Genomic DNA, 115343 nt, shown 5'->3' on the forward strand with positions numbered 1-115343 from the left:
TCTGCCTATGCTTTTAGTTATAGGGATTTCTATAAAGTATAGAAATATTGGTTTATCTGTGGTCTCAGGTGGTATTTTAATAATTATAGCTATGCTTATTAAATCGAACTTTTAAAATTTTTCTGATAGCTTTAATAATATGGTTAATTTAAAACAGTATTACTGAAATTCAATTTTGCATATAGAGAAAAGATTATAAAGTAAAAGATTAAAAGAAATTTTTAAATAAGCTTAGTAGTTTTATTTATTAAAAAAAGTAAATAAAAAGTAAAAATTAAATGAAAACATTGAAATTTTAATGCTTATTTATTGTTTTAAGCAGGTATTTATGTTATAATATTTAATTGATTATGTTTAGGAACGAAAGATGAAATTACAAGAGTTTTTTTGTGATATATCGGATATTTAATTTATATAGGAAGGTGAAAATTAATGCTAAATAAGCTAAAGATTTTGGAAGATAAATATTTGGAACTGAGCGAAAAAGTTGCAGATCCAGAAATAATTAGTGATCAACCAACTTGGCAAAAGCTAATGAAAGAGACTTCTGAACTAGAACCAATTGTTATGAAGTATAAAGAATATAGAGCGGCTAGTGATTTGATTGCTGAATCAAAGGAAATACTAGAAGAAGAAAGTGATGAAGATTTAAGAGAACTAGCAAAGTTAGAGTTATCTGAAGCGGAAGCAAGTTTAAAGGAAGTAGAAAAAGAATTGAAGGTTCTACTAGTACCGAAAGACCCTAATGATGAAAAGAACGTAATAGTTGAAGTTAGAGGTGGTGCAGGTGGTGATGAGGCAGCACTATTCGCTGCAGACTTACTTAGAATGTACAGTAGGTATGCTGAAAGAAGAGGATGGAAAACAACTCTTATGAGTTCAAATGAAACAGGTGTTGGTGGATTTAAGGAAGTTTCATTTATGATAAAGGGTAAGGGCGCTTACTCAAGACTTAAATATGAATCAGGAGTACATAGAGTTCAGAGAATACCATCAACTGAATCAGGCGGTAGAATACATACATCAACAGCAACAGTTGCTGTACTTCCAGAAGTAGAAGATGTAGAAATTCAGTTGAACCCAGAAGATGTAAGAGTAGATGTATTTAGAGCTTCTGGAAATGGTGGACAGTGTGTAAACACTACTGACTCCGCTGTTAGACTAACACACGTTCCTACAGGAGAAGTAGTATCGTGTCAGGATGAAAAATCTCAGTTAAAGAACAAAGAAAAGGCTATGAAGGTTCTAAAAGCAAGGCTTTATGATAAGGCCTTATCAGAACAACAAAAGGGTATTGCAGAAGAAAGAAAGAGCCAGGTTGGTACAGGAGATAGATCAGAGAGAATAAGAACTTACAACTTCCCTCAGGGTAGAGTAAGTGATCACAGAATAAACTTGACACTATATAAGCTGGATTCATTCCTAGATGGCGATCTAGACGAAATGATAGATGCGCTAATAACAGTTGACCAGACAGAAAAGATGTCATCATTTTAATTGATTGTGTAAATTAATTTTCTAATTGAGACTCTGGCTTATAAGCCAGAGTCTTTTTTTAGGAATTTTTAGAAATTTTAAGTAACTATATACTTATAGTTGGAAGGAGGATGGGCAGTTCCTCACTGAGCATATTTGGAGAATCTGCCAAAAATTATGGAAACGATAATAAAAACTATAAATCCAAATGATATTGATATGGATATTATAGAAGAATTTGGAAAAATGTTGAGAGAGGGAAAAACAGTTATATTTCCCACTGAAACAGTATATGGCTTGGGGGCAAATGCACTAGATGAAGATGCAGCAGCAAAGATTTATACTGCAAAAGGAAGGCCAAGTGACAATCCTCTTTTAGTTCATGTCTCAGATATTTCAGAAGTAGATAATTTAGTCGAAAATGTGGATGAAAAAGCAAAACTTCTTATGGGAAAATTCTGGCCAGGTCCACTTACAATACTATTTAAGAAAAAGTCAGTGATACCAGATAGAACTAGCGGTGGATTAGATACTGTTGCTATTAGAATGCCGTCAGATGAAGTTGCAAGAAGAATAATAAAGGCAGCAGCAGTTCCTATTGCAGCTCCTTCAGCAAATATATCTGGCAAACCTTCGCCTACAAAAGCTGAACATATCATAGAGGATATGAAGGGAAGAGTAGATGCGATATTAATAGGTGGAGAGTGTAACTTTGGAGTGGAGTCAACAATTGTAGATTTATCTGGAGACTATCCTCTAGTTTTAAGACCAGGCTGTGTTACGCTTGAAATGTTAAGAGAAGTTTTAGGGAAAGTAGAGATAGATCCATCACTTATGAATAAGGATGATAATATTAAGGCCAAGGCACCTGGTATGAAATATAAGCACTATTCACCAGATGCACAGGTATATATAGTATCTGGGGATGATAGTAGTAGAATTTCAAAGATAAATGAATTAATAGATGAAAATTCAAAAAAAGGATTGAAAACAGGTGTTTTATGCATGAGTAAGAATTTAGATTCTTATAAGGCAAAGACATTTGACCTTGGCAACAATTATGAAGAGGCAGCTCATAATTTATTTGATGAGTTGATAAAGTTAGATAAAGAAGGAATAGATATTGCCTATGCAGAAAGTTTTGAAGAAAAAGGCGTAGGAGTTGCTATTATGAATAGATTAAAAAAGTCAGCAGGGTATAGAATTATAAAAGCTTAATAGAAAAATAATGCAAATTAATACAAAATATATTTAAAATTTGCAGTAACAAAGATTTTACTTTATTTTAAAAATAGATTTACTAAAAAAGCTAAAATAACATATGTTATTAAGTTTAATTTAATGTTAAAAAGGTAAGATAAAAAATAATGGAGGTAAATGTTATTATGAAAATTGCATTAGCATGTGACCATGGTGGTCTAAACTTAAAAAACGCAATTAAGAAGCATCTTGAGGAAAATAACTACAAGGTAGAAGATTTTGGAACCTATACTACAGATTCAGTAGATTATCCAGATTATGCTAAAAAAGCTGCAGATGCAGTGGCAAGTGGTCAGGCAGATTGTGGAATATTAGTATGTGGTACAGGAATAGGAATAGGAATGGCTGCAAACAAGGTTAAGGGAATAAGATGTGCAACTGTTGGAGATACTTTCTCAGCAAGAATGACAAAAGCACACAATAATGCCAATATGATAGCTCTTGGTGAAAGAGTAACAGGAATAGGTCTTGGAATTGATATAGTGGATGCATACTTAAATTCAGAGTTTGAAGCTGGCAGACATCAAAATAGAATTGACAAGATAATGGATATAGAGGCAGCTAAGTAAATAAGTAAAAAGCTTCAAGTTAGAACAATAATTATTTTATTGTTATTGAATCAATATAGGAAATTATTTATAAAAGAAATTTTTATATCGTTAAAATTTAAAAGTATAGGATAAGTCTATATATGTGATATGATTAATTTATTAAAATAATATATAGAAAATCTTAAAATACTATTGAATAATCTTAGAAAAAGAATTATAATAACCACGATATATTTTTAAAAAAGACAAATGAAAATAAAAAGAATAGATAGATAAATTTAGGAGGACACATACTATGAACAAAGTAATAATCACAGAACATCCTTTAATTCAGCATAAGTTGACATTGATGAGAATGAAAGATACAGGATCAAAAGATTTCAGAGAGCTATTAACAGAAATAACAATGTTAATGGGATATGAAGTTACAAAGGATCTACCTTTAACTGATATAGAAATAGATACACCAGTTGGAAAAACAAATTCTAAAATTTTAGCTGGTAAGAAGTTAGCAATAGTACCAATTTTAAGAGCAGGAATAGGAATGGTTGACGGATTTGTAAGTCTAATACCAGCTGCAAAAGTTGGACATATTGGCCTATATAGAGATCCAGAAACTTGTAAGCCAGTTGAATATTACTGCAAGTTACCACAGGATATAGGAGAAAGAGAAGTATTTTTAGTAGATCCAATGCTTGCTACAGGCGGTTCAGCTACAGCAGCAATTGAACTACTAAGAGAAAAGGGTGCAAAGAATATAAGACTTATAAATCTTGTTGCTGCCCCAGAAGGAATTGAAGAAGTTCATAGTAAATATCCAGACGTAGATATATATGTCGCTTCAGTTGATGAAAAACTAGACGATCATAAATATATAGTTCCAGGACTAGGTGATGCTGGGGATAGACTATTTGGCACAAAATAATTGAATTGCAGAGGTTGTATGATATACTATATCATACAGCCTCTGAATTATTATGTTACATTTTACCATTAATGCTAACTTATTTATAAATATTGATTTTCATCTTAAGAAGTGCTTTGAGCATATTAAAAGGGCTTTAGATTTTTCAAAAAGACTTTTTATTTAGAAGAATTTAAATGTTTGAAAGATATAATAGAAGAAGTTGTCTATTTGCATGTAAAATTATTGTTAGAATGATAGAATATAATTGTATTTAGTGATAAAATGTAATTCGTGTAGGAAGTTTGAAATAGTACTTTTTTAAAAAAATAAAAATTGGAGAGAGTGATCTTGAATAAAAAACAATGGTTTCAAATAGTAAAGTCTCTATCTTTACTTACACAACTTGGATTAATAGTAATAATATGCGTTTTTGGATGTACTTATGTGGGTATATACCTTGACAGAAGACTAAATACCTCACCTTTATTTGCAATTATATTCATATTGCTTGGTATAGGTAGCGCTTTTGTTAGTTTATATAGAACTCTAGAATCATATATAAAGAAAAGGAAGTGATGCCTTGGATAGCAAAATACTTAATGATATTAAAAAAATATTAATTGGAATTGGAATTTATGATTGTGTAATTATATTAATTATGTTAATCATAAAGAAATTGTCCTTTGCCACGGTCGGCGGTTTGCTGGCAGGTAGTTTGGTCTCTATTTTGGCCTTGCTAATGCTTACCAAAAACGTTGTTGATTTGGTGGATAAAGATAAAGGAAAAGCCAGTGTTGCTGCTATGTTTGGGTATATGTTAAGACTTACCCTATATGCAGTGATATTAGTATTTGCAGCAGTAAATAAAAGTATCAGCGTGTATACAGTAGCATTGGGTTTAATTAGTACAGGCTTAGTAATAAAATTACAACAGCTAGTGCTTAAAAAAATTAAGAGAAAGGAGGAATAAAATATGGATCAAGCCAGATATGTCCTTTACTTGGGGAATCTAAAGATTAGTGAAACAATAGTCGTACAGTGGGTTATAATGTTACTTTTAATTATAGCAGCCTTTATAATGACTAGAAATCTAAAGAAGGTACCAACAAGTAAGAGACAACATTTCCTTGAGTGGGCAGTGAGCTCCCTTAGGAATTTGGTAAACGAAACTATGGGTGAAACATTTACATCTAGAGTTCCTTGGATTACCTCATATATAGGAACAATAATGTTGTTCTTCTTATCTTCGAACTTGGTTGGACTTTTAGCACTTAAGTCCCCAACTACTGACTTGGATACAACAGTAGGTTGGGCATTAATAACATTCTTTATGATTTATGTAATGGGAGTAAAGTTCAATGGTCCAAAATACTTCAAATCACTTATAGAGCCAACGCCATTAATGGCCCCTCTTAATATTATAGGAGAATTAGCAAGACCTATTTCACTAAGTTTCCGTCCATTTGGTAATATACTTGGTGGAACAATAATTATGGGATTGGTCTACAGCTTATTACAATATATTTCAACTTTAATACCGCATATGAGTATCCCAGTAGGACAGTTTTTAATACCAGTCCCTCTTCATATGTATTTTGACCTTTTTGCAGGATCCCTACAGGCATTTATATTTGTAATGTTAACAATGGTATTTGTTAGTAGTGTTGTTCCAGAAGAGGAATAGTTGGAAGAACAAGTTAAAAAATGAAAGTAACGCTAGTATAGTTAAAACTATATAAATAAAAACTTTATTAAAAGAAAATAAGTAAACAGGAGGAAAACACAATGTTAGAAGGAATGAGTTTAGGAATAGCAATCGCAGGTTCAGCTATAGGTGCAGGTATTGCAGTAGCTACAGGTTTTGGTGCAGGTATCGGTCAGGGTTACGCTGCAGGTAAGGGTGCTGAAGCAGTAGGTAATCAGCCAGAAGCAAAGAGTGATATCGTATCTACAATGATACTAGGTCAGGCAGTTGCAGAGTCTTCAGCTATATATGGTCTAGTAATCGCTATATTACTTATATTCGTTAACCCTTGGATTAAGTAATCAAATCAAATGAGGTTTGAAAATACTAGAAAGGGGGAAGAACTATGGAATTTAAGCCGTTAGTTGGCTTGACACCTGAGCTTTTTATTACTTTAGCCAATACATTAGTATTGTTTTTAATATTAAGAAAACTACTTTTTAAGCCAGTTATGAAAATAATGGACGAAAGAGAAGAAGATGTTAAAAATGATATTGAACATGGTAAAAGGGCGAAGGAAGAAGGCCTAAAGTTCAAGTCAGAGTACGAAACTAAGGTAGGTACTGCCAGAAGTGAAGGTCAGCAGATAGTTGAGATGGCAAAGAGAAGAGCAGAAGAAAAATCTTCTGAAATTATTTCTCAAGCTAAGCATGAAGCTGAAAACATTAAAACAAAGGCTTCTGCAGACATAGAAAAAGAAAGAAAACAGGCTTACAATGATGTTAAGGGTGAAATATCAAGTATTGCACTTTTAGCTGCATCTAAGGTAATAGAAAAAGATATTGATAAGTCAAAGCATGAAGAGCTGATAGATGAATTTATTAAAGACGTAGGAGATGCTAAATAATGATTAGTCAGGTAGCAAGTAGATATGCTCAAGCATTGTTCGAATTAGCGGACGAGCAGAATCAGGCTTCCGAAATATACTCTGAAATAGTTGATTTAAATGATGTAATAAGTTCAAATGAAAATCTTTATGATGTACTAAGGTCACCATTTATAGCAAAGGGTGAAAAAAGAGGGGTTGCAAGTGAATTATTTGCAAATAAAGTCTCTAAAGACTCTAAAAACTTCTTGATGGTACTGATAGATAGTGATAGAACTACTGAACTATCATCAATTGTTCAGGCATACAAACAAATGCTGAATGATAAGTTTAATATCGCAGAAGGCCAGGTGCTTACAGCTATAGCTTTAAGTACAGAACAGATTTCAGAATTGGAAGAAAAACTTTCTGCTAAATATAATAAGGATGTAAGACTTACTAACAAGATAGACAAGGACATACTTGGTGGTGTTCTTGTAAAAATAGGAAACGAAGAGATAGATGGAACTGTCAAGTCAAGACTTGGAGATTTAAGTGAAATCTTATCTCAAGTAATATCATAGAAATGGTGGTGAACCCATGAATTTAAAACCAGAAGAAATTAGTTCCATAATTAAGAATCAAATCAAAAATTATGAGAATAAAATTAAACTTACTGACACTGGTAGCGTACTTAGCGTTGGAGATGGTATTGCCAGCGTATATGGTTTAGAAAACGCAATGTCTGGTGAGTTGCTTGAATTCCCTGGTGGTATATATGGAATGGCACTGAATCTTGAGGAAGAAGTCGTAGGTGTCGTAATACTAGGTGATGATATAAACATAAAAGAAGGCGATGTAGTAAAGAGAACTGGAAGAATAGTTGAGGTTCCAGTTGGTGACGCTCTTATTGGTAGAGTTGTCAATTCACTAGGTCAGCCAATAGACGGAAAGGGAGATATAAAGTCTGATAAAACTAGACCAGTAGAATCTTCTGCTCCAGGAATAATGGATAGAAAATCAGTATTTGAACCTCTACAGACAGGTATTAAGTCAATTGACTCAATGATACCAATTGGTAGAGGTCAAAGAGAGTTGGTAATAGGTGATAGACAGACAGGTAAGACATCTATACTTGTAGATACTATTATCAACCAGAAAGATAAAGATGTAATTTGTATATACGTAGCAATAGGGCAGAAAAGATCAACTGTTGCTCAGCTAGTATCTACACTTGAAGGTCACGGTGCAATGGATTATACAATAGTTGTATCAGCTACTGCATCTGAGTCAGCTCCACTTCAGTACCTTGCTCCATATTCAGGTGCTGCAATGGGCGAGGAATTTATGTATAATGGAAAACATGTACTAATAGTATATGATGATTTAAGTAAGCAGGCGGTTGCATACAGAGAAATGTCCCTACTACTTAGAAGACCACCAGGACGTGAAGCTTATCCAGGTGATGTTTTCTATCTACATTCAAGATTATTGGAAAGAGCTGCCAAGTTATCTGATGAACTAGGTGGTGGATCTATGACTGCTCTGCCAGTAATAGAAACACAGGCAGGAGATGTATCTGCATATATACCAACAAATGTAATTTCAATTACAGATGGTCAGATATACCTACAGCCAGAACTATTCTATTCAGGTATAAGACCAGCAGTAGACCCTGGTATATCAGTATCAAGAGTTGGTGGATCTGCTCAGATTAAATCAATGAAGAAGATAGCAGGTACATTAAAGCTTGCATATTCACAGTATAGAGAACTTGCTGCCTTTGCACAGTTTGGTTCTGACCTAGATGAAGATACTAAGAGAAGATTGGCTCAGGGTCAAAGAATCGTTGAAGTACTAAAGCAGGGTGAACATAAGCCAGTAAAGGTTGAAAATCAAGTTGTAATAATATTTGCTGTTATCAACAACTTGCTAGCTGATATAGATTTGGATCAGGTAAAGGAATTTGAAGAAGGACTATATGACTATATAGATAGCGTACATCCTGAATTGCTTCAAAAAATACTTAAGGCTGAAGATTTTAACGAAGAATTAACTCGTGCAATAGAAGAATTTAAAGTTAAGTTCAAAGCCGAAGCATAATCCAATCAGAGGAGGTATGTAAATGGCAGGAGCCGGAATGAAGGCAATAAAAACTCGTATTGCCAGTATAAACAGTACAAAGCAAATTACTAATGCCATGCATCTAGTTGCTTCTTCAAAGCTAAGAAAAGCTAAATTAGCAGCAGATGAATCTAGCTCATATTTCAATACATTATATGAAACAATAGTTGAAATTTCAATGAACACAAAAGGTGTTAATAGCGAGTTTTTAAAGAATAGAGAATTAAAAAGAAGATGTCACATTGTCGTTGCAGGAGATAGAGGTCTTGCAGGAGGATATAATGGTAATGCATTTAAGGAAGCTGAAAAATACATGGGGTTAGTTGATGACTATGTAATAACAGTGGGTAAAAAGGCATATGATCATTTTTCTAAGATGGATGTGGAAATAATAGATAGAATAGAATCAGTAGAGAAGTATGAATATGAAGATGTAAGTAGAATCACCGAGAAGTTGATGAAGATGTTTGTCGATGGAGAAGTTGATGAAGTACTATTTACATATACTCAGTTCTTCTCAGCTCTTTCACAGGAAGCAAGAACGATAAAAATATTGCCTTTGGTATTTGACGAACCATTAGAGTACGGAGGCGAAAAATATAACGAAAATATAGAAGAAGATGATCCAGACGTATTTATAAGTGAGGATCTACTTCGCGAAAGAGAAGAAATAAGACAAAGAGAAAAACAAGAAGCTGAAGAATATGCTAAGAAAATGAAGTCAAAGGTAAGTACAGGAAAAGCTAAGGTACAGTACCTTCCTTCACCTCAAAGTGTATTGGAATTCTTGATACCTACATATATTTCAGGTACAATCAACGGTGGTATTGTAGAGTCTTATGCTTCAGAGCAGGGTGCCAGAAGAACAGCTATGGAATCTGCTACTGACAATGCAAATGAAATGATTCAAAGCTTAGAGCTTAGCTACAATAGAGCAAGACAGAGTGCAGTTACTCAGGAAATTACTGAGATAAGTGCCGGAGTTGAAGCTCTAAAGTAAGGAGGATAAAATGTCAAATGTAGGAAAGATTGTACAGATTGTAGGAGCTGTACTAGATGTTAGGTTTGATTCAGAAGAAAATCTACCTAACTTATTAAACGCTTTAGAGATAAAGACAAAAGGAAATAAAACTATCGTAGCAGAAGTCGCTCAGCATATAGGTAATGATACAGTAAGATGTATATCTATGAGTGCTACAGATGGACTTGTGAGAGGTATGGATGCAATAGATACTAAGGCACCAATATCTGTTCCAGTAGGAAAAGAAACATTGGGAAGAGTATTTAATGTATTGGGTGAACCAATAGATCTTATGCCTGTTCCAGAAGGTGTAGACTATTCTCCTATTCATAAGGAAGCACCAGAATACGATGAATTAGAAACAAAGGCCGAAATACTTGAAACAGGTATAAAGGTAGTTGATTTACTTGCACCATACCTAAAGGGTGGTAAGATAGGTCTATTTGGGGGTGCAGGTGTTGGTAAGACAGTTCTTATACAGGAGCTTATCAACAATATAGCAAAACAGCACGGTGGTATATCAGTATTCTCTGGTGTTGGAGAAAGAACTAGAGAAGGTAATGACCTTTATGGTGAAATGACTGAATCAGGAGTTATTAAAAAGACTGCAATGGTATTTGGTCAGATGAATGAGCCACCAGGAGCAAGAATGAGAGTTGCTCTAACAGGACTTACGATGGCTGAACACTTTAGAGATCAGGAAGGACAGGACGTTCTTTTATTTATAGATAATATATTTAGATTTACTCAGGCAGGTTCAGAAGTTTCTGCACTATTAGGACGTATGCCATCAGCAGTTGGTTACCAGCCAACTCTAGCAACAGAGATGGGTGCTCTTCAGGAGAGAATAACATCTACTAAGAAGGGATCAATCACATCTGTACAGGCTGTATACGTACCAGCGGATGACTTGACTGACCCAGCACCAGCAACAACATTCTCACATTTGGATGCAAAGACAGTTCTTTCAAGACAGATATCATCACTTGGTATATATCCAGCTGTTGATCCGCTTGAATCAACTTCAAGAGTATTGGATCCAAATATAGTTGGAGAAGAACATTATGCTGTAGCCAGAGAAGTACAGTCTATACTTCAAAGATACAAGGAATTACAGGATATTATAGCAATCCTTGGTATGGATGAATTATCTGATGAAGATAAAATAATAGTTTCACGTGCTAGAAAGATACAGAGATTCCTATCTCAGCCTTTCACAGTAGGTGAACAGTTTACAGGTATACCAGGTGTTTATGTTCCAGTAAAAGAATCTATAAGAGGATTCAAGGAAATATTAGACGGTAAACACGATGATCTTCCAGAATCTGCGTTCTTATTTGTAGGAACAATAGAAGATGCAGTAAGAAAGGCGAAAGGAAGTGCTAACTAATGTTTAAACTTAAGGTAGTTACTCCTAATAAGATTTTCTATGACAAAGATGCTGAAATGGTTATATTTAAAACCACAATAGGAGATAGAGCCATATTAAAGGGGCACGTACCGATTGTAGCAGGCATTAAAGCAGGAAAATTAAAAGTAAAAATTGATGGAAAATTCCATGATGCAGAGATAGGCAAGGGATTTGTAACAGTAGATAATGATACAAATACAGTGCTTGTAACAGAAAAAGCATTTTGGGATGAACCATATTCAGAATAAAAAAAACGTGAGGGATTCCTCACGTTTTTTTATTTTAAAAATATATACTATTATAAAGTTATTTTATTGCTATAGCAGTTGCAGTTGCATAATCTTTGGAGTGAGAAATAGAAACCATAATCTCTGAAATTTCTTTTTTATCACAATAGTCTTTGAATTTTCCCTTGGCTAGTACTATAGGTCTATTTAGTTCATCTCTTAATATTTGAATATCCTTTAGAGGAAAACCTCTAAGCCCGGTGCCAATAGATTTTACAACAGCCTCTTTAGCACAGAAATTACCAGCGACAGATTCGGCTTTATAATTTTTTTCTTTTAATACTAATAGCTCAGCATCTGAAAACAACTTATCTAGTAACTTTAAATTTCTATTAAGTGCCTTTTGAATTCTTTCAATTTCTATAATATCTGTTCCAATTCCATAAATCATACTTATCTCCCGTTCAATATAGATTGATATACAAGTACTTGCTTTAATAAGCAAATACACTTACTATTATTAATATGATTATAACATATTTACAGTAAATCAATAATATAAAAAGCTAGCAATAAAATTAGGTCAGTGTATAAAACTACATCAAGAGTATCTAGTGATAAAAAGTATAGAAAAAATCCAGTGGTCAAATAAAAAAGCATATAAAGATTTAGCATTATAAAAATATAAGCTTTTAGGTGAGCTATAAGAGTAGAATTTGCTATCTAAAAAAATAATTACTTGCTTGTCTAACTAAATAAACCGTATTTTTTTGCTAGCTTTTAATAAATAAAGTAAGCTAATTATAAGTAAAGTAAAGCTATTCAAGCTAGAAAGAATAAAGGATATTATAATTTATAGATAATTTCAAAAATTCTATAAAACTTAAAGAAAGTCTATAGAATTGTTCAAAAATGAACATTATTGTATATACTTCTGATATATAGTATAATAAAAACGTAGCTTAAAAATTAGAGCTAAGAGTGGAAATCTATATAATATTATGTAAAGTCATAAGGAACTAGATATTTTAAACAATATATATCTAGCTTAATAAGATAAAAAATAAAAAAATTAATTGACATAAGCAATATTTTAAATCCAAGCTTTAGCTTGATAAAATTAGCTTAGTTTTTTATTATACTTATAGTTATATATAGATTTTGCCCCATAAAAATGAAAGGAAGACTTTAAAATGATTGATTATAATAGTCTGTCTGAAAAGGCAAAAAATATTAGACGTAACGTGATCAAAATGATTTATAATGCAGGTTCAGGACATCCAGGTGGATCTTTGTCCTGCGTGGATATAATCACTGCTCTATACTTTGGGAGAATGAATATAGACCCTGAAGAAGTAAACAAAATAGACAGGGATAGATTTGTGATGTCTAAGGGGCATTCATCTCCAGCAATATATGCGACCTTACATGAAAGAGGATACTTGATAGAAGAGGAAATTGATGGTTTTAGAAAGATGAACTCATCTCTACAAGGAAGCCCTGATATGTTAAGAGTAAGTGGTATAGATATGTCTACAGGATCTCTAGGTCAGGGGCTATCAGCAGGTTGTGGAATGGCTTTGGCTTCTAAAATGGATGAGCTGAATTACAATGTTTATGTGCTTTTAGGAGATGGAGAACTTCAAGAGGGAATGATTTGGGAAGCAGCAATGTTTGCTAAACAATATCAGTTAGACAATCTTATGGCAATTGTTGATATGAATGGATTACAAATAGATGGATCAACAGATGAGGTCATGAGTTTAGGTTCTATCACTAAGAAGTTTACATCTTTTGGATGGTATGTTATAGAAATTGACGGTCATGATTTTGACCAGATATTTGGTGCATTTAATATTTTTGATAAGGTGAATTCTAAACCAGTATTGGTAATTGCAAACACAATAAAAGGCAAAGGTGTATCCTTTATGGAAGATGAATGTAAGTGGCATAGTCAAAAAATTACAGACAATGACTATAAAAATGCCATGGAAGAATTAAGATAGGTGATGTGAATGAGTAAAAAATCAATGAGAGAAGCTTTTGGAAATACATTAGTTGAGCTTGGGGAAGAAGATCAAGATATAGTTGTAGTAGATGCAGACTTGTCTACTTCTACTAAGACAGATATATTTAAAAAGGTATTTTCTGAAAGATTTATAGACGTAGGGATAGCAGAACAAAATTTAATAGGTGTTTCATCGGGAATTGCTTCTACAGGTAAAAAAGTATTTGCCAGCTCTTTTGCAGTTTTTGAAACTGGTAGAGCATATGAAGTAATTAGAAATATGACATGTATGGCAAATTTAAATGTGAAGCTTTGTGCGACTCATGCCGGGTTGATGACAGGACCAGATGGTGCAACTCATCAATCTATAGAGGACTTGGCTATAATGAGGGTATTGCCTAATATGAAGGTTTTTGTACCAGCTGATGCATATGAGACAAGGCAAATTGTAAGGGCAGCAGCAGAAGTAGAAGGACCGGTCTATATAAGAATGGTAAGAGATGATGTAGAAAATATATATACAGATGAATATGAATTTGAAATGGGAAAGGCAAGTCTGCTAAGAGAAGGAAATGACTTATCTATAGTTGCTTGTGGTCCTATGGTAAGATTGGCTATAGAAGCCTCAGATAGACTAAGAGATGAAGGTATAAATGCAAGAGTGGTCAATATGTCTACGATAAAGCCGATTGATACAGATATCTTGCTAGATTGTGCCCAAAATACTAGAGGGATTATAACAGTAGAAGATCATAGTGTATTGGGAGGTCTTGGTTCAGCTGTATCTGAAGTTGTATCTGAGACAATACCTACAAAGGTTTGTAAAATAGGAGTCAAAGATTTATTTGGAATGTCGGGAAAAACAGAGGAATTATATGAGCAATACGGACTTACAGAAGATAGTATTTATGAAAAAGCGATGCAGATGATGGAGATAGAGCCAGCTAAGTAGTTATTAAAACTTTTACAATATATTTACACATTGTAAAAGCTATAGAAAAAAATATATTTTAAATATATAATATATATGAAGAATATCTAAAATACATTATAGAGAACGATATAATTTTAACTCAAAGGATATTTTTAAATATCTGTACGCAATTTTTGAAAGGCGTATATGAGAGGAGGAGGCTATGGACTACTCAAAGAGAAAGTACATGGCTCATAAACAATGAAAAAAGATAATAGAAAAATGTTTTTTGCTGCTATTGCCTTGGTAATTGCTACAATAACTATCACAAGTTTTGTACTTACAACATTTGGATTTGTAGGATTTTTGCCAAGAGAGGAATATAAAAAATATAGAAAAGTAGTAGCACTTGGAGAAGAAGTAGAGGATAGCTTTTATAAAAAAGCAGATGATAAAAAATTAGAAGAAGGAATGTGCAAGGGCTTATTTTATGGGCTAGATGATGAGTACTCTTCATATTATAATAAAGAAGAAATGAAACAAATAATGGAAGTTTCTTCAGGTAAATATGTAGGTATAGGATTAGTAGTGTCAGCAGATAAAGAAACAGGCGCAATAAAAGTAGAGAGAACTATTCCTGGTGGTCCTGCAGAGCTTGCTGGAGTAAAAAAGGGAGACCTAATAATAAAAGTAGACAATAAAGCATATAGCTATCAAGAAATGGATATAGCGGTCAAAAATATGCGTGGCGAGGCTGGAACTGATACAAAGGTTACATTCCTTAGAGATGGAAAAGCTTTGGAAAAGAAGATAAAAAGAAAAGAAATAAAGTTAGATTCGGTATCTAGTAAGATAATAGATGGAAATATTGGATACATACAGATAACTAGCTTTGATGAAGATACAGATGTAGATTTTAAAAAAGCACTTGATTCTTTGGAAAAAAAGAATATAAAAGGATTGATACTAGATGTTAGAAATAATGGCGGTGGATATTTAAATGTGGTAAAAAATATATCTGATAGGCTTCTAGGACAGGGTGTGATAGTTTACACTAAGGATAATAAAGGAAATAAAGATTATCTAAGAAGTGATGATAAAGAAAAAGTTGATATACCAATTGCAATACTTACCAATGAGTACTCTGCATCAGCATCGGAAATATTAACAGGTGCAATAGTTGATAATAAGGCGGGGATATCTATTGGTAAAACTACTTATGGTAAGGGATTGGTTCAAAGTGTTGTTCAACTAAAAGACGGAAGTGGATATAAGTTGACAACTGCACAGTATTTCACTCCAAATGGTGATTATATAAATAAAAAGGGAATTAAGGCGAATATAGAAGTTAAAGATGAGGAAAAACAACTTCCAAAAGCAGTAGAATATATCAAAGAAAAGATAAAGTAGTACTTAAATATAACCTTCTGGAAAAATTCTGGAAGGTTATATTTAAATATGGAAAAAAAGATTATAATATAGTTAGCATATGATTTTATAAAAAATATAAATAGGATTTCAAGGAGGAATAAATGAATCTTTTGGTGAGCATATCGAGAAATATTTATTCATTAGATGATATAAGTATGAAAAAAGCAAAACATAAATGGGATGAGTTAATACATCCAAAAGATACACTAGGCAAACTAGAAGATATAACAGTGATGCTATCAGGCGTATATGGAAATATAAATTTAGAGGATAGACCTAAAAAATGCATAATAGCCTTTGCAGCTGATCATGGAGTATATGAAGAGGGGGTTTCTCCTCAAGTTCAGGAAATAACTAGATTACAATTTCAAAACTTCACTAATGGAAAATGTGCAGTAGGGGCTCTTGCAAAGTTTAATAATACAGATATAGTTCCTGTAGATATTGGAATGAAGGGCAGGAACTCTATATATGGAGTGTTGGACTATAAAATAAGAGAAGGAACTAGCAACATGGCAATTGGGCCTGCAATGACAGTGGAAGAAGCCGTAAAATCTATAGAAATAGGCATAGAGGTAGCTGAAAAATGTATAGTAGATGGCTATAAAATAATAGGAGTTGGAGAGATGGGAATATCAAACACTACTCCAGCAACAGCTATATTATCCGTGATGTCAGGAAAGGATCCTATTGAAGTAACTGATTGCGGTGCAGGTCTTTGCGAAGATAAAATAAGACATAAATCAGATATAATAAGAAAATCAATAGAGATAAATAATCCAAACCCAACAGATGGTATAGAAGTCTTATCTAAGGTAGGAGGATTTGAAATAGGCGGTATAGCAGGTGTAATACTTGGATGTGCGGCCAATAGAATACCTGTAGTGATTGATGGATATATCTCTTATGCGGCGGCATTAATAGCATATAGAATTAATCCTAAAAGTATAGAATATATAATACCATCACATAAATCTAGTGAAATAGGTTCAACTGAGGCCCTTTCAATTCTAGGATTAGAGCCGATTTTGGATTTAAATATGAGACTAGGGGAAGGTACTGGAGCAGCTCTTGCAATGAATATTATAGATTCGGCAATATTTGCTTATAATAATATGGCTTCTTTCAAAGATGAGGCGATAGGAGAATATATGGGTCCAGATGTAGATTTGGAAAGTAAATAAGAAGGAATGTAAATAATGGGGAAGATAATATATATATCAGGTGGTATAAGCTCGGGGAAAAGTTTATTTGCAGAGAAGCTGTGTTTTGAAAAAAATAAAAAAACAGTATATATAGCTACGGCTAAAGCATTTGATGAAGAGATGAAAGAAAAAATAAAAAAACATATTGAAAGAAGAAAAGATAAGACTTGGGATACTATAGAAAAGTATACAGAAGTATATAGCATTATAGATTCTAGTGATTTTGTATATGAACTTGCTCTTTTGGACTGTGTGACTATGTTAATTTCAAATATAATATTTGAAGATGAAGAATTTGATGTAAAGAGTGAAATAGATTGTAAAAAAACATTCAAAAAAGTAGAAGAAGAAATAGATCAGCTATTAAAAAGTATATCAAAATCAAGTTGTGATTTTATAATTGTAAGCGATGAACTGGGATTAGGTGGTATATCAGAAAATAAATTGACTCGATATTTTACTGACCTATGTGGAAAAGTTAACCAAAAAATTGCAAGTCAAAGTGAAGAAGCTTATTTCCTTGTATCAGGAATAGCGATGAAAATAAAATAGTGATATAAAGTAGTAGCTATAAAAAGAACAGTTATAAAAAGAAGTTATATAATAAAAAATAGTAGTAATATAAAAAAATATATAGAACTCAAATACTAAAAGGCAGCCCTTAGAGTATTAAAGCAAAGACAATACTTATTTGAAGCAGTAAAATAAAGAATATAGATTTGATAAAAGTTTGATATTAATATATTATGTATATAGGTTTTTAGTTTAAGCTTTAATTAAGCTTTGATTTAATGAAATATGATAATATATATATAAAAGTATATATAGGAGCAAACAATTAATGAATAGATTTTTCAATCTTTTACAATTTCTAACAAGGATAAGAATTAAAAAGAACTTAAAATATGATGAAAATATGGGGAGTTCAATGTTTTACTTTCCTGTGATAGGTATAGTTATAGGGATTTTAATGCTTGCAATATACCAAATTACAAAGTACCTAGTATCAACTGAACTATCAATACTCATTGCTATATTAATAGTTTTATTTGAAGCAATTATTACTGGTGGACTACATATAGATGGTTTTGGAGATACATTTGATGGTCTATTTAGTTACAGGCCAAAAGATAGAATACTAGAAATTATGAAAGATCCGACAATGGGGACAAATGGAATATTAGCTATTACATTTTTAATTATAATTAAAATAGCATCTGTCTACCTAGCAATTAAGACGGGCAATATTTGGGCGATATTTTCAATGCCAGTAGTTGCTAGATTATCTGCCTTAATTATGTCATACAGGGCAGTATCTGCAAGACCAAAAGGAATGGGAGAATTATTTATAGGTAAGTGTAATCTGGCAAATTTGCTAGCGGCTATATTAATAACAGTTATAAGTGTTATGCTATCTTGTTTTTTGAATTTGGGAGATATAACTATATCTATCAAGGCACTTCTGGGAATAATTGTCAGTATTTTAGGAAGTATATTACTTAGAAGAGAATCCTATAAAAAGATAGATGGAGTGACTGGAGATATATTGGGATGCTCAATAGAGATGGGAGAAATAGTGTTTATTGTCTCCACTCTAGTAGTAATGTCATAGAAATTAACACATTTATATGGTATTTAGATGCTTAAGTATGGTGTTAAAAAATAAAAGTTATACTATAGTGTTAAGAAATCAGAATTATATTTATAAGAATAAAGGAGGAGGGCATTTTTGCCCAAGATATTTATGAAAAAATTATATTTGATAAGACATGCACATACCAAGGATAATGAGATGGAAAAGTATTCTGGATATAGTGATACAGACCTTAGTGAAACTGGTAAAATACAGGCTGAAGAATTAAATGAGTTTTTAAAGAAGAATATAAAGGTCGATAAAATATATACTTCTATATTAAAGAGAACAGCCAAGACAATAGGTGAGTATGCAAACTCTGAGAATATAGAACTTGAAAAGATTGAAGGCTTAAATGAGATGAATTTTGGAAATTTCGATGGCTTATCTCTAAATGAAATAAAGGAAAGATATCCAGAAGATTATCAGGACTTTATGAGAGGGAAGATAGAGTTCAAATTCCCAAAAGGAGAGGATATACAGGAGTTTTATGATAGAAATATAAATTCTTTTAAAGATATAGTGAAAGAATGTGAAGATGTGGATACAGTAATGATATGTGCTCATATGGGAACTTTAAGAAATATATTATCATATCTACTTGTAGATAGCTTCAGACTTCATTGGAATATAAGAATAGAAAATGCAACAATCACTGTTATAGAATTTATGGGAAGCTTCCCAGTAGTAAAAACATTGGGCTATGTTCCTTATGATATGGAGCTTTTGAGACCTCATATAGGCAAGAAAATAGTAAAGGATAAGTAAAATGTCAAGTGTGATGTTTCAGGGGACCGCATCAAATGTTGGTAAAAGTATAATCGCTGCAGCTCTGTGTAGGATTTTGACTCAGGATGGATACACAACAGTTCCTTTTAAATCCCAGAATATGTCACTGAACTCTTTTATAGACCAAGATGGACTTGAGATGGGAAGGGCACAAGTTTTTCAAGCAGAGGCCTGCAATAAAACTCCTCGAGCATATATGAACCCTATACTTTTAAAGCCGTGTGGAAATCATATATCTCAGATAATAGTAAATGGGAAATCAATAGGAAATATGCCCTCAAAAGAATATCAAAGTTTTAAAGTGAAACTAATTCCAGTATTAAAAGATATTTTTGACGCTTTGGAAAGAGAAAATGATGTTGTAGTAATAGAAGGTGCTGGCAGTCCAGCTGAAATCAATATTAACAGTGTGGATATATCTAATATGAAGATGGCTGAAATAGCAAACGCACCTGTAATTCTAATAGCAGACATTGATAGGGGCGGAGTATTTGCATCTATAGTAGGTACTTTACAACTTTTAAAGAGTGAAGAAAGACAGAGAGTAAAGGGCGTTATTATAAATAAATTTAGAGGAAATAAAGAATATTTCAGTGATGGAATAAAAATGCTAGAAGACATCATAAAGATTCCAGTTTTAGGGCTAATACCTTACTTTGATATTAAGATAGAAGATGAAGACGGTGTAAGTAATAAGTTCAAAAGAAAAACACATGAGAGTGATAAGGACTTCGTAAATATTGAAATCATAAAATTAGACCATATGTCAAATTTCACAGATTTTGAAGTATTTGAGCACATAGAAAAAACAAGTGTTAGATATGTTGCAAGAGGAGAAAGTATTGGATACTTAGATAGTGAAGGTGTTCATCATATGCCAGATATGTTGATAATACCAGGAAGTAAAGAGACTATTTTAGATATGAAATACATAAGAGAATCTAATCTTTATCAAGAAATAGAAGACTATGTATCTAAAGGAGGTCTTTTGATAGGAATTTGTGCTGGGTATCAGATTTTGGGAAATAGGATAGAAAACTATGCTGATAATAATAGTGAAATAAGCCAGATAGAAGGCTTTGGATATATAGATATGAATACTCAGTTTTCTGGAAAAAAGACAACTAGTCAGATAGAAGGTATATTTGGGAAAGAAAAAGGATACTTTGAAAACTTGCAGGGCTTCAAAATCAAGGGATATGAACTTCATATGGGAAATAAAGCAGAAAAAAATAGTAATTATAAAAAAACAGAAGAATGTATAGATGATGATAGTATAAAAATGGATGAGAATAATATGAGTGATTTGATAGAAGATAAGAGTTTAAGTAAAAAAACATCAAAATCAAATCTTAAATATGATCTTATAGATGGTCATATTTTGGGAACATATTGTCATGGTTTTTTTGACAATATAAACTTTACAGTAGCTTTAATAAATAATATAAGGAATAAAAAATCTTTGGAAAGTATATCTACAGGGTTTGATAGTATGCATGATATAAAAGAAAAAGAATATAATAAATTAGCGAATATCGTAAGAGAAAATATTGATATGGATGGACTTTATAAGATTATATTTGAAAAGCAAGGCTAATAACTAAAGTTATAAAGCTTGTATAGCTAAGTAATAAACATATCCTAGAAAAATGGGAAGTTTAAATTTAAAATTTTTAAAAAGTTGCTATTTATAAAATAATATATAAGAAAGTTAGGATCATAAGATGTTGTAAAGAAAAATAGTATAAAGGAAAAGGATAGATTAAGTATGAAAAAAATATTAATTGCAGGTAGTTATAGCGGAGTTGGAAAAACAACCATAAGCTTAGGACTAATGAAAGCATTAAGTAAAAGAGGCAAGAAAGTTCAGCCCTTCAAGGTAGGGCCAGACTATATAGATCCAATGTACCATAGATTTGTTACGGGAGAGTGGTCTAGAAACTTAGATTCCTATATGTTAGATGATGAACAGATTAAATTTGTATTCAAAAATTCATCTGAAGGTAAAGATATTTCTGTAATAGAGGGAGTGATGGGTCTTTATGACGGTATAGGTACTGAAATAAATAAACATTCTACTTCACAGATGTCTAAAATATTGAAATCACCTGTAATACTAGTAATTGATGGAAAAGGAATGGGTGCATCTGCAGGGGCAATGGTTCTAGGATATAAGCAACTGGATAAAGATGTAGAGATAGTAGGGGTAATAGCAAATAATGTTAGAACACAGAGACATTATAATATTATCAAAGAGTCAATAGAAAGATTTTGTGGAATAGAGGTCTTGGGCTATCTTCCTCCTGATGAAAATGTAAGCGTTGAATCTAGAAACTTAGGTCTTTTTCCTAGTAATGAAATAGAAGATTTAGAAAGAAAAGTTAATACAATTGCAGATGAAATGGAAAAACATATAGATATAGATAGAATTATTGAACTGTCAGAAAGTGAAAATGTTACTTCATCCTTTGAGTTAAATATGTTTTCGGAAGACCCTGAAGTAAGAGCATTGGCAGAGGGAAAGACAGTTGCAGTAGCATATGATAAGGCATTTAATTTCTATTATCCAGACAATATTGATTTATTCAAAGAAATTGGAGCAAATATAATCACTTTTTCACCAATAAATGATGAAGAAATTCCAGAAGCGGATCTGTTATATATGGGCGGTGGATTTCCAGAAGTATTTGCAGAGGAATTGGAAAAGAATGTGAGTATGAGAAAATCCATTAAAAAAGCTCATGATGAAGGACTAGCAATATATGCAGAGTGTGGAGGTCTAATGTATCTTGGTGATAGCCTAGTAGATATGGACGGCAAGAAACATGAAATGGTAGGTGCAATATCAGGGTATAGTGAGATGAAAAAGGGACTTAGAAGATTTGGATACTGTATTGCGACTGCAAAGGAAGACAATTTAATTTCATATAAGGGTCAAGAAATGAGTGGTCATGAATTTCATAGTTCTGAATTCTATTCAGATTTAGACACAGCATTTACTATGAAAAAAGTAGTAGAAGATGAAGTGGTAGATGAGTGGGAAGGTGGATATTACGTAAACAATACTCTAGCAAGTTATTTACACATTCATTTTTATAATAATTTAAGTATGGTATGTTATCTATTAAGTAATGTAAAAAACGTATAAAGAAAAATTATTACATTATTTAATTAAAAGTTATAAAAAGTTTTAAAAAAATTAGATTAGTTTGATTGGGAGAAAAAATGGAGATATTTGTATTGATTAGCATATTTGCTTACTTTATGGACTTGATAGTTGGTGATCCATATGGTTTTCCACATCCAGTGATTTATATTGGAAAATTGATATCTCTACTTGAAAGAAATTTAAGAAAGCTAAAGATTAATATGAAGTTGGCAGGTGCACTACTTTGTTTAATATTGATGTCATCTGTGGCTTTAATAACCTATAGTATATGTAAGCTTGCAAGTGTAAATATATATTTGTATATATTTGTATCAGCAGTTATAGTATGTACTTGTTTTTCTACTAAGTGTCTTGCAGATGAAGGTAAAAAAATATATGATTCTTTTGAAGGAAATAATATAGAACTTTCTAGAAAGCAACTTTCTTATATAGTTGGAAGGGATACTTCTGCTTTGGATGAGCCTGATATTATAAGAGCAACAGTTGAAACGATTGCTGAAAATACAGTTGATGGGACAATTTCACCAATGTTTTATGCATTTATAGGTGGTCCAATTTTAGCTATTTTATATAAGGCTGTAAATACTATGGATTCAATGATAGGCTATAAAAATGAAAGATACATAGATTTTGGGATGACAGCTGCAAGATTAGATGATATTTTTAATTATATACCAGCAAGAATCTCTCTTATAGGCTTTACAATGGCTAGTTTTATACTTAGATATGACTATAAATCTTGTATAAAAATTGCGATTAGAGATAGGAAAAATCACACTAGTCCAAACTGTGCTTATCCAGAAGCTGCAGTGGCAGGGGCTCTGGGCATTGAGCTTGGAGGAACAAATATATATTTTGGTCAAAAAGTATATAAGCCGACTATTGGAGAAAAAAAGAGAAAAATAGTAAAAGAAGATATATTAAAAACAAATAGACTTTTATATTTATCTACTTTTTTAACATTGATATTATTTATAGTTATTTCTTTATTTATAAATAAAATCTTATTTTAAGATTTGAAAAATAAAATAAGAGAGCTAAATTAATATAAATAAGTATAAGTAATTCTAATAAAAATAGCTATTATAAAAATAAATTCTATTGAGAATAGGATAATTATTTTGTAATAGCTATTTTTATTATAAAAAGCAGAAAAAATCTAAAAATTAATATAAGTTCAGAAAATCAAGAAAATACAAAAATTCAAATCGAAAAAAAACTTAAAAAAGTCATTATATGATGTATAATAGATATATAAGTAGAACTGTATAAAAATTTAGTTTTTATTTAAGAAAAAAATAGTATATTAAGACTATCAATATAAAATATAGGAATGCAAGGGAAGACACTGTTAGTAATAAATAACTATTGTCTATTGGCATAGAGAGGTGGATTAGATGTTTAAGCACGGGGCTGATTTAGAAAAAATCAAAAGAAAGTATCATATAAAGGGTGAATTAGTAGATTTTAGTTCTAATATAAATCCATTTACACCAGAGGATACGCTAATATATATCATAGACGATATAGAAGAGATAAGAAAATATCCAGATATAGATTATGTAAAGCTTAGAAGTGCTGTAGCTGAACATGTAGTCAGAGATAATAAACAATGTGAATTTGTATTTAATTTAAATAATATTTGCGTAGGAAATGGTGCGACAGAGCTAATATATTTATTTATGAGATCGATTAAGGGAAAAATTGCTATAGTATGTCCGACATTTAGTGAGTATAGAAGAGCAGCAAGTATTTTGAACAAGGATCATGTGGAGATTCAAATGATTGAAAAAGAAGATAGCTTTGAGTATCCAGATTTTTCAACTCAAAAGATGGAGGAATATAAAGATTTAGATGCTTTATTTTTATGTAATCCAAATAATCCAGATGGAAAGATAAGAGATATAGGGAAAATAGTAGAATTCTGTAAGGAAAATTCTATAAAGTTAGTAGTAGATGAAACTTTTATAGAGTTTTGTGATGATTATGAGAAATTTACAGCCTTAAATTATAACTATAAAGATATATATGTATTAAGAGCTATTACCAAGTTCTATGGATTGCCAGGTATTAGATTGGGATATATGATTAGTAGAAATAGCTCTCATATTGAAGAATTACTAAGAATAAAAGAACCTTGGACAATAAATTCTATAGCAGCTAACTTAGGTGTTGAGCTTTTAAAAGATGATAACTTTAGAGAAAGTTCTAGAAATTTTTATAGAGAAGAAAGAGAATATTTAGTTTCTGAATTGAAAAAAATTGAAGATTTAAAAGTATATAAAACAGATTCTGCATTTATACTATCTAAAATAAGTGATGATTGTAAGTATAGTGCAAGAGAGCTCAAGGAAAAGTTGATATTTGAGTATGGAATAGTGATAAGAGATGCTAGCAATTTCTTGGGATTAAATTCTAATTTCTTTAGAGTAGCAATAAAAAGACATAATGATAATAGAATATTAATAGAAGCATTGAACGATGTTTTTATGAAACAAGAATAAATAAAGTTTTTTTATTTAAAATAATAAAATAAAAAATATTAAAGATAGAGTATTTAATAAAAATCGAATGCGAGAGGGGGAGAAATAATCTCATATGAAATTATAGCTATAGACTGATATAGAATGTAGATATTATTGATGATTATTTCGTGATAGATGAAAGTAGGATATGGATCATGTCCCGGTACTTGTGGGGAGCTAGTGCAGGGATATATTGGAAAAAACGAATATATAAGTTCATACTGTATAGATCTGTATTCAAGAGCGACTGTCTCTGAAAAGAAATCAAGTAAAAAGTTTTCAAGACCTAGAAAAAGTAAATCAATAGAGGCATCTTCCCTTGTATTTGAGTATTTTGGATTGAATAAAAATCAAGTAGACAATCTACACATAAGTATCAAATCAAATATACCTATTGGAAAGGGAATGGCAAGCTCAACTGCAGATATTGGGGCCTGTATAATGGCAACATTGGATTACTTAGATAAGGATATGAAGGCAGATGAAATATCAAGACTTGTGGCTAAGATAGAGGCTACAGATTCTATATTTTATCCTGAAGTATGTATATTTGATCCAATTAAAGGTGAAAAAAGAGAGTCTTTGGGCTATTTACCATACAAGAGAATCTTAATATTGGAACCAGAAAATCGGATAAATACTATGAAGATGAGAGGTCATAAAGAATACTATAAGCTTTTGAGGGAAAATAAATCAATAACTAAAAAGTCGTTTGAAATGATTAGAGATGGAATAAAAAAGCAAGATAAAAATCTACTTAGAAAAGCCTGTGAAAATAGTGCTATAGCAAATGAAAATATAAAAAAAACACCATACTTGCGGGAATTAATAAAGATATCTAGGGAGTGTGAATGTGGTTTTTTGAATATTTCTCATACTGGAACTGTTATTGGAATTGCCTTAGATGAAAATACAGATGTAGAAAGATTAATCCATGAAATCAAACATTCTGAAATATCAAGCGTGTATAAAAAGCAATATATAAGAAAAATTGTGAGAGGTGGATTGAGAAAGGGGAAAGTAAAGTAGATGGAATATATTAAAAATCCTGGTAGAATAGAAGAAAAAAGCTTTGAAATTATCCAAGATATAATAGATGAAATAAGAGCAGATTATAAGTTTAAAAGTGAAATAGAAGAAATGATTATAAAAAGAGCTATACATACAACTGCTGACTTTGATTATTTGGATATATTGAAGATTTCAGATGGAGCAGTTGAAAATATATTACAGGCTTTAAATAACAAAGCTACTATATATACAGATACAAATATGGCACTGAGCGGAATAAATAAAAGGATATTAGATTGTATAGGATGTAAGTACTATTGTCTTATATCAGATGAAAAAACAGCAAATCTTGCAAAAGAAAAGCAGATTACAAGGTCAATGGCAGCAGTAGATATAGCTGCACAAGATGAAAATGAAAAGATATTTATATTTGGAAATGCTCCAACAGCAGTATATAGGGCTATAGAATTAGATAATGAAGGAAAGCTAAATGCTAATGCTATCATAGGTGTTCCAGTGGGATTTGTGGGTGCACAAGATTCAAAAGAAGAGCTAGTGAACTCGAATATAGAATCTATAGTCTCGCAAGGAAGAAAGGGAGGAAGCAACTTAGCAGCTGCCATAATAAATGCTATATTATATTACTATTTTAGATAGATCTACTTTAGTTATAGATATAATTGATGGATTTAAACAATTTTGAGTAATATATATATTATTATAGATATTGTAAGTTTGTATAAAACCGCAGTTAGATTTGTATATTTTAGAAAGAGGTGTTCGTAAAATGAGTAAAATAATGATATTACTTCCAAATGGATATGAAGAAATTGAAGCTTTAACAGTAGTTGATTTTTGCAGAAGAGCAGGTATAGAAGTTGATATGGTATCAATAACTAATAACCTAGAAACAAAGGGAGATCACGATATAATTATAAAGGCGGACAAGCTACTAGAAGATGTAAACATAGGTAATTATGACGGTGTAGTAACTCCAGGAGGATATCCAGGAACAATGATGTTAAAGGATAATTCTAATGTATTAGAGCTGCTAAAGATGTTTTTTGATGAAAAGAAGTTGGTCGCATCTATCTGTGCAAGCCCTTTAGTTTTAAAGGCTGCGGGAGTATCTGAGCATATTGAGGGCACAATATTCCCAGGATTAGAAGATCAGATGAATTTTAAAAAGTTTAAGAAAGAGCCAGTAGTTGTCTATAAAAATGTGATAACATCAAGAGGACCAGCTACAGCAACTTTATTTGCATATTCGATTATTGAATATCTTGCTGGTAAAGAAATGGCAGACAAAATAAAAGAAGAAACTCTAGCTGATTATATAATAAAGTAAAGATTGCTTTATTAGAATTAGTTTAGAAAATATTAAATTACTAAATATATAAGTTGTATATATTTTGAATGTAAAATTATATTTTAGGGAAATAAAATGGAAAAATATGTATATGTAGACGGAAAAAAATATAAAAGAGGATATACAACTGGATCATGTGCAGCGGCTGCCACTAAGGCAGCCCTCACAATGATGATTACAGGTATTAAAATAGATAATGTAGAGATTTCTACGCCAAAAGGAATAAATCTTTTAATTGATGTATTTAATCAAAAAATTGGAAAAGAGTCGGCTCAGTGTTGTGTTATAAAGGACGCAGGAGATGATATTGATGCGACGAATAATATGGAAATTTATTCTAAAGTGGAAATAATCAATACAGAGGATATTCCCACTGTTTGTGCTGTGAAAATTCATGACTATTTAGAGATAAGTTCAGGGATTGGCATAGGTATAGTTACCAAAAAAGGTCTAAGTACAGAAGTTGGAAGGCCAGCTATCAATCCTGTACCTTTGAAAATGATAGCTAGTGAGATAGAAAAAATTATAGATGAATATGCTATAGATATTGATGAGTACTTACAAAATAGAAAGATATTAGTGACAATATCAGCTCCAATGGGTGAAAAAATAGCACTTGATACCTTCAACTCTAATCTTGGAATTGTTGGTGGAATATCTATAATAGGTACGAGTGGTATAGTTGAGCCTATGAGTGAGGAAGGTTGGAAGAAGGCACTCTCAGCCGAACTATCAATAAAAGCAGAAGAGGGTTTAGAAGAAATAATATTAGTTCCAGGTAATATTGGATATGATATTATGACTAAAGTTTATAAAAAAAATGAAGAAAACATAGTTAAAATGAGCAATTTTATAGGTTATATGCTGATGGAATCCAAAAGATTGGCTTTTAAAAAAATAATAATTGCAGGGCATATAGGTAAGCTAATTAAATTATCTGCAGGTATTACAAATACACACAGTAGGATAGCAGATGCGAGAAAAGAAATAATGATAGCAAATTTAGCATTATTGGGGGCAAGCCAAAGTGTTTTAAAAGAAATAGACTCTTGTCTTACAACTGATGCTATGATAACAATAATAAAAGAAAATAATATGGAAGAAGTATTTAAAGTGATATCTCAGAAGGCTTCAGATAGGGCTTGGAATTATATGAGAGAAGGAAAAGAAGACATAAAAGTAGAAGTTTATATGCTTTCTATGGAGGGAGAACTTCTAGGAATAGGAAGAACAAATTTTCATTGATTTAAGAGTTATATGATAAAGATACTAATAAAATCTAACTTTAAAAAAAGAACAGAAAAATATAAGTAATAAAGAGAAAGAGCAGTAAAGAAAAAAGTAATAAAAAATAAACAATAAAAAAATAAGCAATAAAAAGTAAACATAATAAAAAAATAGATAAATAATAAATATAACAAAAAGTTAGTAGAAGAAATAAAGAGAAAATGATAAAAAATAAGTATAAAAATAAGTATAAAAAAAGAAATATATAAGCAATAATAGTAAATATAACAAGATAGAGAAGAATAATCATAATAAATATTAAGATTTTATATAAAATCAAAAGAGTTAGGAGAATTAAATGTTATATATTGTAGGAATAGGTCCAGGCAATAATAAATATATTACAGAAGTTGCAAAGGAAATAATAGATAATTCTGAAATAATAATTGCTGGAAAGAGAAATATTGAAGCTCTTGGTAATATAGAAAAAGAAATATTTTATATCTCATCTAATCTAAATGAAATGAAAAATTATATTTTAAATAATGCACAAAAAAATATTGTGGTTTTAGCGTCAGGTGATCCATTAATATATGGTATAGCATCTTATATAAATAGAGAATTAGAAGGAAAAATTGATATAAAGATTATTGCAGGTATAAGCTCTATTCAATATGCATTTTCTGCATTTGCTATAGATATGAACGATGTATATATAAGCAGCTCGCACGGAAGAGAGCCAGACTATGACTTTATTTTAATGCATAAAAAGATAGCTATGGTAACGGATAAAAATATAGGACCATATGAAATAGCTCAAGAAATTAAGAATAGAAATATGCTTTATGATATGTATATAGGCGAGAATCTATCATATCCTAACGAGAGATTAGAAATTACCAATTCCAATGATATAAAAAATCGAGATTATAAAATGTCGCTTGTAATCTTAATAAAAAAATAAATCTTCTTGATTTTAGCAATAAAGATATCTTTAAAAGTTTAAGTAAAGTAATGCTATTGTGCTAGTGATTAAAATGTGTATAGAAGCTTAAGTACAGTAATTTAAAAAATATTTAATAATATTATTTATGGAGTAAAGAATGAAAAACAGTGAGTTTATATTAGAAAAGGTTCCAATTACAAAAGAAGAAATAAGGGCAGTATCAATTTCAAAATTAGAGTTGCTTGGAGCAAAGAAATTTATAGATATAGGATCAGGAACTGGGAGTATAACTGTTGAAACAGCTATTAATTATCCTAATTTAGAGATAGTATCTATAGAAATAGAAAAATCTGCCTTTGAATTGAGTAGAAAAAATATAGAAAAATTCAAACTGAAAAATGTCAAACAAATTCAGGGTATGGCACCGTTATACGAAGAAAATTTCAAGGATATAGATGCTATATTTATAGGTGGTAGTAAGAAAAATCTAAAAGAAATATTAGAGTGGTCTTATTCAATATTGAGATATGGTGGGAAAATAGTAGCAAATTTTATACTTTTAGAGAGCTTTTTTGAATGTAAGTCTATATTAGAGGAATGTGGATATAAAAATATAGAGGTAAGTCAAATTTCTGTATCAAATATGGAAAGATTGGGCAAGGGAAACTATTTTAAACCACAAAACACAATATTTATAGTATCAGCTAGTAAGTAAAATTTCAAAATAAAATATTTTTATGCTGAGTAGGATAAGCTTTAAAAAAGGAAAAAGGGTGAAAAAATGGAAAAAATATATTTTGTAGGTGCAGGGCCAGGAGATAAAGAGTTGATAACATTGAAGGGTTACAAGCTTCTTTCAAAGGCAGATATAGTAATATATGCAGGTTCTTTGGTAAATCCAGAACTATTAGATTATTGTAGGAAAGGCTGTCTATTATATGATAGTGCAACTATGAGTTTAGAGGAAATAATAGAAGTGATGAGTGAAGGGGCTAGTCAGGATAAGCTGGTAGTAAGACTTCAAACTGGTGATATATCCATATACGGATCTATCAGAGAGCAAGCTGAGGAGCTTAAAAAATTAAATATTGAATATGAGAGTATAGCAGGTGTGAGCTCATTTTTAGGTGCTGCAGCTTCTTTAGGAATAGAATATACTGTACCAGAGATATCTCAGAGCTTGATTATAACGAGAATGGAAGGAAGAACTCCAGTGCCAGAACTTGAAAAGTTGGAGTTATTTGCAAAACACAAAACGTCAATGGCAATATTTTTGTCGGTTCAAGGTATAGAAAAAGTGGTAGAGAAGTTGCTAGAGGGTGGATACAGTGAAAGTACGCCAGTAGCAGTGGTATATAAGGCGACTTGGAGAGATGAAAAAACAGTATCTGGAAGCTTATCAGATATTGTGGCTAAAGTGAAGAGTGAAGGTATTAAAAAAACAGCCTTAATATTGGTTGGGGATTTTCTGGGGGATGAGTATAATTATTCCAAATTATATGATAAAAGTTTTTCTCATGAGTACAGAAAGGCTACAATTGATTAAAAAATTATGCTATAATAATTCACTGTGCTTAAAAATAAGCAAAGATATATAAAAGTGAAAAACTATGAATAAGTATAAAAAGGGTAGAAAAGGATATATAAATAAAAGAATGAGAAATATTTATATATTTTTTATCTTGCAATACTTACTTAACTTACTTAAAAGAGGTGACACTATGATTATCAAATATATTTACATAACAAGCAATTCAGAAAAACTTGCTAAAAAACTAAATGAAAGTATTATGAAAGATGTCAAGTTTGAAGGAGAAATTCTTGATGGAGAAGTTATATCATTTAAAGAATTTAAATCAGATAAAAAAAGTATATTTGATAATGCCGATTTCTTAGTATTTATTATGGCAACGGGAATAGTTGTAAGAACAATAGCTGACTTACTAGAGGATAAACTAAAGGATCCAGCTATTGTGGTGATGGATGAGTTGGCTTTAAATGTTATCAGCTTAGTTGGAGGTCATGTGGCTGGAGCCAATGAACTAACTAAAATATTAGCAGAAGGCTTATCTTCAAATCCTGTAATAACAACGTCTACTGATGTTAATAATAAGGGTGCACTTGATCTTATTGCAAAAAAGTTAGATATTAAAGTTGCTGGACTAAGAAAAGAGTGTTTAAGGGTAAATTCATCTCTAATAAAGGGAAGGCTTGTAAATATATTTGTTCAGAGTGACTATGTATATTTATTGGAAAATATGCTAAGTGGTTTTAATGTTTTTGAAAATATTAATGATTTTAAGGAAAAATATATTAATAGAGAATTGGGAGAAAATCAAGAAATCTTTGTTATAATAACAGATAATGAGAGACTTATTTCAAAAGCTAATAAGGATATTATAAAGATTATTCCAAGGAGAAATATGCTAGGTGTCGGATGTAGAAAAAATATGGACTCAGATATTTTTGAAGAAAATGTTTTAAAACACTTATTTGATAATAATATTTCTATTAAATCAGTAAAAAAGATAGCAAGTATAGATATTAAAGAGAATGAAAAATGTATTGGAGACTTTGCAGAAAAATATAATTTGGAAAAGGTATTTTTCAGTGCTGAGAAATTGTCATTGTATGATAATTTATATGAAGGATCCGATTTTGTAAAAAAAACAGTAGGAGTTTATTCTGTATCGGAGCCATCATGTCATATAATATCTGACGGAAATATAATAGCAGAAAAGTATAAGTCAAATGGAATTACAGTTTCAATTGGGAGGAAAAAATGATTTATGTAGTAGGTACAGGGCCTGGTAATGAACAGTATATGACACAAGAGGCCTTGGAGGCTATTGAAAAATGCGACATTATAGTTGGATATAAGACCTATATCAAATTGATAAAGCATTTATTAGTTGACAAAAAAATAGTGGAAAATGGAATGAGGCAGGAGAAAGAAAGATGTTTAGAAGCTCTAGAACTTTCCAGTCAAGGTAAAAAAGTTGCCCTAATAAGTGGTGGAGACTCTGGAATATACGGAATGGCTGGATTAATATTAGAACTAAATTCCAAGAGAGAAGTAGCAGAAGAAGTAAAGATTGTTCAAGGTGTAAGCTCTAGTATATCAGCAGCTTCAGTACTTGGTGCGCCTCTTATGCATGACTTTTGTCAAATAAGTCTTAGTGATTTAATGACACCTTGGAGCATAATAGAAAAAAGAATAAAGTTGGCTTCTGATGCTGATTTTGTAATATGTATATATAATCCTAGGAGCAAGGGAAGAAGTGAGCATCTTAAAATGGCATTTGAAATAATGAGTCAGTACAAATCACTTGATACACCTGTTGGGATAGTTAAAAACGCAGGCAGAGATAATCAAGAAATCTATATAAGCAATATTAGAGATATGGATTACGAAATATGTGATATGTCTACTATGGTAATAGTTGGCAACAAAAAATCTTATATAGATAATGGGAAAATAATTACACCGAGGGGGTATAATATATGATACTAGTTCTAGGAGGAACATCAGATAGCTTGAAAATTTGTGATCGCCTATCTGAAATAGGAATAAGTGACTTTATACTATCAGTTGCAACTGAATTTGGTAGAGAGCTAGCTGAATCACATGCAAAAGAAATAGTAAATGGTAAGATGGACAAAGAAGAAATGGTAGATTTTATTAAGGAAAACGAAATAAGGCAGGTAATAGATGCAACACATCCTTATGCAGTAGAAGTATCAAGAAATGCAATCGATGCCTGTGAAGAGGCAGATATTAAATATATAAGATTTGAAAGAAAATCCTTGTTAGAAGAGATAAAATATCAAGGTGAGTTTGTAGTAGATACAATAGAAGAAGCCTGCAATATGATAATGAATCACGAAGAGTGGGAAAATGTATTTATTGCGATAGGAAGTAAAAATTTAGGAACTTATGTCAAATTATTAAAGTCAAAAACACTTACAGCCAGAGTTCTTCCAACTAGTGATGTTCTTAGAAACTGTGAGGCTATGGGTTTAAATGCAGACAATATATTGGCTATAAAAGGTCCATTTAGCAAGGAAATAAATGTAGCTATATTAAAACATGCTAAAGTAGATGTTGTTATAACTAAAGAAAGTGGATTTGCGGGAGGATTCTTAGATAAAGTTGAGGCTTGCGAAGAAGTTGGTATACCCATCATAATAATAAAAAGAAAAACAATAGACTATCAAAGAGTTGTTCATGAGATAGATGAAATAGAGGAAAGTTTAATATTTGGATAAAATTAAGAAAAGAGGTGTGTATGAGAAATAAAGATGCATTAGTAGTGATAAGCTTTGGAACATCTCATATGGATACGAGGAAAAAAACAATAGAAGCTTGTGAAAATACAATTAAAAAAAGATTTCCTGAGATGGATTTTTATAGGGCTTGGACATCTAAAATGATAATTAAAAAGCTTAAAAAAAGAGATAATGAAGAAATAATGTATCCTGATGAATTATTGGAGTCATTATATTTAAAAGGATATAAAAATATTTATATTCAGTCACTTCACTTAATTTGTGGAGAGGAATATCATAAATTTTTAGACATTATTGAAAAGCATAAGAGTAAATTTGATAAAATAGTGCTAGGTAGACCTCTTTTGACAAGCTTAGAGGATTATGACTATATAGCGGACTTTATAAAAAATATAAGTGAAAAGGATATAAAAAATCAAGAAGAGAAAGAAGCAACTCTTTGGATGGGACACGGCAGCGAACACAGTGCACATTCGTCATATGCAGCACTTGATTATAGAGTTAGAAGACAGGAGACTTCAGCATATATAGCAACTGTTGAGGGACATCCATCACTTGAAGATGCCTTATATTTTTTAAAGAAGGATAAAATAAAAAAGCTTCACTTAAGACCATTTTTATTGGTAGCTGGAGATCATGCAAAAAATGATATGGCTGGTGAAGATAAAGATTCTTGGAGAACAGTATTAGAAGAAGAAGGATTTGATGTTGAGATACATCTTGAAGGAATAGGCGAATTCGAGTACATACAAGAAAAATTTTTAGCAAACTTAGAAGAAGCTATTTATAAATCTGCAGAAGAAAAAAAAGATAAGTCTAAGCTTTCAAAATTTTATGGAATAGGTGTTGGACCTGGGGATAGTGAACTTTTGACTTTAAGAGCTATAAAAACTCTAGAAGAGATAGATATTTTATATGTACCACAGGCAAAGGAAAATAAAAAAAGCACGGCTCAGAAGATAGCACAGAGATACTTAAAGGAATCTCTTGATATTAAAGAAAGACATTTTCCTATGAATTATAATATAGAAGAAAAAAATCTAGCTTGGGACAGTATATCTTATGAAATAAAAAAAGATGTTGAGTCTGGAAAGAATGTAGGCTTTATAACTTTAGGAGATCCTATGGTATATTCAACCTATGTTTATCTATTGGAAAGATTGATTGGGAAAATAGAAGTAGAGACTATATCTGGTATAAATTCTTTTATAGATATAGCTTCAGCAAATAATTTCCCCTTGGCTATGGATAGAGAGTCATTGGCAGTAGTTTCTTGCACAGATAATTATGAAGATATATCTGAAGTTATTGATAGATTTGACTCTGTTGTCTTGATGAAGGTATATAAAAATTTCAAAGAAATAATAAAGATGATAGAAGATAAAAATTTACAAGATTGCTTTATAATGGTTTCAAACTCATCAATGGACAATGAAATTGTATATAGAGATGTAGAGGATATAAAAAAATTAGAGAAAGTAGCTTATTTTACAACAATATTATTGAATAAGAAGTGGAAGTTTTAAAGTAGAATAGTTTGATTATGTAGATAGCTATAGATATATTTTTATGTAATCAAAGACTGTAAGTATAAAATTATAGAACTATATATAAGTATTTGTAGATCTTGTTTTTTAGAGTATATATGGATATTTATATTTTGAAATTATAAAAGCTAGCCCTTAAGGGCTAGCTTTTTAAAGTTTTATATTTTATTCCTTCATAGCAAATACACCAAGTCCCATAAGCAATCCACCGCCTACTATATTGCCAAGTGTTGCAATAAATAGAGCCTTCATAGCCTGAATAATCGTTATGCTATGAATATTTTTGCGAAAATAGCAACTGAGAAAGCAGTCATATTTGCAACGCTATGTTCAAAACCAGTAGTTACAAATGCAAATAAGCATAAGATAATAATTATTATTTTGGCAGCATCATTTTTAGTATTATTTGCAAGCAAGATTGCCAAACATACGATAAAGTTGCAGATTATGGCTCTTGTAAATAAAGCAAGAGGAGCTAAATTTGCCTTGTTTAGAGCTACTTTTGAGAAAAACTCCATCACAGAACCTTCATCGACCAGACCTGTAAGCACAAATAATGAACTGAGCAAAATGGCACCTAAAAAATTACCTATCCAACTAAAAATCCATACTGATATTAAATCAGAAGTTTCAACTTTTTTATTTAACCTGCCTATTGACATTACAAAGTTATTTCCTGTAAATAACTCTGTTCCAGAAAATACTACGGATATAAGTGCTACTGAGAAAGAAAGCCCCATAATTATTCGTGCAAAAGGGTTATTGCTTTCAGAAAGCAAACCACCTATTGTAGATGATAATAATACTCCGAGTCCTATAAAACTACCAGCAAATATAGCCGATATTAAATAAGACTTCTTATTTTTCTTGCATTTGCTTGATTTAGCGATTGCTATATCAGAAAAATTCTCTATTATTTCCTTATACATTACTATTCTCCTTATATAAAATACAACAGATATAAATATACTTTAACCGACATTATTAAATTCTGAAAAATTGAAACCAATAAAACGAACAATTTATTATAAAAACATAAAATATTACGTGTTTTTACAAGTATAACATATTATGTGTTTTTATTAAAGATACTTTTTACTTTAAGAAAAAATATTAAAAATATTAGACTAGAAAAGTAATGTTTATTTTATGTTTTCAAATTTTAATGACCATATTTACTTGATTATATACAAAAGTATTAAGAAAAAATATGAGCTTACTTAAATAAAAAATAATTTTATGAGAATATAATATGTGGACTAAAGTCCTATAAAAAGTTATTTTTAAATAGTTACTTAAGGAGTTCAAAAAAAAAGAGTGATAGCATAAAAAATTGATTCATCAAACTAGCATAATTGTAGAAATTATGATATTTAAAAGCAAATTATACAATAAATTAAGTTATATTAAAGCGTTTGGAGAGGCTTATTGATAAAAAGCTATTAAGAAGAATGGGAATTTTAAATTTGACTTTTTTTATGCTAAAATATATACTTTAAGTTGTTGTATTTTCTAGCATTACAGCCTAAAAATAGTTATTTAAGCTGTAAATTTTGATGCTTATTATTAGTTTTAAAATAAAAAATGGAAGATACTAAGTATAAAACTCAGATTATCAAAGCTTTATAGCTTTAAGTTATAAAGTATATATTTTTAAATATATTAAGATAGTATGTAGAAAAAAAGTAAATTAATATAAGAGATAAATATAAAAGCAAGTGAGTTAAAAAAGCAAATTAATATTGAAATAAGTATGAAAGTCAATGTGTAAGGAAAAAGTAAATTAAGATAGAAAGAAATATTAAATTAAATGAATAACAAAAAAAGCAAATTAAGATAGCAAAATAAGTATTAAAGTGAATGTATAAGAAAAAAGTGAATTTAAGATAGAAAGAAATATTAAATTAAAAAATATAAGAGAATAAATATAGAAAAGAAGTAAAAATAAAAAATAGACTATATAGCTAGTTAAATCGGAGGAATTATGAAATTAGTTGCGGGGACAAGAGGGAGTGAGCTTGCTATTACTCAGACTGAGTTGGTGTGTAAATCTCTCATGAGGGCATTTCCTGAACTTGAGATAGAAAAAAAGATTATAAAGACTAAGGGAGATAAAATACTTGATAAAGCTTTAGATAAAATAGGAGATAAGGGAATATTTGTCAAAGAAATAGAAAGACAATTGATAGATGGAAAAATTGATTTTGCAGTTCACAGTTTAAAGGATATGCCGTCTGAAATAGATGATAGATTAAAGCTTGTAAGCACTCCCAAAAGAGCGGATGCAAGGGATGTTTTGATAGTAAATCCAAAGCATAATATTGATTTAGATAATAGCATAAATTGGCTAAAAAACACGAGTGGTTTAAAAATTGGTACAGGTAGCAAAAGAAGAATAGCCCAATTACTTATGATTAATGATGAGATAGTAGCGGTGCCTCTTAGGGGAAATATAGCTACTAGAATATCAAAGTTAGTCAGTGAGGATATGGATGCCATAGTTTTGGCAGCAGCAGGAATAGAAAGATTGAATATAAAAGATTTAAGCATTTATTATTTTGATTATAATCAAATGATACCTGCATCTGGACAAGGAGCCCTGGCAATAGAGATTAAAAAGGAAAATACTAAACTAGAAAAAATGTTTGAATCAATATCTGATAGAGAAACAGAGCGGCAGGTTCTAGCAGAGAGAGCCTTTTTAAAAGAGATAAATGGTGGTTGCCACATACCAGTTGGTTCAATATCCTATATGAAAAATAATAAATTTATAGTTCGAGGGGTATTTGGAAATGAAGATTATACAAATATAATAATTAAAGAGAAAGAGATAGATCTATCTTCTGTAAGTGGGGAAAGAAAACTTGAAGGTGAAGATTTGAAAGAGATAGAAAATCAGGAAAAAAAAGTATTGGCTGATTTAGGCAGTAGTTTGGCAAAAGAAATAAGAAGTGAATTTAAGGAAAACAAAAAATAAAAGTAGACAAAAAAGCACTAATAAAAATACTAAAAAATATACTATAAAAAATAGGAATAAAAAAAACAGAAATAAGAAATATAAAAATAAAATATAAACTAGAAAAAACAGAAATAAGAAATATAAAAATAAAATATAAACTAGAAAAAACAGAAATAAGAAATATAAAAATAAAATATAAACTAGAAAAAAACAGAAATAAGAAACAGAAAAATAAAGAATAAAAAAGTGGAAATAAAAAGGTAAGCTAGAAAAAATCCACATAATAGAGTGTAAAGCTAGAAAAAAGATAAAAAGTAGAGAAAAAAATAGAAAGTTAAAGATAAATTAGAAAAAGTAGCTAGAAAAAGATAAACTATAAAAACAAGTGTTGATACTTATATAGTTGGAAAGGCAGGACATCGTGAATCTTAAAGAAAAAAAATCTTTAGAGCTTGGAAGGGTGTATTTAGTTGGGGCAGGTCCTGGAGATATTGGTCTAATAACATTAAAGGGCATAGAGTGTATTAAAAATGCAGATGTGATAATATACGACAGACTTATTAATACCAGGCTGTTAGATTATAAAAAGAAAAATTGTGAGACTATTTATGTTGGTAAAAAATCTAGTAATCATACAATTCCTCAGGAAAAAATAAATAATATAATAGCTCAGAAAGCAAAAGAAGGTAAGATAGTAGTAAGGCTAAAAGGTGGAGATCCATATGTATTTGGTCGTGGCGGAGAAGAAGGCGAACTACTATATGATGAAGGAATAGAGTTTGAAATAGTACCAGGAGTCAGCTCAGCAATTGGGGGACTTTCTTATGCGGGTATACCTGTAACACATAGGGATTTTGCTTCGTCTTTTCATATTGTAACTGGACACGCTAAAAAAGATAATAATCTTGATATAAATTGGCGTGCATTAGCAGAAGAAAAAGCTACAGTAGTATTTCTTATGGGAATTGGAAATATTGAGTATATAAGTAAAATGTTGATATCAAATGGAAAAGATCCAAATACTCCAGTTGCATTTGTTTCTTGGGCAACTAGATATAATCAAAAAACAATTACTACAAGCCTTAAATATGCAAAGAAATGTGTAGATGAAAATAATATTACGGCACCGTCTTTGTTTGTTTTGGGAGGAGTAGTTAGTTTAACGGAAAAGTTAGGATTCTTTGAGAGAAAGAAAATGTTTGGAAAGACTGTTTTAGTCACGAGAACTAGGAGTAAAAATAGTAAACTTAGGGAAAAATTAGAGAAAAATGGAGCTAGAGTTATTGAAATAGCTACTATTTTAATAAATGAAAAAGAAAATTATCAGGAAATAATAGTAGATAAAATAAAAGCTAAAAAATATGATTGTCTAGCATTCACAAGCAGTCATTCAGCAGAGTATTTTTTTGAAGCAATGAAAGAAAAAAGATTAGATTCTAGATGTCTTGCAAATACTTTGATTGCCAGTATAGGATCTGCTACTACAGAAACAATAGAAAAATATGGACTTTTTCCTGATATAGAGGCGAAGGAGTTCAGTGGCAAGGGATTAGCAAAGAGCATAGTATCTTATAAAATAGACTCACTATCAGAAGCAAATTCAAAACATAAAATAGTGATAGACAGAGTTTTGTTTCCGTGTTCAGAAATTGCCAGTACTACATTTGAAGACGCATTGGAAAATTTTAATATTGATGTAGATAGGGTGGAGATTTATGAAAATAAAATCAATTATCCTATTAAAGAAGAGTTGATAAATAGCTTGAAAAATGAAAAAGTTGATTATATTACTTTTACTAGTTCCTCTACATTCAATAATACTTTAGAGCTAATAGGAAATGAAAATATTCACTTGCTTGAAAATATAAAAAAAGTTTCTATAGGTGATATTACTTCTGAAACAATAGAAAAAAGTGGATTAAAAGTAGATATGCAATCAAAAATAGCAACTATAGACTCAATGATTGAAACTATATTTGATGATATAAAATAAAATTTAATATAAAACTATAAGAGGAGTGATGAAAGATGAGAAGACCAAGAAGATTGAGAGTAAACAAGGTAACAAGAGAGTTGGTAAGAGAGACAAGGCTAGACATGAAAGAACTAGTATATCCAATCTTTGTAATAGAGGGCAATAATATTAAAAATGAAATAAAGAGTATGCCAGGAGTGTATCATTTCTCTGTAGACAAATTAGAAGAAGAAATAGAAGATATTGTAAATCACGGAATACAAAATATAATGATATTTGGAGTAACTGAACGCAAGGACTGGTGTGCTAGTTCGGGATTTGATGATAATGGAATAGTTCAGCAGGCAGTAAGAGAAATTAAAAGAATATGTCCAGATATGAATATAATAACAGATGTTTGTATGTGTGAATATACAGATCATGGACATTGTGGAATTATAAATGAAGATGGATATGTAGACAATGATAAATCATTAGAATTTCTATCAAAAATAGCACTTAGCCATGCAAAGGCTGGAGCTGATATGGTAGCACCATCTGATATGATGGATTTTAGAATTGCTGCAATTAGAAAAGTTCTAGATGAGAATGGATTTGTAAATGTTGGAATTATGGCCTACAGTGCTAAATATGCTTCAAATTTCTATGGACCATTTAGAGATGCAGCAGATTCTGCACCAGCATTTGGCGATAGAAAGGCATATCAGATGGATCCGTCAAATGTAAATGAAGCAATGTTAGAGTGTCAGTATGATATAGAAGAGGGTGCTGATATTATAATGGTAAAGCCAGCTCTATCATATCTTGATGTAATAAAGGGAGCTAGCCAAAGATTTGAAGTTCCAGTAGCTGCATATAATGTTAGTGGAGAATACTCTATGTTAAAACTTGCAGTTTCGCAGGGCTTATTAAATGAAGAGGCAATATATGAGGCAGTGATGTCTATTAAACGTGCAGGTGCAAATATAATAATTACTTATTTTGCAAAGGATTTAGCAAAGTATATAGGAAAGTACTAATTTAAGATAAGATTAAATTAGGTCTTTAGTATAGTAATGTAAAGGATAATATTTAAGATTTATTTTGTGTCTTTCCTTTAAGATTGGAATAGTTTACAAATAAATGGTAAAATAAGAGCTCAACAGTAGATAAATTTCTATTGCTGGGCTTATCTTCTATTAAAAGGAGGAGTTGGATGTTTTATCCTATAATGATAGATTTGGAAAAAGTTAATATATTAATAGTTGGTGGTGGAAAAATTGCTTCTAGGAAGGCAAGGTCACTTCTAAGATACGGTGCAAGTATAAAAGTGATATCCCCAAAGTTTTCTTTGGAACTATTAGAGCTTGCAGAAAAAACAAAAAATGGAAGAATATACTCTCAAAACATAGAAAAAGAGAGTATAGATCTTAAAATTGATGATAAGAAAAATATTTGTGATTTAGAAAAAGAGAAGAAGTCTTTAAGTATAGAAAAAAGAGATTATGAGGATTTTAAAGAAAATAATCAACTTATAAACTCTAATGATAAATCAAGTGATATAATAAAAGATGCTAATGAAGAAAAAAATACGAAATTAGCAGGTAATATTTGTTTAATAGAAAGAGAATTTAACTTTGACGATCTTTGTGATATAGATCTGCTATATCTTGCAACTGATGATATAAAATTAAATAAAGAGATAGCGAGTTACTGTATAAGTAATAATATACTTGTTAATTCTGTGGATAATCATAAACAATCGTCATTTATAAATACAGCTTTTTTTGAAGAAAAATTTGATGGAGAGGATATAGTAATATCAGTGTCATCAAAGGGGAAGAGTCCTAAAAATACAAAAAATCTAAAAAATAAATTAAAAGAGTACTTTTCAAAGTAAAATCTATAACTTTTGAAGTTGCATAGCTTTTGAAGTTGTGTAGCTTTTGAAGTTGCATAGCTTTTGAATATTATAGCTTTTGAAGTTGTATAGTTTTTAAAGAGTATAGCTTTGAAGAGTATAGTTTTGAGGTTGTATAGTTTTGAGGTTGTATAGTTTTGAAAGTGTTATAGTTTATAGAGCGTATATAAGTCGTGGTTTGGAGGAAGATAAATGAATATAGATGATTTAAATCCTGCCCAAAAGCAAGCAGTAGAAAGAACTGAAGGTCCAGTTTTGATACTAGCTGGAGCGGGGTCTGGAAAAACAAAAGTTTTGACAACTAGAATATCATATCTAGTAGAAGATAAGAATGTAAACCCAGGAAATATTTTGGCAATTACATTTACAAATAAGGCAGCAAATGAAATGCGTGAAAGAGTAGAAAATATCATTGGGGAAGATTCTAGGGATATGTGGATATCTACATTCCATTCATGTTGTGTAAGAATACTAAGAAAAGATATAAATAAAATTGGTTATAATAGAAGTTTTGTAATATATGATTCTACTGACCAGATGACTTTGATAAAAGACTGTATGAAAGAGCTTGATTTAAGTGATAAAAAGTTTGAGCCAAGATCAATTATTTCCCAAATTTCATCTGCAAAAGATAAGTTGATGGGACCAAAAGAATTTGCAAGGACTGCAGCTGGAGATCTTTGGTTAGAGTCAATTGCCAAGGTATATGCAATATATCAGGATAGATTAAAAAGAAATAGTGCACTTGATTTTGATGACTTAATAGTTAAGACCGTTGAACTTTTACAAACAAATGAAGATGTTTTGAATTTCTATAGAGGGAAATTTAGATATATAATGGTAGATGAGTATCAAGATACATCAAGAGCACAGTATCAATTAATCAAGCTATTGGCTATGGGACATCAAAATATATGTGTCGTTGGGGATGATGACCAGAGTATATATGCTTGGAGAGGTGCAGATATAAGGAATATACTTGAGTTTGAAAGAGATTATGACGATGTATTTGTAGTAAAATTGGAGCAAAATTATAGATCTACTCAGGTTATATTGGATACTGCAAATTACCTAATAGCGAACAATGTGGAAAGAAAGAAGAAAAGATTGTGGAGTGATAGAAAAGAAGGTAATCTTGTAAAGGTCAAAGTCTTGGCAAATGAAGTAGATGAGGCAAATTATGTAGTAAATGAAATCTATGAAAATGCTATGAAATCAGGTAGACCATACAGTGATTATGCTGTACTTTATAGGGCAAATGCTCAAGCGAGAACTATAGAAGATGCCCTAAATAGATTCCAGATACCATACAATATATATGGCGGTACAAAGTTTTATGAGAGAAAAGAAATAAAGGATCTACTAGGCTATTTAAGAGTGATAGTAAATCCACAAGATGATATATCAGTGAAGAGGGTAATCAATGTACCTAGACGTGGTGTGGGGCTTAGAACGATAGAAAAATTAGAAGATAGAGCCAATATAATGAAGGAAAGTTTATATTCAGTTATTTTGGATGTAGATAATAACTCGGATATATCTACAAAGGCAAAAAAGGGAATAAATGACTTTGTTGACTTGATAGGACTATTTAGAAGTATTTCTGAAACATACTCTCCTAGTAAGATGGTAGAAAAAATACTAGATTTAACAGGATATATAAGTGATTTAGAAGAAGTTATAAAGAAAAACGAAAAACTACAAAATGGAAAATCTGAAGAAGCACAGGACAGAATAGACAATCTTAAAGAGTTTATTTCTATTGCTTTGGAATATGAAAACTCAGAGTTATTTGCTGATGAAGAGAAAAATTTGAGCAACTTTTTGGCAAACATATCTTTATCAAGCGATATAAATAATGAAGATGAAGAAGGAATAGAAAAAGTATCACTTATGACTATGCACTCATCAAAAGGGCTTGAATTCCCTGTTGTATTTATTATAGGTATGGAAGAAAAGATATTCCCTATAGCAAGAGCAATATCTAGCCTAAATGATATGGATATAGAGGAAGAAAGAAGACTTTGCTATGTTGGAATAACAAGAGCCATGAGAGAGTTGTATCTTACTCATACGGCAAGAAGAACTTTATATGGAAAAACAAATGTAAATATGAAATCTAGATTCTTGGGAGAGCTGCCTGAAGAGTGTGTAGAGATACTAGACTCGCAAGCTAAAGATCCTGGATACAAAGATGCAGATTATAGTTTACTTAAAAAATATGCAGATAAGTACAAAAATCAGATGAATGTCAAAAAAGCTAAAGATATGGGTGCAAAGATTATAAATAAAAAAGAAGATTTTCCAGCATCGAACTCTTCAAATAAAGGAGGCTCAAATGCAAACCTCGTTAGCAAAGGAGAAGGAGCAGGATATGATTCATATAATCCAGATAGTATTCCTAAAGTGAAAAAAGGATCCAAGATATCACATCCGAAATTTGGAGAGGGTACAGTAATATCTAAAATTGGAGCAGAAGTAACAGTAGCATTTAATCAAAAAGGCGTAAAAAAAATAAACCTAGAATATACTACTATAGAAGTTATGGAATATTAAAGTATTATAATAAACTAAAAATATAAAAATAATAAAGTGCTTATAATAAACTAAAAATATAAAAATAATGAAGTTACTGATAATAAATGAAAAGTATAAAATAATAGAGTAGATATTATAATATTTTAAAAAGATAAATATGAAGATGCTTATGATCATTAAAAGTATAATAATATATAGAAGTAGCTATAGTTATTAAAAGATATAAATATATAGCTAATATCAACAATAAGCCCCAAGAAAAAACGAAAAAAGGACTTGAATAAGCTATATTTAATGGATAAATATTTTCATATAAAAATAATAATATAATTGTAAAAAAACTAAAAAGTTGATAATATAGAGTAAGTAGTAAGTAGTAAGTAGTAAGTAGTAAGTAGTAAATATACTATTAAAATAAAAAAAGATAAATTAGAGGAGTCAGTTTTGGCTCCTTTTAAAAGCGGAAGGAGAAATTATGTCAGAGTCAACTGCAAAAAACGTAGCTAATGAACTATTAGACTTTATAAATAATAGTCCTACTATGTATAATGCGGTATCTTATGCCGAAAAAAACCTTAGAGAAAATGGTTTTATAGAATTAAACTTAAAGAAAAAATGGACTTTGGAAAAAGCTGGTAGATACTATATAAAGGTAAATGCTTCAGGCTTAATAGCTTTTGTTATAAATGGAGATAATATAGTAGAAGATGGATTTCGTATAATAGGGAGTCACACGGATTCGCCAACATTCAAGATAAAAGCTAACCCAGAAGTTAAAATAAATAATCAAATAAAATTAAATGTAGAACCTTATGGTGGTATGATAGTTAGCACTTGGCTTGATAGACCACTTTCAATAGCTGGTAGAGTTCTATTAAGAAACTGGAAAAATCCACTAAAACCAATAGAAAAGATAATAAAAATTGACAAGCCAATATGTATAATACCTAATCTTGCAATTCATATGAACAGAGAAATAAATTCGGGCTATGAATACAACAAGCAAGATGATTTAATGCCCCTAATATTGGAAACAGGAGAAAGTCTAGAAACAGAAGATTATTTAAAGCAGATCTTGATAAGAGAGCTTGATAAAGATAATGGAGTTTCTGAGAGTAATGATAATAACAATAACATAGCAAATGAAGATGCTGATTCAATACATCTTGAATATGCAAATGTTCTTTCAGTTAGAGAAAGGATAAAAGCTGAAAGTGAAAGAGCACTAGTGGCGGATGATATACTAGATTATGAACTATATCTATATGAATATGAAAAGAGTAGTTTAGTTGGTGAAAATAGTGAATTTATATCAGCAGGAAGGCTGGATAACTTGGCTAGTATGCACGCTAGTATAAAGGCACTGATTGATAGCTCAAACACAAAAGAATGCGGTAAGAAGGCTTCTGATGAGCTAAGAAAGGCTATAGCTGATATAGGTAGACCTGAGTCTAGCATATCTAGGGATTATGGTATATATGATTCAAGTGTAGGAAATACTTTACTCAGAGAATTTAATGGATTCTGTGGTATAAATATGCTGGCAGCCTTCAACAATGAAGAAGTAGGAAGTATGTCAAAAGAAGGTGCAGATTCTGAGTTATTAGGAAATATAATAGAAAGAATATGTATATCTATGAATATATCTAGAGAAGAGATGCTTATAGGTCTAGAAAATTCATTTATGATTTCAGCAGATCTTGCCCATGCAGTTCATCCTAATAAGACAGAAAAGGCCGATCCAACAAATAAAGCTATATTTGGAAATGGACCAGCTATCAAATCACATGCAGGCAGGGCATATGCAAGTGATGGATATTCTGCAGCAGTTTTTAAAGAAATATGTAGAAAAAATAAGATTAAGTGTCAAACTTTTGTAAATAGAAGTGATATGAGAAGCGGAAGTACAATAGGCTCAATAATGGCGAGTCATCTTCCAATGCCTATAGTAGATGTAGGTATACCAATACTTGCAATGCACTCTATAAGAGAGCTTGCCCATGTTGGCGACTACACAGATTACTATAAGAGTATGTTAGGATTTTATAATCTGAAATAGCAAAAGTCCCTCTAACTAGAGGGACTTTTATTTCTTTTTAAAATGATATTTCTAGGATTTAACTTTTCTATAGTTTTTTTAGTTTTTGACTCTAAACTATCAGAATTAGTTAAAAGTACTGGAGCTTCTAATTTTTTGGCATAAGGTGCAACAGATAGTGCATCTGCTATAGCGTTGCTATTGACTAGAATCACATTTTCAGGATTTTTAAAATAGTTAAGAGCTATTTTATTAGCAGTATCGAATCGGCTATATCCCTCTAAATCGACTTTATTATGATCTTTTTTAGCATGATTTTTTTCATCAATATTATCGTTGGACGCATTTGAGACAATAGGTGATGCAGCTATTATTGTACTTGCTGATAGCGTACAGCAGATTATTTTTTATAATTAAACATATATACCCCCTAAATTAAAATAATAAAAATATAAATAAAAATTAACATGACAAAAAAACACAAATAAATTAAAGTTTATAAAAAAATCTGTAAATTATTTATAATAGTCTATTTTATTTAATAATAAGAACTTTATAAAAATAAAATAGGTCAATAACAGAAAAAAATTTAAAAAACTTTAATATATCCTTAATATAATTATATCAAATTGAATTAAATAAATAAAGTAAAAAATAAAAACTTAAAAGATAGATGTATGTTTTTAAGGTAGAAAAAAGGACTTATAATAAAAAAGTATATTTAATAATCTATTTAGAATAATTATTAAAGTTACTGTATATCAAATAAGTACAAAAAAATACTATAAGATATACAACTATTTATATTTTTAGTGATTTTATATTGATGAGAAGTCATATGATTTATAGTAAGTTAGAGTTTTAAGATAAAAAACTTTATTCAGTATATAAAAATCAGATAATAGAATGAAAAAGAACTATTTGTTTTTAAAATGAATAATCAGTAGAGTATTGCTGAATATAATAATACTGAATAGGTTGTATATTGATTAGAAAAAAAGAATATTTACTTAAAAAATATATTTAAATAATATTTTGCTAGCTAGATATAGAAAATATAAAAATAATATTATTTTTATATAATTGGAAAAATATAAAAATAATATTAATATTTTATATAATTGGAAAAATATTAATATTATCATGATAAATAGAATAAATAAAATATGAAAAGGAAAAAATAAAAATAAAATTTGAAAAAACATAAATAATAAATGTATGAATTCAAGTAAAAAAGCCCCTCTATATAGAGGGGCTTTGAAATCTATTTTTTTATTTAAATACTATTGTAATAATTTGTGAAAAGCTTCCTTCATCAGAATGAGAGTTTAAAGTTATGTTCATTGACTTATTTCTTAATTTACTAGAATCTATATCACCATTAGAATCTTTTAAAATAAGTTCTTGACATCCAAGAGATTCTGTTATAGCTTTTTTAAAAAGTATAGATTCTTTATATTTACTAGAAGAGAAAAGTTTTTTATTTTCATCGAATGTATAAGTTTTATCATTGCCTAATGTGATTGAGTCAATAAAAGCTGAATCAACTAGTTCATCTAGCATATTCATGCATTCTTCTTTTGCTAAAGAATCTTTTTTTATAGAGCAAGTAATTGTATTGTTCTCTCTTTTTAAGCTTAGATAATCTTTACTACTTTCATTATTATTTATTTTATTTATTACAACATCAAAATGAATATTATTTACATCTTCTATATTTTTATTATCCATATAATCTTCACTCAGTTCAGTAAAGTTAACTATAAAGTTTCTATCAAAACTTCCTTCATCTGAAGTACAATGAGCGATTATTTTTACTGATTTTCCATCTAAACCAGGGGAGTTAATTATCCCTTTATGATTAGCAGCAATTTCTATATCTGATGCCTTACGGAAAGATTGATTAAGAGAATCTTCATTCAAAGGAATAAATTCACTATCTTTTGAAGTGGAAATTTCTTTACCAACATAATTAGTTTTAGTGCTGGCAAATTGTATAGAATCAACATTAGTTATATCTAAAATTGTATTAAGTGAAGTAAGTAAATCATTTTTATTAAATTGATATTTTAAAATATTATCTTCATCGTTTGATGAATCTATTTTTGAAAGTTTTGATGTATCTACTTTGAAATCAAAATTTTCATAATCAGAAGAATCAATTATAATCGTAGAATCCTTTGTAGACTCTATATTGTCTTTGAGTATGAGATTTTGTATAGATTTCACTTCTTCTATATTTAGAGTTTTCTTTTCTTTATCATCAACCACGTTTGACGATCCACCTGAAGACGAGCTACTTGAAGAAGATCCGCCTGAAGACGATCCGCTGCTATTTGAATCATAAAGACCTTCAATATGGAATTTTGTATTTGGAAGAATTTTTTTCATCTTTTTACCAGATTTAATATTTCCTCCACCCACACCAATTATATCTGTAGGATTGATTTTTTTAAGCAATTCTAGTTGATTATTATTGACACCGATTGTTTTACTTCCTAAGAATATAGGCATATTTTTAAGCCCTGCTACACCACCTATAGTAACAGAGTCTATTAATTCGCTCTCATTGTTTGATCCATCTTTAGCAATAAAAGCCATTTTTGAATCCTTATTCAAGAATTTTTCTATTAATTTAGAATTTGTTTCATTTCTATTAGATCCAGCAATACGATCGCTCCTAACTACATCGTCAAAGTTTTTTGGAAGATTATATTCTCCACCAATTAAAAAAGCACTTTTTATATTTGTTTTTTTCATGATATCCTTGTAATTATTGATATTTTTATCAGTAAATATTAAAGGAGAGTTTAATTTAGCAGCTATACCACCAGCACCAGCTGCATCTGCAAGACCTGTATAGCCATTGACAATAAAAGCATCATTTAGAGTTTGTCCCATTTTTTTAGCTATTTGCATAGAAGTATCGATTCTATTATTGCCACTTATTCTTTCGACATTATATTTCTTATCTAATTTATTTTTAAGATTTTCCGATAATGATTTTTCACCACCGATTAAAACTATATTTTTTGGATTTAATTTTTCCAATGTTTCTTTCCAATGTTTCTTTAGTTTTTTTATCTAAATCATCAGATTTACTTAAAAGAACTGGAGCATTTAGTTTTTTAGCATATGGCGCAACAGATAAAGCGTCAGAAATTGCGTCACTATTAACCAAAATAATATTTTCTGGACTTTTGAAATAATTTAGAGCAATTTTATTAGCTGTTTCAAAACGATTATTTCCTTGTAAATCGATATTTTCATTGATAGCATTTGAAGGTACAGTGCCCAATCCTACAATTGTTGCGGATGATAATGCACAGCACATAATTTTTTTATAGTTAAACATAATAATATATCCTCCCAAGATGATTAATTTAATTAAAAAAAATATTATATAATAAACAAGGTGAAGTATATATAAACCTAATAAAAGAATGTAAAATCACCTTTGTTCATTAAAAAATGATTGTAAAGTAATTATATCAAAGTAAAAAGATAAATAAAAGACTTGTTTTCAAAAATGAAAATCATAGATGTATAAAATGAATCTAATTAAATTGACAGAATAATATTAAAAATAAGGCTTAAAATAAAAAAACGAGGGAAAAATTTCCCTCGTTTCTATTAAATATATTTAATTTTAAAAAGATTACATTTTTTCAGGTTCTTCGTAATTAATACCCTGAGTATCTACTGTCATAGATTTGATTTTTTGTTCCTTTTTAGGCTTATCACCAAATCCAGTTTTTGATTCTGCAATGGCATCTACAACCTCTAATCCTTCTATTATTCTACCAAAGCTAGCATACTGTGCATCTAGATGTGGAGAGTTCTTATGCATAATGAAAAATTGTGATCCAGCAGAGTTTGGGCTCATAGCTCTAGCCATTGATAATACCCCTCTGTCATGCTTTAGGTTGTTTGTAAATCCATTACCACTAAATTCACCAGCTATAGTATATCCAGGTCCGCCCATACCTGTTCCATCAGGGCAACCACCTTGAATCATAAATCCTTTTATAACTCTATGAAAGATTAATCCATCATAGAAATTATGATTAATTAAATCAATAAAGTTTCTTACTGTATTTGGTGCAATATGAGGATAAAGTTCAGCCTTCATTATATCGCCATTTTCCATTTCTATTGTTACTATTGGGTTATTAATTTCCATTTTTTCCTCCTAAAGTTTACTATATTAAAATTTTAGTGCTTGAAAACAAGTCAAAAGCAGCAAAATAAGAATATTTATTTTTGAATTGTTTTTCATAATAAATGTATAAAAACTAAATTAATAAATGTATGTTTTTAAGTATAAAATTAAGCTTTTATTAGTTATAAAAGATGACTTTATAGAAAATAAAATTTAAATATAGCTTTTATTTGAAAAACATTCCTTTGTAAAGAAGCTATCTAATACTTAAAATGGATTAGAATTTTTCTACTTCTGGTGTAAGATTTGGTACGATTTGCTTCTTTCTTGAAACTAGTCCTTCTACAAATACACCTTGATCAGCATCGACATCAAAGGCTTTTGAAATTATCTCATCTGGTGACTTATAAATTAAATAAGAACCTTCCTTTATAATGTCAGTTACTGCTAAATAAAGCATATCAAATTCAGTAGAGTTGATGTAGTTTAGGAATTCATCTTTTTTGTCCATAACAGCATCAATATCTAGAGTCATTACCTGTCCGATACCAACTTTCTTGCCACCCATATCAAATGACTTGAAGTCCATCTTTACAATATCTTCAACAGAATATCCGTCTAAAGATGTACCAGCCTTAAACATTTCCATTCCATATTTTTCATAATCAACGCCAGCTATTTCAGCAAGAGCCTTTCCAGCCGCGATATCTTCATCTGTAGTTGTAGGTGATCTAAATATCAATGTGTCAGATAAAATTGCAGAAAGCATTAAACCAGCAATCTTCTTTGGTATTTCGATGTTATTTTCTTTATACATTGAATAAAGAATTGTATTTGTACAACCAACAGGTCTTAGAGTCATACTAAGTGGTGAAGAAGTAGTAATACCACCTAGTTTATGATGATCTACTATTTCTACTATTGTAGCATTTTCTAACCCATCTACACTTTGACCAAATTCATTATGGTCAACAAGGCAACACTGATCACCTTCTTTTACAGAATCTATTCTCTTTGGTGCTTCAACCTTGAAATAGTCTAATACAAACTCAGCTTCCTTTCTTAGTTCTCCTAGACAGCATGCAGTTGCATCAACTCCTAAAGATTTCTTTAAATTTGTCATAGCAATACATGAACAGATTGAATCTGTATCAGGACTCTTATGACCGAATACTAATAAACTCATATTTATTACCCCTTTCAATATATATAAAAAAATTTTCTTTTAAATCCTTACATTAGTATTATACCAAAAAAATGCGGTCTTTAAAGTTTAATTTGAAAACAATTAGAAAAATTATGGATTAAGATTGAATTAAGCTCAAAATTATAATATAGTAAGAATGGATTTTAATCTAAAAATTTATAGAAAGGGAGTACCCTTGGTACTAGATTAATATATGAAATCTACAGCGATTATTTTGATGTTAGTGTCAATTATTTCTAGGATATTTGGATTTATTAGAGAAATGTTGATGTCTAACTATTACGGAACTTCGGCAGTTGCAGAGGTAGTCGTGATTGCACTTGCGGTTCCGACAGTTCTATTCGCATTTCTATTTAATAGTTTAAATACCAGTTTTATTCCGAGTTATAATAGAGTAGTTGAGGATAAAGGTGAAAAAGCTGCTAATGATTTTACGGCCAATATAGCAAATGTTGTTATGATATTTAGTGTATTTTTATGTATTATAGGAATAGTATTTGCAAGACCGCTTGTGTTTGCTATGGCTTCAGGATTTACTGGAGAAAAACAGATAATGGCAATAAAATTTGTTAGAATTGTCCTTTTAGGATCGGCTTTTAATTCTATAGCCGCAATATTTACGGGATACTTGAATGTTCATGATAGCTATATACTTCCGTCAGCAAGGTTGGCTCTTCAAAATATAATACTGATAATATTTACCATTATCAGTGTTTATACAAATGAGTATATGATTGCAGTCGGAATATTAATAGCTACAATATTTCAAAATCTTGTCTTATTGCCAGCTTTAAAAAAGACAGGTTATAGTCATAAATGGAAGATTGATTTAAAAGATCCTAATATAAGATATATTCTTATATTAGCAATACCATTGATGTTGGGAGTTGCAGTGGATCAAATAAATGTATTTGTTGATAAAACTTTGGCTTCAAGGGCTATTGAAGGTGGAGTAGCGGTATTAAACTACGCTGATAGAATAAATGCTTTAGTATATATTGTTTTAACTTCTATAGTCACAGTTGCATACCCTGTAATCAGTAAGTGTGCTATTAATGGAGATATGGAAGGTCTTAAGAAAAATGTATTTAAATATGCACAGATAAATTACCTTTTCTGTATTCCTGTAATAGCGGCATTTATAGTATTTGCAGAGCCAATAGTTCACGTAATATATGAAGGTGGTAAGTTCTCCCATAATGATACGATTGCAGTAAGTCAGTGCTTAATGCTTTATAGTTTGACAATATTTGGAGCATCTTTAAGAGAAATTGTATCGAGAACATTTTATTGTATGGGGGACTCAAAGACTCCCGTTAAAAATGGTATGGTAATGGTTGCTTTAAATGCTATCTTAAGTATAGCTTTCTCTCAAAAAATTGGCTTAAAAGGTATTGCTTTAGGAACTTCTACAGCATCAATAATAGGTTGCCTAACACTTACATATAAATTGAGGAAAAAAATAGGAAGATTAAACACAAAAGAATTCATTAAAAATTTTGCTAAGATAATGGCAATATCTATAGTAATGATAACTTTGTCTAGGTTTTTATACAACCAATTAAATATATATATAAGTGTTTTCAAGAGTCTTGCAATTTCAGCTAGTTTTGGAGTAATAATTTATTTCTCTATGATAGCCTTGTTTGATATTTCAAATTCTAGAGAAGTAATTAAAAGTGCTGCTTTGAGATTAAAAAAGAGGGCATGAGTATAGAATGAATGCATTTATATATAGTGAATGTATTTATATAGAAAGTATATATTTATATAGAATATGTCTCTTTATAGAAACAATCTTAAAAGTAATAAAAGAGTGGTCATAGATTTATAGTAAATTTTATCTATAATTATAAATGAATTTTAATAAAAATTATTGATTACTAATATGTTATAAAAAAAGAAAAAAATTAAATATTGAAATAATAAGAATATATCATAGTAATAATACAAAAGCTATGGTATATTTTTATGGAAAGAATTCTATAAAAAGAAAAGAAAGTGAGCTAATATATAATTAAGCAAGTATGAAAATATATGGAAAGGGTAAGGTGATTTAGTGAACAAAATGAAAATAAACTATCAAAAAGAGTTGGAAAAGATAATTAAAGATATAGATGAAGAGAAAGTTCCTAGTTTAATGCTTCATAGCTGCTGTGGTCCTTGTAGCAGCTACTGTTTAGAGTATTTATCGGAGTACTTTGAAATAACTGTTTTTTACTATAATCCAAATATATATCCTTCAGAAGAATATGATTTTAGAGTAGAAGAACAAAAGAAGATTATAGAGCTGACAAAAGCTAAAAATCCTATACATATGATTGAAGGAAAATACGAAGTGGAAAAATTTTATGAAATGGCCAAAGGATTGGAGGACATAGCAGAAGGTGGCAGTAGATGTCACAAATGCTATGAAATGAGATTAAAAGAAGCAGCAAAGATAGGAAAAGAAAATGGCTTCGATTACTTTACAACAACACTTTCAATTAGTCCTCACAAAAACTCTCAAGTTCTAAATAAAATCGCTGAAAAAGTAGGTAAGGAAATTGGTATAGCACATCTTCCTTCAGATTTTAAGAAAAACAATGGATATAAAAGATCTTGTGATATAACAAGAGAATATGGTATGTACAGGCAGGACTATTGTGGTTGTGAGTTTTCTAAAAAAGAAACAGAAGAAAGAAATTTAAAAAAAGATAAAGAAAATCTTAGGAAAGAAATGATAGAGTTAGCAGAGAATTTAGATGAAAACTATATGAAATCTTCAGATGAAAAAATAATAGAAGGGCTTTTAAAAAGTGAAGAGTATATAAATTCTAAAAATATATTTTGCTATGTTGGTAAAAGACCAGAAATAAATACATCAATATTTATAGAAAAGGCTATAAAGGATGGAAAAACACTTGCAGTTCCATATTGTGTCGACGATAAAATAATGAAGGCATATAAGATAGAGTCTATTGATGATTTGAGAGTTGGAAAGTACAATATTTTGGAGCCAGATCCTGATAAATCAAAAGAAATAGACAAGGAAGATTTAGACTTAATAGTGGTTCCCTGTTGTAGTGTTGATATGGATGGTAATAGGCTAGGGTTTGGAAAAGGATACTATGATAGATTTTTGGAGTCTATAAAGGCAGAAAAAATACTTTTAATAAGAGAAAAGCAAATAGCAAAAAAGATAGCTGTTTCCAAATATGACGTAAAGATAGAAAAAATCATAACAGAAAAAGGGTTTTATAAAATTCTAAGTGACTAGGATTGTAAGAGAAAGTAAAAAGCTAGTCTGAAAATATATAAAACAAATTTAAAAAGGAGTGCGTATGATTAAAATTGAAGGATTAACAAAAGAATATGGCGATAAGAAAGCTCTTGATAATCTGAATCTTGAGATAAGAGATGGAGAGATATTTGGTTTAATTGGTCATAATGGAGCTGGAAAATCAACAACAATTAAATCTTTAGTAAGTATTATTGAAGCAACAAGCGGAAATATATTTATTGATGGAATGGACTTAAAAGAGGAAAGATTGGAAATAAAGAAAAGGATAGGATATGTATCGGATTCCCCTGATATGTTTCTAAAGCTTCCTGCAATTAACTTTTGGAAATTTGTTGCCGATGCTTATGGAATTGCCCCAAAGGTAAGAGAGAAAAGACTTGATTATCTTTGTTCTGTATTTGCTATGGAGGATAACTATAACAAAACGATAGAGGAATTTTCTCATGGTATGAGACAAAAAACCTTTATAATAGCAGCACTATTATCAAATCCCAAAATATGGATATTGGATGAACCAATGACAGGACTAGATCCACAGTCATCTTATAACTTAAAGGAATTGATGAAAAAACATGCTGAAGATGGAAATACAGTTTTATTTTCTACTCATGTTTTGGAAGTTGCAGAGCAGATTTGTGATAGAATAGGAATTCTTAGTAAGGGAAAACTTTTATTTGTTGGAACAATGCAGGATTTGAAAGATATTCATCCAGGAGAGAGTTTGGAAAAGATATATCTTGGTCTTGTGAGCCCTGAAAACTCAAAGATAGATTACAGTGGTTTAGAGGATATAGATATAGAAGAAAATAATATGAAAAATAATTTAAATAAGTAGGTGATACAGTATGAAAAAAAGATTTAAAATAGATAGTATGTTTAAGCAGATATTTAAAATAAACTTACTGTATGCAAACCCTGCCGTTACTACTAAAATGTGGAAAAAAGATAAATATAGGCTAAATCCAGATAAAATATATAAAGACTTAGGTATAAGATCCTATGTTTTTGGAAGTGTAATGATGCTTTTTATTTACAGCTTAATATTTATGCCGATAGACTACAGTATGTTTCCATACATAGTTGATTATAGTATATTATTATTTATTGTTATGAATATTTTTCAGACATTTACATACTTTTTCAATGTGTTTTATGAAAGTAAGGATATAGAGGGCTATATGACCCTTCCTATAGATCAGAGTACAGTATTTAATGCAAAGATGGCAGTGGTCTCGCTTGCAACTATGCAGCTTGCTATACCAATGGTTTCAATAATATTATTATACTTAATTAGAATTGACTATCCGATTTTTCTAGCAGTATTATTTGCTTTGATAGATTTTTTACTTCTATGGGGTATAATTATTGTTTTGAATACTCTAGTAATGAATGGACTATCTAAAACTGCAATATTAACAAAATTTAAGACAAGGATAATTACTGCTATTACAGTAGTAACTATGATTTTAAATGTAGGATTTATACTTGTGATACAACAGTTTTCAAATAAATTGGCAGAAAAAACTATACTTAAAAAAGATTTAGTTTATGGACCGCTTACAAAAATGATGACTTCTTACACTATGCATATATTTCTTATAGTGGTGATATTTCTAGTAGTAGCAACTCTATATGTCCTATCAGTATCTAAGTTGAAGAATAATTTCTACTCAACAATTAGAAAACTTCAGACAAATATAGTGAAATCTGGAAATAAGAAAGTTAAAAGTGTAGAAAAAGAAATGCAGCTAGATAACAAGCTAATAGATAAAAATAAAGATCATTTATTAGGAAACAATTCTTCCCAAAGTCATCAAAACATTAATAATAAGTCCTTGGATAGCGTTGATAATATAAGTTCTATTGGAGATATTTCAGAGTCGAAGCTTGAAAAATCAGAAAAAACAAGCTTTATAAAGACAATGTTTAAGTATAATCTATCTTTGATAAATGATTCAACAGTAATATCTCAATCGATACTTTTGACTATTATGATGCCAGTACTTGTATTATTTCCAAATATGATAAACATAATGAAGTATGGTGGAGTAGAATTTATAAGCTCTAATAAATTACTTTTTGCAATAGCCATATCAATAGCTGTTGCTGTACTGAGTAGTGTGTATAGCACAGGCTTGCCTGCAATAATGATTTCTCTGGACGGAGAAAACTATAATTATATAAAGAGCTTACCAATAAGTGAAAAAAGATATTTTTTACTTAAGTATGTATTTTCAGTAGGAATAACGGCAATTTTTCCAATGTTATTATTAATAGCAGCATTTATATTTTTAAAAGTAGGACTGCTTGCCTCTGTTTTAGGAATATTATCGATGTTGATTTTATCATTTTCTATAGGGTCACAGTGGGTAATATTTGATCATAAGCATGCAATGACTAATTGGCAAAATATATCGGAACTTTACTCTAGAATAAGCAAAGGATGGACGATGATTATATTCTTTTTGAGTATGATGTTAGTAATATTTGGTGTAGCTGTGTTTATGGGAATAGGTGCCTTTGGTTTAGGAAATGTAGCAGTCGGTGCTATGATAGCCTTTATATTGATATTATCAATTATTTGCTTTTTAAGAACAAAGAGATACTTGAATAAACTATAAGAATATATAAAGACTTGGAAAAAGTATTTATAAAAAGATTAATAGGAAGTAAAAAAGGCGTAGAAATAGAAAGATATAGCAATATACAAAACGTAGGGATAAAAGGATCTAGTAATAAAAAAATATAGTAATAAAAAAATGTAGTAATAAAAAAATGTAGTAATAAAAAAATGTAGTAATAAAAAAACGTGGCAATATACAAAACATAGAAAAAAATATAGATATATAAAAGATACATAAACAAAAAACTATATCAGTGTAAAGAAAAGTAAATATTTAAACACAAAAAGAGGATATCGTGAAAGAAGGTAAAACTACACAATATCCTCTTTATATAAAAATTTTAAGTAAGCTCTATATTATAGAAGTTCTTTAGCTGCTGCTAAAGCCTTGTCATAATCTGGATGATTAGTATTTTCAGATACATATTCTACATATCTAACAACATCATCCTTGTCTATTACTAATATACCTCTATTAAGAAGTTTAAATTCATCCATCAAGAATCCGTAACCAAGACCGAATGAATGTCCATTATAATCTGATACCACTACTGCATTGTCTATGCCTTTTGCTCCACAGAATCTTGCCTGAGCGAATGGAAGGTCACAGCTAATAGTGATAACAGCTGCATTGTCTAACTTTCCAGCTTCCTGATTAAATCTAACAGTCTGAAGTTCACAAACTTCTGTATCTATTGAAGGAACAACACTTATTAACTTAACTTTTCCTTCTACATCCTTTAGGTTAAATGGACTTAAATCTCCCTTTACGCATGTAAACTCTGGAGCTTTATCTCCAACCTTAATTTCCTTACCTAATAATGTTACAGGATTTCCTCCAAAAGTTGTTACTGATCTCTTTTCCATATTTATTTCCTCCTAATTTTAACTAAATTTATTATTAATCTTAAAGTCATATTATATTTAAAAACTTTAACAAGAAAGTTTAGTGATTTCTAAATCAGTTTATGTTTCTTGCCTTATGTTATTATAATACCCATGGAATGAATAAATATTCACGAAAATAAAACTTTGTTGATATAGTTAGAAAATTGAAGAAATTCAAAATTAAAAAAAGTAAAACTTAAATATCATTTATTAATTTTAATAAGAAGATAGTATATATTTCTGTTAAGTTTAATAAAGGCTTTTAAAAAAACAAAAATATTGGGATTAATTGAAAAAATAAAAGATAAATCGAATATATCAAAGTAAGAAAATAGTCTAATTAAAGGAAATAGAAGTGTATAATCTTTAAAAGAAATATAATTTTTATAAGTATTAGTATGATTATAGAGATATAGTAGACAAATTGAATGAATATTTCTAAATAGTATATTTTATTCAGAAAAAAATATTGACAAGCTTTGAACAATATGCTAAACTCAAGTTAATTAAATAAGATATATCTTCAGGGCGGGGTGTAAATCCCCACCGGCGGTAAAGCCCGCGAGCAATTTTGCAGATCTGGTGTAATTCCAGAGCCGACAGTATAGTCTGGATGAAAGAAGATAATGCATTTATATTATGCATTAATTGTTGTACATTTGTCCTGAAATGATTTTTTCGTTTCAGGTTTTTTTATTTTATATATCAATCTATAAGCTATTATTATATTGGAAAGTTTTATTGTCTATTAAGTTATAAAGGATAACTAATGAATATAAGACTATTTAATGTAGTTAGAATAAAAGTTATTACTGGATAAATAAAAAGTAGTTGATTGTAAGATAAATGTATAAGAAGTTTACAAAGCCTTGAGGATTTTCTTCAAGGCTTTTATTTTGCGAGAATATAGAAATTAGGAGATGGTAAAAGTGGAAAACATAGATGAAAAATATATGAAAGAAGCTATTGATTTGGCCAAAAAGGGCGCTGGCTGGGTAAATCCAAATCCAATGGTTGGAGCAGTAATAGTAAAAAGTGGGAAAGTAATTGGCTTTGGATATCATGAAAAATACAAAATGGCTCATGCAGAAAGAAATGCTTTGGCTAATTGTATAGAAAGTCCTGAGGGTGCGACTATGTATGTTACTTTAGAGCCTTGTTGCCACCACGGAAATACAGGACCTTGTACAGAAGCTATAATTGAAAAGAAAATTAAAAGACTTGTCGTTGGTTCTTTTGATCCAAATCCATTAGTTTCAGGCAAAGGTATTCAAACTCTTAGAGACAGTGGAATTGAAGTAGTGGAAGGTGTTTTAAGAGAAGAATGCGATGAACTAAATAAAGTATTTTTTCACTATATAAAAAATAAGACTCCTTATGTAACTATGAAGTACGCAATGACAATTGATGGCAAGATGGCAACATATTCAGGTAAATCAAAGTGGATTAGTACAGAGGAATCCAGAGCAAATGTTCATATGGACAGACATAAAAATTCTGCAATACTAGTGGGAGTTGAAACTGTAATCAAGGATGACCCAATGCTCAATTGTAGAATTGAAGGTATAGAAAAATATATAGATATAGGTGATATAAAATATCCTCTGACAAGTCCGATAAGAATTATTTGTGATAGTTTTTTAAGAACGCCGCTAGATTCAAAGATTGTAAAGACGGCTGATAAGTACAGAACTATTATTGCAAGTTGTGAGGAAGATGAAGAGAAGATAGAAGAATATAGAAAGAAAAATTGTGAAGTATTAAAGGTAAAATCACTTGAAAAAAGGGTTGATTTAAAAGATCTGATGAAAAAGCTAGGGGAACTTTCTATAGACAGTGTCTTAATAGAGGGTGGTGCAAGTATCAATTGGTCAGCCTTAGAAAATAATATTGTCAATAAAGTTCAAGCCTATATAGCTCCAAAAATATTTGGAGGTCAGTATGCTAAAACACCTATCACAGGGGCAGGAGTAGATAGTCCTAGCCAAGCCTTTGAATTAAAAAATAAAATAATAAAGATATTTGGAGAAGATATATTTATAGAAGGTGAGGTTAAATAATTGTTTACAGGTATTGTAGAAGAAATAGGAAAAATAAAAGCTATAAAGAAAGGAAAAAATTCAGCTAGATTAGTTATAAATGCTAAAAAAGTATTAGAAGATGTAAAACTAGGAGACAGTATTGCTGTAAATGGTGTTTGCTTGACTGTTACAGAGTTTTCTAATAGTGCGTTTGGTGTAGATGTAATGCATGAAAGCTTGAGAAAGTCATCATTATCTACTTTAAAAAATGATTCCAGCGTAAATCTTGAAAGAGCGATGTTGCTAAATGGAAGATTTGGTGGGCATATAGTATCAGGACATATAGATGGAACTGGAAAAATAATAAATATAAAAAATGACGATAATGCTATTTGGTATACCATAAGTGCTAAAGATAAAATAATGAAATACATAATAGAAAAAGGTTCTATAACAATAGATGGTATAAGCTTAACAGTGGCAAATTTGTCAGAGAGTGACTTTAGTGTATCAATAATACCACATACTCAAGAAGAAACTATTTTAAAAATGAAAAAAATAGGCGATATAGTCAATCTCGAAAATGACTGTATAGCTAAGTATGTAGAGAGCTTATTGAACTTTAAGGAAAAGTCAGAAGTTAAAAAAGATATAACGATGGATTTTTTATTAGAAAATGGATTTTAAATAAAATTACAAAATATATAATTAAAATTGAGAGGGAGAGAATTATGTTTAAGTTTAACACAATTGATGAAGTAGTAGAGGATTTACGCAAGGGGAAAATAGTTTTAGTAACTGATGATGAAGATAGAGAAAATGAAGGGGACTTTATTTGCGCAGCAGAATTCGCAACTACTGAAAATGTAAATTTTATGGCAGTTCATGGCAAGGGGTTGATATGTATGCCAATGAGCAAAGAATATTGCAAGAAACTAGCTTTGGATCAAATGGTAACACAAAATACAGATAATCATGAAACAGCTTTTACTGTGTCTATAGATCATATAGATACGACTACGGGAATATCAGCAGTAGAAAGAGGGCTAACTGCAAGAGAGTGTATAAAAGAAGATGTAAGACCAGAAGATTTTAGAAGACCTGGGCATATGTTTCCTTTAAAAGCAAAAGAAAATGGTGTTCTTGAAAGAAACGGTCATACAGAAGCAACAGTAGATCTTTTGAGAATTGCTGGTCTAAAAGAAGTTGGACTTTGCTGTGAAATTATGAAAGAAGACGGAACAATGATGAGAAAGACTGAACTGATAGAGTTAGCACAGAAATGGGATATAAAATTCACTACTATAAAACAGCTTCAAAATTATAGAAAAAAGACAGAGAAGTTAGTTAAAAAAGAAGTATCAGCTAATATTCCTACAAAATTTGGTGATTTTAAAGCACATGGATATACAAATATATTAAATGGAGAGCATCATATTGCCTTGGTGAAGGGAGATATAGGAGATGGTGAGAATGTGCTTTGCAGAGTACATTCAGAGTGTCTGACAGGAGATGTATTTGGATCTTTAAGATGTGATTGTGGAGATCAGCTTCATAGTGCTATGAAACAAATAGATGAAGAAGGAAGAGGGGTCATATTATATATGCGTCAGGAAGGACGTGGAATAGGTCTTATAAATAAATTGAAAACTTATGTGCTTCAAGAAGAAGGAATGGATACTATGGAGGCAAATTTGGCTTTAGGTTTTGAAGCGGATATGAGAGAGTACTATATAGGTGCACAAATACTTCAAGATCTTGGAATAAAAACTATAAAACTTCTTACAAACAATCCAGATAAGGTTTATCAGCTTGAAGACTATGGTATGAAAATTGTTGAGAGACTTCCTATAGAAATGACAGCAAATGAATATGATGAAAAATATCTACAGACAAAGAAGGAAAAAATGGGTCATATTTTAGATTTGAAAAAGGTTCTTTAAAGAATAGATAAATAAAATTTAGCTAAAAAAATAGATTATAATAAATAAAAATCAGGGGGAAATTATGAATATATATGAAGGAAAATTAGTCGCAAAGGATGCAAAAATAGCTATAGTAGCAGCACGTTTCAATGAGTTTATAGTATCTAAGCTTTTGTCAGGATCACTAGATGCTTTAAAGAGACACGATGTAGATGATGAAAACATTGATTTGGCTTGGGTACCAGGGGCTTATGAAATACCTTTGATGGCATCTAAAATGGCAAAGAGTGGAAAGTATGATGCAGTTATATGTCTAGGTGCAGTCATTAGAGGAAGTACAAGTCATTACGATTACGTTTGTAGTGAGGTATCAAAGGGAATAGCTCATATATCTTTAGAGACAGATATACCTGTGATGTTTGGAGTTTTGACAACAGAAAATATAGAACAAGCTATTGAAAGAGCAGGAACGAAAGCAGGAAATAAGGGATTTGATGTTGCTGTATCAGCAATAGAGATGATAAATTTATTGAATATCGATCTATAAAATAAATAAATATGGTCATTTTATTTATTAAGTGATAATTCTAATATGCAATATAATAAAATCTGATAATTCTAATTTTGAACTATCTACTTGTAAAAATAAGAAAATACAACTATAAATTGATATGAATGTAAGGAATTAAAAACAAAAGAGAAGCGGTGCTTCTCTTTTATTTTGTTATGGATATGGTATAATTGGGTATAAATATAATTACTATATTTGTATAAACGGGCGTGTATTTTTAAAGGAGAATAAGATGTTATATTTAGGAGCACATTTATCTGTTACACATGGTTATTTGGCTATGGCAAAAGAAGCATCGGCAATGGGAGCCAACACATTTGCATTTTTTACCAGAAACCCAAGAGGTGGTAAAGCAAAAGATTTAGATTTAAAGGATATGGATTTATTTAATAAGTATATAAAAGAGCATAAATTTGGAAAGTTAGTGGCTCATGCACCATATACTCTTAATCCTGCCAGTGCAACTGAGAGCACAAGAGATTTTGCATTTATGGCTATGAAAGATGATATAGAAAGATTAGAACTCCTACCTGGAAATTATTACAACTTTCATCCAGGTAGTCATGTAAAGCAAGGGAGTAAAAAGGCTATTGAACTTATAGCAGAGGTATTGAATGAAACTTTATTTGAAGGAATGACTACTACTGTTCTTTTAGAAACTATGGCCGGAAAAGGGACAGAAGTGGGAAGAAGTTTTGAGGAAATTAAAGCTATAATAGACAAAGTACATCTAAAAAGCAAGATTGGAGTTTGCTTGGATACTTGCCATATAAGTGATAGCGGATATGATCTTGTCAATAATTTTGATGGTATTTTAGAAGAATTTGATAAAGTGATAGGCTTAGAATATCTAAAAGCACTTCATATTAATGATAGTAAAAATGAAATGGACTCTAAAAAAGATAGGCATGAAAAAATTGGTGAAGGTTATTTGGGACTTGATGTATTTAAAAAGATTGTAAATCATCCTTATTTAAAGAATCTTCCTATGATTTTAGAAACTCCAAACGATTTTGAAGGATATGAAAAAGAAATCAAGCTTTTAAGAGATATGGAAGTCTAGAAAATATATAGATATAAAGAGTTATAAAAATAGATATTTTCTATAGATAATTGCTAGAGAGCAGAATCTATAGAAAACACTATTTAGGTAAGATAAAGTTTCAGATATTTTCAGATATTAATGTATATTTTTATAATTTTATAATATATAACTTTAAAATATTTATCTTATAATTATAAATAAAAAAAGACAGCTAAGAGCTGTCTTTTTTTATTGAATAAGTATTATTTTATTTTTTCAAAATCCTTATACATTAGTGAAGGCTGAATACCTTTATTGTTTTGGTACTTTCCACTAGAGTATAAGTCATATTCACCATGTATATCATGATAATATATCTGGCAAATTTCAGTATTTGGATATATTCTTATAGGTTGAACGCAGAATATTTCAAGAGTCCAGTATCCAGCAAATCCTATATCACCAAATCCAGCTGTTACGTGTATAAATAGTCCAAGTCTTCCAGTAGAAGATCTACCTTCTAGCATAGGAACAAATTTTTCTGTTTTTGTAAATTCGTTAGTTCTGCCAAGATATAATTTATTAGGTTCAAGTAAAAGCCCTTCTTCTGGGATAGTAATTTTTTTTGCAGGGTTAGGAATTTTCATATCCAACTCATTGTTTTCATAGACCATTAGCTCATTGCTAAGAGATAGGTTGTAGCTGTTTGGATTGACCTTATTTTTATTAAAAGGTTCGATAATTATATTGCCAGCTTCAACGTTTTTTAATATTTCTTTACCAGATAAAATCATTTTTCCACCTCTATTATATGTTATTTTATATTTTCTTTAATCCCAATACTTTCTCTAAAGAATCTTTAGCCATTGAAATAGCTAGATCCTTGTATAATTATATCACATATAGCTGGCTCAATAAATAATAATGGAATAATTATAAGTAAAGAATTCTCAGATATAAGTAAAATGTTTTGCAAGACTATATTTTTGATGATAAAATTAAATTATAAAATAAAAATAATAGGAGGGTATTATGTTAGAAGTTGGAATGAAACATACGGAAAAAATGATAGTAAATAAAGAAGCTACAGCAGCTCATGTTGGAAGTGGTGGTTTGGAAGTATTTGCAACACCATCTATGATAGCATTGATGGAAAAAACTTGTAAGAACTGTGTGGATAGTCACTTGGACTCAGGAAAAGGAACAGTAGGCATATCTATATCTACTAATCATAAGGCGGCAACTCCTTTGGGAATGGAAGTAAGATGTGAGTGTGAACTTGTTGAAGTAGATAGATCTAGATTATCTTTTGAAGTGAAGTGCTTCGATGAAATAGAGGAAATAGGCGAGGGCAAGCACGACAGATTTATAGTTGATAATGATAAGTTTCTTGAAAATGTTAATAAAAAAATAGAAAGATCAAAAAAATAAGAGAGATATAATATATCAAATATATAAGAAAATGCGTTTATATAATATATAGATTAAAAGAATATATAAATGCGTATAAAGACGTATCAAATATAAATGCCTATATATAAAAGTGTGTGTACAAATATGTATAAAAATATATTTAAAGCATATTTAAAGCATATTTAAAGTATATTTAAAGTATATACAAATATGTATAAAAAATTTATAAAAGAATATATCAACATATTAAAGAATATAAAAAATGAAAATAGTTCTATTATAAGAGAAATCGCGATTAATTTCGCGATTTTTTATTGCAAATATTTACTATTTAAATATAAAAAGGAAATAGAATAAAAAAGTAAATAGTATAAATAAAGCAATAGAATATAAAAAGACATAGAATAAAAAAGTAAATAGAATAAAAAAAGACATAGAATGACAAAGTAAATAGTATAAATAAAGCAGTAGAACATAAAAAGACATAGAATAAAAAAAGATATAGAATAAAAAAAGGCAATAGTATAAATAGAAATAAAGAGTGTAATAAAAAATAAGACCATAAAACAGAATGTAGGAATATAAATTTGAAAATAAAATCTCTAAAAGTATAAAAACAATATTAAAGATTCCTATTTATATATCCATTTATTAAATTATAAAAAAATAGAGAATAATTAGCAAATAGTTATTGATAATGGTTATCAAAAATGATAAAATATAAATGATAATTATTATTAATAAAAAGAGGAGAAGTAATAATAATTAATCAAAATTAAATAATAGGGGGAATAAAAATGAAAAAGGTATTAAGTTTTATTATGGCTTTAGCGATTGTAGCAACGATGATTCCAAGTTCTTTTGCTAGAGAAAATAGTGATTTGGATGCAAAGATTATAACAGTTGCAGATACTTCTTCATACTTAGTGTTGGACCTTGCTAGTATCAAATCCAAGGCAAAAAAAATATTTCTTGATGGAAAGCTGAGTGCTTTTACATCGGTTGATAACTCGGGGAAAATTATCAAAAGGGAGTTTGATGGAAAGCATAGTTCTTTAAAGGTTGAATTTGAAGATGGAAGTAGCATTACAAGGGATATCGGAAATATTTATAAAAAATTTCCATATCAAACATCTAGTAATAAAAGAGTTAGCCCAGATGTCGTAATTGGTCACGCAAGTATGGCAGTTTGGGATTTTCATAATGCAAAAAAAGATGCTAATGGTGTAGAAATAATGTATCCATCTAGCAGCACTTTTGATGCTGATCTTTCTAAAAAGAATGATGTAGACGTGGAAACATCTCCTACACCAGACAGTTCAAAAGATAGTGTGAAGTCGATAAAGTATGGAGAAGATATAGTATTTGAATATGATTTATCAAATCAGAAAGAAAGAAATAATTATAAAAACATAATAAGTGTTAAAAGACTTGATAATAAAAAATCAGCTATAAAACTAGATTATTCAAAGAAAATAATAAAAAAAGAAGGGCAAGCTAATTCAGGCAAGGGAGTTCTTATAATTAAATTTGATAAGAATAAGGCTATCCAAAAAATGGGAGAGCATAAAATTGAAATGGATTTAAAGGGATTAAATAAAAGCCTTATAAGTAAAATAAATTACGTTAAAGATATGGATACTTCTACTTTGGATCCTATAAATCCAAGTGAAGAAAAAAAGGACAATGAGTATGAATATGGAGAAGATATAGTAATTAAATATAATTTAAATAATGAAAAAGAGAAATAGAGTGATAAATGATGGAGAAGATTATGAATATGCCAAGTCAAAGGATCCGAATGTATTAGAAAATGAAAGTGGAAATCCTTGGCATGTAGTAGGAGAATCTTTTAGAATTAAAAATGACGGTGTGAAGTATCTAAAAAGAGGTGTAAATAACTTAACTATAAAGTATGAGGGATATCATGATAGTAATTTTAAATTCACATTAAATGAAGGAAGAAAGAATATAAAGTCTGCTAACAATACTGAAATATACAAAGAACTAGAGTCAGAAAAAGTAGACTCTAAAAAAGAAAAAGAATTAATGCTAAATAAGAATAAATTAGTATTAGACAAAGAAAATATAAAAAAAGACACATTTAAATTGGCTATCAGTAAAAAATCTTCAAATAGAGGTCCAAAATCTGCAGCTAAGGTAAATGTTATATCTAAGGCAACTGGCGGAGGAATATCAAAGCCATCAGTAGGAGGAGATTCTTCTTCATCTGGAAGTGTAAATATGGGATGCAAGCTAATATTTGATTTTGATATGGTGGCAAATGCAAGTATATTAGAAAAGCTTGGATATCAAAATGATGAAGCTAGCAGTTTACTTGACGCTTGGGAAGGAACTTCAAAGGAGATGGCTTTATTGAAATCAAATCCTTATAGAAAGGTGGTTTGGGATAGATATCTAACTTTTGTTCAAAACAATAGAGTGAATAACTCAACTTATAAAACTTTTGGAGACTACTTTGATAATCCAGAAGTAGTTACTACGAAAAATGGATATTATCAAATGAAATATGCTCTTGGAAATGGAATAGGAAAGCCTATCTATACAATGGATAACATATTTACTGACGATAAAAAAAATAGCAGTGTTTTGCCAGATAATGTATATGAAGCACTTGATATAGTTGAGATGAGAAAGAATATCGTTATTCCTATGCAAAAGTGGACTAGCAATTTAAATTATATAAAAGTAGATGGTAAATCTCTAGAAAAGGGAAAGGATTTTGTATTAGATTATTCAAATAGCAATCTAATCATCAAGGGAGATGTATTCGATAGAGTTGGAAATATAAGAGTAGAAATAAATGCAAATGGCTTTGATAAATACCAAAAAGATACACTAGTAAAAGCAAATGATGGAAAATCATCAGTTGACTCTGCAAAAGTAGATGAGGATATTGACAATAAAGATGATTATTTTAGGCCAGAACAGGCAGATTTCGATGAAGCAAAAATGAAATCTTTATTCCCTGGAATGACAATTGACTTAGAGAAAGAAATACTAGTTAGTGATGGAAGATTTAATGAATATCCGAGATTTATAAAGAATATAGAAAAAGTAGAAATAAATGGAAAGAGGATAGGTTTTGGAACTACAGGTGTTATTGTAGCTGGATACGGAGACGATAGCGTATTAAGATTTTTTAAACAGCCACAAAAGGGAGACACTGTAAGTATATATTCAAGAGGATTTGAAGTTTATAAGTATTTTGTAAAATAATAGATATAAGGATTAACAATTATTGAGGGGGGATTTTTTGTGAGTAACTTTAAAAAAGCAGCGAGTATAGTAATGGCAGGGGCAATAGTTAGTGGGGGAATTGGACAGTATAGTGTCAGTGCGGATGATGCTAGTATAGATGTTGAAAGAATATCTTGAGATGATAGATTTGAAACTTCAATTGAAATTGCTAAGAAATTAAATAGAAAGAAAGCATATTTTGTAAGTGGGGACAATCCTTGGGATGCACTTTCAGTTGGACCAGTGGCATCTAATGAAAAGGCATCTATAATACTTGCATCAAGAAAAGATAGAGTAAAAAATGATATAAAAGTATTAGATATAGAAACGGCAACAATTGTAGGTGGAAAGAATAGTATTTCTGATGATATTTCAGATATTATAGAAAGAACTATAAAAACAAAAAAGATTTCAGGTAGAGATAGATATGAAACTTCAGAGCTATTAGTTGAGAGTATGAAATCAAAAGATGTTGGCTTAGCAGGGGGAAGTGTATTTGCAGATGCTCTTTCTTCGGGAGCTTTTTTATCACAAAAGAATATACCACTTTTATTATTAAACAATAAAAATGAGATTAAGGATGGATTTAATCCTATCTATACATTTGGAGGAGAAAAATCTATATCAAAAACTTTTGGAAAGAGAATAGCAGGGGCTAATAGGTATGAAACAGCAGAAAAAATAGCAGCTGAATATAAAAATTTTGATACAGTAATACTTGTATCTGGAAAAAACTTTGCAGATGCGTTATCTGCCACACCTTTATCACATCAACTAAATGCACCAATACTACTTAGTGATGGGAAAACTCTTACAAAAGGAAGCAAAGAAATAATTAAAAAAGTAAAAAAAGTTGTAGTGGTAGGGGGCAGAGCTTCTATAAGCCAAAGTTTACTTGAAGAAATAAAAAACATTAATAAAAAGGATTCTTCAGTTTCTAGTTCTTCGGGATCAGCTTCCTCAGGATCTTCTTCAGGATCCTCATCTTTAAGCTCTGGAGATAAAGAAATAAAAGAGGATAGTAGGCTTTATGCAAGATTGGTCATTGATTTTGATAAAGATGGATTAGTGGAAGAAGAGCTATCCATAGCACTTAAAGAAGGTGAAAAGCTAGATGGGCTAGTAAAGGAAATTCAGTCTTCAACTAGCTTTTTAGAAAATACTAGCCCAAAAGGATATACTTTAAAGGGTTGGAAAATTAGAGGTAAAAATGAAATAAAAACTCTTGAAGAAATTAAAGAGTTAAAAGCAAGTAAGGAGTTACTATCTACAGAAGAAGAAGGAGAAGAAAAAAGCATATATATAGAGGCCGTGTTTGAAAAAGATTCAAAAGATCCTGAAAAGCCTATAGAAAAGGAAGACAAGGATAAAACTTCAGAAGATGATAAAGATAAGGATAGCGCTGGAAAAGATGATTCAGGTAAGCCTACAGATAAGGATGATAAAGAAGAAGATGATGACATTTCATTAAATCCTCAGGTTGAAATAAAAGACCCACCATTTTTATCTACTAATTTGACTATAAACACTTCTAATAAGAGTACTATGGATTGGTTTAAGCTTTTAAACGAGCAAAAAGCAAACTTTAAGCTAAATGGAAAAAATATAGAAATTAGTAAGGCAGATAGTCCATATTCAAAAGAAAAGTCCTTCTATATTAGAAATGTAGATGATGGCACTTTTTCTTTTAGTGGATTTGAAGATGGAGATATTATCACTATTTCAATAATTGATAAAGCAAACAAGCAAAAATGGCCAGATGTGAATATAAAGTATTCAATAGGAGGTTTTGGAGCAACATTTAAAGTAGTTAAGTAGAGAAATAAAAGTTGTAGCAATAAATAATAAGAAAAATATAGAATTTTGTATAAAGAAGTTGGATTTTATAAGTCCGACTTCTTTTTTATGTGATCTAATAGCAGAAAGATATAAATAATAAAATTTTTTTACAATCATTTGAATAAAAAAATATAAGATAAGGTTAAAAGGTGTTGAAAATAATACGAAAAAATATGCAGTTTAAAAAATATTGCTAACTAATACAAAAGAATATGCAGCTAAAAAGAATATGCAATATATAAAGTAGAAATATCTATAAAATAATCTGAAATATATAAAATAAACATCTATAAAAAATATAAAATATATAAAAAATCCAATTTGTTGCAATTGCAACTGAAAGATTTGGCAAAATCCTGTATAAATAGGGTATAGGATAAATAAGAAATATTTAAGTTGCCTTTTAGCAGGCTAGAATTTAAATATATATATATTTATCCCGAATTAACAATCAAGGATACTTGATAAGTTAAAAATTACAAAAAATTAATAACTCAATAGATTATAAAAATAATAATTAGGATTACTTGGGAGGTAATAGAGAGATGAATAAGTATTTTTCAGTAAATGACAAGGTATATAATATAGTAGAGAAAAATCCAAAAGCCATAGATTTTTTGATATCAAATGGCTTTGAACAGTTTGAAGATAGAGGAATGTTTGAGAAAATGTCAAAGAATGTTAGTTTGTCTATGGCATTGAAGCTAAAGAAGATGAATGTTGATTTGTTTGAAGAGAGATTAGTATCATTTTTAGAGGGCGAAACAGATAGTGTAGATAAAGCCTTAGTTGGAAAAGTTAAAAAAGAAAATGCAGATATAAATATTGAAGGAGTTCTTCCTTGTCCAATAAGAATACCCCTATTAGAAGGCTTTGAGTCTTGGCTTGAGGAAAATAAAAATAAACTAGATTATAGTATAGATTATGAGCTAAAGTCGGCAAATATGGGACTAGATTGGATCAAGGATCAAGTAAAAACTGGAGATGTAAATCAGATAGCAGATGTATTGATGTCAGCAGGTTTTGATTTGTTTTTTGACAAAGAGTTAATGGGACAATTTTCAGATCAAGATGTCTTTGAGGCTTTTACAGATGAGATTAACTCTGATTTTTGCAATGACTATATTGATCTTAGAGATCCTCAGAAAAAATACCTAATAACTGGTGTAGTGCCTGCAGTATTCTTGGTAAATAAAGATGAGCTAAATGGAAGAAAGATACCGACTAAGTGGGAAGACATACTTAGTGAAGAATTTGAAGATTCGGTGGCAGTTCCTATGGGAGATTTAGATTTATTTAATGCCCTAGTTGTTACTTTATACAAAGATTATGGTATGGATGGAATATCAAGGCTGGCAAGATCATATATGAAAAATCTTCACCCAGCTCAGATGGTCAAGGCAAAGGGAAAGACAAAATCAACAAATCCAGCTGTAAGCATTATACCTTATTTCTTTACTCAGATGTTGAGTGGTGAAAATCAAGTCGCAGTTTGGCCAGAAGATGGAGCAGTAATCAGTCCTATATTTATGATTGCTAAGAAGGAGAAAAAAGAGAAAATACAGCCTATAATAGATTTCTTTATGTCAAAGGAAATTGGTGAGATATTCTCCGCAAATGGCAAGTTCCCTTCTACAAATAAAGAAGTAGATAATGGATTGAAAGAAGATCAAAAATTCAAATGGGTTGGATGGGACTTTATTGAAAAAAGAGATATAGGAGCACTTTTAAAAGAGTTGGAAGCTAAATTTAATGAAGAGATAGTAAAATAAATAAAAATATATAGTAAGTTTAATAGATATTATAGAGAAGCTTTGATAGAAATGATATAGAAAGCTTTGTTGGGATAAATTGAGAGTAAAAAGGTATTTTAAAAGGAGAATTAATATGAATTTAGTAGTATTTTCAGGTCCTCCATCTTCAGGGAAGACTAGTGTAATAATGAAAACAATAGATGCTTTAAAAAGTCAAAATATAAATGTAGGTGTTGTAAAGTTTGATTGTCTTTATACAGATGATGACGTTTTGTATGAAAAGGCGGGAATTCCTGTAAGAAAGGGATTATCAGGATCACTTTGCCCTGATCACTTCTTTGTATCAAATATAGAAGAGGTAGTACAGTGGGGAGTAGAAAAAAATCTTGACCTTTTAATTACAGAATCAGCAGGTCTTTGCAATAGATGTTCGCCATATATCAAAGAAATTAAGGGAATATGTGTAATAGACAATCTATCAGGTATCAATACTCCAAAGAAGATTGGTCCTATGCTAAGGTCAGCAGATATAGTGGTAATAACAAAGGGAGACATAGTATCTCAGGCAGAAAGGGAAGTATTTGAATCAAAGGTAAATTCAGTAAACCCAACAGCTATAACTATGCATATAAATGGATTAACAGGGCAGGGAGCCTATGAACTGAGCACTTTATTATTGGATGAAAAGAAAGAGATAAATACAGTAAAGGGAATGAAGTTAAGATTCCCTATGCCATCTGCTCTTTGTTCATATTGTCTAGGGGAAACTAGAATTGGAGAACAGTATCAGATGGGAAATGTTAGAAAAATGGATTTGGAGGATAAAAAAGATGGAAAATAATCTAGATATATTGAGTATTGAGGAAATAATAAAAAAATATCCTTTTGCAGAGTCTTTCTTTGAAGAAAATAATTTAGATACAAAAGCTTATAGAGATAAAACTTTTCTAGAATTTCTAAAGCATTTTACGGATGAAGAAGTAGAAGATATGGCTCTTGATCTAAATAAGCTAGTAATTGACTTTGATGAATATATCAAGCAAATGAAGGAATTTCTTGGAATACAGGAATCTTCAGGAGTTGAGACTCTTACAATTCTTCCAGGTCAAGATAAGTCAGGTAATAAAGAAGGTTTTGATATATTGGAAATCAAAAAATCTGAAATGATAGCCATAGTTGGTCCTACTGGATCTGGAAAATCAAGACTTCTAGCAGATATTGAGTGGGCAGCTCAAAATGATACACCGACAAAGAGAACTATTTTAATAAATGGTGAAAGCCCAGATAAAAAATGGAGATTTTCATCTAATAATAAATTAGTAGCCCAGTTATCTCAGAATATGAATTTTGTTATGGACTTATCTGTAAAGGACTTTTTAGAATTGCACGCAAAGAGTAGAATGGTTGAAAATATTGATGACACTGTGGATAAGATAATTAAAGAAGCAAATAAACTTGCTGGAGAGCAGTTTAATATAGATACTCAGATTACAGCACTAAGTGGGGGACAGTCTAGAGCTCTTATGATAGCTGATACAGCGATTCTTTCATCATCACCTATAGTATTGATAGATGAGATAGAAAACGCTGGAATAGATAGAAAAAAGGCGCTAGATTTATTAGTTTCATCAGATAAGATAGTACTTATGGCTACACATGATCCAACTTTAGCCCTTATTGCAGATAGAAGAATAGTAATTAAAAATGGTGGTATTTTTAATATACTTGACACTAGTGAAGATGAAAAAGCTAAGTTAGAAGAGTTGGAAAAGATGGATAAAATAATACAAGAAATGAGAAGGGCATTAAGATCTGGAGAAAAACTATAAAAATAGAAACAATTTAGATACTGATTTTTTTAAAAAAAGAAATATAAAAATAAAAAAGTATTATAAAAAAACAATAATTTATTTAATAAACACCAAAAAGAGAAGTTAAAGGCTTCTCTTTTTGGTGTTTATTAAATAAATTAGGCTTATAGATTTATTTTAGAGAAATATATAATATTTAATCTATATATTATAAAGTTACAAATAAAATGAAATTGATTAGAAATGGCTATAAAAGGGTAAATATATAAGGTTGTAAAGTATTGTAAAGATTTATAGTAAATTATACTTATAAGAATAGATTTCTTATATCTTTGAGGGATAAAACATACCTTGTAAGTATTGTAGACAAGCCATTACAATTATTGTATAATTAGATTTAGATGATAATAGTAACAAATTATTATAATAGTTTTATATTAGCAAACGAAGGGAGAAAATTTTATCATGAATACAGTTTCTGTAAAAATTTTAGATAATTTATATTACTTAGGAGTTAACGATAGAGAGACAAATTTATTTGAAAATATGTGGCCTCTACCAGATGGTATAGCATACAATTCTTATTTAATAACAGATGAAAAAACAGCTCTATTGGATACAGTAAAAATAACAAAGGTGGATGGTTTTGTAGATACACTAAAGGACATCTTAGGTGGAAGAGACCTAGATTATTTAGTAATACATCATATGGAGCCAGATCATTCAGGCTGCGTAAAAACAATAATGGAATTATATCCAAATGTAACAATAGTAACTAATAAAAAAGCTAGAGCTATGATGGATGATTACTTTGATATAGAGTTAGACAATTATATAGAAGTAAAGAATGGTGATGTTTTAGATTTAGGAGAAAGAAAGCTTAACTTTGTGATGACACCAATGGTTCATTGGCCAGAATCTATGGTAAGCTATGAGTCTACTGATAAGGTATTATTCTCTCAAGATATATTTGGTGGATACGGATCATTAAATGGTACTATATTTGATGATGAAATGAACTTTGAGTTCTTCCGTGATGACATTAGAAGATACTACTCAAATATAGTAGGAAAGTACTCAAAGCAGGCTGCTAGATCTTTAGAAAAAGTAAAGGCTCTAGATATCAATATAATATGCCCAGTTCATGGTATTATATGGAGAACTAATCCAGACCTTATTGTAGATGAATATATTAGACTAGCAAATCAAGTAAATGAAGAAGGTGTAATAATTGCCTATGGTTCTATGTATGGAAATACAGAAAAAATGGCAGATTATCTTGCAAGATTCATTGCTGAAGAAGGAATAAAAAATGTAAAAGTATATGATGTATCAAAGACAAATGCATCTTATATATTAAGTGATATATGGAAGTATAATGGACTTGTTTTAGGAAGTTGTACTTACAATAACTCAGTATATCCAATGATGAATCAGTTGATGTATATATTAAAGATGAACAAGCTTAAAAACCATGTTCTTGGTATATTTGGTTCTTATGGATGGAACGGTGGAGCAGTTAAGGAATTGACTGAATTCGCTTCTGAAGGTGGAACATTTGAAGTTGCACCAACAGTAGTAGATACTAAGGGAGCTATGAAGGAAGAGGATATAGAAAACCTAAGAACTCTAGCTAAAGAAATCGCTGAAATGGTAAGAAAAGACGATAAGTAAGATTTTAAAATAAATATTAATAAGATAATAGACAGTGTTGATTTAACTTTAAATTGACACTGTTTTTTTATAAGTAAACATAAAAATGTAATTATCTCATATTTATGTTATAATAATCAGTGACAAAATTATAGAAATGAGGTCAAATTATGGTAAGAGGTTTTGAAATAGTAGAAAAAGAACATAGAAAGCATCCAGAATGCGATATAATAATGCCAAAAAGAGGAACGTCAAAATCAGCAGGATATGATTTTTATACACCTGTAGATATAGTAATAGCAGCGAGAGGTAATTCAAAAGTTATTTTTACAGATATTAAAGCATATATGCTTCCAGATGAAGTATTAAGTACTCACGTTAGAAGTTCTATAGGTATGAAAAGAGGATTAGTGCTTGCAAACACAACTGGAATTATAGACTCAGATTATTACTCTAATCCCGATAACGATGGGAATATTGGATTTATGTTGAGAAATCTAACAGATGAAGAAGTAGTGATTAAGGCTGGAGAAAGAGTAATACAAGGAATATTCTCTAAATATCTAGTGGCAGATGCCGATTGTCCAAAATCAGAAGATAGATTAGGTGGAGTAGGATCTACTGGAAGAAAATAAATTAAAGTGATTTAAATGACTGTTTATATATAGATAATATATAGATAATATAAAATAGATAAAAGGTCTTTAAATTTTTCGGATAAAATGGTATAATGTATAGTGTTATTCGAGAACGAATGAAAGTCTAAAAACAAACAAAAGTGACCTAGGGATTTCCCTAGGTCATTTTTGTGTTGAATTGAATAATTCTTAGCTATATTATATAATATAAAGAGAACGTATGTTTATGAAAAGAGGGCATAAAATGAAGGAAAAAATATTTTTTCATGTAGATGTGAATTCAGCGTATTTAAGTTGGGAAGCAGCTAAAAGGTCTAAGGAAAATATAGCTGGCAAAGATCTAAGAGAGATTGCATCGGCAGTATCTGGAGATCCAAGCAAGAGAAGTGGTATAGTATTGGCTAAGAGTCAGATAGCTAAAAAGTTTGGTGTAAATACTGGTGAGCCAATAGAGATTGCAAAAAGGAAATGTCCCCAACTCTATGTTGTGCCTGCAAACTTTGATTTATATATTGAAAACTCTAATAAGCTAATAAAATTATTAAATGAATACTCACCCTATGTCTATCAATATTCAATAGATGAAGCTTTTATTGATATGACTGGTACGGATAGATTGTTTGGAAGTCCGAAGATGTGTGCGGATAATATAAGAAATAGAATAAAAAAAGAGTTAGGATTTACAGTAAATATAGGTATAGGAAATAATATGCTTACGGCAAAGATGGCAGGTGAGTTTAGTAAGCCCGACAAAACACATACACTTTTTAAGGATGAGATAGAAAGTAAAATGTGGCCATTGGGTATAGAAGAACTATTTTTTGTTGGAGATAAGACAGCAAATAAGTTGAGAAATCTGGGATTTGTAAGCATTGGAGATCTTGCTAAAGCTGATATTAACTTTATAATAAAGAGATTTAAAAAGCACGGAGAGGTTATACATAGGCATGCTAACGGAGAAGAGGGATATGTGTTTTTGAAGAAAAATATAAAAAATAAGTCTATAGGAAATTCATCAACAACAGCCTATGATATATCTGAAATAGAACAAGCGAATCAACTAATACTTTCCTTGTGTGAAACAGTTTGCGCTAGGCTTAGGAAAAAGAATATGAAGGCAGGTGTCTTGAGTATAGAAATAGTTGATATGAACTTTGAAAATTATACTAAGCAAAGAAAGTTGAATGTAGATACAAATGCAGTAAATATAATATACAAAGAAGCTTGTGATATGTTTATTGAAATATGGAATAAAACACCGATTAGACATATCGGCATAACTACTAGTAATGTGGAAAATAAAAAAGTAGAGCAGTTAAATTTTTTTGATAATGCAAATATAAAAGAAGAAAATCTATATGATGCTGTTGATAAAATTAGAGACAAGTATGGGGAGGACTCTATCAAAAGAGCCAGCTTTATAGGAAAGAACATATCTCATATGGAGGGCGGAATTTCCAAAAAGAAAAAGGATAAGAATGTTTATTTATAAAAAAATAAAGGAAAAGCTATTCAAAAGGATAAAAAACACTTAAGATGATTAAAAATAGTATAATAGGTGTATATATAAAAATAGATATGTGAAATTAAAAGTTACAATTAGAAAATATAATAAAAACTTAAACTGGGTATGGATAATATTTGAGACTAGATATAGATTGCCTAGTGTATAATAAAGCCTAAATAATGTAAAATCTGATATAATTGATATAGATTTTAAAAAGGAGAAGATAGATGAAGAGTAATATAGGAGTAATTGGTTTATCCGTGATGGGGATGAACTTGGCACTAAATATGGCGGATAATGGATACAAGGTATCTATTTTTAATAGAACAACTTCAGTTGTTGATAAGGTGATGAAAGAGCATAATCATAAAAACTTTTCAGCATTTTATGCTTTGAAAGAATTTGTAGACTCTCTTGAAAAGCCAAGAAGAATATTTCTTATGGTTAAATCAGGTAGTCCTGTAGATATGTTAATAGAACAACTTTTACCTCTGATTGATGAAGAGGATATTATAATAGATGGTGGAAATTCTTACTTTAAAGATACTATAAGAAGAGAGAGAAGTCTAAGAGAAAAGAATATATATTTCCTAGGTGTAGGTATATCTGGAGGAGAAGAAGGGGCAAGATTTGGACCAGCTATTATGCCTGGTGGAGATGAAAAAGCTTATTCATATCTATCGGAAATATTTGAGAAAATATCTGCAAAAGCCTATGGAGAAGCTTGTTGCAAGTATATATCAACAGATGGATCAGGACACTATGTAAAGATGGTCCACAACGGTATAGAGTATGCTGATATGCAGTTAATAAGTGAAGCCTACACAATTCTAAAAACTATTGGGGATTTTTCAAATGAAGAGTTGGCTGAAATTTTTAATGACTGGAACAATAGTGAGTTAGAAAGTTATTTGATAGAAATTACTTCTAATATATTTAAGGTAAAAGAAGGTGAAAAATATCTTCTTGATCTAATTATGGATAAAGCATCTCAAAAGGGAACTGGTAAGTGGACAAATCTTGAGGCAATAGATTTGGGTGTAGATATATCGGTTATTACAGCTGCATTAAATGCGAGATTTATGTCTGGCTTGAAGGATGAAAGAATAAAGGCTGAAAAAATAATACTAGATAATAATGAAAAAAGTTTAGCTAAGAACGATATAAATAAAAAAGAAATTATAGAACTAGTGAAAAACAGTCTATATATATCTAAGATAGTGTCTTATGCACAAGGATTCAAGCTACTATCAGCGGCAGAAGAGGAATATGATTGGAATTTTGACTTTGCTGAAATAAGCAAGATATTCAGAGGTGGTTGTATAATAAGAGCTAAGTTTTTAAATGATATATCAGATGCCTTTAAGTCCTCATCTAATATTGATAATTTGATTTTTACTGACTTTTTCTCAAGAGAAATAAATTTAAGATTAAATGACTTAAGAAAATTAATATCAATGGCTGTAGAAAGAGGAGTAGCTGTAAGTGCTATGACTTCAGCTTTAGGATATATAGATACATATAAAACACCTAGGTCAGGAGCAAATTTAATTCAGGCTCAAAGAGATTACTTTGGTTCTCACACATTTGAGAGACTTGACAAAGAAGGAAGTTTTCATTACGATTGGATTGATAGTTATGATGAATAATATAAAAAATAAAACTATGGAAAAGAAAAATATAGAAAGTATTGATAATATATCAGAAGAAACTAGCCAAAAAATAACTAATAATGGAATGGTTATTTTTGGAGGGACTGGGGATCTTGCATATAGAAAGTTATTCCCAGCTCTTTACAATCTTCACTGCTTGGGGAGTCTTCCAGCAGATTATAAGATAGTAGGTATCGGGAGAAGAGACTACAGTGAAGATGAATATATTGATATAGTTCAGGAGTGGATGAGAGAGTTTTCAAGACTAAAGTATAGCGATGAAGAATTTGAGAAATTCAAGTCAAGAATAAGATATTATAAGATGGATATGAGTGATGGCAAAGAGTATACAGCTTTGTTAGATTTTATAAAAAAAGAAGAAATAGAAGATGGGCTGATATATTATTATGCTGTTTCACCAGAACTTTTCGATCCTATAACAGAAGGTCTAAAGATAGCAAATTGTAAGCATAAGAAATGCCAATGTGAAAGTGTTGATATATATGATAGCTGTTGTATGGGAAATACCAAGGTGATAATAGAAAAACCTTTTGGAGAAAATCTTCAAGCAGCAGAAAAAATATATGAGAACTTAAAGAGTTATTTTAAGACTGAAAATATATATCATATAGATCACTATCTTGGAAAAGAAATGATAATAAATATTATGACTTTAAGGTTTGCAAATGCAATTTTTAAGGCAGTATGGAAGAAGGAATATATAGAAAAAGTTGAAATCAATGCTTATGAAACTGTTGGAGTAGACAGTAGAGGCGGATATTACGATAAAAGTGGTGCCTTGGCAGATATGATACAGAATCATTTATTCCAGATAATGTCTATAGTTGCGATGGAAAAACCAAAGGATAATAGTAGTATATCTATAAAAAGGGCACAAAATGATGTATTTAAGCAATTAAAAGATATAAATGAAGAAAAAATAGATGAAATTTTACTGATGGGGCAGTATAATGGATATAGAGATGAAGAAAAGGTTGCCCCTGATTCAGTAACAGAAACTTATGTAGCTTTAAAGCTTGAAATAGAAAATGAGAGATGGCAAGGAGTACCTTTTTACTTAAGAACAGGCAAGAAGCTGGACAGAAGAGAAAGTGAAGTGATAGTTACCTTCAAGTCTATGGGAGAAGGTATAGCAGGAAATCATCTTTCTATAAAAATTCAGCCAGATGAAGGTGTAAAAGTAAACTTTAATATCAAAAAGCCAGGTACAGAGAGTCAGCTTATAAATGAAGTTGAGATGGATTTTTGCCAGAGTTGTATACTGGAGAATAGAACAAATACACCAGAAGCATATGAAAGATTGTTGAAATCTTGCATGGATTCAGACAAGAGTTTATTTTCACAATGGGAACAGATAGAGACGAGTTGGAAATATATTAATAAAATAGTGGATTCTTATAAAAAATATTCAAATAAATTATATTTTTATGAAGCTGCAAGTAATGGACCAGCAGAATCATTTTAAAATAATAAATCATTACTTAGAGGAGGATAATTATGAGCGAAAAGACAATTTATGACATAGTAATAATAGGTGGAGGACCAGGTGGAATGACAGCTGCTATCTATGGTGGAAGAGCAGAATTAAAGACTTTGATTTTAGAGAAAAATTTCCATGGTGGACAGATGGTATCTACAAATGAAATAGAAAACTATCCAGCACTACCAGATACAAATGGTATAGAACTTTCAAACACTATGTTGGAGCATGCTAAAAGATTTGGCGCAACAATAGATTATAAGGGAGTTGACTCTATTGAAGTGTTGGAAGATGGAACAAAGAAGTTGATTGCAGGTGATGAAGAAATACTTACAAAAACTGTAATACTATCTATGGGATCTACTTCTAGAAAGCTTGGTCTTCCAAATGAAGAGAAGTTAACTGGAAAGGGAGTAGGTTACTGTGCAATTTGTGATGGTGGATTCTATAGAAATAAGGTAGTAGCTGTAAACGGTGGTGGAGATACTGCAGTTGAAGATGCTATATACCTTTCTAGAATAGCATCAAAAGTATATCTTGTTCATAGAAGAGATGAGCTTAGAGCAAACAAAACTTTACAAAGTAGACTATTTGAATCTGGCGTAGAAGTAGTATGGAATAGTACTATTAAAGAAATCGTTGGAGAAGATAAAATAGAAGCGATTGTAACAGTTGATAAAACTGATAACTCAGAAAGAAAAATAGACTTAGATGGCTTATTTGTTGCAATAGGTGGAATACCTACATCAGGGTTAGTGAAGGGTCTTGTTGATATGGCTCCAAACGGATATATTATTACAAATGAAGATTGTGAAACTAGCGTAGAAGGTATATATGCTGTTGGAGATATAAGACAAAAGTCATTGAGACAGGTAATAACAGCAGCAGCAGATGGTGCAATAGCAGTACATGCAGCTGAAAAATACTTACTATCTCACTAAAACTTAGAAAATATAATTGATTATTAGTAGCTATTTTAACTTTTTATAGTTTTAAATAGCTACTTTTTTGTTGAAAAAATTTATTTGAGATTTATATAAAAGTAGTCTATACAAAAGTAGTCTATACAAAAGTGGTTTATATAGTAGAATTATTTAGTCATTAAATCTTAGAAAAGATAAATAATAAAATAAGTGGGTATTAATATAATTATAGGGAAAGAAAATATATTTAAATATCTGGATTTTTGAAGATATATATGATGACTATTAAATAAATATGGGATAGTAACTAAACATATAGAATACTAGGAAAATACATAATAATAGTTAACATAAATTAGAAATAATATTAATTTTAATTAAGATAAATATATAATAAATTGAAAATATTAGGTTATTAGAAAAATAAAAGTTTTCTTTTTCTAATAAAAAGTAAAATCTCTACAAAACTAAATAAATACTTAAAGCATAGAAGGTTTTTAAAATTATATAAAGACTATAGCGAATAGTTATATTTAATATTAAGTTGTTATTTAATTGTTCATAAAATATCAATATATTCGCTATTAAAAAAGTTTTTATAATTATTTAATTAAAGTTTTAAAAACTAAAAAAATCAACTTTTAAAAAAGATAATAATAAAATTGCTTTTTAAAGAAAAGAGAGTAGATTAATTATTAAAATATGATTATTTTTAATAAAATAAAAGAATTTGACTTCTATATATATAAAATAAAAATACGAGAAAATACAGAAAATAATATTAAATTTGACTATAGATATAATGAATTATCCTTGTTGATAAATAATGTGTCAATTTTTAGATAATAGATTAAAAGTTTTATTCTTTATGTTAAACTAGAAGAAGTGGCTAAAAACATAGTAAATTATTTTTATTTAGAGGTGATATTATGAGAGAAAAGATTAAAGTTCCAAAAGTAAACGATTGCTGCAGTGTTAGCAAGTTACACGAATGGAAGGTTGATCTAGGAGAAAGTTTCAAATCTGGTGATGTGGTATGTGTTATAGACAATTTAAGTGATAAGCATAGTATAAAAGCATCAAAAGGTGGGATATTAGTAGAAAAAATTATTTATGAAAATTCTATAGTTGAGGATTCTCAAATAATAGGAGTATTTGAAGTGGATCCAGAAGATGAAGGCGATGATTCTAATTCACCAGCCCTAGAATTTGTTTACAAAATACTATCAAAAATAAGGAAAAATGACAAACAATGACAAATGAAGAGGATAAAAAATATAAGTTGATTAATAGTTTAAATATTATACTAAAGTCAGGTGAATATAAAAATAAAGTTAGCTTCCTAGTCCAACTATAAGGGGATTTAGAAGCTAGCTTTATTTTTTGCTTAAAATTTATCCTATAAAATAGATTCTAAAAGAATTTTTAGTCCTATTACAATAAGTATTACTCCACCTAAGACCTCTGATTTGCTTTTATATTTTGAGCCAAATTTAAAACCTATAAAAACACCAAGCGTAGAAAATAAAAATGTAATTACAGCAATAGAAATGACAGCAGAGTAGATGTTGATATTTAAAAGTGCAAATGAAATACCAACAGCAAGTGCATCAATACTAGTAGCTATTGATAAGATTAGCATGTTTTTTACTCCAAGCTTTATTTCACCATTTATATCACATTCAACTTCCTCAACTTGCTTTATCTCTCTAGATTCCTTAATCATGTGACCTCCTATAAAAGCCAATAGTAGAAAGGCAATCCAGTTACTTATAGAAGCTATTAAACCCGCAAATTGTGATCCCAGAAAATATCCTAAAAGTGGCATAAAGCCCTGAAAGAATCCAAAATATAGGCCTATTTTAATAGCACTTTTCCAACTCATTTTTCTTTGACAGAGTCCTTTACATATGGAAACTGCAAAAGCATCCATACTAAGCCCTATACCTATACTTATTAAATTAAAAAAACTCATACTAACCTCCTAAAATATTAAAAAAACAAAAATTAATTTGTATCTACTTAAAAAATAAAATATAAATTACTATTAAAATGAAAAATAGAATGAAAAAAAAGATTCATGCTCCTATGTCATATAACAAAGAGCATGAATATATTTAATATAGTTTATTTCATTTTTTATTACTTCTTATCATTTTTATTACTACTGCTTTCAGTGTTGCTATTATTAGACTTAGCTGAATCTATTTTTTTGCCTGTTACTGCATTTATAAGAACTTTTTCAGTCTTTGCATTTTCATTAGCCCCGTCAGTAAGTGTAAATTCATAGATATTTATATTTCCATCATTATATAGTGTGTAGGCAAGTACTTGATCAATATCCTTATTAGAAGTGAAGTTTTTAGCATTTTTTGCAGCTTTATCAACATCTAAAACTGGTGTGAAGTCTATAAATCCAGGCATATTGTTTTTATCTATTGTAGATTTTTCTTCCTTTTTAATAACATTGCTAGTCTTAGCATCGATTGTCATTATAGATTCCAGTCCCTTTTTATCAACAGCATCCAATGTATAGATATATTTCTTATTCACAGGCTCTAACTTAATAGAGATTATACTTCCAGCCTTATTATCGGTAGTAAATCTTAGTATGGCCTGCTGTTGTCCAACTATATCAGCAGTTCTAACATCTAAAATATTAGCTGATTTTTCTTGACTAGTCTTACTTATTTCTGACTTATTATTTCCACAAGCCGTAGTAGAGAAAAGGATAAGAAAGCATGCTGATAATACAATTCCCTTTTTTAGCTTTTTATTTGCTTTTTTGTTTAAAAACATAATTTTACCTCCCAGATTTTTAAATTTCTTACTTATTAAAAATATATTAAATTACTAATCTATTATAAAATCAGTATCAAATTTTAATATAAAACAATAAATATATTATACAACAGAAATCAAAAATAATGAACGGCTTAAAGTGGATTTACCATATTGTAATAAAATTAGAAAAATAAGCTTAATATAATCAGAGTAAAGTAAGTTTTTAAATAAATAGTATATGAAAATAATTCAAATAGTAAATTATAGAAAAGTTATTACTATTTATTATCAATCTATATATAGTTTAATATATATATAGATATATTTATTTAGAACTTAATTCAGCTATTACTCTGCACTTAAGACCTGTGGCTAAATCATCTTCCAACCACATATTATATATCAAGAAGTTTTCTCTTGATTTATTTAAATTTTCGCTTAACTTATCTAAATTAGTAAGATTTTCTATAACATAGACATTATTTTCTTCGCAAAGTATGTCTGCATCTCTATGTTCAGCACCCCTACGTATTCCTGAAGCATCAATTCCTATAAAACTAACCTTCTTATCACATAAGAATTGTATTAATTCATGAGAAAGTTGAGGATGGTTATTGAAATATTCTTTTCTGCCGTACTCTTTTTTGATTTGATCGGTTCTAAAAAGTACAAAATCACCCTCTTTAATCTCTACATTTAAAAGATCAGAGACATTAATTTCTCTTTCTTTGGCATATTCACTGGCATCAATTAAAACACCATTTCTCTTAAAATACTCCACTGCTATATTTGACTTCAAATAAGTATCAAGGTGAGTACCTACATGTCCAGTTGACAAATGTTTATTTTCTTGCTTTACTAGCCAAGGTTCTATTAGTTCTTTATTTATTTTCGTTGTTAAATCTATTATCATAGTTATTGCTCCTTTCAACTATTGTATCTTCTAGATAGGAGTTATATCTGTTTAGAAATTCAGAGATAACTTCCATTTTAGAGTCCGAGATTTGATTAAGAAATTTCAACTCTCTTTCCTCCCATTCTTTATGTGCTTTTTCATGTTTATGATATATTAAGTAACCTTTTTCAGTTAGTTTATAGTATATTTCCTTTTTATTATCTGAGTTTTGATAGCTATAAATGAGTTCCTTTTTCTTTAATTTAGATATAATTTTACTTATAGCACTCCTAGTCATAGCCAGTTTAGATGAAATCATGGCGCCGTTTACATTTTCATTATCTCCAATAATGCATAAGCTATGGACTTCAGAATTGCTAAACTTACTAAATAGTTCGTAATCAGTTAATTTACTTAGCTGTTCTTGTTTTTCATATATTCCCTTAAAAAGACTTAATATTTCACTTTGAATATTCATTTATATACTCCTTTATATATTTGTTAAAAATGTTTCCTTGGAAACTATAATTAGAATAACAGATATTGTTTCCTAAGTTAACAATAAATAAAAATATAAATTTAAAATAGAAAAGATATATTGAGGAGATATTGTGTTGAAAATAGATATTGTGTTGACAAGAGGAGCTGTATTGAAAATATAAAAGTAGCAGTTTGGTCAAATTTTATTTAAGTTATTATCTAGGGATGATTACAATAAAATATCAAAGTAGCAAAAAGTTTTGAAAAAAACGGAAAATCTAAATAAAAAATACTATAAGCACCAAAAATAGAAAATAAATATAAAAAATTAACTATAAATAAGTATATACCTTGTATAAGGTGTATCAATATGATATTATTAGGTTGAAAACGTATGCAAGAGTAGGGAGGTGAATTTAAATGTATAATAAGAGAATTTACAATGACTTTAAAATGTCTAAAGCCATATTTATACTTATACTAGCTTCTGCAATTACTATATACACAACTTGTTCATTAATATTTTTAAATGTTCTAAACTATATTTATTTGAATATAATAGGAATATTTATTTTTTCAATTTATTTTGGAATAATACCCTCTCTAATATTTATATATTTAATACAAGTTGTAATGATAAGGTTTTCTTTATTGGTGTAATTTTTAAACTATTCGCTCATATTATGGACAGTGGATGTTTTGATTATATCTATTGTCAAAAATATTATATTGAAGTATAGGGTTAAAAATAAAAGGATTTATATAAGTTTAGTTATAGTAGTATCCACAATTTTATTGTCTATACTATCAAAGCCATTGTCAATAGCTATTTCAAACTGGATAACGAATAGTGCTAGAGATATGTCATCTTTATTTGAAAGTCAGTCAATAATTGAACAGGCTAGAATATATGGATTTTCAGGGCTTGTAACTTTGATTTTCTATCAAGTATTCTTTTTGCTGACAAAGGTAAAGTAGAAAAGTTTCATTTAGTGAAAAAGAATATTTATGATAAAGATTAAATTCCTTTAAACTAATCTAGAAAGAGCCTTAAAGACTTTGAAAAGGTCTAGTAAATTAAATCTTAAAAAAATGCTGTAAATGTTCTTATCGAAAAATAGTAAGTCTATGTAAAACTATATTATAAAAATAATTATTAAAAAAAGAGGTTGAGCATAATTTATGACTTGTCCTCTTTTTTATATACAGAAAAAATAGTAAGAGTTAGTGGGAACAGTAAAAAGTAGTAGTAGTTATTATAAAAATTTAAGTGAAAATATAATAAAGAGATTGTATAGAAATATAATAAATTAAAGATAAGATATATAAAATTTAACATATTAAAAAATAATATAAATGAGTAAGCAGGTTTTATTCAAAGCTAGGATAACTTTAATATAAAAAAATAAAAAGGAAAAATTATAAAATAAAAATAAAGATTTTTTTACAATAAAATGTTATTGGGGATTAAAATAAATGTTATGAAAATGACTTTAGATACTGCATAAGTATAAGTAGTTGTATATTGACTTAAAAGGTGTTAAACTATTATAACAGGTAGCGGATTATAGCTAAAAGTCGGGAATTCACAGTCAAATTTAAGTTAGGATTACAAGAAGCATTTATTTATTGAATATATCTAATTGCAACAATTGTAGCCCGAGAGAATATTCTCAACTTAAATTAGGACTGTGAGTTTTAATGTTTTAATATAATTTACTAAAGTATATGGAAAATAATAGGAGGAATATCCGTGAAAATAGTAGTAATAGGTGCTGGCAAGGTAGGTAAAAAACTATCTGAAGAGTTATCAAAGGAATCACATGATGTTACAGTAATTGACAAAAATATAGATGTAATAAACAAGATAAATTCACATCAAGACGTAGCATGCTTATATGGGGATGCAATTGATTATGAAGTACAAACAGAAGCAGGTGTTGATAGTGCAGACTTGGTAATAGGGTGCACTTCTTCTGATGAAACAAATATGTTTTCATGCTTATTTGCAAAAAAACAGGGGGCAAAAAATACAATAGCAAGAGTAAGAAACCCTGCCTACTATAACCAATTAAGTTACATAAAGGAAGACTTAGGACTTAGTATGGTTATAAACCCAGAGTATGTAGCAGCAAATGAAATATCTAGAATTCTTAGATTCCCATCTGCAATCAAAGTTGAAACCTTTGCTAAGGGCAAGGTTGAAATCTTAGAATTTAAGATAAAAGAAGGATCTCCATTGATTGGTATGCAGGTAAGCGAGATTATAAAATCTATAAAATTAAAAATGCTTATATGTGCTGTTCAGAGAAATGGAGAAGTTATAATTCCAGATGGAAATGTAGAAATTAATCTTGGAGATAAGATAAATATTGCAGCATCGCATGATAATTTAGAGGAGTTTTTAAGAAAAGTTGGCGGTCTAAAGAGAAAAATAAAGACAGTAATGATTGTTGGTGGAGGAAAGATAGGATATTATCTTTGCAAAAGTTTGGAACATATCAATCTTAATATGAAGATAATAGATAATAATTATGATACTTGTAAAGAGTTATCAGAGCTACTTCCAAATGTAAATATCATACATGGTGATGGAACTGACAATCAGCTATTGGAGGAAGAGGGAATAGATGACGTAGATGCATTTGTATCCCTTACAGGAATAGATGAAGAGAATATAATACTTTCTATGTATGCAAATATAAAAAATGTAAATAAGGTAATAACAAAGGTGAGCCAATCTTCATTTAAGGAGCTTACAGAAAACTTTAACCTAGATACAGTGATATCTCCAAAAGAGTTAACAAGTAATATAATATTGAGGTATGTAAAGGCAATGAATAATTCATATGGAAGTGAATTAAACTCATTGTATAGAATAATAGAAAATAAGGTAGAAGCTCTTGAATTTTCAGTAAGGAGATCTTGTAAAATCGTAAACAAGTCTCTTTCAGAATTGAAATTGAAAAAAGATATTTTGATTGCTTGTATAGTAAGAGACAGAGAGATTATAATTCCAGATGGTAGTGATTCTATACAAGAGGGAGACAACATTATAATAGTAACGAAAAGATTGAATATCAATGATATAGAAGATATAATAGCGGATTAGGAGATGTATAATGAATTATGAAATGATAGTTTATGTTCTGCTAAATATAGCCAAAATAGAAGGTGTCTTGATGTTGATTCCTGGAGTGGTCTCATTGCTTTATGGAGAGTATGATGTAGCAAAGATTATTTTCCTAATAGCTATATTTTTTGCAGCGATAGGCTTTATATTTACAATTAAAAAGCCGAGAAAGTTAGATATTTTTGCGAAAGATGGCCTATTTATAGTGGGTATTGCTTGGATAGCATTCTCAATAATAGGAGCACTTCCTTTTTACTTGACAGGGAGTATAAATGGTTTTATAAATGCGTTTTTTGAAACTGTGTCTGGATTTACAACCACTGGATCTACTATATTGACTGATATAGAGGCCCTTCCAAATGGAATTCAATTTTGGAGAGCCTTTACACATTGGATAGGTGGAATGGGAGTATTAGTATTTGTTATGGCAATAATTCCACTGGCAGGTAGTAGATCTATGAATATAATGAAAGCAGAAATGCCAGGACCTACAGTAGACAAAATAGTTCCAAAGGCAAAGCAAACAGCAAAGATTTTATATCTTATATATATAGGTCTAACAATTGTGCAAATATTATTTTTGATGGCAGGTAAGATGCCACTATTTGATAGTATTATACACGCATTTTCTACAGCTGGTACGGGAGGATTTTCCAATAAGGGAAGCAGTGTAGGATATTATGATAGTGCGTATATAGATGGTGTTATAACCGTATTTATGATTTTATTTGGTATAAACTTTAATTTATTTTATTTAGCAATTTTAAAGAAGTTTAAGAGGATATTCCAAAGTGAAGAGCTTAGAGTTTATCTCTCTATTATTGCTATATCCACAATACTTATAACATTTAATATAAGAAATATGTATCCTTCCATTATGAAAGCATTTAGATATGCATCTTTTCAGGTAGCGTCTATAATTACAACTACTGGATTTATGACTGCGGACTTTAATGTTTGGCCTATGTTTTCAAAAGCGATATTATTACTTATAATGATAGTAGGTGGATGTGCAGGATCTACTGCGGGTGGATTAAAAGTTTCAAGAATACTTATAATGGCAAAGCATATTAAGTCAGAGGTAAAAAGAATGATACATCCAAGAGCTATGGTAGGTGTAACAATTGATAAAAAACCAGTTGAATCATCCCTTATAAGTAGTGTATTAGCATATTGTTTGATCTACTTCTCACTGATAGTAATATCTTTTTTATTAATATCAATAAATGAATTTGACTTTGAAACTAGTTTTACATCAGTTATTACATGTATAAATAATGTAGGACCAGGAATAAGTAGTATAGTTGGTCCAACTGGAAACTTCTCTACATTTTCAGTATTTTCTAAGCTTGTTTTATCATTTGATATGTTATTAGGTAGGTTAGAGATATTCCCAATATTACTTTTATTTAGCCCTAGAATGTATAAGAGAAGATTTTAGATTAGAATATATTTTTATATGATTATAAATTATCTATTATATAAAATTAAACTAAAAAGAGTAAATTTCTACTGTATTAATATAGTAAAATAGAACTTTTAAATAAAAATAAATTTAAATATAAATATAAAGAAGATTTAAGAGAAAGATTTAATTAATTTGAAAAATAAATATGAAGATAAAAGAAAAGAGATGATATTTGAAATGTCATCTCTTTTCTTAATTAATAGCTAAATTTGATTATTATATAATCAAGTCTAGTTGTTATGTAATTAAGTTTAATTACTATGAAAGCAAGTATATTCACTATGCAAGTAAGACTAGCTACTATAGAAAACGAGCTGAATTATTTTATTTAAAGAATATTATTTATAAAAAATTAGGTTGGATTTTGAAATTAATATACAGAAAGATGAGTAAAATATTAAGGGGAAAATGTGATTTTTATTATAGTAAGATATATACTTTTATTATATTGCCTTACTTAAAATACTTAGAAAAGGAAAAGCTATTCTTTTCAGTGAATATATAAAAAATTTGAAAAACTGCAAATACACGAATATTATTTTCTCTTTTAAATAAAAAATAAGTATAAAGATATACATTATCATGGACTTTAGTAAAAAGATATGGTATAATCTACAGGTAATAGGCAGTGTTCTTGTGGGAAATTTTGTTTGTTACAACAATATAAAATTTCAAAACCATAGAGGGCACTATTTTTTTGACAATATTTGTAAATATCTATAAAAGAGAAAGAAGAAAGGACAGAAGTTATGTTAACAGCAATTACTGGAGTAAACTGGGGAGACGAAGGAAAAGGAAGAATGGTAGATTTGCTATCTGAAAACTATGATATAGTAGTTAGATATCAGGGTGGAAATAATGCAGGTCATACTGTTGTAAATGAAAAGGGTAAGTTTGTACTAAACTTATTGCCATCAGGAATACTACGTGATGATGTAGTAAACGTAATAGGTAATGGCGTGGTAGTAGATATCAAGCATCTAGTAGAAGAGATGAATAAGCTTAAAGCAGGTGGAATAAACATTACACCAGATAATCTTAAGGTAAGTGATAGAGCTATAATCGTTATGCCATACCATGTTGAGCAGGACTGCTTAGAAGAAGAAAGACTAGCAGATGCAGCATATGGTTCAACAAAGAGAGGTATTGCTCCTGTTTATGGAGATAAATATATGAAGAAGGGCATCAGAATGGGTGAACTTCTAGATGACAAAGAAGGCTTAAAAGAAAGATTAAAGGGAATAATCGAATGGAAGAACCTTATGATAGAGAATGGATATGGTAAAGAAGCTATATCTTTTGATGAAATGTGGGCATATTTAGAAGAATATGGTGAGATAGTAAAGCATTTCGTATGTGATACAGGAGTATTCCTTAATGAATCAAATAAAAACGGTAAGGATATTATGTTTGAAGCTCAGTTAGGAGCTCTTAGAGATATAGATTATGGTATTTATCCATTCACATCTTCATCTTCAACAATAGCACCTTATGCGCCAATAGGAGCAGGTGTTCCAAACCTAAAGGTAACTAAGTCAATAGGTATAATGAAGGCTTATTCAACTTGTGTTGGAGAAGGACCTTTTACAGCTGAAATGTTCGGTGATAAAGCTGAAGAATTACGTAAAGCTGGTAATGAATACGGTGCCGCAACTGGTAGACCAAGAAGAGTTGGTGGATTTGATATATTAGCATCTAGATATGGTGTTAGATGTCAGGGAGCTGATGAAATTGCACTTACTAAGTTGGATGTACTTTCATACCTAAAAGAAATTCCAGTATGTGTAGGATATACATTTAATGGCGAAATGCTAAAGGAATTCCCAATAGGCGAAAAACTATTTAAGGCAGAACCAGTATATGAATACAGAGAAGGCTGGATGGAAGATGTATCTAACTGTAGAAAATTAGAAGAACTTCCAGAAAAAGCAATTGACTACATCAGATATATAGAAGAAGTAGTAGACTGTAAGATCAAGTATGTATCAGTTGGACCAGAAAGAGAACAGTATATAGTAATGCCATAGGGCATTATATCGATAAATTACAAATTCGCAGACTAGTTCTGCGAATTTTGTAAATTATAGCATTTTTATTATAGCTAAGATTATTCACTATACAATGGATAATTAATTTTATAAATTTCAAATCTATAAAGTGTTATAAAACTCTATAGATAAAAATAAAAAATATTAATTTTGTAGTAAATTGGAGGATTGTAGATGAAAAATACTTATGAATCACCACTGACTTCGAGATATGCAAGTGCAGAGATGCAGGCATTATTCTCACCAGATATGAAGTTTAAAACTTGGAGAAAGCTTTGGATAGCATTAGCTGAGACAGAAAAAGAATTAGGTCTTGATATAACTCAGGAACAGATAGATGAACTTAAAAAGTTTCAAGATGATATCAACTACGATGTAGCAAAGGCTAGAGAAAAAGAAGTAAGACATGATGTTATGAGTCATGTGTATGCATATGGAGTTCAGTGCCCAAAGGCAGCTGGAATAATACACTTGGGAGCGACTTCTTGCTTTGTAGGTGATAATACTGACTTGATAGTAATGTATGAAGCTTTGGAATTAATAAAGGAAAGACTAGCCAAGGTAATTACTACTCTATCTAAGTTTGCAGATGAGTATAAATCTCTTCCAACACTTGGATTTACACATTTTCAGCCAGCACAACCTACAACAGTAGGAAAAAGAGCTACTCTTTGGATTCAGGATTTTTTATTGGATCTTGAAAGTTTAGAAGACTTTTTACAGAGAAAAAGATTAAGAGGAGCAAAGGGAACTACAGGAACTCAGGCTTCTTTCTTGGAACTATTTGATGGAGATTATGAGAAGGTTAAGACTTTGGATAAGACAGTAGCACATAAGATGGGCTATGATGATGTATTTCAGGCAACAGGTCAGACTTACTCAAGAAAAATTGACAGTCAGGTAATTAATATACTTGCTGGAATAGCTCAGTCGGCTACAAAGTTTTCTAATGATATAAGACTTCTTCAACATCTTAAAGAGGTTGAAGAGCCATTTGAGAAGCATCAAATAGGATCTTCAGCTATGGCATATAAGAGAAATCCTATGAGAAGTGAAAGAATAGCTTCACTATCAAGATATGTTATAGCAGATATGATAAACCCTGCAATGACTGTATCAGGACAGTGGTTTGAAAGAACATTGGATGACTCTGCAAATAAGAGAATATCAGTTCCAGAAGCTTTCCTTGCGATAGATGCAGTGCTTAATCTATGTGCAAATGTAAGTGATGGTCTAGTTGTATATCCTAAGGTAATTGAACAAAGATTAATGAAGGAACTTCCTTTTATGGCTACAGAAAATATTATGATGGATGCAGTTAAAAAGGGTGGAAATAGACAGGAATTACATGAAAAAATTAGAGTACACTCTCTAGAGGCAGCTAAAATGGTCAAGGTAGAAGGAAAAGAAAATGATTTAGTAGATAGAATAGCTAATGACCCTTCATTTGGAATTACAAAAGAGGAAATATTAGCAGTACTAAAGCCTGAACTATATGTAGGCTGTGCTCCTATGCAGGTAGATGAATTCTTAAAAGAAGTAGTAGCTCCAGCTTTAAAGGGAGTAGAAATAATAGAAACAGCAGAAATAACTGTATAATATAGTTATATTCAATAGAAGCTTAAAAATAAGACAATAGATAGTTTATAAACTAAACTTAAATTTAATGGCTATTTTCAACCTTTAAAGTTGTAAGTAGCCATTTTTTTATTAAGAATTTAAAAATACAATTTATATTTTTATTAAATTAAGTGAAACTTTATAAATAGTAAAACTCAATATGACTAAAGTATTCTTACTTTATAAGAATTAAGTAGTAAGGATAATACAAAAGAATGATGATAAAAAAAAGAATAGAGACAAGAAAGAATAGAGACAAGAAAGAATAGCAATAATAAAGAATGGCAGTAATAACAAAAATAGCGATAATAAAAAAGTAATTATAATAAAAATATTATTGCAAAATATAAGGCTTTACTATAAGAGTTAAAGCTTTATTACAAGAGTTGAAGATTTATTGCAAAAGCATAATATAATATATATAATAATGTATATAGAAATACCTAAATATTTTATTTTAACTATGAAGTAGAAAAATTATAAAATATATACTTAAGTTAAATAATTGTATGGGTTTTGATTGAGGAGGTGGCAAAATGCCAACAAATAAAGAAATTAAAGCTTTGAGTAGAAATCAACTTAAAGGCAAGTGGGGGATTCTTGCTCTAGTAAACTTAGGGGTAGTAGCAGTTATGTTTTTATTGGGTTACTATGTAAATGGTATAGTAGCACAAATACTTTGTGTTCCGCTTATGGTAGGTTCTTCTAAATTAATGCTGAGTGTTGCAAATGGAGAAGAATTAGATCTTAATAATTTTATAGCAAATAAAGCTGTCTATATAAGGTATCTAGTATTCACATTGATACTTGCATTGATACAAATGCTAGTAGGAATAATATTTGCACTAGTAAGTGGTGGCGTATTAGCAACATCATTTATGATGGGGGGATCAAGTATTGATGAAAATATTATGAATTTATTAAGTCAAAATATATCTTCCATAATAATATTAACAATAGTTGCATTAATACTTATGCTTGTTATGATTTATATAGAATTAATATATAGTATGACAGAGTATATAATACTGAGAGATAATGAGGATATAGATGCTATAATGTCTATGAAATACTCTAGAATGCTAATTAAAGGACATTTATGGGAATTTTTCAAGCTACAGATATCATTCATAGGATGGTACTTATTATCAATATTAACAGCAGGTATAGGAATTATATTTGTAAATTCATATGTTATGACTTCAAGTGCTAATTTTTACTTGGAATTAGTATATAAGGAAGAAGAAAAAGCTAGAGAAATGGGAATAATAAACTCAGAATCAAATATGCACTATAGAAGCTATATGAACAACAAAGAAATATTTTAGTATATATTTGGGACAGAGGTTAATAAAAAAAAATAGGTGAAAAGATAGAAAAAAATCAACTATATTAGAGCTTATAAAATAAAAAACAAGGAGGCTGCTACTAGATTATCCACTGGCAGTCTCTTTAATATATTTTAATATATTTTGTACTATCTATTATAATGTGGTAAAATATACTCACATATAATAGCTATTTTGTGTTGAAAAATAGATAAAATACAGAAGTATTTAATGGAAAGTGATGAGTTTAGAATGAAATAATATATTCTTTACTAACTTTATTGCAAAAATTTAAAATATAGAATTAGGAGGCGTAAAAATGTCTGATGAAAAGATAATAAAATTTGGCAAGCTTCAAGAGAAATGGGATGAGCAAGAAGTAGATAAGTTTGAAGAATTTCTTAATATGATGATGGAAGATGTAGTAACTGGAAGTATATCTATTTCTGAATTTACTGCAAAAATGAGCAAGTATCAGCTAGACAATAATATTTCAAATGAAAAATTAATGGAATTGCAGAAAAAATTGTTGCAGAAGATGGGGATAGACATAGATATAAATGATTTTAATAAGCAAATGGAAATACTTGAGGGTTTAGAAAATAATTCTGAAAACTCTGACTCTAAAGAAAAAGATAAAAATAGATTTGATACTAAAAAAATAAAAGAAATAGCTTTTTTTGATTTTTACAAGGATAAAATAGAGAATAAAAAGATTCCAGAGTTTCATTTAAAAACTGAAAAAAATGATCTTACTATGTTTATGGAAGAGGATAAAATAATAATCATAACAGAGGGGAAAATAGATTTTGCCGATGATGAGTTAAATGGTGTAATTACTGATTATAGGGAATGTATTCATGGATCATTAAAAATAATAGCTTGTGAAGCCACAAAAATATATGAATATCATTAAAAAACGTTAAGCTCAGTAAAAAAATTGAGCAAGTTCAAAAAAAATTGAGTAAGTTTAAAAGAATTGAGTAAGTTCAAAAAAATTGAGTAAAGCTAATAAAAATAGTCAATTAAGAAAAATTTAAAAAGATTTAAATTTGATAGAAATAAAAATTCAATGATTATTAAAATAATATAAAGTGTAGGGTTAATTATTATATGTTTTCTAATTATGTCCCTACACTATTTATATATACTATGCTTTATCAAATAGTAGAATAAAAAACTTCATATTAAAACAAAAAATAAAGGCTGAGTTGCTAATTAATTGTTTTATAAAAATAAGCATAAAGCTTATGCTCATAAATCTTTGGGTATTTATAATAATAAATTTTAAAATAAAGCTTTTATTAACGTTTTTTAAAGGTTTCTTTGATAAAGTATTTGTAGAGAATATTTATTCTAAATATTTTATATTTCGAGTAAATAAAAACTCAAAAAAAATTAGGCCAGTATAAAATTATTTGCTATAAGGGAATTATTAGACTTTTATATTAGACATACCTATATTGTATATTTAGCTTATAATTAAACTAACTATAAATAAAAAGATATTTATAGAAAATTTTCAAGTCTGATTTTCTTAAGTAGAAGCAACTTTATAGAATAAGGATATAGACTAAATTTAGTTTTAATTAGAAAAAAATATATATAAATAAGGATATAGACTGGCTAAGTATTAGTTTTTTTAAATTAATACTGTAATTATGAAGACAGATGTCTTTAGAATTTAGGATAATAACAATAATAAATCAGTTTGCTGAGAAAGGAGATTGCATTGAGTCAAAGAGCTAAAAAAGGATTTTTAGGAGAAATCTGGGAGGTAATAAAAATATTGCTTATGGCAGTAGTATTATCTATGGTGATAGTACAATTTATTAGACCTACTAGAGTAGATGGTTTATCTATGTATCCTACTTTAGATAATAATGATTATCTAGTAATTAATAGAATTAGCAGATATACTGGAGTCAATAGAGGCGATGTAGTAGTATTTGACAGTGATATGCCAATAAATGCTGTAAGTGATCAAAAAAATACAGCTAAGAAAGTGCTTGATTTTGTTCTTCAAGATGACAGTAATACTAAGGATTTGGTAAAAAGAGTGATTGCTGTAGGTGGAGACCATATAACTATAAAAGACGGTGTAGTAAAAGTAAATGATCAAAGGATTTCTGAAGATTATATTTCTGAAGGAAATATAACGGAGGGCAACATAGATACAATAGTGCCTGAGGGAATGCTATTTTGTATGGGTGATAATAGAATGAGAAGTTTGGATAGTAGATATCCAGAAGTAGGATTTGTCCCAGAAAAGAAACTAGTCGGTAGTGTGCTAGTAAGACTATTGCCTTTAGAAAATATCGGAAGAGTAAATTAAAAAAAGGGTAAATTCAAGGGGTTATCTCCTTGAATTTATTTATAATAGGGGAATTTAAAATATATAAAATAAATTACTTGCTTTATATAAATATTTAATGAAAGATTGTATTGAATTTAGGAGGCATTTATGAAGGCTTTGAAATTTGTGGTAGACGGTGTGATATTAGAAATTGAAAAAGAGAGTATTAAACTTAGTGAAATAGCAAAAATGCTAGAAGATAGATATGAAGGTCACATATGTATGGGTGTTATAAATAATAAACTTTACGATCTAAACAGAACCCTATATAGAGGATGTGAAATAAAGTTTATAGATACTACAGAAGTAGAGGGAGATAGAATGTATTTTAGAGGTCTTTCCCTGCTTTTAATGCTGGCTTGTAGAGACTTATATCATGGTTCTAAAGTATACATTAAGCATTCTATAGGTGATGGTCTTTATTGTGTAGTAGAAGATATGCCAAAGCTTACAGATAAGGACATAAAGGACATAGAGAATAAGATGTTAGAGTATGTAAAAGAGGATCATGAAATTATATGTAGATATCTCCCAAATGATCAAGCAATCGAAAAGTTTTCAAAGTTGGGGAGATTTGAAAAGGCAGAGATACTGAAGTATAGGACTGAAGATTTGACAAAAGTCTATGAGTGTTGTGGATATTTTGACTACTTTTATGGATATATGTATCCATCAACAGGTTATTTAAAAGATTTAGGAGTAGCTAAAATGGCTGATGGTCTAGTGATTTTAGGTCCAGATAAAGGCATAAAAGGAACTGTTACAAGCTTTAAAGAAATGTCAAAACTTTCAGATGTATATAGGGAGTCAGAAACATGGTCTGAGGCTTTGGGAATAGATACAGTAGTTGATTTAAATAGAATAATAGAAAATAATTTATATGGAGAAATGATCAGAACTGTTGAGGCACTTCATGAAAAAAAGATTGCTGAAATTGCAGATACTATAGTAAAAAGTAATAAGAAAATAATATTAATAGCAGCACCATCATCTTCAGGAAAGACAAGCTTTGCACATAGATTATCTACTCAGCTGAGAGTAAATGGACTACATACTTTGGCAATTTCTCTTGATGATTACTTTGTAAACAGAGTAGATACTCCTCGAAATGAGGATGGAGATCCTGACTATGAATCAATAGAATCAATAGATATCAATAGATTCAATAATGATTTAAATAAATTACTTGCGGGAGAAGAAATAGAGAAGATCAAGTTTGATTTTATGGATGGAGTGAGGGTCTATACTGGAGAAAAAATATCAATAGATGAAAAGCAACCAATTATTTTAGAGGGAATACACGGATTGAACCCAATACTTACAAAGTCAATAGAAGAGTCTTTGAAATTTAGGATATATATAAGTGTTATTACTCAAGTAAATCTAGATGATCACAATAGAATACCAACTACTGATTTGAGATTATTAAGAAGAATGGTAAGAGACTATAATTTCAGAGGAATGGATGCTGAAACGACTATGGATATATGGCCATCTGTGAGAAGGGGAGAAAAGAAAAATATATTTCCTTATCAAGAACAGGCTGATGTAATGTTTAACTCTGCTAGTGTTTATGAGATTCCAGTCCTAAAAAATCAGGCTATAAAAATACTAAAAGAAGTGAATGAGACAAGTAGACATCACCTAGAGGCAGTAAGACTTAGAAAGTTGCTTCAGTATTTTGATGAGTTAAACGATATAGGCGATATTGGACCAACTGCTATAATTAGGGAATTTATAGGTGGAAGTAGAATAGTTTAAATAGAGCAATATTCTTCTAAAGCTGTTATAAAATCTCGCAATGATTTTGTAAAAGCTCTTTGAAAAAGACTTGATTAAGATTTTAATTGAAAGCATTAGATTTTTGTAAGAAGTGGAGAGTATAAAGTGTCAATATTTCTATATTGATACTTTATACGCCATTGATAAAGATGTTTATTGAGAGAAAGGAGTGATAGCTTTGCCTAGGAAAAAAACGAAAAAAGAAGTAAAAGAAATTTTAGACCTACTATCCGAGTTGCATCCAAATGCTCATTGTGAGCTAGTTCATAGTTCACCGTTTGAGCTTTTGATAGCAACAATATTATCTGCTCAGTGTACGGATGTAAGGGTAAATATAGTAACAGAAGAATTATTTAAAAAATATAATACGCCAGAAGATTTTAAAAATTTAAGTATAGAAGAGATAGAAAAAGAGATAAAAACATGTGGACTTTATAAGAGTAAGGCGAAAAAAATTAAAGAGACATCTTCTATACTTGTAGATAAGTATAACTCAGAGTTGCCCGATACATTAGAAGAGCTAATTACTCTACCAGGCGTGGGAAGAAAAACAGCAGGAGTAGTATTGAGCAATGCTTTTGGTATTCCTGCAATAGCTGTGGATACTCATGTATTTAGAGTAAGTAATAGAATTGGGATTGTAAAAGAAAAAACACCAGAAAAAACAGAGTTTGCTCTAATGAAGGCCATAGAAAAAGAAAGATGGACTCATAGTCATCATTTATTAATTTTTCATGGAAGAAGAATATGTAAAGCAAGAAAGCCAGAGTGTGAAAATTGTAATATAAGAGAGTATTGTAATTACTATAAAACAGACGTAGAAACTAATATAAGTAAATAAAACACTATTCTTACTATTAGAATATAGATTTTAAAGCGTATTTATGGTATTATATAGTGTGTGCTAAAGGAAAAAATTGAAATTATTTTAGTTATAAAATCAGAAAAAAAGTTAAAAAAATAGAGCTTATAGCAAAGGATTAGGAGGGCACGATGGCTTTAAATATCGTATTAGTAGAACCTGAAATACCACATAATACTGGTAATATTATTAGAACAGTCGCAGATACTGGAGCGACATTACATCTTATTAGGCCTTTGGGTTTTGATTTTGATGATAAACATTTAAAAAGGTGCGGACTTGACTATTGGGATATTGCACAAATAAAATTTTATGATAGCTTTAAAGAGCTTCAAGATAAATATCCAGATGCCCAATATTTTTATTCTACAACAAAGGGAAATAAAAATCATGCTGAGGTAAAGTATGAAGATAATTGTTTTCTAGTATTTGGAAAGGAAACAAAGGGTTTACCAAAAGAGTTAATAGATAATAATATTGAAAACTGTATAAGAATACCTATGAAAGATATACCTGGTGCGAGGTGCTTGAATCTATCAAATGCAGTTGCTATTGTTGTATATGAGGCAATGAGACAGCTAGATTTTCAAGATTTGATATAGTTATAAATTGAAATTTTAGAATATAATAAGTATTATAGTGTATGCCTTACATTTAAATATTATTTTATAAACTAATCCAAAGCGGGATATTAAGCATACTGTAAAATTGACTTGTGGGGACTGGTCGAGACGCGGTATAGAGCTATGCCGTCTAAATTGTTTGGAGGTATTATATGGAAGACATAAAAATAGTGTGTGATAGTTTGTCGGATATTACACAAGAATATATAGATAAATATGATTTAGAATTTATTCCTTTGAATGTAATGATTGAGGGGGAAGAATATAAAGACAGAGTAACTTTAAGTAGTGAGGAGTTTTATAGAAGAATTAGGGAAGATAAGATAATGCCTAAGACATCACAAATCACATATGCAGATTTTTATAATGTATTCGATAAGTATACAAAAGAAGGCAAAAAGATTATTTATATATCTGCAGCCGCTTCAGCTACTGGAACTATGCAAAGCGCTATGCTTGCTAGAAATGAAGTAGAGGGCGGAGACATAAGAATAATAGATTCCAATACTCTTTGTTATGGTATAGCACTACTTGTTATTAGGGCAGCTGAACTAAGGGAAGAAGGAAAATCTTTAGATGAGATTGTAGAGGAAATAGAAAGAATAAAAGATGACGTATATGTTACATTCTCCTGTGATGATCTAGAATATTTAAAGAGAGGTGGTAGGATTTCTGGAACAAAGGCTATGATAGGAACAGTACTCAACATAAAGCCTTTATGTATTATAAAGGACGGTATTGTTGATAATGTAGCTAATGCTCGAGGAAAAAGAAATGTTGCCACAAAGCTAGTAGAAATAGCAAAAGAAAATGGAATAAGAGATTTGAGTGATCAAACTGTATTTTTAGGTTATACAGATGATCTAAAAGAAAGAGAAAGATTAGAACAGAAATTAATAGAAGAATTTAATCCAAAAGAGATAAAGTGTTTTTTAATTGGATGTGGAATAGGTACACATGGTGGACCTGGAATTACAGGATTTATATGTTATAAAAATAAATAAAGTAAAGAGGCAGTGAATTTGCACTGTCTCTTTTTTATATAAAAAAAGGAGTAGTTTCCCACTCCTTTTTATTATAGTTCCTTCAATAGTTCTAATAGGTATTCCCACATATTTTCTATTGAATCAATTTCTGCATATTCTCCTGAAGAATGTACATCAAAGATATTTGGTCCTATTGATACTGATTCTGCCTTGTGGGCAAGTTTATTAAGTAGTATTCCACTTTCTAGTCCACAATGCATAACACTTATCGTAGGTTTTTTTGCAAATTTCTTTTCATATACTTCCACAGCTATTTTTTCTAAGCTTGAGTTTGAATTATATTCCCATGCAGGGTAATCTGCAGAGAACTCGATTGAAGCATCAAAAATATCCGCAAGCATTGCCATTTTTGTCATGACAAACTCTTTCTTTGACTGCATAGAACTTCTAGTCAAACTTATAAAGTCTATTCTAGTATTGCTTTCCTTTACAACAGCAAAATTTGATGACGTATCAACTGATGATTCCAGTGAAGTAGACATAGATAATATGCCGTTTGGAATTAAGTTTAAGATACGAATAATCTTCTTCTTACAATCTGTTGAAAAGACCTTAAAAGATGCTGGTGCAGATCTTCTTAGCTTTATTTTTAAGTTGGGATCAATAGCATAAATCTCCTTTTGAGTTTTAGCTGCCATTTTCTGTATATCTCTTACAACCTTTTCAAGATCTTCATCTTTTATAGATATTACAGCCCCACAGTTTCTTGGTATTACATTTCTCTTTGATCCTCCACTTATATTAAAAAGGTCAAATTCTTGAGTTATGGCGTTTAATAATCTCCCCATTATGACATTGGCATTACCTCTTTGCTTGTCAATATCAATTCCTGAGTGACCTCCTAACAATCCATGAACATTAATTTCTAGTGCGACATTCTTTGGGTTGGCAGGCTTATATTCTTTCTTTAATGAAATAGTAGAATTTACTGCTCCAGCACATCCTGTAAGAATGCAATCTTCTTCTTCTGAATCTAAATTGATAACATATTCTGAATTTAATGAAGATAAATCCATATTATTTACTCCAATTAATCCAACTTCTTCGCTTGCAGTAAATACACACTCTAGATTTGGATGTGATATATCAGAAGATTCAAGTACAGCCATCATATATGCGACGCCAATTCCGTTATCAGCGCCAAGGGTAGTATCTTTAGCCATCAACTTATTTCCATCGATTACAAGCTCAATTGGATCCTTTTCAAAGTCATGCTCTAAAGTATCTGTTGCTTCTCCAACCATATCAATATGTGCCTGCAACATAACTGTACGCCCTTCAGGTTTTCCATTTGTGGCAGGTTTTTTGACTATTAAATTGTTATATGAGTCTTGACTAGTCTCTAAACCAAGGTTTTCAGCGAAGTTTTTTATATGATCGCTGACTTCCTTTTCATTGCCAGATGTTCTAGGTATCCTAGATATATCTTCAAAGTTCTTGAAAACTCTGCTTGGTGTCAGTCCTCCTGTGATGTAGTCCATTATTAACACCTCCTTGAGAGATAAATTTGTGTATAATTGCATATAAAAATGTATACACTTCTATTATAGCATGATTAGAGCAAATTATTTAAAAATTTTCAAACAAAATCATATTTATGATATAATAACTATTGAATGAGTGTAAGTTTTAAGTTTGAAATTAATAGCACAGTTTTTTGAGAAATGTAGAAAATTATATGCAATCTGTGAAGACAGATATTTGAAAGAACTAATTTAAGATCATAGTAATTATAGAAAGAAGTAATTACTTATGATGGAAGGAGAAAGAAACTTAGTTTTATGGATAAACAATTTTACAATGTATTAGAATTAGATAAAATAATAGAGCAATTAAAAATGAAAGCTTCCTCAGAGCTTGGTAAATCTATTATAGAAAATTTAGAACCATTTTCCAGCTATGGAGAAGTAGAGATGGCTCTAAAAGAAACAACAGAGGCACAGTCAATATTAATAAAGAGAGGACATATACCGATACAAGGTATTCATAATATAATAGATAAGGTTAAAAGAGCAGATATAGGAGCAACGATTGATGCTAAAAGCCTGCTACAAATAGCCGATACTATGAGAACAACAAGAATACTTTCGAATATATTAAGTGGAGATATAAAAGTAGAGACTTTTGGTAATGCTGAAACAGCAATAGAAGAAGAACAAGATGATATAGATAAGTATCCAATAATACAGTCGCTGGCACGTTCTCTTTATATACACAAAGATTTAGAAGAAGAAATTTTTAATGCTATAGTAAGTGAAATAGAAATTTCTGATTCAGCATCTAGTGATTTGAGAAGTACAAGAAGAAGAATTATACAAAAAAACCAGTCGATTAGATCAAAGTTGAACTCTATAATATCTTCAACAACGTATCAAAAATATCTTCAAGACTCTATAATATCTATGAGAGGCGATAGATTTGTTGTGCCAGTAAAGGCAGAGTATAGGTCTATGGTTTCTGGAATAATTCATGATCAATCATCTTCTGGAGCAACTTTATTTATTGAGCCAATGTCAATTGTGGAGATGAATAATGACCTTAGACAGTTAAAGCTGGAAGAGGCTGAGGAGATAGAAAGAATATTAGCGGAACTATCTGCTATGGTAGCAGAAGTGAGTCGTGAGCTTATATCCAACCAAGAAATTCTTTCAAAGCTAGATTTTATATTCGCAAAAGGAAAGTTATCACTTGAGATGAAAGCTGTAGAAGCAAAGTTGAATAGGGATAAAAAGTTCAGGATAGTAAATGGAAGACATCCTCTTTTGGATAAAAGTAGTGTTGTAGCAAATACTGTATATTTGGGAGAAGATTTTACTACACTTTTGATTACGGGGCCAAATACAGGTGGTAAAACAGTTACTATTAAAATGGTAGGTATATTTGCCTTGATGACTCAGTGTGGGCTTCACATACCAGCGGACTATGGAAGTAGTATGTGTGTATTTGACAATATATTTGCAGATATAGGTGATGATCAGAGTATTGAACAAAGTCTATCTACATTTTCATCGCATATGACAAGAATAGTAGATATATTGGATAATGTAACTGAAAATTCTTTGGTTATATTTGATGAGCTAGGTGCAGGTACAGATCCAGAAGAAGGTGCAGCACTTGCAATAGCTATATTAGAAGATATAAGAATGGCAGGAGCATCGTGTATTGCAACAACTCATTATAGTGAGCTTAAAAAGTATGCCCTTGCTAAGCCAGATGTTGAAAACGCAGCGGTTGAGTTTGATATGGAAGAGTTATCGCCAACTTATAGACTCTTAATAGGAGTTCCTGGTAAATCAAATGCTTTTGAAATTTCAAGGAAGTTGGGACTTCAAAATCATATAATAGATAGAGCAAAGGACTTCTTGACAAGTGATAACATAGAACTTGAAGATGTACTTCAAAATGTTGAAAAGAGCAGACTAAAGACTGAAGAGGAACTAAGGCGTGCAGAGAAAATGAGAGAAGAAGTAGAAAATATAAGAAATGAATATAACATAAAAATGGAAAAGATGCAGACTTCTAGGGATAAAATGTTAGAAAATGCAAGAAGTGAGGCTTTTTCTATAATAAGACAGGCAAAAGATTCTACTGACAATATGATTAAAGAGTTAAAAGAAATAGAAAAACAACGTGCGTCAAAAGATAAGGATAGAAGAATAGAAAAGATTCGTAAAGAAATAAGTGAATCTATGGGAAAACTTCAGCCAAGTGTAGAGAGTATGGTAGTTCCTAAATATGCATCAAAAGAAATTAAGAATTTAAAAGCTGGAGAAGATGTTGATATTATTACACTTAGACAGGAAGGTACAGTTATATCAGCTGATGATAAAAAGAAAGAAGCACTCGTTCAAGTTGGTATAATGAAGATGAACCTACCTTATAAATCTCTAAAAAGAATAGAGAAAAAAGAGCAGAGTAATGTAACTAGAACTACAAGAAAAATAATAAGATCAAAGTCAGGAAATGTAAAGAGAGAAGTTGACTTAAGAGGAATGAATCTGGAAGAAGCTATTATGAAGGTTGAAAAATATCTAGATGATGCTTGTATGGCAGGTCATGATGAAGTAACTATTATACATGGTATTGGTACAGGAGTATTGAAAAAAGGTATTTCTGAATGGTTAAAGACCAACCCTCACGTAAAGTCAATGAGAGAAGGAAAGTATGGCGAAGGTGGAATTGGTGTAACAATAGTAACAGTAAAATAATTATTTGTGAGGAATTTATGAATAAGGAAAAAATATTAGTATCTGCCTGCTTGTTAGGTACTAACTGTAAATACAATGGGAAAAATAATAGAAATGAAAAGCTAATAGAGTATTTAAAAGACAAGGAATATATAAGCATATGTCCAGAAACATTTGGTGGAATGAGTACACCAAGGCTTCCTTCTGAGATAGAATATGGAAAAAGTGGCGAAGATGTCATAAAAAAAGTAGAGAAAAGTATAAATAATGAATTAGAAAGAAATGATTATGCAAAAGTATACTCCAAAGAAGGGGTAGATGTTACTGGGGAGTTTCTTCTTGGTGCACAAAAGGCCTTGGATATAGCCTTAGAAAATGGTGTTTCCAAAGCAATATTAAAAGAATCTAGTCCATCTTGTGGAGTGAATTGCATATATGCTGGAAAGTTTGATGGTAATAAGAAAAAGGGGCAAGGAGTAACGACAGCTTTATTTAGAAAATATAAGATAGAAGTAGTAAGTGAAAAAGATCTTTAATAAGCAATATAAGATAATTATTAAAATATGTGTCAAAGTAAGTCACTTGTATTGAAATATATTGATAAATAATATATTATAATATATTGGGTATTACTTTAAAAATATCTAAGAGATATAGTTTCTTAATTTATATATAAATATATCAGGAAATAATACTCAGGAATTTTAAAGTATTATATACCGATACTTATTATTAAAATGATATATAATTATATCGGTATTACTTTATATATGTGAAATTATAGTTTGTAATGAAATATACTTGAACTACATTAGGGAGGAAGATAAAATGGTAGATTTTAAGCAAGTTATATCGGAAAGTCTAAAATCAAAGATAGAAGATATGACTATTGAAGAAATAAAAGCTCTTTTAGAGATACCACCAAATAAGGATATGGGTGACTATGCATTTCCTTGCTTTAAGCTAGCAAAGATTTTTAGAAAGTCGCCAAATATGATAGCTGAAGAAATAGCTAAAGAAATAGAATTGACTGATGAAATTTCAAAGGTAATTAACTTGGGAGCTTATGTAAACTTTTTTGTAAACAAAGGACAATTGGCTAAGAAGGTAATAAATCAGATATTAACAGAAAAAGAAAACTATGGTAAGAGCGATTTCGGTGGCGGAAAGAATGTTGTAATAGATTATTCTTCACCTAACATAGCTAAGCCATTCCACATAGGACATATAAGAACAACAGTTATAGGTAATGCCCTATATAAGATATATGATTCCCAAGGGTATAACACTATAAGAATAAATCATCTTGGGGATTATGGAACTCAGTTTGGTAAGTTAATCGTAGCCTATAAGCTATGGGGAAATAAGGAAGCAGTAGAAGCTAATCCTATAAAGGAACTTCTTAAAATATATGTAAGATTCCATGAAGAAGCTGAAAAAAATCCAGAGATGGAAGATGAAGCAAGAGCTTGGTTTACAAAGCTTGAAAATGGAGATCAAGAAGCAAAGGATTTATGGCAGTGGTTTAGAGATGAAAGTTTGAAGGAATTCCAGAGAGTTTATGACTTACTTGATATAGAGTTTGATTCATATGCAGGGGAAAGTTTCTATTCAGACAAGATGTCAGCAGTAATTGAAGAATTAAAAGAAAAGGGACTTCTAGAAGAATCTCAGGGAACAAATATTGTAGATTTAGAAGACAAGAACTTGCCACCAGCTTTAATTCAGAAAAATGATGGTTCAACTCTTTATATGACAAGAGACCTTGCAGCTGCAATGTATAGAAAGAAAACATATGATTTTGCAAAAGCTATATATGTTGTTGGTTCTCAGCAGGAGCTTCACTTTAAGCAGTTATTTAGCGTAATTGAAAAAATGGGATATGAATGGTACAAGGATATGGTACATGTTCAGTTTGGTATGGTAGCTCTTGAAGAAGGTACAATGTCAACTAGAAAGGGTAGAGTAGTATTTTTAGAAGACGTACTTCATCAGGCAATAGATAAGACAAAAGAAATTATAGAAGAAAAAAATCCAGATGCAGAGAATATAGATGAAATAGCAAAAGAAGTTGGAGTTGGTGCAGTAGTATTCCAGGAGCTATCAAACAGTAGAATCAAGGATTATACATTCTCTTGGGAAAGAACTTTAAGCTTTGAGGGAGAAACAGGACCATATGTTCAGTATACTCACGCAAGATGTTGTGCAGTTGAAAGAAAGGCAAACACTGAAATAACTTCTGATATAAACTTTGATTTACTAAGTGATGAAGAGGCATCAGATGTATTAAAGGTTCTTGAAACATTTAATAAGAGCATTATGCTTGCTATGTCAAAGAATGAGCCTCATATAGTGACAAGATTTGTTTTAGATCTTGCTCAGGCATTTAATAAGTTCTATCATAACAGTCCAATTCTCGTTGATGATGAAGAACTAAGAAAGGCTAGATTGGCACTAGTTGAATGTACTAGACAAACTATAGAAAATGCACTTAAGTTATTAGGAATGCAGGCTCCAATTAAAATGTAGTATGTTATTGTCATACAGATAATGCAAATGTATAATAGTTAATAGTATTTTTTTATGGACTTAGAAAGCACAAATAAATTTAAAAATCTATTTATTGCAAAAAGAAAAAAATACTAAATAGAAGTAATACTAAAAAATAAAAATCTATAGACTATGATAATTATAGAAAATAAAAACTAAAGAATAATAAATAATAAAAGGGCAGAGTTTCACTCTGTCTTTTTATTATTAAATTTTATTTAATAATTAAGAATTATCATAAAAATGAACAGCGATATATTTAACTTAAATTTAACATAAAATTAAGAATTTTATTAAGATAAAACCTTTTTCATATATAACAATGTAAAGAAAAGATAATTATAAGAAAACTTAATTTTTTTTCAAAAACCAGTTCCATATAGATACAGAATAGTGTATACTGTACTTGTAATAAAATATATATAAAATTATATAAGCAAGACAATATTTTCGGAGGTATTATTATGACAACATTTTTAATCGGATTAGTTATATTAGTTGTTGGTGGTGCTCTATATGGTAGATTTACTGAAAAGGTATTTGCGCCAGATGATAGACCAACTCCAGCAACAAGCAGAAATGACGGTGTAGATTACGTTCCTATGAAACAACGTAAAAACGCACTTATTGAATTATTAAATATAGCAGGTACTGGACCAATACTTGGACCAATACAGGGTATATTATTTGGACCTATTGCATTTATTCTTATTCCAATAGGTTGTGTATTAGGTGGAGCAGTTCACGATTACTTCTGCGGAATGATTTCTATTAGAAGTAATGGTAAGCAGATGCCAGCTTTGATAAATGATCATTTAGGCGGTAAGGTTTATAAGGTATATAATGTATTTGTTATATGTCTTATGATATTAGTTGGTGCAGTATTTATATACACACCTGGGGATCTAATAGTTATAAATTTATTAAAGCAGGAATCAGTTGTAGGTAACCCTGTAGTTTGGATAGTATACGGTGGTATATTTGCATACTACTTAGCAGCAACTCTTTTCCCAATAGACAAGATTATAGGTAAGGTTTATCCAATATTTGGTATTATATTATTACTTTCAGCAATTGGTATATTTATAGGTCTATTTGTAAATGGATACCACTTAGAAAATTTAAGTATGTCAAATTGGATGGGATCACATCCAGGTGGAGTTCCACTACTACCAGTATTCTTTGTTACAGTTGCTTGTGGCATAGTATCAGGCTTCCATTCAACTCAGGCAACTTTGATTGGTAGATCAGTATCAAGTGAAAGAGAAGGTAGAAAAACTTTCTATGATATGATGCTACTTGAAGGATTTATAGCAATGATATGGGCTGCAGCAGCTATGGGTATATACAACAAGGGTATAGCTCCAGAACTAGTTGGTAAGCCAGCAGTTATAGGTCTAGTAGCTAATGATATGTTAGGTACAGTTGGTGGACTTATAGCAATAATAGGTGTTATAGTTCTTCCTATAACTTCAGGAGATACATCTTTACGTGCTGCAAGACTTATGGTAGCAGATGCTATAGGATATGATCAGACAAAGGCTAAAAATAGAGTAGTATTATCTATATTTATCTTTATACCAGTTGCAGCAATACTAGTATTTGCAAAGGTAAACTCAGAAGGATTTAATGTTTTATGGCAGTATTTCGCATGGGCAAATCAGACAATCGCAATATTTGCATTTGCAATGATTTCTATGTATTTATACAAGCTTAAGAAAAATTACATTATAGCTTTGATACCAGGAATGTTCTATACATATGTTATAGTGGCATATTTATTAGGAGCCAAGATAGGATTTAATGTTCCTCAAAACATTGCAAATGTAGTAGGTGTTGTTCTTGCAATTGTATATGGAGCAGTAATAATAAATACTGGAAAGAAAGCTTTAGCTAACCCAGATAAGTTAAGTGCTTAATTTTAAAAAATAAAAAATTAATCAGTATAAATAAAAACAGAGCATTAGTTTGCTCTGTTTTTTCTTATTTTATAGTTTTTTATCAACATTATCTAATTCTTTTTTTAATCTTTTCCAATTTCTAATTTTTGTCCTAAAAGTTTTAAATGGAGCTACAGTATTTATATGTATCCATTTCCAAATGGGCCACTTAGATGGTGTAGAAGATGCCCATTGTCTAGATCCAGATATAAAAAGCTCACCGTCTGAAAGAGACTCAATCCAGCTAATCAAGTTATCTAGATCTTTTTTAAATAAATTTATTAGTTCCTCTAGGCTGCAGTCTTCATACTCTTTGTAAAACTCATTGTATAGTTCTCCTAGTTTGTTCCACTTATATTTTGGACTTGGTGTAATTACTGTTTTTCCGAGTTTTTCTTGACTTTCCCAAAACTGAATCAAGTTAATCCAACCAAGTTGGTAAGAAATCATTTGGGAAGGTGATCTATCAAGGCCGTCAATTATTTTGTGGATATCCTCTTCTTTTATATCGTTGAATTCTTCAATAAAGAGTTTGGAAGTTCTTTTAATTTCATCAATAAGAGCTACTTTACTTTCATATTCTTTCATATATTTCTCCTTTATAACAGTATTTTTAAGATCCTTGAATACTAGATGAATAATATTTAATAGATTTCAAAGAATCTTTATTTACTAAAAGTAGATTTTGTATTACTTAAGCCTACTAATATAATATTATATATTTATAGCTATTAAGTCAATTATAAATATATAGAAAGATTTATAGAAGACAGAAATATTATTTATAAAATTCTAAGAATAAGTCTTTTGTATACATATCTTGTTAAGCTTAGATTTTTAGAGTAAAATATACTGTACAGATGAAATTTTATGGGGTGTATAAATGAATTTAGAGAAGGGTAATTATAAAATAGAAAACTTAATAAAAGAGGGATATATATCATCTTTTCAAGCTGTGGGTGATGAGTTATATTACCTTATATTAATATGCACAAAGGTATTGCAGTGCAGCAAGGGAAGTAGAAACATATCAATAGATACAGATAGACTATATGATGAATTTGTATACTTTAAATATTATACTAGTATGAGTGATGACTATTTACTCAATTTTTTTATGCCATTGATGATTGCAAATAGAAGTTTTGAGAGTTATGAGCAAGAGTTAATAGAATTAATAGATAAACTGTGTAAATTCTACGGATCTGAAGGTGAAAAATATGATTATACAATAGATGTTTTTTGCTATGATATTATAATAAGAAAGTTATTATTATCAAAAATGGATATGCTTGAGATCTTGTATGAAATAAAGGATAAGCTGATAGAGTTTAACCCATATAGCTTTGATAAAAAGAAAAATGTTCATTTTCAAATAAAAAAAATAAAGTACATTGAAAAGATACATAAGTGTATAGACAACTATGAGATAGAAAAGAAAGAAACTTTCTTTGAATCAGAAATCAAGCTTATAGATATTTTGCAATGTGTATATAATGTTAAAGATGTGGATATCATACTAAGTAGAATGGATTATGGTTCTAAAAGTGTGTATAACTTTATAAAAAGACTATTAAAGACAGATAGTGAAGAAGAGACTATTAAAAATAAAAAGTTTATAGAAGCAATGGGAGATTATCTAATAAAATTAAGGAATGCAGAAATTAATAGTAAAAAATATAAATTTAATTCAAGTCCAAAAGCCTTTTTAAATAAAAACATAGGTGATGAGTTTATTGATCCAATATTAAATCAGGCTCAGATTGTATCTAAAAAAATTGAAAAAGAAAAAGGAGAAGATATTTATATTATAGATGTATCCACTAAAACTGGAGATTATAGATTTAGATATCAAAGGAATAAAAAATAAATAAAAATGTAGTATATAAATATAAATATAGATATTTAAAAGGAGAGAGCAACTGCTTATCTTTCAAGTATCAATTTATTTGTAAATTTGAATGGAGAAGTTATGAAAGTATTACTTACAACATTAAATTCCAAGTTTATACATACGAACTTGGCAATTAGATATATTAGAGAGTATTCCAGATACTTAGAAGGTGATAAATATGAGCTTTTTATGAGGGAGTACACAATTAATAATAGTATAGATTTTATTATGAAGGATATATACAAGTTAAAAGTAGATGTATTAGTATTTTCTGTATATATTTGGAATGTAGAAGATATAGTAAGATTATGTGAAAATATAAAAAAGGTAAGACCAAATATAAAGATAGCACTTGGTGGTCCAGAAGTGAGCTATGACTGTGAAAATGCTATGAAAAAGTATCCCTTTGTAGACTATATACTCTATGGTGAAGGTGAAGTCGTATATAGGGATTTGATGCTTAGCTTGATGGGAGATTTAGAAATAGATAATGTGAGAGGAATTTGCCATAGAAAAGGTAAGAAAGTAATAGTCAATGAGGCTATGCCTTTGATAGAAAATTTAGATGAAATACCTAGTCCATATGAATATATAGATAAAAGCGAGTATGAAAATAAGATAGTGTACTTTGAATCCTCTAGAGGCTGTCCCTTTAATTGTCAGTACTGCTTGTCGTCGGCTATAAAGGGGTTAAGGTATTTCAGCGTTCCTAGGATAAAAAGAGATTTAAAGAACTTGATAGATGCAAGAGTATCTCAAATAAAATTTATTGATAGGACATTTAATGCAAATAGGGAAATAGCAAAAGATGTAATGAATTTTCTTATGGAAAATGATAACGGATACACTACTTATCATTTTGAAGTTACAGCACATTTAATAGATGATGATATGCTGGAATTTTTAAAAGATTGTAAGCCGGGGCTTTTTCAGTTTGAAATAGGAGTTCAGTCAACAAATGATAAAACTCTTGAAGCAGTTGGTAGAAAAGATGATTTTGATAGATTGACAAAAGTAGTAAATACTATATCAGAATATAGAAATATTCACCAACACTTGGATTTGATTGCGGGACTTCCATATGAAAATTATGATAGGTTTGGATATTCTTTTGATGATGTATTCGCTCTAAAATCAGAATGCCTTCAACTAGGTTTCTTAAAGATGATTAAGGGAACAGGGATTAGAAATGAAGCGGATATTCACGATTATTTATATAAGGATTATCCTCCTTATGAAATACTTTCCAATAAATATATCTCTTATGGTGAGATACTGAAACTAAAAGATATAGAAGAGATTCTAGAGACATACTATAACTCAGGAAACTTTTTATTGTCTACTGAGTATGTAATTAATAGCTATTATGATAGACCATTCAAGTTTTTTGAAGATTTTGCAGTATACTTTAACCAAAAAGGATATTTTGATGTATTAAATGGAAAAAATCGTCTATATGAAATATTTTTAGACTTCTTTTCTGAAGTAGTTGTTTTGAATAAAGAATTCAATAAAGCTAGAGTAGCAAAAGTATATCTAGAAGACAATAAAATAACTGAAAAATTTAGTAAAACTTTAGATATAAGTGATAAAATAGTAAATGAAGTAAATGAAGTAAATGAAGTAAATGAAGTAAATGAAGTAAATGAAGTAAATGAAGTAAATGAAGTAAATGAAGTAAATGAAGTAAAT

At 29.8% G+C, this 115343-nt stretch carries 99 protein-coding genes, 1 pseudogene and 1 riboswitch (2 of these 101 cut by a window edge); of the genes and pseudogenes, 85 read left to right on the plus strand and 15 right to left on the minus strand.

What is annotated here, in order from left to right; genetic code table 11:
• The 15 genes from UF10_RS08140 to UF10_RS08210 form a co-directional block, all read left to right on the plus strand.
• On the plus strand, positions 1-115 hold the 3' portion of the coding sequence (locus tag UF10_RS08140) for an AzlD domain-containing protein (RefSeq protein WP_106777307.1). Its footprint begins 221 nt before the window's first position; the window shows 115 of its 336 coding nt (coding positions 222-336); the start codon falls outside the window, past its left edge; the stop codon is at positions 113-115.
• 317 nt (positions 116-432) lie between these two features.
• Positions 433-1497 (plus strand): peptide chain release factor 1, encoded by a 1065-nt coding sequence (prfA, locus tag UF10_RS08145; protein ID WP_106777308.1) that lies wholly within the window; start codon positions 433-435, stop codon positions 1495-1497.
• Positions 1498-1653: 156 nt separating this feature from the next.
• The gene (locus UF10_RS08150) at positions 1654-2694 is read left to right on the plus strand and encodes an L-threonylcarbamoyladenylate synthase (protein ID WP_106777472.1); all 1041 of its coding nucleotides are present in this window, start codon (positions 1654-1656) and stop codon (positions 2692-2694) included.
• 167 nt (positions 2695-2861) lie between these two features.
• Entirely contained in the window at positions 2862-3305 is a 444-nt protein-coding gene (gene rpiB / locus UF10_RS08155) for a ribose 5-phosphate isomerase B (protein WP_106777309.1), read from the plus strand.
• 277 nt (positions 3306-3582) lie between these two features.
• Positions 3583-4212, plus strand: a complete 630-nt coding sequence (upp, locus tag UF10_RS08160) for a uracil phosphoribosyltransferase (protein ID WP_106777310.1) — start codon at positions 3583-3585, stop codon at positions 4210-4212.
• 324 nt (positions 4213-4536) lie between these two features.
• Entirely contained in the window at positions 4537-4770 is a 234-nt protein-coding gene (locus tag UF10_RS09525) for an AtpZ/AtpI family protein (RefSeq protein ID WP_278309097.1), read from the plus strand.
• A 4-nt stretch (positions 4771-4774) separates the two neighbouring features.
• Entirely contained in the window at positions 4775-5164 is a 390-nt protein-coding gene (locus UF10_RS08170; protein ID WP_106777311.1) for an ATP synthase subunit I, read from the plus strand.
• Between the two features lie 3 nt (positions 5165-5167).
• A complete protein-coding gene (gene atpB / locus UF10_RS08175; protein ID WP_106777312.1) occupies positions 5168-5878 on the plus strand; it encodes a F0F1 ATP synthase subunit A in 711 nt (236 codons plus the stop codon).
• 101 nt (positions 5879-5979) lie between these two features.
• Positions 5980-6240: an ATP synthase F0 subunit C gene (gene atpE, locus UF10_RS08180; protein ID WP_106777313.1), complete on the plus strand. Its 261-nt coding sequence runs from the start codon at positions 5980-5982 to the stop codon at positions 6238-6240.
• Positions 6241-6284: 44 nt separating this feature from the next.
• Positions 6285-6785 carry a F0F1 ATP synthase subunit B gene (gene atpF / locus UF10_RS08185; protein ID WP_106777314.1) on the plus strand — a complete coding sequence of 167 codons (501 nt, stop codon included), beginning with the start codon at positions 6285-6287 and terminating at the stop codon, positions 6783-6785.
• The gene (locus UF10_RS08190) at positions 6785-7327 is read left to right on the plus strand and encodes a F0F1 ATP synthase subunit delta (RefSeq protein ID WP_106777315.1); all 543 of its coding nucleotides are present in this window, start codon (positions 6785-6787) and stop codon (positions 7325-7327) included. Before atpF ends, UF10_RS08190 begins: the two co-directional genes overlap by 1 nt.
• Before the next feature lie 16 nt (positions 7328-7343).
• Positions 7344-8846, plus strand: coding sequence for a F0F1 ATP synthase subunit alpha (gene atpA, locus UF10_RS08195; protein ID WP_106777316.1), 1503 nt, complete (start codon positions 7344-7346; stop codon positions 8844-8846).
• 22 nt (positions 8847-8868) lie between these two features.
• A complete protein-coding gene (atpG, locus tag UF10_RS08200) occupies positions 8869-9867 on the plus strand; it encodes an ATP synthase F1 subunit gamma (RefSeq protein ID WP_106777317.1) in 999 nt (332 codons plus the stop codon).
• A 10-nt stretch (positions 9868-9877) separates the two neighbouring features.
• Entirely contained in the window at positions 9878-11278 is a 1401-nt protein-coding gene (atpD, locus tag UF10_RS08205; RefSeq protein ID WP_106777318.1) for a F0F1 ATP synthase subunit beta, read from the plus strand.
• Positions 11278-11547 (plus strand): FoF1 ATP synthase subunit delta/epsilon, encoded by a 270-nt coding sequence (locus tag UF10_RS08210; RefSeq protein ID WP_106777319.1) that lies wholly within the window; start codon positions 11278-11280, stop codon positions 11545-11547. Before atpD ends, UF10_RS08210 begins: the two co-directional genes overlap by 1 nt.
• A gap of 58 nt (positions 11548-11605) precedes the next feature.
• Here the strand turns inward: UF10_RS08210 and acpS are convergent, their stop codons facing one another.
• A complete protein-coding gene (gene acpS, locus UF10_RS08215; RefSeq protein WP_106777320.1) occupies positions 11606-11977 on the minus strand; it encodes a holo-ACP synthase in 372 nt (123 codons plus the stop codon).
• A gap of 742 nt (positions 11978-12719) precedes the next feature.
• Between acpS and UF10_RS08220 the strand changes: the two genes are divergently transcribed.
• The 22 genes from UF10_RS08220 (at position 12720) to UF10_RS08325 (ending at position 35568) form a co-directional block, all read left to right on the plus strand.
• Positions 12720-13532, plus strand: a complete 813-nt coding sequence (locus tag UF10_RS08220) for a transketolase (protein ID WP_106777321.1) — start codon at positions 12720-12722, stop codon at positions 13530-13532.
• Between the two features lie 9 nt (positions 13533-13541).
• Entirely contained in the window at positions 13542-14486 is a 945-nt protein-coding gene (locus tag UF10_RS08225) for a transketolase family protein (RefSeq protein ID WP_106777322.1), read from the plus strand.
• 222 nt (positions 14487-14708) lie between these two features.
• A complete protein-coding gene (locus tag UF10_RS08230; RefSeq protein ID WP_106777323.1) occupies positions 14709-15857 on the plus strand; it encodes a S41 family peptidase in 1149 nt (382 codons plus the stop codon).
• A gap of 122 nt (positions 15858-15979) precedes the next feature.
• A complete protein-coding gene (gene cobT, locus UF10_RS08235) occupies positions 15980-17062 on the plus strand; it encodes a nicotinate-nucleotide--dimethylbenzimidazole phosphoribosyltransferase (protein WP_106777324.1) in 1083 nt (360 codons plus the stop codon).
• 15 nt (positions 17063-17077) lie between these two features.
• A complete protein-coding gene (gene cobU / locus UF10_RS08240; RefSeq protein WP_106777325.1) occupies positions 17078-17635 on the plus strand; it encodes a bifunctional adenosylcobinamide kinase/adenosylcobinamide-phosphate guanylyltransferase in 558 nt (185 codons plus the stop codon).
• Between the two features lie 289 nt (positions 17636-17924).
• Positions 17925-18695: an adenosylcobinamide-GDP ribazoletransferase gene (gene cobS / locus UF10_RS08245; RefSeq protein ID WP_106777326.1), complete on the plus strand. Its 771-nt coding sequence runs from the start codon at positions 17925-17927 to the stop codon at positions 18693-18695.
• A 132-nt stretch (positions 18696-18827) separates the two neighbouring features.
• Positions 18828-19484: a histidine phosphatase family protein gene (locus UF10_RS08250; RefSeq protein WP_106777474.1), complete on the plus strand. Its 657-nt coding sequence runs from the start codon at positions 18828-18830 to the stop codon at positions 19482-19484.
• Position 19485: 1 nt separating this feature from the next.
• A complete protein-coding gene (locus tag UF10_RS08255) occupies positions 19486-21102 on the plus strand; it encodes a cobyric acid synthase (protein ID WP_242969085.1) in 1617 nt (538 codons plus the stop codon).
• A 171-nt stretch (positions 21103-21273) separates the two neighbouring features.
• On the plus strand, positions 21274-22653 hold the full coding sequence (locus UF10_RS08260; RefSeq protein ID WP_106777327.1) for a cobyrinate a,c-diamide synthase: 1380 nt from the start codon (positions 21274-21276) through the stop codon (positions 22651-22653).
• Between the two features lie 77 nt (positions 22654-22730).
• Positions 22731-23687 (plus strand): adenosylcobinamide-phosphate synthase CbiB, encoded by a 957-nt coding sequence (gene cbiB / locus UF10_RS08265; RefSeq protein WP_106777328.1) that lies wholly within the window; start codon positions 22731-22733, stop codon positions 23685-23687.
• Between the two features lie 384 nt (positions 23688-24071).
• Positions 24072-25178 (plus strand): pyridoxal phosphate-dependent aminotransferase, encoded by a 1107-nt coding sequence (locus UF10_RS08270; RefSeq protein WP_106777329.1) that lies wholly within the window; start codon positions 24072-24074, stop codon positions 25176-25178.
• 156 nt (positions 25179-25334) lie between these two features.
• Positions 25335-26228, plus strand: coding sequence for a GHMP family kinase ATP-binding protein (locus tag UF10_RS08275; protein ID WP_106777330.1), 894 nt, complete (start codon positions 25335-25337; stop codon positions 26226-26228).
• Entirely contained in the window at positions 26229-26867 is a 639-nt protein-coding gene (locus UF10_RS08280) for a cobalt-precorrin-8 methylmutase (protein ID WP_106777331.1), read from the plus strand. It begins immediately after the preceding gene.
• A 130-nt stretch (positions 26868-26997) separates the two neighbouring features.
• Positions 26998-27558: a DJ-1 family glyoxalase III gene (locus tag UF10_RS08285; protein WP_106777332.1), complete on the plus strand. Its 561-nt coding sequence runs from the start codon at positions 26998-27000 to the stop codon at positions 27556-27558.
• 96 nt (positions 27559-27654) lie between these two features.
• Entirely contained in the window at positions 27655-28824 is a 1170-nt protein-coding gene (gene cbiD, locus UF10_RS08290) for a cobalt-precorrin-5B (C(1))-methyltransferase CbiD (RefSeq protein ID WP_106777333.1), read from the plus strand.
• Positions 28825-29164: 340 nt separating this feature from the next.
• The gene (gene cbiE, locus UF10_RS08295) at positions 29165-29770 is read left to right on the plus strand and encodes a precorrin-6y C5,15-methyltransferase (decarboxylating) subunit CbiE (protein WP_106777334.1); all 606 of its coding nucleotides are present in this window, start codon (positions 29165-29167) and stop codon (positions 29768-29770) included.
• 139 nt (positions 29771-29909) lie between these two features.
• Positions 29910-30467, plus strand: coding sequence for a decarboxylating cobalt-precorrin-6B (C(15))-methyltransferase (locus UF10_RS08300; RefSeq protein ID WP_106777335.1), 558 nt, complete (start codon positions 29910-29912; stop codon positions 30465-30467).
• Between the two features lie 66 nt (positions 30468-30533).
• Positions 30534-31298 carry a cobalt-precorrin-4 methyltransferase gene (locus UF10_RS08305; RefSeq protein ID WP_106777336.1) on the plus strand — a complete coding sequence of 255 codons (765 nt, stop codon included), beginning with the start codon at positions 30534-30536 and terminating at the stop codon, positions 31296-31298.
• A 175-nt stretch (positions 31299-31473) separates the two neighbouring features.
• On the plus strand, positions 31474-32538 hold the full coding sequence (locus UF10_RS08310) for a cobalt-precorrin 5A hydrolase (RefSeq protein WP_170062472.1): 1065 nt from the start codon (positions 31474-31476) through the stop codon (positions 32536-32538).
• Positions 32535-33260 (plus strand): precorrin-3B C(17)-methyltransferase, encoded by a 726-nt coding sequence (cobJ, locus tag UF10_RS08315; RefSeq protein WP_106777338.1) that lies wholly within the window; start codon positions 32535-32537, stop codon positions 33258-33260. Before UF10_RS08310 ends, cobJ begins: the two co-directional genes overlap by 4 nt.
• The gene (gene cobK, locus UF10_RS08320; RefSeq protein WP_106777339.1) at positions 33257-34021 is read left to right on the plus strand and encodes a precorrin-6A reductase; all 765 of its coding nucleotides are present in this window, start codon (positions 33257-33259) and stop codon (positions 34019-34021) included. The genes cobJ and cobK overlap by 4 nt, the downstream gene beginning before the upstream one ends.
• A gap of 20 nt (positions 34022-34041) precedes the next feature.
• On the plus strand, positions 34042-35568 hold the full coding sequence (locus UF10_RS08325; protein WP_106777340.1) for a cobalt-factor II C(20)-methyltransferase: 1527 nt from the start codon (positions 34042-34044) through the stop codon (positions 35566-35568).
• A 287-nt stretch (positions 35569-35855) separates the two neighbouring features.
• On the opposite strand, the gene UF10_RS08330 is transcribed toward UF10_RS08325, so the two are convergent.
• A complete protein-coding gene (locus tag UF10_RS08330) occupies positions 35856-36518 on the minus strand; it encodes a formate/nitrite transporter family protein (RefSeq protein ID WP_242969086.1) in 663 nt (220 codons plus the stop codon).
• Positions 36519-37573: 1055 nt separating this feature from the next.
• Between UF10_RS08330 and hemC the strand changes: the two genes are divergently transcribed.
• From hemC to UF10_RS08365, 6 genes are all read left to right on the plus strand, one after another.
• A complete protein-coding gene (gene hemC / locus UF10_RS08335; RefSeq protein ID WP_106777341.1) occupies positions 37574-38566 on the plus strand; it encodes a hydroxymethylbilane synthase in 993 nt (330 codons plus the stop codon).
• A 385-nt stretch (positions 38567-38951) separates the two neighbouring features.
• The gene (cobA, locus tag UF10_RS08345; RefSeq protein ID WP_242969087.1) at positions 38952-40541 is read left to right on the plus strand and encodes a uroporphyrinogen-III C-methyltransferase; all 1590 of its coding nucleotides are present in this window, start codon (positions 38952-38954) and stop codon (positions 40539-40541) included.
• Positions 40542-40576: 35 nt separating this feature from the next.
• Positions 40577-41542 carry a porphobilinogen synthase gene (gene hemB, locus UF10_RS08350; RefSeq protein WP_106777343.1) on the plus strand — a complete coding sequence of 322 codons (966 nt, stop codon included), beginning with the start codon at positions 40577-40579 and terminating at the stop codon, positions 41540-41542.
• A 176-nt stretch (positions 41543-41718) separates the two neighbouring features.
• Complete coding sequence (locus UF10_RS08355; protein ID WP_106777344.1) at positions 41719-42402, plus strand: precorrin-2 dehydrogenase/sirohydrochlorin ferrochelatase family protein; 684 nt, start codon at positions 41719-41721, stop codon at positions 42400-42402.
• A 213-nt stretch (positions 42403-42615) separates the two neighbouring features.
• Positions 42616-44979 (plus strand): ATP-dependent helicase, encoded by a 2364-nt coding sequence (locus tag UF10_RS08360; protein ID WP_106777345.1) that lies wholly within the window; start codon positions 42616-42618, stop codon positions 44977-44979.
• A gap of 457 nt (positions 44980-45436) precedes the next feature.
• Positions 45437-47020 (plus strand): M18 family aminopeptidase, encoded by a 1584-nt coding sequence (locus UF10_RS08365; RefSeq protein ID WP_106777346.1) that lies wholly within the window; start codon positions 45437-45439, stop codon positions 47018-47020.
• An 11-nt stretch (positions 47021-47031) separates the two neighbouring features.
• Here the strand turns inward: UF10_RS08365 and UF10_RS09375 are convergent, their stop codons facing one another.
• The 5 genes from UF10_RS09375 to UF10_RS08390 all read right to left on the minus strand — a co-directional run bounded on the left by UF10_RS09375 (position 47032) and on the right by UF10_RS08390 (position 52347).
• A complete protein-coding gene (locus UF10_RS09375; RefSeq protein ID WP_106777347.1) occupies positions 47032-47403 on the minus strand; it encodes a cell wall-binding repeat-containing protein in 372 nt (123 codons plus the stop codon).
• Positions 47404-48271: 868 nt separating this feature from the next.
• Complete coding sequence (locus UF10_RS08375) at positions 48272-50050, minus strand: cell wall-binding repeat-containing protein (protein WP_106777348.1); 1779 nt, start codon at positions 50048-50050, stop codon at positions 48272-48274.
• On the minus strand, positions 50007-50354 hold the full coding sequence (locus UF10_RS08380; protein ID WP_106777349.1) for a cell wall-binding repeat-containing protein: 348 nt from the start codon (positions 50352-50354) through the stop codon (positions 50007-50009). Before UF10_RS08380 ends, UF10_RS08375 begins: the two co-directional genes overlap by 44 nt.
• Positions 50355-50657: 303 nt before the next feature.
• The gene (locus UF10_RS08385) at positions 50658-51182 is read right to left on the minus strand and encodes a peptidylprolyl isomerase (protein WP_106777350.1); all 525 of its coding nucleotides are present in this window, start codon (positions 51180-51182) and stop codon (positions 50658-50660) included.
• 256 nt (positions 51183-51438) lie between these two features.
• The gene (locus UF10_RS08390) at positions 51439-52347 is read right to left on the minus strand and encodes a manganese-dependent inorganic pyrophosphatase (RefSeq protein ID WP_106777351.1); all 909 of its coding nucleotides are present in this window, start codon (positions 52345-52347) and stop codon (positions 51439-51441) included.
• 214 nt (positions 52348-52561) lie between these two features.
• Between UF10_RS08390 and murJ the strand changes: the two genes are divergently transcribed.
• The 4 genes from murJ (at position 52562) to UF10_RS08410 (ending at position 58272) form a co-directional block, all read left to right on the plus strand.
• The gene (murJ, locus tag UF10_RS08395) at positions 52562-54079 is read left to right on the plus strand and encodes a murein biosynthesis integral membrane protein MurJ (RefSeq protein ID WP_106777352.1); all 1518 of its coding nucleotides are present in this window, start codon (positions 52562-52564) and stop codon (positions 54077-54079) included.
• Between the two features lie 357 nt (positions 54080-54436).
• The gene (locus UF10_RS09520) at positions 54437-55627 is read left to right on the plus strand and encodes a 5-formyltetrahydrofolate cyclo-ligase (protein WP_106777353.1); all 1191 of its coding nucleotides are present in this window, start codon (positions 54437-54439) and stop codon (positions 55625-55627) included.
• 64 nt (positions 55628-55691) lie between these two features.
• Positions 55692-56486, plus strand: coding sequence for an ABC transporter ATP-binding protein (locus tag UF10_RS08405; RefSeq protein ID WP_106777354.1), 795 nt, complete (start codon positions 55692-55694; stop codon positions 56484-56486).
• A gap of 10 nt (positions 56487-56496) precedes the next feature.
• A complete protein-coding gene (locus tag UF10_RS08410; protein WP_106777355.1) occupies positions 56497-58272 on the plus strand; it encodes a hypothetical protein in 1776 nt (591 codons plus the stop codon).
• Positions 58273-58631: 359 nt separating this feature from the next.
• On the opposite strand, the gene tpx is transcribed toward UF10_RS08410, so the two are convergent.
• On the minus strand, positions 58632-59141 hold the full coding sequence (gene tpx / locus UF10_RS08415) for a thiol peroxidase (RefSeq protein WP_106777356.1): 510 nt from the start codon (positions 59139-59141) through the stop codon (positions 58632-58634).
• A 536-nt stretch (positions 59142-59677) separates the two neighbouring features.
• A riboswitch (FMN riboswitch) is annotated at positions 59678-59791 on the plus strand.
• A gap of 291 nt (positions 59792-60082) precedes the next feature.
• Between tpx and ribD the strand changes: the two genes are divergently transcribed.
• From ribD to UF10_RS08440, 5 genes are all read left to right on the plus strand, one after another.
• A complete protein-coding gene (gene ribD, locus UF10_RS08420) occupies positions 60083-61222 on the plus strand; it encodes a bifunctional diaminohydroxyphosphoribosylaminopyrimidine deaminase/5-amino-6-(5-phosphoribosylamino)uracil reductase RibD (protein ID WP_207654587.1) in 1140 nt (379 codons plus the stop codon).
• Positions 61223-61870: a riboflavin synthase gene (locus tag UF10_RS08425; RefSeq protein ID WP_106777357.1), complete on the plus strand. Its 648-nt coding sequence runs from the start codon at positions 61223-61225 to the stop codon at positions 61868-61870.
• Between the two features lie 44 nt (positions 61871-61914).
• Positions 61915-63126, plus strand: coding sequence for a bifunctional 3,4-dihydroxy-2-butanone-4-phosphate synthase/GTP cyclohydrolase II (locus UF10_RS08430; RefSeq protein ID WP_106777358.1), 1212 nt, complete (start codon positions 61915-61917; stop codon positions 63124-63126).
• 64 nt (positions 63127-63190) lie between these two features.
• On the plus strand, positions 63191-63655 hold the full coding sequence (gene ribH / locus UF10_RS08435) for a 6,7-dimethyl-8-ribityllumazine synthase (RefSeq protein WP_106777359.1): 465 nt from the start codon (positions 63191-63193) through the stop codon (positions 63653-63655).
• 256 nt (positions 63656-63911) lie between these two features.
• Positions 63912-64742 (plus strand): deoxyribonuclease IV, encoded by an 831-nt coding sequence (locus tag UF10_RS08440; protein ID WP_106777360.1) that lies wholly within the window; start codon positions 63912-63914, stop codon positions 64740-64742.
• Between the two features lie 224 nt (positions 64743-64966).
• Here the strand turns inward: UF10_RS08440 and dcd are convergent, their stop codons facing one another.
• Positions 64967-65497 (minus strand): dCTP deaminase, encoded by a 531-nt coding sequence (dcd, locus tag UF10_RS08445; protein ID WP_106777361.1) that lies wholly within the window; start codon positions 65495-65497, stop codon positions 64967-64969.
• A gap of 238 nt (positions 65498-65735) precedes the next feature.
• Here dcd and UF10_RS08450 point away from each other — a divergent pair, with 238 nt between their 5' ends.
• The 15 genes and pseudogenes from UF10_RS08450 (at position 65736) to UF10_RS08515 (ending at position 83911) form a co-directional block, all read left to right on the plus strand.
• On the plus strand, positions 65736-66134 hold the full coding sequence (locus tag UF10_RS08450) for a thioesterase family protein (RefSeq protein ID WP_106777362.1): 399 nt from the start codon (positions 65736-65738) through the stop codon (positions 66132-66134).
• 779 nt (positions 66135-66913) lie between these two features.
• The gene (locus UF10_RS08455; protein WP_106777363.1) at positions 66914-67867 is read left to right on the plus strand and encodes a hypothetical protein; all 954 of its coding nucleotides are present in this window, start codon (positions 66914-66916) and stop codon (positions 67865-67867) included.
• Positions 67851-69356 (plus strand): hemoblobin-interacting domain-containing protein, encoded by a 1506-nt coding sequence (locus UF10_RS08460; protein WP_106777364.1) that lies wholly within the window; start codon positions 67851-67853, stop codon positions 69354-69356. Before UF10_RS08455 ends, UF10_RS08460 begins: the two co-directional genes overlap by 17 nt.
• A gap of 174 nt (positions 69357-69530) precedes the next feature.
• Positions 69531-69737, plus strand: a pseudogene (locus UF10_RS09555) (cell wall-binding repeat-containing protein); the annotation flags it as partial.
• Positions 69738-69770: 33 nt separating this feature from the next.
• Positions 69771-71195 (plus strand): cell wall-binding repeat-containing protein, encoded by a 1425-nt coding sequence (locus UF10_RS08465; RefSeq protein WP_408633965.1) that lies wholly within the window; start codon positions 69771-69773, stop codon positions 71193-71195.
• A gap of 566 nt (positions 71196-71761) precedes the next feature.
• Positions 71762-72988 carry an ABC transporter substrate-binding protein gene (locus UF10_RS08470; RefSeq protein WP_106777366.1) on the plus strand — a complete coding sequence of 409 codons (1227 nt, stop codon included), beginning with the start codon at positions 71762-71764 and terminating at the stop codon, positions 72986-72988.
• A 115-nt stretch (positions 72989-73103) separates the two neighbouring features.
• A complete protein-coding gene (locus UF10_RS08475; protein ID WP_106777367.1) occupies positions 73104-73811 on the plus strand; it encodes a GTP-binding protein in 708 nt (235 codons plus the stop codon).
• The gene (locus UF10_RS08480; RefSeq protein ID WP_106777368.1) at positions 73801-74799 is read left to right on the plus strand and encodes an ATP-binding cassette domain-containing protein; all 999 of its coding nucleotides are present in this window, start codon (positions 73801-73803) and stop codon (positions 74797-74799) included. Before UF10_RS08475 ends, UF10_RS08480 begins: the two co-directional genes overlap by 11 nt.
• Positions 74800-75246: 447 nt before the next feature.
• Positions 75247-76455: an FprA family A-type flavoprotein gene (locus UF10_RS08485; protein ID WP_106777369.1), complete on the plus strand. Its 1209-nt coding sequence runs from the start codon at positions 75247-75249 to the stop codon at positions 76453-76455.
• Positions 76456-76604: 149 nt separating this feature from the next.
• Entirely contained in the window at positions 76605-77069 is a 465-nt protein-coding gene (locus UF10_RS08490) for a dCTP deaminase/dUTPase family protein (protein ID WP_106777370.1), read from the plus strand.
• 247 nt (positions 77070-77316) lie between these two features.
• The gene (locus UF10_RS08495) at positions 77317-78564 is read left to right on the plus strand and encodes a Y-family DNA polymerase (protein WP_106777371.1); all 1248 of its coding nucleotides are present in this window, start codon (positions 77317-77319) and stop codon (positions 78562-78564) included.
• 242 nt (positions 78565-78806) lie between these two features.
• Positions 78807-80228 (plus strand): NADP-dependent phosphogluconate dehydrogenase, encoded by a 1422-nt coding sequence (gene gndA, locus UF10_RS08500; RefSeq protein ID WP_106777372.1) that lies wholly within the window; start codon positions 78807-78809, stop codon positions 80226-80228.
• Positions 80218-81717, plus strand: coding sequence for a glucose-6-phosphate dehydrogenase (zwf, locus tag UF10_RS08505; RefSeq protein WP_330403951.1), 1500 nt, complete (start codon positions 80218-80220; stop codon positions 81715-81717). Before gndA ends, zwf begins: the two co-directional genes overlap by 11 nt.
• Positions 81718-81749: 32 nt before the next feature.
• Positions 81750-82673 (plus strand): thioredoxin-disulfide reductase, encoded by a 924-nt coding sequence (trxB, locus tag UF10_RS08510; RefSeq protein WP_106777373.1) that lies wholly within the window; start codon positions 81750-81752, stop codon positions 82671-82673.
• A gap of 911 nt (positions 82674-83584) precedes the next feature.
• Positions 83585-83911: a biotin/lipoyl-containing protein gene (locus UF10_RS08515; RefSeq protein ID WP_106777374.1), complete on the plus strand. Its 327-nt coding sequence runs from the start codon at positions 83585-83587 to the stop codon at positions 83909-83911.
• Between the two features lie 143 nt (positions 83912-84054).
• Here UF10_RS08515 and UF10_RS08520 read toward each other — a convergent pair whose 3' ends face one another.
• The 4 genes from UF10_RS08520 to UF10_RS08535 all read right to left on the minus strand — a co-directional run bounded on the left by UF10_RS08520 (position 84055) and on the right by UF10_RS08535 (position 86812).
• Positions 84055-84630: a manganese efflux pump MntP gene (locus UF10_RS08520; protein ID WP_106777375.1), complete on the minus strand. Its 576-nt coding sequence runs from the start codon at positions 84628-84630 to the stop codon at positions 84055-84057.
• A 167-nt stretch (positions 84631-84797) separates the two neighbouring features.
• On the minus strand, positions 84798-85454 hold the full coding sequence (locus UF10_RS08525) for a PepSY domain-containing protein (RefSeq protein WP_106777376.1): 657 nt from the start codon (positions 85452-85454) through the stop codon (positions 84798-84800).
• Positions 85455-85764: 310 nt separating this feature from the next.
• Positions 85765-86352 (minus strand): cyclase family protein, encoded by a 588-nt coding sequence (locus UF10_RS08530; RefSeq protein WP_106777377.1) that lies wholly within the window; start codon positions 86350-86352, stop codon positions 85765-85767.
• Entirely contained in the window at positions 86321-86812 is a 492-nt protein-coding gene (locus UF10_RS08535) for a MarR family transcriptional regulator (protein ID WP_106777378.1), read from the minus strand. Before UF10_RS08535 ends, UF10_RS08530 begins: the two co-directional genes overlap by 32 nt.
• 692 nt (positions 86813-87504) lie before the next feature.
• Here UF10_RS08535 and UF10_RS08545 point away from each other — a divergent pair.
• The 12 genes from UF10_RS08545 to UF10_RS08600 all read left to right on the plus strand — a co-directional run bounded on the left by UF10_RS08545 (position 87505) and on the right by UF10_RS08600 (position 103038).
• Positions 87505-87792 (plus strand): hypothetical protein, encoded by a 288-nt coding sequence (locus tag UF10_RS08545; RefSeq protein WP_207654588.1) that lies wholly within the window; start codon positions 87505-87507, stop codon positions 87790-87792.
• A gap of 775 nt (positions 87793-88567) precedes the next feature.
• The gene (gene trkA, locus UF10_RS08550) at positions 88568-89926 is read left to right on the plus strand and encodes a Trk system potassium transporter TrkA (RefSeq protein WP_106777381.1); all 1359 of its coding nucleotides are present in this window, start codon (positions 88568-88570) and stop codon (positions 89924-89926) included.
• A gap of 10 nt (positions 89927-89936) precedes the next feature.
• Positions 89937-91388: a TrkH family potassium uptake protein gene (locus tag UF10_RS08555; protein ID WP_106777382.1), complete on the plus strand. Its 1452-nt coding sequence runs from the start codon at positions 89937-89939 to the stop codon at positions 91386-91388.
• Between the two features lie 776 nt (positions 91389-92164).
• The gene (locus UF10_RS08560; RefSeq protein WP_106777383.1) at positions 92165-93442 is read left to right on the plus strand and encodes an adenylosuccinate synthase; all 1278 of its coding nucleotides are present in this window, start codon (positions 92165-92167) and stop codon (positions 93440-93442) included.
• Positions 93443-93637: 195 nt separating this feature from the next.
• Positions 93638-95062, plus strand: coding sequence for an adenylosuccinate lyase (purB, locus tag UF10_RS08565; RefSeq protein WP_106777384.1), 1425 nt, complete (start codon positions 93638-93640; stop codon positions 95060-95062).
• Between the two features lie 557 nt (positions 95063-95619).
• Entirely contained in the window at positions 95620-96411 is a 792-nt protein-coding gene (locus UF10_RS08570) for a DUF975 family protein (RefSeq protein ID WP_106777385.1), read from the plus strand.
• A gap of 319 nt (positions 96412-96730) precedes the next feature.
• Complete coding sequence (locus tag UF10_RS08575) at positions 96731-97327, plus strand: DUF3867 family protein (protein ID WP_106777386.1); 597 nt, start codon at positions 96731-96733, stop codon at positions 97325-97327.
• A gap of 816 nt (positions 97328-98143) precedes the next feature.
• Entirely contained in the window at positions 98144-98746 is a 603-nt protein-coding gene (gene lepB, locus UF10_RS08580) for a signal peptidase I (RefSeq protein WP_106777387.1), read from the plus strand.
• Between the two features lie 129 nt (positions 98747-98875).
• A complete protein-coding gene (locus tag UF10_RS08585; RefSeq protein ID WP_106777388.1) occupies positions 98876-100528 on the plus strand; it encodes a nucleoside kinase in 1653 nt (550 codons plus the stop codon).
• A gap of 199 nt (positions 100529-100727) precedes the next feature.
• On the plus strand, positions 100728-101390 hold the full coding sequence (nth, locus tag UF10_RS08590; RefSeq protein WP_106777389.1) for an endonuclease III: 663 nt from the start codon (positions 100728-100730) through the stop codon (positions 101388-101390).
• Between the two features lie 152 nt (positions 101391-101542).
• Entirely contained in the window at positions 101543-102013 is a 471-nt protein-coding gene (gene trmL, locus UF10_RS08595; RefSeq protein ID WP_106777390.1) for a tRNA (uridine(34)/cytosine(34)/5-carboxymethylaminomethyluridine(34)-2'-O)-methyltransferase TrmL, read from the plus strand.
• A gap of 173 nt (positions 102014-102186) precedes the next feature.
• Positions 102187-103038, plus strand: a complete 852-nt coding sequence (locus tag UF10_RS08600) for a DegV family protein (protein ID WP_106777391.1) — start codon at positions 102187-102189, stop codon at positions 103036-103038.
• Positions 103039-103109: 71 nt separating this feature from the next.
• Here the strand turns inward: UF10_RS08600 and pepD are convergent, their stop codons facing one another.
• A complete protein-coding gene (gene pepD / locus UF10_RS08605) occupies positions 103110-104561 on the minus strand; it encodes a beta-Ala-His dipeptidase (RefSeq protein WP_106777392.1) in 1452 nt (483 codons plus the stop codon).
• 300 nt (positions 104562-104861) lie between these two features.
• On the opposite strand from pepD, the gene UF10_RS08610 reads away from it, so the two are divergent.
• The 4 genes from UF10_RS08610 to UF10_RS08625 all read left to right on the plus strand — a co-directional run bounded on the left by UF10_RS08610 (position 104862) and on the right by UF10_RS08625 (position 111736).
• Complete coding sequence (locus tag UF10_RS08610) at positions 104862-107288, plus strand: endonuclease MutS2 (protein ID WP_106777393.1); 2427 nt, start codon at positions 104862-104864, stop codon at positions 107286-107288.
• A 17-nt stretch (positions 107289-107305) separates the two neighbouring features.
• Positions 107306-107803, plus strand: a complete 498-nt coding sequence (locus UF10_RS08615; RefSeq protein ID WP_106777394.1) for a DUF523 domain-containing protein — start codon at positions 107306-107308, stop codon at positions 107801-107803.
• Between the two features lie 292 nt (positions 107804-108095).
• On the plus strand, positions 108096-109796 hold the full coding sequence (gene argS, locus UF10_RS08620) for an arginine--tRNA ligase (RefSeq protein WP_106777395.1): 1701 nt from the start codon (positions 108096-108098) through the stop codon (positions 109794-109796).
• 485 nt (positions 109797-110281) lie between these two features.
• The gene (locus UF10_RS08625) at positions 110282-111736 is read left to right on the plus strand and encodes a carbon starvation CstA family protein (RefSeq protein WP_106777396.1); all 1455 of its coding nucleotides are present in this window, start codon (positions 110282-110284) and stop codon (positions 111734-111736) included.
• A gap of 69 nt (positions 111737-111805) precedes the next feature.
• Here UF10_RS08625 and UF10_RS08630 read toward each other — a convergent pair whose 3' ends face one another.
• Positions 111806-112345 (minus strand): ClbS/DfsB family four-helix bundle protein, encoded by a 540-nt coding sequence (locus UF10_RS08630; protein ID WP_106777397.1) that lies wholly within the window; start codon positions 112343-112345, stop codon positions 111806-111808.
• A gap of 295 nt (positions 112346-112640) precedes the next feature.
• Between UF10_RS08630 and UF10_RS08635 the strand changes: the two genes are divergently transcribed.
• Both UF10_RS08635 and UF10_RS08640 read left to right on the plus strand, forming a co-directional pair.
• The gene (locus UF10_RS08635; RefSeq protein ID WP_106777398.1) at positions 112641-113627 is read left to right on the plus strand and encodes a hypothetical protein; all 987 of its coding nucleotides are present in this window, start codon (positions 112641-112643) and stop codon (positions 113625-113627) included.
• A 102-nt stretch (positions 113628-113729) separates the two neighbouring features.
• Positions 113730-115343, plus strand: the 5' portion of a protein-coding gene (locus tag UF10_RS08640) for a B12-binding domain-containing radical SAM protein (protein ID WP_106777399.1). It continues 408 nt past the right edge of the window; 1614 of the gene's 2022 nt are visible here — the first part of the coding sequence; it begins with the start codon at positions 113730-113732; its stop codon lies off the right edge, out of view.

Origin of the sequence: Peptostreptococcus russellii, assembly GCF_003012055.1 — a bacterium.
In the GTDB taxonomy this organism is placed as follows: domain Bacteria; phylum Bacillota; class Clostridia; order Peptostreptococcales; family Peptostreptococcaceae; genus Peptostreptococcus; species Peptostreptococcus russellii.

What these genes read in the sequence shown, in the direction of transcription:
- acpS (WP_106777320.1), bottom strand. Translation starts at nt 11,977, where the DNA reads ATGATTTATGGAATTGGAACAGATATTATAGAAATTGAAAGAATTCAA.
- pepD (WP_106777392.1), bottom strand. Translation starts at nt 104,561, where the DNA reads ATGGACTACATCACAGGAGGACTGACACCAAGCAGAGTTTTCAAGAAC.
- atpA (WP_106777316.1), top strand. Translation starts at nt 7,344, where the DNA reads ATGAATTTAAAACCAGAAGAAATTAGTTCCATAATTAAGAATCAAATC.
- UF10_RS08230 (WP_106777323.1), top strand. Translation starts at nt 14,709, where the DNA reads ATGAAAAAAGATAATAGAAAAATGTTTTTTGCTGCTATTGCCTTGGTA.
- UF10_RS08625 (WP_106777396.1), top strand. Translation starts at nt 110,282, where the DNA reads ATGACAACATTTTTAATCGGATTAGTTATATTAGTTGTTGGTGGTGCT.
- UF10_RS08460 (WP_106777364.1), top strand. Translation starts at nt 67,851, where the DNA reads ATGAAAAAGAGAAATAGAGTGATAAATGATGGAGAAGATTATGAATAT.
- UF10_RS08275 (WP_106777330.1), top strand. Translation starts at nt 25,335, where the DNA reads ATGAAAGTAGGATATGGATCATGTCCCGGTACTTGTGGGGAGCTAGTG.
- hemC (WP_106777341.1), top strand. Translation starts at nt 37,574, where the DNA reads ATGAAATTAGTTGCGGGGACAAGAGGGAGTGAGCTTGCTATTACTCAG.
- cbiE (WP_106777334.1), top strand. Translation starts at nt 29,165, where the DNA reads ATGTTATATATTGTAGGAATAGGTCCAGGCAATAATAAATATATTACA.
- UF10_RS08390 (WP_106777351.1), bottom strand. Translation starts at nt 52,347, where the DNA reads ATGAGTTTATTAGTATTCGGTCATAAGAGTCCTGATACAGATTCAATC.
- upp (WP_106777310.1), top strand. Translation starts at nt 3,583, where the DNA reads ATGAACAAAGTAATAATCACAGAACATCCTTTAATTCAGCATAAGTTG.
- UF10_RS08570 (WP_106777385.1), top strand. Translation starts at nt 95,620, where the DNA reads ATGCCAACAAATAAAGAAATTAAAGCTTTGAGTAGAAATCAACTTAAA.
- atpF (WP_106777314.1), top strand. Translation starts at nt 6,285, where the DNA reads ATGGAATTTAAGCCGTTAGTTGGCTTGACACCTGAGCTTTTTATTACT.
- purB (WP_106777384.1), top strand. Translation starts at nt 93,638, where the DNA reads ATGAAAAATACTTATGAATCACCACTGACTTCGAGATATGCAAGTGCA.
- atpE (WP_106777313.1), top strand. Translation starts at nt 5,980, where the DNA reads ATGTTAGAAGGAATGAGTTTAGGAATAGCAATCGCAGGTTCAGCTATA.
- UF10_RS08250 (WP_106777474.1), top strand. Translation starts at nt 18,828, where the DNA reads ATGAAAAAATTATATTTGATAAGACATGCACATACCAAGGATAATGAG.
- cbiB (WP_106777328.1), top strand. Translation starts at nt 22,731, where the DNA reads ATGGAGATATTTGTATTGATTAGCATATTTGCTTACTTTATGGACTTG.
- UF10_RS08585 (WP_106777388.1), top strand. Translation starts at nt 98,876, where the DNA reads ATGAAGGCTTTGAAATTTGTGGTAGACGGTGTGATATTAGAAATTGAA.
- UF10_RS08430 (WP_106777358.1), top strand. Translation starts at nt 61,915, where the DNA reads ATGTTTAAGTTTAACACAATTGATGAAGTAGTAGAGGATTTACGCAAG.
- UF10_RS08330 (WP_242969086.1), bottom strand. Translation starts at nt 36,518, where the DNA reads ATGTATAAGGAAATAATAGAGAATTTTTCTGATATAGCAATCGCTAAA.
- UF10_RS08220 (WP_106777321.1), top strand. Translation starts at nt 12,720, where the DNA reads ATGATTGATTATAATAGTCTGTCTGAAAAGGCAAAAAATATTAGACGT.
- UF10_RS08260 (WP_106777327.1), top strand. Translation starts at nt 21,274, where the DNA reads ATGAAAAAAATATTAATTGCAGGTAGTTATAGCGGAGTTGGAAAAACA.
- atpB (WP_106777312.1), top strand. Translation starts at nt 5,168, where the DNA reads ATGGATCAAGCCAGATATGTCCTTTACTTGGGGAATCTAAAGATTAGT.
- UF10_RS08405 (WP_106777354.1), top strand. Translation starts at nt 55,692, where the DNA reads ATGATTAAAATTGAAGGATTAACAAAAGAATATGGCGATAAGAAAGCT.
- UF10_RS08285 (WP_106777332.1), top strand. Translation starts at nt 26,998, where the DNA reads ATGAGTAAAATAATGATATTACTTCCAAATGGATATGAAGAAATTGAA.
- cobS (WP_106777326.1), top strand. Translation starts at nt 17,925, where the DNA reads ATGAATAGATTTTTCAATCTTTTACAATTTCTAACAAGGATAAGAATT.
- UF10_RS08270 (WP_106777329.1), top strand. Translation starts at nt 24,072, where the DNA reads ATGTTTAAGCACGGGGCTGATTTAGAAAAAATCAAAAGAAAGTATCAT.
- UF10_RS08255 (WP_242969085.1), top strand. Translation starts at nt 19,486, where the DNA reads ATGTCAAGTGTGATGTTTCAGGGGACCGCATCAAATGTTGGTAAAAGT.
- UF10_RS08190 (WP_106777315.1), top strand. Translation starts at nt 6,785, where the DNA reads ATGATTAGTCAGGTAGCAAGTAGATATGCTCAAGCATTGTTCGAATTA.
- trxB (WP_106777373.1), top strand. Translation starts at nt 81,750, where the DNA reads ATGAGCGAAAAGACAATTTATGACATAGTAATAATAGGTGGAGGACCA.
- UF10_RS08600 (WP_106777391.1), top strand. Translation starts at nt 102,187, where the DNA reads ATGGAAGACATAAAAATAGTGTGTGATAGTTTGTCGGATATTACACAA.
- dcd (WP_106777361.1), bottom strand. Translation starts at nt 65,497, where the DNA reads ATGATTTTATCTGGTAAAGAAATATTAAAAAACGTTGAAGCTGGCAAT.
- UF10_RS08610 (WP_106777393.1), top strand. Translation starts at nt 104,862, where the DNA reads ATGGATAAACAATTTTACAATGTATTAGAATTAGATAAAATAATAGAG.
- UF10_RS08635 (WP_106777398.1), top strand. Translation starts at nt 112,641, where the DNA reads ATGAATTTAGAGAAGGGTAATTATAAAATAGAAAACTTAATAAAAGAG.
- cobU (WP_106777325.1), top strand. Translation starts at nt 17,078, where the DNA reads ATGGGGAAGATAATATATATATCAGGTGGTATAAGCTCGGGGAAAAGT.
- UF10_RS08150 (WP_106777472.1), top strand. Translation starts at nt 1,654, where the DNA reads ATGGAAACGATAATAAAAACTATAAATCCAAATGATATTGATATGGAT.
- UF10_RS08480 (WP_106777368.1), top strand. Translation starts at nt 73,801, where the DNA reads ATGGAAAATAATCTAGATATATTGAGTATTGAGGAAATAATAAAAAAA.
- UF10_RS08450 (WP_106777362.1), top strand. Translation starts at nt 65,736, where the DNA reads ATGTTAGAAGTTGGAATGAAACATACGGAAAAAATGATAGTAAATAAA.
- prfA (WP_106777308.1), top strand. Translation starts at nt 433, where the DNA reads ATGCTAAATAAGCTAAAGATTTTGGAAGATAAATATTTGGAACTGAGC.
- UF10_RS08440 (WP_106777360.1), top strand. Translation starts at nt 63,912, where the DNA reads ATGTTATATTTAGGAGCACATTTATCTGTTACACATGGTTATTTGGCT.
- UF10_RS08210 (WP_106777319.1), top strand. Translation starts at nt 11,278, where the DNA reads ATGTTTAAACTTAAGGTAGTTACTCCTAATAAGATTTTCTATGACAAA.
- atpD (WP_106777318.1), top strand. Translation starts at nt 9,878, where the DNA reads ATGTCAAATGTAGGAAAGATTGTACAGATTGTAGGAGCTGTACTAGAT.
- UF10_RS08325 (WP_106777340.1), top strand. Translation starts at nt 34,042, where the DNA reads ATGAGAAATAAAGATGCATTAGTAGTGATAAGCTTTGGAACATCTCAT.
- ribD (WP_207654587.1), top strand. Translation starts at nt 60,083, where the DNA reads ATGGTAAAAGTGGAAAACATAGATGAAAAATATATGAAAGAAGCTATT.
- UF10_RS08520 (WP_106777375.1), bottom strand. Translation starts at nt 84,630, where the DNA reads ATGAGTTTTTTTAATTTAATAAGTATAGGTATAGGGCTTAGTATGGAT.
- UF10_RS08410 (WP_106777355.1), top strand. Translation starts at nt 56,497, where the DNA reads ATGAAAAAAAGATTTAAAATAGATAGTATGTTTAAGCAGATATTTAAA.
- UF10_RS08525 (WP_106777376.1), bottom strand. Translation starts at nt 85,454, where the DNA reads ATGTTTTTAAACAAAAAAGCAAATAAAAAGCTAAAAAAGGGAATTGTA.
- UF10_RS08560 (WP_106777383.1), top strand. Translation starts at nt 92,165, where the DNA reads ATGTTAACAGCAATTACTGGAGTAAACTGGGGAGACGAAGGAAAAGGA.
- ribH (WP_106777359.1), top strand. Translation starts at nt 63,191, where the DNA reads ATGAATATATATGAAGGAAAATTAGTCGCAAAGGATGCAAAAATAGCT.
- UF10_RS08515 (WP_106777374.1), top strand. Translation starts at nt 83,585, where the DNA reads ATGAGAGAAAAGATTAAAGTTCCAAAAGTAAACGATTGCTGCAGTGTT.
- UF10_RS08555 (WP_106777382.1), top strand. Translation starts at nt 89,937, where the DNA reads ATGAATTATGAAATGATAGTTTATGTTCTGCTAAATATAGCCAAAATA.
- cobK (WP_106777339.1), top strand. Translation starts at nt 33,257, where the DNA reads ATGATACTAGTTCTAGGAGGAACATCAGATAGCTTGAAAATTTGTGAT.
- UF10_RS08305 (WP_106777336.1), top strand. Translation starts at nt 30,534, where the DNA reads ATGGAAAAAATATATTTTGTAGGTGCAGGGCCAGGAGATAAAGAGTTG.
- cbiD (WP_106777333.1), top strand. Translation starts at nt 27,655, where the DNA reads ATGGAAAAATATGTATATGTAGACGGAAAAAAATATAAAAGAGGATAT.
- UF10_RS08495 (WP_106777371.1), top strand. Translation starts at nt 77,317, where the DNA reads ATGAAGGAAAAAATATTTTTTCATGTAGATGTGAATTCAGCGTATTTA.
- cobJ (WP_106777338.1), top strand. Translation starts at nt 32,535, where the DNA reads ATGATTTATGTAGTAGGTACAGGGCCTGGTAATGAACAGTATATGACA.
- trmL (WP_106777390.1), top strand. Translation starts at nt 101,543, where the DNA reads ATGGCTTTAAATATCGTATTAGTAGAACCTGAAATACCACATAATACT.
- UF10_RS08530 (WP_106777377.1), bottom strand. Translation starts at nt 86,352, where the DNA reads ATGATAATAGATTTAACAACGAAAATAAATAAAGAACTAATAGAACCT.
- UF10_RS08280 (WP_106777331.1), top strand. Translation starts at nt 26,229, where the DNA reads ATGGAATATATTAAAAATCCTGGTAGAATAGAAGAAAAAAGCTTTGAA.
- UF10_RS08225 (WP_106777322.1), top strand. Translation starts at nt 13,542, where the DNA reads ATGAGTAAAAAATCAATGAGAGAAGCTTTTGGAAATACATTAGTTGAG.
- gndA (WP_106777372.1), top strand. Translation starts at nt 78,807, where the DNA reads ATGAAGAGTAATATAGGAGTAATTGGTTTATCCGTGATGGGGATGAAC.
- zwf (WP_330403951.1), top strand. Translation starts at nt 80,218, where the DNA reads ATGATGAATAATATAAAAAATAAAACTATGGAAAAGAAAAATATAGAA.
- rpiB (WP_106777309.1), top strand. Translation starts at nt 2,862, where the DNA reads ATGAAAATTGCATTAGCATGTGACCATGGTGGTCTAAACTTAAAAAAC.
- UF10_RS08300 (WP_106777335.1), top strand. Translation starts at nt 29,910, where the DNA reads ATGAAAAACAGTGAGTTTATATTAGAAAAGGTTCCAATTACAAAAGAA.
- UF10_RS09520 (WP_106777353.1), top strand. Translation starts at nt 54,437, where the DNA reads ATGAAAATAAACTATCAAAAAGAGTTGGAAAAGATAATTAAAGATATA.
- UF10_RS08355 (WP_106777344.1), top strand. Translation starts at nt 41,719, where the DNA reads ATGTTTTATCCTATAATGATAGATTTGGAAAAAGTTAATATATTAATA.
- UF10_RS08380 (WP_106777349.1), bottom strand. Translation starts at nt 50,354, where the DNA reads ATGTTTAACTATAAAAAAATTATGTGCTGTGCATTATCATCCGCAACA.
- UF10_RS08535 (WP_106777378.1), bottom strand. Translation starts at nt 86,812, where the DNA reads ATGAATATTCAAAGTGAAATATTAAGTCTTTTTAAGGGAATATATGAA.
- UF10_RS08310 (WP_170062472.1), top strand. Translation starts at nt 31,474, where the DNA reads ATGATTATCAAATATATTTACATAACAAGCAATTCAGAAAAACTTGCT.
- UF10_RS08365 (WP_106777346.1), top strand. Translation starts at nt 45,437, where the DNA reads ATGTCAGAGTCAACTGCAAAAAACGTAGCTAATGAACTATTAGACTTT.
- UF10_RS08385 (WP_106777350.1), bottom strand. Translation starts at nt 51,182, where the DNA reads ATGGAAATTAATAACCCAATAGTAACAATAGAAATGGAAAATGGCGAT.
- UF10_RS08615 (WP_106777394.1), top strand. Translation starts at nt 107,306, where the DNA reads ATGAATAAGGAAAAAATATTAGTATCTGCCTGCTTGTTAGGTACTAAC.
- UF10_RS08575 (WP_106777386.1), top strand. Translation starts at nt 96,731, where the DNA reads ATGTCTGATGAAAAGATAATAAAATTTGGCAAGCTTCAAGAGAAATGG.
- UF10_RS08470 (WP_106777366.1), top strand. Translation starts at nt 71,762, where the DNA reads ATGAATAAGTATTTTTCAGTAAATGACAAGGTATATAATATAGTAGAG.
- argS (WP_106777395.1), top strand. Translation starts at nt 108,096, where the DNA reads ATGGTAGATTTTAAGCAAGTTATATCGGAAAGTCTAAAATCAAAGATA.
- UF10_RS08485 (WP_106777369.1), top strand. Translation starts at nt 75,247, where the DNA reads ATGAATACAGTTTCTGTAAAAATTTTAGATAATTTATATTACTTAGGA.
- UF10_RS08490 (WP_106777370.1), top strand. Translation starts at nt 76,605, where the DNA reads ATGGTAAGAGGTTTTGAAATAGTAGAAAAAGAACATAGAAAGCATCCA.
- UF10_RS08475 (WP_106777367.1), top strand. Translation starts at nt 73,104, where the DNA reads ATGAATTTAGTAGTATTTTCAGGTCCTCCATCTTCAGGGAAGACTAGT.
- atpG (WP_106777317.1), top strand. Translation starts at nt 8,869, where the DNA reads ATGGCAGGAGCCGGAATGAAGGCAATAAAAACTCGTATTGCCAGTATA.
- tpx (WP_106777356.1), bottom strand. Translation starts at nt 59,141, where the DNA reads ATGGAAAAGAGATCAGTAACAACTTTTGGAGGAAATCCTGTAACATTA.
- UF10_RS08455 (WP_106777363.1), top strand. Translation starts at nt 66,914, where the DNA reads ATGAAAAAGGTATTAAGTTTTATTATGGCTTTAGCGATTGTAGCAACG.
- cobT (WP_106777324.1), top strand. Translation starts at nt 15,980, where the DNA reads ATGAATCTTTTGGTGAGCATATCGAGAAATATTTATTCATTAGATGAT.
- murJ (WP_106777352.1), top strand. Translation starts at nt 52,562, where the DNA reads ATGAAATCTACAGCGATTATTTTGATGTTAGTGTCAATTATTTCTAGG.
- UF10_RS08630 (WP_106777397.1), bottom strand. Translation starts at nt 112,345, where the DNA reads ATGAAAGAATATGAAAGTAAAGTAGCTCTTATTGATGAAATTAAAAGA.
- UF10_RS08360 (WP_106777345.1), top strand. Translation starts at nt 42,616, where the DNA reads ATGAATATAGATGATTTAAATCCTGCCCAAAAGCAAGCAGTAGAAAGA.
- hemB (WP_106777343.1), top strand. Translation starts at nt 40,577, where the DNA reads ATGAGAAGACCAAGAAGATTGAGAGTAAACAAGGTAACAAGAGAGTTG.